77 protein-coding genes and 1 pseudogene (1 of these 78 only partly in view) are annotated in these 96453 nt (G+C 46.3%); 31 read left to right on the top strand and 47 right to left on the bottom strand.

From position 1 onward, the window contains the following. Positions 1-89: 89 nt before the first annotated feature. Positions 90-401, bottom strand: coding sequence for an LLM class flavin-dependent oxidoreductase (locus tag FHW88_RS27440; protein ID WP_255485463.1), 312 nt, complete (start codon positions 399-401; stop codon positions 90-92). Positions 402-719: 318 nt separating this feature from the next. Here FHW88_RS27440 and FHW88_RS27435 point away from each other — a divergent pair, with 318 nt between their 5' ends. Further along, complete coding sequence (locus FHW88_RS27435) at positions 720-1547, top strand: glycerophosphodiester phosphodiesterase family protein (protein WP_176628748.1); 828 nt, start codon at positions 720-722, stop codon at positions 1545-1547. Positions 1548-1651: 104 nt separating this feature from the next. Beyond that, the gene (locus FHW88_RS27430; protein ID WP_176628747.1) at positions 1652-2872 is read left to right on the top strand and encodes a hypothetical protein; all 1221 of its coding nucleotides are present in this window, start codon (positions 1652-1654) and stop codon (positions 2870-2872) included. On the opposite strand, the gene FHW88_RS27425 is transcribed toward FHW88_RS27430, so the two are convergent. The 3 genes from FHW88_RS27425 to FHW88_RS27415 are packed head-to-tail and all read right to left on the bottom strand — an operon-like array spanning position 2832 to position 5961. Beyond that, entirely contained in the window at positions 2832-4559 is a 1728-nt protein-coding gene (locus FHW88_RS27425) for a patatin-like phospholipase family protein (protein ID WP_176628746.1), read from the bottom strand. The genes FHW88_RS27430 and FHW88_RS27425 overlap by 41 nt on opposite strands. A gap of 12 nt (positions 4560-4571) precedes the next feature. Continuing rightward, positions 4572-5369 (bottom strand): DNA/RNA non-specific endonuclease, encoded by a 798-nt coding sequence (locus FHW88_RS27420; RefSeq protein WP_176628745.1) that lies wholly within the window; start codon positions 5367-5369, stop codon positions 4572-4574. A 52-nt stretch (positions 5370-5421) separates the two neighbouring features. Further along, positions 5422-5961, bottom strand: coding sequence for a M15 family metallopeptidase (locus FHW88_RS27415; RefSeq protein ID WP_176628744.1), 540 nt, complete (start codon positions 5959-5961; stop codon positions 5422-5424). 377 nt (positions 5962-6338) lie between these two features. Between FHW88_RS27415 and FHW88_RS27410 the strand changes: the two genes are divergently transcribed. From FHW88_RS27410 to FHW88_RS27340, 15 genes are all read left to right on the top strand, one after another. Beyond that, positions 6339-7661, top strand: a complete 1323-nt coding sequence (locus FHW88_RS27410; RefSeq protein ID WP_176628743.1) for a WD40/YVTN/BNR-like repeat-containing protein — start codon at positions 6339-6341, stop codon at positions 7659-7661. Between the two features lie 565 nt (positions 7662-8226). Next, positions 8227-8724 (top strand): hypothetical protein, encoded by a 498-nt coding sequence (locus FHW88_RS27405; protein WP_176628742.1) that lies wholly within the window; start codon positions 8227-8229, stop codon positions 8722-8724. Between the two features lie 263 nt (positions 8725-8987). Further along, positions 8988-9320, top strand: coding sequence for a DUF4134 domain-containing protein (locus FHW88_RS27400; protein WP_176628741.1), 333 nt, complete (start codon positions 8988-8990; stop codon positions 9318-9320). Between the two features lie 46 nt (positions 9321-9366). Beyond that, positions 9367-9813 (top strand): DUF1896 family protein, encoded by a 447-nt coding sequence (locus FHW88_RS27395; protein ID WP_176628740.1) that lies wholly within the window; start codon positions 9367-9369, stop codon positions 9811-9813. Positions 9814-9819: 6 nt separating this feature from the next. Next, positions 9820-10299 carry a DUF4133 domain-containing protein gene (locus FHW88_RS27390; RefSeq protein WP_255485462.1) on the top strand — a complete coding sequence of 160 codons (480 nt, stop codon included), beginning with the start codon at positions 9820-9822 and terminating at the stop codon, positions 10297-10299. Then, positions 10296-11090, top strand: a complete 795-nt coding sequence (locus FHW88_RS27385) for a hypothetical protein (RefSeq protein ID WP_176628739.1) — start codon at positions 10296-10298, stop codon at positions 11088-11090. Before FHW88_RS27390 ends, FHW88_RS27385 begins: the two co-directional genes overlap by 4 nt. A gap of 60 nt (positions 11091-11150) precedes the next feature. Beyond that, a complete protein-coding gene (locus tag FHW88_RS27380) occupies positions 11151-13604 on the top strand; it encodes a TraG family conjugative transposon ATPase (protein ID WP_176628738.1) in 2454 nt (817 codons plus the stop codon). Continuing rightward, positions 13601-14275, top strand: coding sequence for a conjugal transfer protein TraI (locus tag FHW88_RS27375; RefSeq protein WP_176628737.1), 675 nt, complete (start codon positions 13601-13603; stop codon positions 14273-14275). Before FHW88_RS27380 ends, FHW88_RS27375 begins: the two co-directional genes overlap by 4 nt. A 10-nt stretch (positions 14276-14285) precedes the next feature. Beyond that, positions 14286-14957 carry a hypothetical protein gene (locus FHW88_RS27370; protein ID WP_176628736.1) on the top strand — a complete coding sequence of 224 codons (672 nt, stop codon included), beginning with the start codon at positions 14286-14288 and terminating at the stop codon, positions 14955-14957. Positions 14958-14990: 33 nt separating this feature from the next. Beyond that, positions 14991-15638 carry a TerB family tellurite resistance protein gene (locus FHW88_RS27365; RefSeq protein ID WP_176628735.1) on the top strand — a complete coding sequence of 216 codons (648 nt, stop codon included), beginning with the start codon at positions 14991-14993 and terminating at the stop codon, positions 15636-15638. A gap of 4 nt (positions 15639-15642) precedes the next feature. After that, on the top strand, positions 15643-16767 hold the full coding sequence (gene traJ / locus FHW88_RS27360) for a conjugative transposon protein TraJ (RefSeq protein ID WP_176628734.1): 1125 nt from the start codon (positions 15643-15645) through the stop codon (positions 16765-16767). 2 nt (positions 16768-16769) lie between these two features. Continuing rightward, positions 16770-17387 carry a conjugative transposon protein TraK gene (gene traK, locus FHW88_RS27355; RefSeq protein WP_176628733.1) on the top strand — a complete coding sequence of 206 codons (618 nt, stop codon included), beginning with the start codon at positions 16770-16772 and terminating at the stop codon, positions 17385-17387. Between the two features lies 1 nt (position 17388). Then, entirely contained in the window at positions 17389-18501 is a 1113-nt protein-coding gene (locus FHW88_RS27350) for a conjugative transposon protein TraM (protein ID WP_176628732.1), read from the top strand. A gap of 10 nt (positions 18502-18511) precedes the next feature. After that, positions 18512-19312, top strand: a complete 801-nt coding sequence (locus FHW88_RS27345; RefSeq protein ID WP_176628731.1) for a hypothetical protein — start codon at positions 18512-18514, stop codon at positions 19310-19312. A 79-nt stretch (positions 19313-19391) separates the two neighbouring features. Beyond that, the gene (locus tag FHW88_RS27340; RefSeq protein ID WP_176628730.1) at positions 19392-20282 is read left to right on the top strand and encodes a hypothetical protein; all 891 of its coding nucleotides are present in this window, start codon (positions 19392-19394) and stop codon (positions 20280-20282) included. Positions 20283-20302: 20 nt separating this feature from the next. Here FHW88_RS27340 and FHW88_RS27335 read toward each other — a convergent pair whose 3' ends face one another. Beyond that, the gene (locus FHW88_RS27335) at positions 20303-20497 is read right to left on the bottom strand and encodes a hypothetical protein (protein WP_176628729.1); all 195 of its coding nucleotides are present in this window, start codon (positions 20495-20497) and stop codon (positions 20303-20305) included. A gap of 304 nt (positions 20498-20801) precedes the next feature. Between FHW88_RS27335 and FHW88_RS27330 the strand changes: the two genes are divergently transcribed. The 3 genes from FHW88_RS27330 to FHW88_RS27320 all read left to right on the top strand — a co-directional run bounded on the left by FHW88_RS27330 (position 20802) and on the right by FHW88_RS27320 (position 24227). Continuing rightward, positions 20802-21074, top strand: coding sequence for a helix-turn-helix domain-containing protein (locus FHW88_RS27330; RefSeq protein WP_176628728.1), 273 nt, complete (start codon positions 20802-20804; stop codon positions 21072-21074). A 218-nt stretch (positions 21075-21292) separates the two neighbouring features. After that, positions 21293-21802 carry a hypothetical protein gene (locus FHW88_RS27325; protein ID WP_176628727.1) on the top strand — a complete coding sequence of 170 codons (510 nt, stop codon included), beginning with the start codon at positions 21293-21295 and terminating at the stop codon, positions 21800-21802. A gap of 271 nt (positions 21803-22073) precedes the next feature. Continuing rightward, positions 22074-24227 carry a TIM-barrel domain-containing protein gene (locus FHW88_RS27320; protein WP_176628726.1) on the top strand — a complete coding sequence of 718 codons (2154 nt, stop codon included), beginning with the start codon at positions 22074-22076 and terminating at the stop codon, positions 24225-24227. A gap of 252 nt (positions 24228-24479) precedes the next feature. Here the strand turns inward: FHW88_RS27320 and FHW88_RS27315 are convergent, their stop codons facing one another. The 18 genes from FHW88_RS27315 to FHW88_RS27230 form a co-directional block, all read right to left on the bottom strand. Continuing rightward, positions 24480-25925 (bottom strand): hypothetical protein, encoded by a 1446-nt coding sequence (locus tag FHW88_RS27315; RefSeq protein WP_176628725.1) that lies wholly within the window; start codon positions 25923-25925, stop codon positions 24480-24482. A 302-nt stretch (positions 25926-26227) separates the two neighbouring features. Continuing rightward, positions 26228-27802 carry an FAD-dependent oxidoreductase gene (locus FHW88_RS27310; RefSeq protein WP_176628724.1) on the bottom strand — a complete coding sequence of 525 codons (1575 nt, stop codon included), beginning with the start codon at positions 27800-27802 and terminating at the stop codon, positions 26228-26230. A gap of 285 nt (positions 27803-28087) precedes the next feature. Next, positions 28088-29572, bottom strand: coding sequence for a RagB/SusD family nutrient uptake outer membrane protein (locus FHW88_RS27305; RefSeq protein ID WP_176628723.1), 1485 nt, complete (start codon positions 29570-29572; stop codon positions 28088-28090). Positions 29573-29588: 16 nt separating this feature from the next. Then, complete coding sequence (locus FHW88_RS27300; RefSeq protein WP_176628722.1) at positions 29589-32975, bottom strand: TonB-dependent receptor; 3387 nt, start codon at positions 32973-32975, stop codon at positions 29589-29591. A gap of 139 nt (positions 32976-33114) precedes the next feature. Beyond that, positions 33115-34326 (bottom strand): FecR family protein, encoded by a 1212-nt coding sequence (locus FHW88_RS27295; RefSeq protein WP_176628721.1) that lies wholly within the window; start codon positions 34324-34326, stop codon positions 33115-33117. Between the two features lie 277 nt (positions 34327-34603). Next, positions 34604-35206 (bottom strand): RNA polymerase sigma-70 factor, encoded by a 603-nt coding sequence (locus tag FHW88_RS27290; RefSeq protein ID WP_176628720.1) that lies wholly within the window; start codon positions 35204-35206, stop codon positions 34604-34606. 653 nt (positions 35207-35859) lie between these two features. Further along, entirely contained in the window at positions 35860-37062 is a 1203-nt protein-coding gene (locus tag FHW88_RS27285) for a PepSY-associated TM helix domain-containing protein (protein ID WP_176628719.1), read from the bottom strand. A 1-nt stretch (position 37063) separates the two neighbouring features. Further along, positions 37064-39421, bottom strand: a complete 2358-nt coding sequence (locus tag FHW88_RS27280; RefSeq protein ID WP_176628718.1) for a TonB-dependent receptor — start codon at positions 39419-39421, stop codon at positions 37064-37066. 744 nt (positions 39422-40165) lie between these two features. After that, entirely contained in the window at positions 40166-42475 is a 2310-nt protein-coding gene (locus FHW88_RS27275; protein ID WP_176628717.1) for a glycoside hydrolase family 3 N-terminal domain-containing protein, read from the bottom strand. A 75-nt stretch (positions 42476-42550) separates the two neighbouring features. Continuing rightward, entirely contained in the window at positions 42551-44308 is a 1758-nt protein-coding gene (locus FHW88_RS27270) for a RagB/SusD family nutrient uptake outer membrane protein (RefSeq protein WP_255485461.1), read from the bottom strand. Positions 44309-44393: 85 nt separating this feature from the next. Next, the gene (locus FHW88_RS27265; protein ID WP_218117312.1) at positions 44394-47813 is read right to left on the bottom strand and encodes a SusC/RagA family TonB-linked outer membrane protein; all 3420 of its coding nucleotides are present in this window, start codon (positions 47811-47813) and stop codon (positions 44394-44396) included. A 129-nt stretch (positions 47814-47942) separates the two neighbouring features. Beyond that, positions 47943-49133, bottom strand: a complete 1191-nt coding sequence (locus tag FHW88_RS27260) for a FecR family protein (RefSeq protein WP_176628716.1) — start codon at positions 49131-49133, stop codon at positions 47943-47945. 57 nt (positions 49134-49190) lie between these two features. Continuing rightward, positions 49191-49868 carry an SGNH/GDSL hydrolase family protein gene (locus tag FHW88_RS27255; protein WP_176628715.1) on the bottom strand — a complete coding sequence of 226 codons (678 nt, stop codon included), beginning with the start codon at positions 49866-49868 and terminating at the stop codon, positions 49191-49193. Positions 49869-50084: 216 nt separating this feature from the next. Further along, a complete protein-coding gene (locus FHW88_RS27250; protein WP_176628714.1) occupies positions 50085-50681 on the bottom strand; it encodes an RNA polymerase sigma factor in 597 nt (198 codons plus the stop codon). Positions 50682-51926: 1245 nt separating this feature from the next. Further along, positions 51927-52445, bottom strand: coding sequence for a hypothetical protein (locus tag FHW88_RS27245; protein ID WP_176628713.1), 519 nt, complete (start codon positions 52443-52445; stop codon positions 51927-51929). A gap of 86 nt (positions 52446-52531) precedes the next feature. Beyond that, positions 52532-53449 (bottom strand): NADP-dependent oxidoreductase, encoded by a 918-nt coding sequence (locus tag FHW88_RS27240; RefSeq protein WP_176628712.1) that lies wholly within the window; start codon positions 53447-53449, stop codon positions 52532-52534. Positions 53450-53650: 201 nt separating this feature from the next. After that, positions 53651-54196, bottom strand: coding sequence for a carboxymuconolactone decarboxylase family protein (locus FHW88_RS27235; RefSeq protein ID WP_176628711.1), 546 nt, complete (start codon positions 54194-54196; stop codon positions 53651-53653). Between the two features lie 34 nt (positions 54197-54230). Then, positions 54231-54863, bottom strand: coding sequence for a nitroreductase family protein (locus FHW88_RS27230; RefSeq protein WP_176628710.1), 633 nt, complete (start codon positions 54861-54863; stop codon positions 54231-54233). An 88-nt stretch (positions 54864-54951) separates the two neighbouring features. Between FHW88_RS27230 and FHW88_RS27225 the strand changes: the two genes are divergently transcribed. The 4 genes from FHW88_RS27225 (at position 54952) to FHW88_RS27210 (ending at position 58081) form a co-directional block, all read left to right on the top strand. After that, complete coding sequence (locus FHW88_RS27225; RefSeq protein WP_176628709.1) at positions 54952-56478, top strand: PLP-dependent aminotransferase family protein; 1527 nt, start codon at positions 54952-54954, stop codon at positions 56476-56478. Between the two features lie 110 nt (positions 56479-56588). Next, entirely contained in the window at positions 56589-57032 is a 444-nt protein-coding gene (locus FHW88_RS27220; protein ID WP_176628708.1) for a DoxX family membrane protein, read from the top strand. Positions 57033-57062: 30 nt separating this feature from the next. Further along, positions 57063-57494, top strand: a complete 432-nt coding sequence (locus FHW88_RS27215; RefSeq protein WP_176628707.1) for a GNAT family N-acetyltransferase — start codon at positions 57063-57065, stop codon at positions 57492-57494. A gap of 2 nt (positions 57495-57496) precedes the next feature. Then, on the top strand, positions 57497-58081 hold the full coding sequence (locus FHW88_RS27210; protein ID WP_176628706.1) for a TMEM175 family protein: 585 nt from the start codon (positions 57497-57499) through the stop codon (positions 58079-58081). Here FHW88_RS27210 and FHW88_RS27205 read toward each other — a convergent pair. Beyond that, positions 58067-58705, bottom strand: coding sequence for an FMN-dependent NADH-azoreductase (locus FHW88_RS27205; RefSeq protein WP_176628705.1), 639 nt, complete (start codon positions 58703-58705; stop codon positions 58067-58069). The two genes, FHW88_RS27210 and FHW88_RS27205, sit on opposite strands and share 15 nt — an antisense overlap. Before the next feature lie 167 nt (positions 58706-58872). On the opposite strand from FHW88_RS27205, the gene FHW88_RS27200 reads away from it, so the two are divergent. Continuing rightward, positions 58873-60354 (top strand): PLP-dependent aminotransferase family protein, encoded by a 1482-nt coding sequence (locus tag FHW88_RS27200; protein WP_176628704.1) that lies wholly within the window; start codon positions 58873-58875, stop codon positions 60352-60354. A gap of 487 nt (positions 60355-60841) precedes the next feature. On the opposite strand, the gene FHW88_RS27195 is transcribed toward FHW88_RS27200, so the two are convergent. From FHW88_RS27195 to FHW88_RS27155, 9 genes and pseudogenes are all read right to left on the bottom strand, one after another. Further along, positions 60842-63400 carry a M1 family aminopeptidase gene (locus FHW88_RS27195; protein WP_176628703.1) on the bottom strand — a complete coding sequence of 853 codons (2559 nt, stop codon included), beginning with the start codon at positions 63398-63400 and terminating at the stop codon, positions 60842-60844. A 212-nt stretch (positions 63401-63612) separates the two neighbouring features. Next, positions 63613-63771: a hypothetical protein gene (locus FHW88_RS27190; RefSeq protein WP_176628702.1), complete on the bottom strand. Its 159-nt coding sequence runs from the start codon at positions 63769-63771 to the stop codon at positions 63613-63615. Positions 63772-63857: 86 nt separating this feature from the next. Then, positions 63858-63986, bottom strand: a pseudogene (locus tag FHW88_RS27185) (NAD(+)--rifampin ADP-ribosyltransferase); the annotation flags it as partial. Between the two features lie 216 nt (positions 63987-64202). Next, positions 64203-66251 carry a hypothetical protein gene (locus FHW88_RS27180; protein WP_176628701.1) on the bottom strand — a complete coding sequence of 683 codons (2049 nt, stop codon included), beginning with the start codon at positions 66249-66251 and terminating at the stop codon, positions 64203-64205. 31 nt (positions 66252-66282) lie between these two features. Next, positions 66283-67740: a hypothetical protein gene (locus FHW88_RS27175; protein WP_176628700.1), complete on the bottom strand. Its 1458-nt coding sequence runs from the start codon at positions 67738-67740 to the stop codon at positions 66283-66285. Positions 67741-67797: 57 nt separating this feature from the next. Then, positions 67798-69396 carry a solute:sodium symporter family transporter gene (locus FHW88_RS27170; RefSeq protein WP_176628699.1) on the bottom strand — a complete coding sequence of 533 codons (1599 nt, stop codon included), beginning with the start codon at positions 69394-69396 and terminating at the stop codon, positions 67798-67800. 21 nt (positions 69397-69417) lie between these two features. After that, a complete protein-coding gene (locus tag FHW88_RS27165) occupies positions 69418-70428 on the bottom strand; it encodes a winged helix-turn-helix domain-containing protein (RefSeq protein WP_176628698.1) in 1011 nt (336 codons plus the stop codon). A 135-nt stretch (positions 70429-70563) separates the two neighbouring features. After that, positions 70564-72186: a RagB/SusD family nutrient uptake outer membrane protein gene (locus FHW88_RS27160; RefSeq protein ID WP_176628697.1), complete on the bottom strand. Its 1623-nt coding sequence runs from the start codon at positions 72184-72186 to the stop codon at positions 70564-70566. A 17-nt stretch (positions 72187-72203) separates the two neighbouring features. Next, positions 72204-75314, bottom strand: a complete 3111-nt coding sequence (locus FHW88_RS27155; protein WP_176628696.1) for a SusC/RagA family TonB-linked outer membrane protein — start codon at positions 75312-75314, stop codon at positions 72204-72206. A 1136-nt stretch (positions 75315-76450) separates the two neighbouring features. On the opposite strand from FHW88_RS27155, the gene FHW88_RS27150 reads away from it, so the two are divergent. Both FHW88_RS27150 and FHW88_RS27145 read left to right on the top strand, forming a co-directional pair. Then, positions 76451-77029 (top strand): TetR/AcrR family transcriptional regulator, encoded by a 579-nt coding sequence (locus FHW88_RS27150; protein ID WP_176628695.1) that lies wholly within the window; start codon positions 76451-76453, stop codon positions 77027-77029. 52 nt (positions 77030-77081) lie between these two features. Then, positions 77082-77858 (top strand): SDR family oxidoreductase, encoded by a 777-nt coding sequence (locus tag FHW88_RS27145; protein WP_176628694.1) that lies wholly within the window; start codon positions 77082-77084, stop codon positions 77856-77858. A gap of 797 nt (positions 77859-78655) precedes the next feature. Here the strand turns inward: FHW88_RS27145 and gap are convergent. Then, positions 78656-79633: a type I glyceraldehyde-3-phosphate dehydrogenase gene (gene gap, locus FHW88_RS27140; protein ID WP_176628693.1), complete on the bottom strand. Its 978-nt coding sequence runs from the start codon at positions 79631-79633 to the stop codon at positions 78656-78658. A 13-nt stretch (positions 79634-79646) separates the two neighbouring features. Beyond that, positions 79647-80675 (bottom strand): GlxA family transcriptional regulator, encoded by a 1029-nt coding sequence (locus FHW88_RS27135; RefSeq protein WP_176628692.1) that lies wholly within the window; start codon positions 80673-80675, stop codon positions 79647-79649. A gap of 435 nt (positions 80676-81110) precedes the next feature. Between FHW88_RS27135 and FHW88_RS27130 the strand changes: the two genes are divergently transcribed. Then, on the top strand, positions 81111-82607 hold the full coding sequence (locus tag FHW88_RS27130) for an AAA family ATPase (protein ID WP_255485460.1): 1497 nt from the start codon (positions 81111-81113) through the stop codon (positions 82605-82607). Positions 82608-83440: 833 nt separating this feature from the next. On the opposite strand, the gene FHW88_RS27125 is transcribed toward FHW88_RS27130, so the two are convergent. The 9 genes from FHW88_RS27125 to FHW88_RS27085 all read right to left on the bottom strand — a co-directional run bounded on the left by FHW88_RS27125 (position 83441) and on the right by FHW88_RS27085 (position 93250). Beyond that, positions 83441-83596: a hypothetical protein gene (locus FHW88_RS27125; RefSeq protein ID WP_175490082.1), complete on the bottom strand. Its 156-nt coding sequence runs from the start codon at positions 83594-83596 to the stop codon at positions 83441-83443. Positions 83597-83624: 28 nt separating this feature from the next. Continuing rightward, positions 83625-84809, bottom strand: coding sequence for a tetratricopeptide repeat protein (locus FHW88_RS27120; RefSeq protein WP_176628691.1), 1185 nt, complete (start codon positions 84807-84809; stop codon positions 83625-83627). 743 nt (positions 84810-85552) lie between these two features. After that, positions 85553-86188: a Crp/Fnr family transcriptional regulator gene (locus FHW88_RS27115; RefSeq protein WP_176628690.1), complete on the bottom strand. Its 636-nt coding sequence runs from the start codon at positions 86186-86188 to the stop codon at positions 85553-85555. A 9-nt stretch (positions 86189-86197) separates the two neighbouring features. Next, on the bottom strand, positions 86198-86506 hold the full coding sequence (locus tag FHW88_RS27110; RefSeq protein WP_176628689.1) for a rhodanese-like domain-containing protein: 309 nt from the start codon (positions 86504-86506) through the stop codon (positions 86198-86200). Positions 86507-86533: 27 nt separating this feature from the next. Further along, positions 86534-86719 carry a DUF2892 domain-containing protein gene (locus FHW88_RS27105; protein WP_176628688.1) on the bottom strand — a complete coding sequence of 62 codons (186 nt, stop codon included), beginning with the start codon at positions 86717-86719 and terminating at the stop codon, positions 86534-86536. After that, positions 86716-89940: an efflux RND transporter permease subunit gene (locus FHW88_RS27100; RefSeq protein WP_176628687.1), complete on the bottom strand. Its 3225-nt coding sequence runs from the start codon at positions 89938-89940 to the stop codon at positions 86716-86718. Before FHW88_RS27100 ends, FHW88_RS27105 begins: the two co-directional genes overlap by 4 nt. A 4-nt stretch (positions 89941-89944) precedes the next feature. Further along, complete coding sequence (locus FHW88_RS27095; RefSeq protein WP_176628686.1) at positions 89945-91051, bottom strand: efflux RND transporter periplasmic adaptor subunit; 1107 nt, start codon at positions 91049-91051, stop codon at positions 89945-89947. A 9-nt stretch (positions 91052-91060) separates the two neighbouring features. Further along, complete coding sequence (locus FHW88_RS27090; RefSeq protein WP_176628685.1) at positions 91061-92404, bottom strand: TolC family protein; 1344 nt, start codon at positions 92402-92404, stop codon at positions 91061-91063. Positions 92405-92998: 594 nt separating this feature from the next. Continuing rightward, positions 92999-93250, bottom strand: a complete 252-nt coding sequence (locus FHW88_RS27085) for a hypothetical protein (RefSeq protein WP_176628684.1) — start codon at positions 93248-93250, stop codon at positions 92999-93001. A gap of 157 nt (positions 93251-93407) precedes the next feature. Between FHW88_RS27085 and FHW88_RS27080 the strand changes: the two genes are divergently transcribed. From FHW88_RS27080 to FHW88_RS27070, 3 genes are all read left to right on the top strand, one after another. Then, the gene (locus FHW88_RS27080; protein ID WP_139160041.1) at positions 93408-93620 is read left to right on the top strand and encodes a hypothetical protein; all 213 of its coding nucleotides are present in this window, start codon (positions 93408-93410) and stop codon (positions 93618-93620) included. Positions 93621-93811: 191 nt separating this feature from the next. Next, a complete protein-coding gene (locus FHW88_RS27075) occupies positions 93812-94009 on the top strand; it encodes a hypothetical protein (protein ID WP_176628683.1) in 198 nt (65 codons plus the stop codon). Positions 94010-94022: 13 nt separating this feature from the next. Next, a complete protein-coding gene (locus FHW88_RS27070) occupies positions 94023-94505 on the top strand; it encodes a hypothetical protein (protein WP_176628682.1) in 483 nt (160 codons plus the stop codon). A gap of 163 nt (positions 94506-94668) precedes the next feature. Here the strand turns inward: FHW88_RS27070 and FHW88_RS27065 are convergent, their stop codons facing one another. The 3 genes in view from FHW88_RS27065 to FHW88_RS27055 are tightly spaced (at most 11 nt apart) and all read right to left on the bottom strand, a layout consistent with a single transcriptional unit that may run on beyond the window. Then, the gene (locus FHW88_RS27065; RefSeq protein WP_176628681.1) at positions 94669-95454 is read right to left on the bottom strand and encodes a hypothetical protein; all 786 of its coding nucleotides are present in this window, start codon (positions 95452-95454) and stop codon (positions 94669-94671) included. A 4-nt stretch (positions 95455-95458) separates the two neighbouring features. Further along, positions 95459-95767 carry a hypothetical protein gene (locus FHW88_RS27060; RefSeq protein ID WP_176628680.1) on the bottom strand — a complete coding sequence of 103 codons (309 nt, stop codon included), beginning with the start codon at positions 95765-95767 and terminating at the stop codon, positions 95459-95461. Positions 95768-95778: 11 nt separating this feature from the next. Continuing rightward, positions 95779-96453 carry the 3' portion of a hypothetical protein gene (locus FHW88_RS27055; RefSeq protein WP_176628679.1) on the bottom strand. It continues 504 nt past the right edge of the window, so the window shows 675 of its 1179 coding nt (coding positions 505-1179); its start codon lies beyond the right edge, outside the window; the stop codon is at positions 95779-95781.

Below are 96453 nucleotides of genomic sequence, written 5' to 3'. Positions count from 1 at the left end.
CTGTTGATCTGCCAGACAGCCTCATGGGTTTAGGCCCTCTGATTTACTTTCAGGTATTGAAGAAATGCCGGCCACTTGAAAAGCTTACATCAATGTACACATGGCATTTCCTTCAGCGTACCGAACTGCTCGGCGACTACCAGAGGTGAGTGATTGGGCAACATAATACCGCCCGAGCCGACACGGATCGTGGAGGTCTTACCGGCGATATGCCCGATCAGCAAACTGGTAGCGGAACTGGCCACGCTCACCATATTATGATGTTCGGCGAACCAGTAACGCGTGTAGCCTAAAGCTTCCGCCTGTTGTGCATTCGCTACGCTATAATTAAAACTGTCCGCAATGGTATGTCCCTGGATGACCGTTGCCAGGTCGAGCACTGAATAGTTGATCGCTGCCATGCCGCAAAGTTAACAGGCCGCAGGCCGGCTTCTGTCAAATCAGTCCCATTTTAACGACAATCACTTAAATGCGACCTGAACTCCAGCGGAGACTGCCGGGTTCTATTTTTTGAACACCTATTGGCATCAACGACAATTCGCATCCTTAATACCGTCCCCGACCTGTACCGCCATCTCGGGGAATAAGCTACAGCGCGGGATAACCGAGCGTGCAACAGGCCGTCGGCTACCGAAGGTCCGTCTTTTCACTTGTCCACTTTCAAAATCATCATCATAAATTCATGAAACGCAAATAAATTAGCGTACCATAATTAATGAATGATGAAGACATTTGATATCATCCCTTTGATGCTGACGGCTTTAATTCTATTTTTTTTACCCCGTTATAGCCGGGCTCAAAACATACCGCTCGCAAATGCATTTTCACATAACGATTACCAACATAAACTACCGCTTTTTGAAGCGCTCAATAACGGTTATACCTATATTGAAGCCGATGTATATGTGCACAAGAACCGCCTGGTAGTTACGCATGTTCTTCCGCTTATTCATCACCGGCGCACGTTAGAAGGTTTATACCTTGCCCCTCTGGCCAAATATATCAGCGGCAACAAGGGGCAAATCTATCCAGGCTATAATCAACCGATTACCCTGATGATTGACATCAAGTCTGATCCGGTGAAAACCTATCAGTTGCTGAAACCCTTGCTGGAGGAATATCATACAGCGCTTAACGGACAAGTGAGCATTGTGCTTTCCGGAAATAAACCATACGGCCAGGTAATTGCCGATACCGACAAATTGGTAACGCTTGATGCCGATTTATGTAAAATTAACCGCACCGCGGCCGACGATAAGCTGCTGGCCATGGCCAGCTGTAAATATTCTAAACTTTTAAAGTGGAAAGGAACAGGCGCCCTATCACTAAAAGATAGCCTGAAGCTGACGACTTACGTTAGACAAGCGCATTTATGCGGCGCCAAAGTGCGTTTATGGCATTCGCCAGACAGCCCTTTGGTATGGCATCAATTATTACAATGCGGGGTAGATCTGATTACTACTGATAAATTATCCAGACTGCGCGAGTTTTTGACCACCATCAATTCCGGCAGTCAGTTAAAACCCGAAGTAAATAACAATAATTAATCTGCAGCGGGCGGACCGGTCAATGACAGATTTCGGCGTTTTATCGGACTTGTGAATAATTTAAATCGTAAATGCCTATCTTTAAGCCACCTAACTCTTCCATCATGAAAAAGTTCACCGCTTTGTTCGCTGCCTTGTTTGCTGTGTGTTTCTGGACCGGACCTTCGTTGGCGCTGGATAACGCCCAGGTACCGAAAACGGTGCTGCCTGACCCCTCGCCCGGTACGGAACCGGCCACAGTTGTCCTGCCGCAAGTACTGGCCATCAAGCCGGTTTATTCGGTAGTTTCCCAGGAGCAGACGGCCCGGGAAGACAACCTGTCGATCAATAACAGCACCCAGTCGGTCGCGGTCTATCCGGGCAATATCATCCGGTTCACGATCAGCAATCCCATGGCTTTTCTAAACACCCGTCCGGCTGATAACAGCAAAGTAGTGCTTTATGTAAACGGTGTGGAGATGAAAGGCATTGTGTCCGACTGGATGAGCCAGATCACCCGGCTGCAGATCAATGCCGGCCAGTTACCGGCCTTGGGGAATACTGCGGATATCTTTATTGCTTTGCGGCGGAATGACAGCACGCGGAATGCCTGGCAGTTCTTTTACAGCAATACCGGCCACTTCTATGATAACTTTACCAACCTGAATGCTTCCATCGGCTGGCAGGGCATGTCGGAGCTGCAGAAAGTACCCGGCACGCCGCGGGTGACCATCATCTATTACCGGATCTGGGTGTTTGTCTGCTGGATGCTGCTTTTTGTGATCGTGCTGGGGCTTTTCGTTTATATCTGCGTCTTTACCGATGCGCTGAAGGACGGCGGCCGCGGCGGCGCGTACAGCCTGTCCTTAAGCCAGCTGATGTTCTGGACAACACTGGTGATCGGGGCTTTTATCTATACCCTGGTGCTGACGGATATCGTGACCACTTTTAATACGTCTATCCTGCTGCTCCTGGGCGTCAGCGCGGGTACCACCGGCCTGGCTTATGTGATCGACAGTAATTTCGCGAAGAACAACCCGGGAGCGCCGCAAAAGCAGCATGCCACCTTCTTAAAAGACATCCTCACGGACGGGAACGGCTACAGCGTGCAGCGCATCCAGGCCTTTGCCTGGAACCTGGTGCTCGGTATGTATTTCATCATCTATACGATCGATAACAAGAGCATGCCGGAATTCTCTTCCACGATTCTCTTTTTAGCGGGGATCAGTTCGGCCTCTTACCTGGGCGCCAAGGGGCCGGAGAATACAAATGCTGCGCGCCCTGTAGCTGCGGCGGGCAGCCCGGCTACCCCTTCCCCTGCTCCTGCGGTCCAGGCTTCAGCATAAATCCCGGAGCCTCCCTGAATTTCTTCCAGTCGGTCTTGCACTGATCATAGGTTTCCTGTATAGCCTGCTGCCCTTCCGACGGCAGCGCGGCAAAACCGTTGCCGGTTGTATAAATGAGCTGTTCCAGGTATTCCACCAGGTTATAGCACATGGTGGCCTGCCCGGTGATGATCAGTTTATCCAGCATGTCGCTGACCACATCCTGGTCGGTAAACCAAAGCGTGGTGCCGAAACCGGCCGCTTCCTCGCTGATCTTTTGAAGTTCAGGTCCGATGACCTCCTGGTAGGTTCCGGTAAGCACGCTGTGTTCCGCCACATTGGGGTCCGGCCCGCCGTCCTGCTCAAGCCGCTCGCGGCTGTTCACAAAATCTTCTTCGGTCAGCTGTTTGATCAGGTTGCCGATCCGGCGGTAATCAAATGCAGGATTATGATAAAGGATATTGTAGTTGAGCCGGCGTACGACTTTCAGAAAGACGTTCATAAGCAGGTCCACCAGCGACACCAGCCGGTTCAGTACCAAGGGCTCTATCCGGTGGAGGGACAGGTCTTCTACATGCAGGTGGGCGAGTTTATCGCGGTAGAAGCCCGGTATCTTTTGCGTCAGCCGATCAAAGGTCCAGGATAAAGCAGCGCGCAGCCTTTTGACGGCCAGCACCTTGCCGATCCACAAGATTAGTGCAGCGGCCGCAAAGCCCAGCGACAGGCCATTGCCGAAATTAAGCCTGTACTGCGTAAATACGGGGATGATCAAACCGAGCAGGACAATACTCAGCAGCACATAGCTTGCCCGGTTGCTGACCGAAGCGGATCTGGCGGCCAAGTCTTTGAGCGTCCATTTGTAAAAACCGGTTTTCGCAGCCTCGGGCACCGGCTGGTAGGCTTCCATATAGGGTGAGGCGACATCAGAAACGATGATGAGATCGAAATAGGGCTCTGCGTCATTCTTGCGGTAGTTCAGGATCGAGCTGATGCCCTGATTATCATATATGCCGCCATCCATCAGGCCGGTGGGCTTGTTCGCTGCCGCCAGTGCTTTAAGCCTTGGAGCCTGCTCATGAACAAAATCCTGGGGCCAGAGGATGGGCTCGAAACCGCCCGGGAAACAGGATGAGGCGGCCATCACATCGCCCAGTCTGGTTTCCGCCGCGGTCGCCGCATCTACCTTCAGGTAAAAATTACCGCAATAACCGGCTCCTTTATTACGGAAACGGAAATCGACGGCATTGGTAAATTCGGTGGTATTGAAGACAGCGGCTTCCAGGTGGGTTTGGCTGAGGTCCAGGTCGGCGATCGTGGCGTGCCGGGTCAGGTGTTCATCATACTGCAGGGCGAAGGCGTTGATCAGGTTTTTGCTTTTGGCGGCATTGGTCCAGACCGCATCCGGGTTCAGCTGGCTGATGCCGGCTTTGACCAGGTCGAGTTGCTTGAGCTGGCTGATCAGGAAGTTGAAGATCGTTTCGAATTCATCCTTATGGGCTTTGCCCAGGGCATAGACGATCCCGGTGATGGTCCCGCCGGATACGGTGGAAATCATTTTTACATTTTCCAGCAGGGGCTTGCCCCTGTACTGCAGCCGGTTCAGGTAGGACATGGCGCCGAGGTGGTAGCTGGCGGCGCGGTAACCGCCGCCGGAACAGCTGAGGGCGATTCGTTCGAGTGGATGCGATGAAATTTGGGTACGGCTCATATGCAAAAGGTTTTAATGCAGGACGATGGTGGGGTCAAAACCCAGTTTTTTGACCAGCACGCTGAAATCCACGATACGCTGCGGGAGTTTGGCGCGGTTTTCGGTGGGTTGGTTGGGCAGCCAGTAACACAGCCTAACAGGCTGGTGGGTGGACAGGTCTTTATAACAGATGATCTTGTAATAAGCTTCGGGCATGGTGACCGCGAGCGCTCCCTGGCTGTAGATGTGCTGTGCGCCGCTGGTGCCGCACCAGATCTGCACGCGGTCGGTCACAGCCTGCCCTTTGAAGCCGGTCAGTTTGCGGCAGAGTTCTTCGGTGGCCAGTTCGGTGCCGATGTTCTGTCCCTGGAATTCCATACCGGCATTAAAGGTGTAGGTATCCGACAGGATGGCGGCATCCAGGCACCAGGCCAGCAGGATCCACGCCTGGCAATGACCTTTGGCGATCATGTCGGTTGATTCTTTATTGGCGACCCGGTAGATCATCGTCTCGTCGGGCTGTCCGTAACCGGAACTCCAGGCGGCGGGTATCCCGGTGCGGGGGATGTTCAGCGCTTCCTGCGCCAGCCGGTGTTCCCGGGTATAGACATAAAAGGTCACGACAGGGCGGTGCGCCGCGGTATCCGCAATGGATTTGAAATAGGGATTCTCCCACAGTTTGCAGGCTGCGCAAAGCGGCGAGCTGACCGACGGGTATTTCTGCTGGAGCGCACGGACATAGGTCACGTCCAGGGCCGGGTTCTGTGCGGCGGTGAGTTCCGGCAACAGGAAACCGCCGAGGATAATGAACAGGATTCGGATCTTGGTCATGGTGATTGATTTTCAGGTTTGTATAAATCAGGGGACCTTAGCGCCTGGTCGATTAAGCCCCGGTGGCAAACTGCACGTGCATCGGGTCCGGCGTCTTGAAATGCCGGCCATCGCTAAAGCCATGCTTTTGCCAGATCGCGTACCACCAGTCCGGCAGGGTTTTGGTCAGCGGCTTTTTATGCGGGTTATGTAACGGGTCCCAGTCGATCGCAATCCCGTAACTGTGTAAAGACAGCTTGGTATGGTCCCCGGAACTTGGCCGGAAATTAAAACAGCCGGCGGTAATGTCCAGGCGGTACTGGTGCAACCAGGCACGGACATCGTCGTCACCCGGGTTTTTGAGTTGTCCTGCGACATAGGCCCAGATCTCGTTCATGACCGTGGTGAATACCGGTGCCAGCAGCACATGCATCTGTAAACCCGGATAAGGGGTCAGTGAACCACTGTCGCCCTGGTAGTATAGTTTCCAGCCGGCAGGCGGTTTGACAAGCTGGATATGCGCGTGTACCCAAGCTTTATTTTCGGAACCATCGGGATTGGCGGGGTTGCCGAACAAGGCATTGATTTCTTGATAACCGTTTGGGGTGTTCATCGGATCAGGTATAGGGTTTAACAAATTGTGAATAAACGATTTGTAAGCTAATTTAAGCAATACGCCATACAAAACCTATCGGAAAAACACCCTTTTTTTAATAATTTCCGCCAAAGTACATTGGGCCGGCCGGCGCAGCTCAAACATTGCGGTAGTTGTAGTGCATAGCATTTCTCCGGCTTATTAGTGTTCTGATAGTTATTAATGATATGCAGGTATACCATTACTGAAACCTCCCCTGTCAAAAAACAGGTAAAAGGTTTTATTTATCTCTCCTATTTTTTACTTTTTGAGGACCACGATAACCAATTTTTGTTAGTCGCTTAACCCGAACTCACGTTAATTTATTATTATATTTAGGGTACCAATACTTTACCATGAAAAAATGTTTTATTTTATTGATTGTGGTTGCGTGTACTGTTCCGTTGGGTTGCTCGAAATCAGGGTCCGGCAACAAGGACATTCTGACCATGGGCACACTTAAAATAAAACTTGTCAGCGGCGATGGGCAAACGGACACGATAGGTGATCCTTTGACGAATCCAATAGCTGTACAGGTTACTGCGAATGGTGTTCCGTTAGCCGGCTATTCAATTGAATTCAAAGGATCTGGCTGCAACCTCGGTAACACGGTACCGGATATCAGTCGCAAAGACGGAATGGCTTATTATACATGGTCGCTTTCGGGCAATGTGGGACAACAGATCTTAACCGCTTATGTGCTTAATTCAGATTATCAAAAAGTAGATTCGGTTAAAATCAAAGCTACTGCTATTGCCGGGGCAGCGGGCTGGCACAATGGAGGCTGTACAATACAAACAGGGCTAAGCCCTGCCAGCTTTTGTAAGTTAAGCACAGGAAGGTTATTTACCTGTTTCGCAGGAGGCAAGGCTTCACTAGGATATTCAGACGATAATGGCGCAAACTGGAACGCTGTCGTGCCGTTGGGAAACAGTCACCAGATCAACTACGTTGTGTCGAGCGCTGCGGATGAAGTTTATGCATTAACAACCGATGGCGTATTTTACTCAAAGGATGCCGGTCAGAACTGGACGAACTCAGGTGCCAGTCCTTTTGATGCCGCCACCATAAATGCTGCAGCTGCAACACATGGCGGAAAACTGGTGGTGACGACCAGCGAACCAGCAGCTGCATTTGTTTCCGGTGACAAAGGTAAAACCTGGACCACCACGACAAAGGCTGCTTTCCCCGCAGCCCAGCCCATCGAGCCCTATTTTGACTGCCCGTCAGAGGACAAGGAAGGAAACATATATGTAACAGACGCCTATAACATGAACCTTTTTAAATCGGGGGACGCCGGCATCACGTGGTACGCTGTGCCTATAGGCGGAAGCGTTACTCCCGGTATATTTTATTCTTTTTACATTGGCCCGAACAATAATTTTTTTGTCTGTTCCATCTTTCATACCAACGGAATATATATTTCAGAGGATGAAGGAACGGGCTATACTGGTTATATGATTGGTGGTCAAAAGTATGGCAATATGAGTGTACAGGGTGATGGAAGGTTTTATTTTGAAGATGACAGCAATGGCCTTTATATGCTTAATAACTATAACAATAGCACATTGGTATTCCCGTTTAAGGGCACAGGGCTGCAGCCTTATATTGTTGCAAAAAATGGCAATTTGATCGTAGCCAACTGGGGAAAACCTTATATCAGGTATTATAGTAAATGATTGGGGGGATGGCCGCAGCGCATTGGCTAACGACAAGAATCTAATTTACGGCTACAAAAGCAGCGTAGTTTCAGGGAACAACACTTTCTAATTAAATCCGTCAAGCTTCAGGCCGGGTTAACGCACGTTGAGGCCGTTTTTCATTCTTATCAACTGAAGGCCTGCTACTATTCGTTATACTGCAAAGCAGCAACGTAAGCTGGGATAAGCTATGGAAATAACCGCGGACACCACTATTCCGAGGATAAAACCGCTTCCGTGCCCTTCGAAACCATCACAAACACCACGCTTTCAAGCCCCACTCAGGCGCTACTCAAAAAAATAAATTAACTCAGCGCGACTAATCCCAAACTTCCTCCCATGTGTCAATCGCAGGGTACATGGAAACTTGTATTGCACATCGTTTTTCATAAAAACATCCTAACAACCTCATTTAAAACAGGCTTCGATAATAGCAAAAAAACTTCAGTATCATCTTGAAGTTTATCAGCATGTCATTATCACCTTGCTTTGTATCAATAAACGGCAGTAACCTGCTCAAAACAAATATTAAAGCAATAACAACATGGAGCATCTATTGAACAACACTACCTGGAAACAATACCTATACGCCGCTCTTGCAGCAGCGGTCTTTTATTACGCCTTTATCGCCTGGAAATATTACCGTCATGAGATCAGGCAACTGATCGCCAGGCTGCGTGCCAAAGCCGACGCTCCGGAAGAGCGGCCTGCTGTATTGCAATACCCGTCAGAACAGATTGAGCCGGAACAGGTTAATCCAGCGGTCATCTCGTCCGAAGAAGCCTACAGCCAGAAGCTGCCCTTCAGCGGAACTGCGAGCGACCTCGCCCGGCAACTCCGGCAGTGCATCTATGACGCCGCTGAGGGACCCTTCGCACCACAGCTGCTCATCCCCGCACTCCGGAAAATACTCCATGATTACTCTGATGTCGCTGCGACAACCGACCGCGAAAAGATCAACGCCCTTGTCGTCAGCGAATGTGACAATACCGGCACGGCGCTGCTGAGTGAAGGTGAAGTGGATCAGTGGTGGAACGCTTAGCCCGCCGTGCCGTTCCCCGGCCCCGCAACCCGCGGGGCCAATAAAGGGGAAACCAAAGCCCAAAAAAATAAGCTGCCCCGGCCCCGTGCTGTAGCGCCATGACCGCAAAGGAATGAGTTAGGGCTGCAGCTTTTTCCCGCTCCTCCCGGAAACCACCGGGAGCGGGTATGGGGAATCCCTGCTCAAAAAGGAGGAAAGCTGAAAGCAAAAAGGTGAAAGCGCCAAGCCGGAACCGACATCAATAACAACAAAACGATAGTGAAATGGAAAAGTGCAAGAGAAAATCGTGGAGCAGCCCCCTCCCAAAAACCGCCCTGTGCGTGGTATTGATCACCCTGACTTATTTAACTACCAAAGCCCAGGACGGCAACGCCGGCATCCAGGAGGCCAACACCCAGGTCAGGAGTTATTTTGAAAGCGGCACCAACCTGATGTACGGCATCGGGGCCATCGTCGGCCTGATCGGTGCGGTCAAAGTCTACCAGAAGTGGAACAGCGGGGACCAGGATACCTCCAAAGTCGCTGCAGCCTGGTTCGGCTCCTGCATTTTTTTGGTCGTCGTGGCCACCATCATCAAATCATTCTTCGGCCTGTAAGCCCCACCCAACCCTGCCCGGAAGGGAGGGCTTTAAAAACAAGCAAATGAAAACATTACTCATCGGCAAGCTGCATAACTATATGGTGCAGCACCATACCGATCTGCTCATCGCTTTGCAGGAAGACCACCGGCTGAACCATTACCTCAGCACCAAGATCGATTCCATCAGCGGACTGATCGAAGAGCTGCAACGGGACAACCGCCCGGCCTATGTCATCGAAGCGCTTTGCCTCGAAGAACTTACCCGAGACCTGCGCCCTTCCCGCTTCAGTTGGATGCGCGAGCTGCTGGAGGAAGAATTTCCGGAGGACTGCCAGCGGCTTAACCGCAGCGGCATCCTGACCTACGAGCTTATCAACCTCATTGGTGCCTGCGAGCCCATTTTCGAAATCTTCGGTTTCGGAGAAGAACACCAAGATCACCGCGGCCTGCGCGCCGCCATCACCGGCCTGATCGCCGAATACCTCGAAAACCAGCAAACCGAAAATTGAACCGGCATGTCGTTTAACCCATTCCATAAACTACGCGATAACATCGAAGCAATCCGCACCGCGCTGGCCTACCAGCCAGGCGATATGTTATCCACGTTTATCAAAGCGCCCTGGCGATCCGCACCAAAGTTTACGAAAAAAGAACATACCATGAACAACAGCATCTATACCATTAATAAAGGCATCAACAAAAGCATCGAGTTCCACGGCCTGCGGGCGCAATACATCTGGTATTTCGCCGGGCTGGCGCTCACTTTGATGATCCTGTTCGCTGTTCTGTATATCATCGGCGCCGGCACCATCATCTGCCTCGCCGTTTGCGGACCGGCAGCGCTATTCGGCGCTATGAAAATATTTGCCTTAAGCCGCAGGTACGGCGAACACGGCCTGATGAAGGCCATGGCCCGCAAACGCGTACCCCGCGTTCTGAAATCTTACGGCCGCCGCTTTTTCCAGCAATTAACCCATAAAGAGAACCTGTTATGAGCAAGTTAAGAGAACCCGTTATTTACAGCTTCGACCATACCAGCTTTGTTGTAGACATCGACAAGCAGGTGCTCCGTCAAACGGATAAGCCCGAAAACGAGATATCCTTCATCAGGGATTTGACCGATTTCGGTGATCATTATCTGCTCGCCTGGAACGAAAATACCAAACAAGTCACCACCGATCCGGATGAAGCAGCAGCTTATATCATTCCACAGCTTGTCCAGCTTGACCCGCAGGGCATGTCTGAAAAATACAGCATCCCGGTCGAAAAGCTGCAATCCATGAGCGACTTCGAAGTCATCGTTGACCGGACAGCACTGGCGAGCCGCAAACAAAACATCCTCCCGCAGATCGACATCGCCGGAGAAAACTTCGTCGTCAACCTGCGCATGCATGAACTCCGCCACGCGCAGCACTTCTTCCCGGTGATCAGCCTGAAATCTTTTGAACTGACCAATGACGGCTGGAATTACGAGGCTTTTTATGAGCCGCTGATGAAACAGGTGGTGGAGATCGACCCCAAACTGCTCGAATTCCCGCCAGGCGTGATCAAGATCAAACTGCCCAACGAGATCGGGCTCGACCCGGTAGGTGCTGCACAGATCTACGGCATGGACGAACGGGAAGTGCTACGACGCTATCCGATCCAAAAAGAGCTGAAAGCCGAAGTCATCCCGCTGGCCGAAACGGAAATTCCGCGGCTGATCCGGCAAAACAAGGAACAACTGCAGCGTGACCACCAGGAAAACATGCAAAAGATCGGGCCGCGCAACCGCCACCGCTTTTAAAACCCCACCCAACCCTCCCCAAAGGAGAGGGCTATAAATGATGTGAAAGAGATACGTGATATGGAAAAACAACTCAAAAATATACTGCCCATCCTGGGGATCGAAAACGACGCCATCCTCTCGAAACAAGGGGCGTTTACGCTGGCCTTCCGCATCAGCCTGCCGGAAGTATTTACGCTCTCGGATGAGGATTACGAGCACCTGCACCAGGCCTGGGTAAAAGCCATCCGGGTACTACCCAAAGACAGCGTGCTGCATAAACAGGACTGGTTTTTACAAAGAGAAACCACGCAGGGCGAAACCGGCCGCGGTCAAAACTTTCTGAACCAGGCCAGCGCCCGTTACTTCGAAGGCCGGAAATACCTGGCGCATGACTGTATCGTTTACCTGACCAAAAGACCGCAGGGATGCAAACCCACCGGCTCGCTGTTTTCCAGCCTGATCCGGCCGACCCTGGTACCCAAAGAATTATTGGGCGACCAGGCCGTCCGAGAATTTCGCGATGTGACCGCCCGGTTTAAACGCCTGCTGGAAGATACCCGACTGATGAGCGTTACGCCCTTAACCGCCGCCGACCTGCAAAGCCAGCTAAAAAAAAACGGGCTGATCGAACGCTATTGTTTTTTAGCGGAAAGGGAAGCCCCGGCTTTATACCAGGATATCAGCTTTGACGAAGCAGTGCGGATCGGCAACCGGGAGCTGGCGATCTATACCTTAGGCGATACCGAAAGCCTGCCGGCCAACTGCGGTTCGCGTCTGACCTACGAACCTTATTCTACCGACCAGACCAAATTCCCGGTCAGCTTCGCCGCCCGGCTCGGCCTGCTGCTGCAAACCAGCCATATCTATAACCAGTACATTTTTGTTGGGGATGCGCAGGCGACGCTCAAACAACTGGAAAAGAAAAGGCTGCGGCTGCAATCGCTCTCGGCTTATTCCCGGGAGAATGCCATCTCGCTGGAGGCCACGAACGAATACCTGAACGAGGCCATCAGCCGCCAGCGCCTGCCGGTCAAAGCACACTTTAACGTGATGGTCTGGTCGGATGACCGGGAACAGCTGTTAAGCAAAGGCAACCATGTCTTATCGGCGCTCGCCGCTATGGATGCCTCCGCCAAACCGGAAACTGACGGCGCGGCGCAGATCTGGTGGGCGGGCATTCCCGGCAATGCAGGCGATTTCCCGGTCAATGACACTTTCGATACCTTCGCCGAACAGGCCGCCTGCTTCCTGAACCTCGAAAGCAATTATCAGAGCGGCCCGGCCGGTGCAGGCATCCGCTTCTGCGACCGCCTTTCCGGCCGCCCGGTCTATGCCGATCTTTTCGATGCACCGCGCAAAGAAGGCATCACCTCCAATATGGGCACGCTGGTGTGCGGTACATCGGGCGGCGGCAAATCCATGACCGTTAACCATATCCTGCGTTCGCTCTATGACCAGGGCGCACATTGCGTAACCGTCGATATCGGCGGCAGTTACCTTGGCCTCTGCGATACCGTGAAAGGCTATTATTTCAGCTATACCGAAACGGACCCGATCCGTTTTAACCCGTTCTATCTTTCCAAAGGCGAAGTGCTCGACACCGAGAAAAAAGAAAGTTTAAAAGCCTTGCTGGTTTCCCTTTGGAAAGGCGAAAACGAAACGTTCAACCGGGCGGAATACGTGGCCCTATCCAACGCCTTGCAGGGTTATTATGAATACCTCGCCCAAAACACCCCGGTATTCCCCGGCTTCGATTCTTTCTATGAATATCTTGAACGCGACTACCGCGAAGTGCTGAAAAGCCACCGGGTAAAAGAAAGCGCGTTTGATATGGACAATTTCCTGTATGTATTACGGCCTTATTACAAAGGCGGGGAATTCGATTACCTGCTGAACGCCCGGGAGAACCTCGACCTGCTCAGCCAGCCGTTCATTGTGTTCGAGCTCGACCAGATCAAGGACCACCCGATCCTTTTCCCGGTCGTGACGCTCATCATTATGGAATTGTTCATTTCCAAAATGCGCAAACTGGCCGGCGTCCGTAAAGTCCTTACGATAGACGAAGCCTGGAAGGCCATCGCCAAATCGGGCATGGCCGAGTTCCTGCGTTACGCTTTTAAAACCATCCGTAAGTTCAACGGGGTGCCTATCGTGAGTACGCAGGAACTGGACGACCTGATTTCCTCACCGGTTATCAAGGATGCCATTATCAATAACGCGGATATTAAAATCCTGATGGACATGCGCAAGTTCCAGGGCAAGTTCGACAAACTGCAAAACGCGCTGGGTTTATCGGATAAAGGGAAAACCATCCTGCTGTCAGTGAATAAAGATAACCGGGAGATTTTCGTGGACATCGGCGGGCAGGTCATGAAGGTCTACAAAAACGAACTCTGCCCCGAAGAATATTACGCTTTTACTACAGAGGGCCGCGAGCGGGTTCAGGTAAGGGAATACGCGGAAAAACACGGCAGCATCGAGGAAGGCATCGCCACGCTGGTAGCCGAGAAACTTACTACAAAAGCATCATGAAAAGATATATCATCACCCTGTTGTACGGCCTGTTGTTTTTGCTGTGCCCGCCTGAAGCCCAGGCACAAGTACCTGCAGCCAGCGCCTTTACCGGCCTGATCAAGAAAATGATCGTCGCCATTGACATCAAAGTGCAGCGCCTGCAAAACCGGACCATCGCGCTGCAAAACGCCGAAAAGCAGATCGAAAACACTTTGCACCTCAACAGCCTGAACGGGATCTCGGACTGGCTCAGCAAGGAAAAGGATCTCTATGCCGGTTATTACCAGGAACTCTCCAAAGTCAGGCGACTGATCGCCAGTTATGATGCGGTCAAACGCATCGTCAGCCAGCAAAGTCAGCTTGTCAGTGAATACCGGAACGCCAGCGCGCAGTTCAACCGCGACCCGCATTTCAGCCCCACGGAATTGAAGTACATGGGCAATATCTATAACGGCATCTTACAGGAAAGCCTGCGCAACCTCGACGAAACCATCACGGTTATCAGCGACCTGGCGGCGCAGATGGACGATGCCGAACGCCTGGAGCGGATCAACCTGGCGGCCAAAGCCATGCAAACTAACCTCGGCCACCTGCGGCAGTTCAACAGGCAGAACACAAGCCTCAGCCTGCTCCGGGCCAAAGACGGACGTGACCGCGCGGCGGTGAAGCAATTTTATTGGATACAATAAACCTAATGATATGAAAAACCTATTAAGCAAACCCGCGCGCTTAGTCGCCGTCCTTATTTTTTCCCTCGCCAGCCCCGGCATTATGCAGGCCAATGCCCAATTCCTCGGCGGCTTCTTCAGCCAGCAGGCCACGAAGAAAAAACTGATGACCGAACAAGTCGCCGTTTACCAGCTTTACCTGAGCGCCATCAAAACCGGTTACACCATCGGTGGTAAAGGCCTGACGGTAGCGCATGACCTGAAGAATGGCACTTTCAGCCTGCATACGGCTTATTTCAATGCTTTGCAGCAGGTTGCGCCCGTGGTGAAAAGCGACCCGAAAGGCCGGGCCACCGACAGCCTGTACCGGCAGATCCGTTCGCTGTTCGCGAACGAAAAACAATGGCAGGCCAAACAAAAGTTATTGACCGTGACCGAACTGCAATACCTCGACAAAGTAAGCGCCGGCCTGCTGGCCAAATGTAAAACGGACATGGACGAACTAACCGACGTGCTTACGCCGGGCAGGTTGCAGCTAAGCGACGCCGAGCGCCTCAGCCGGCTGGATCAGCTCTACGCACGCATGAAAGACAAACAGGCCTTTGCAGGTTACTTCAGCAATAAATGCCGCAAGCTGGCGCTGAACCGGCAAAAGCAGCAAAAAGACCGGGCGCAGATGAAAAAACTTTACGGCATACAATAGCCAAAACAAACATGAAAAGAGATCTTGAAAGCGATGAAAAAGTTAATTTTTATGATCCTGCTGACGGCGGGGCTTTGCGGCATACTGCCGCGACAATCAAAAGCGCAATCGGTCGATGATTGCATCCAGCAGCTCATACTCGACTATGAAAAACTGGCCAGTCTGAAAAACATCCTCAGCCAGATGTACCAGGGCTACGAGGTATTGTCCAAAGGATATAGCGCCGTAAAAGGTGTCGCGCAGGGTAACTTCAGCCTGCACGAGGCATTTCTCGACGGGCTTTACCTCGTCAGCCCTGCCGTACGCAAGTACCCCCGCATCACGGATATCATCAACGACCAGGCGACGCTCGTCAGCGAATACCGGCAAGCCTCCGGTTCATTCAGCCGCAGCGGCCGGTTCAAGCCCGATGAACTGACTTATATGATGACCGTTTATAATAACCTCGTCAGTGCCAGCCTGCAAAACCTCGATAACCTGGTGATGATCATTACAGACAGCCAGCTGCGGATGAGCGATGCGGAGCGGCTCAGGGCCATCGACCGGCTGTACCACGAAAGCCACAATCAGCTGACTTACTTGCGGCGCTTTAATGGGCAGGCATCGGCTATGGTGAAACAACGCGCGCTGATCGAACAGGACAGGCAGGCGCTCCATTCTATTTACGGCATTAAACCCTGATCTTATGAAAAAGAAAACGTTAACAGTTGCGACATTGGCAACCCTGGGCGTGCTTTGCCCTTTACTTTCCCATGCCGAGGGCGTAGCCGACGACCTGCACAGCCTGCAGGACATGCTCAGTCAGCTTTACGACCAGATGATCCCGCTTTGCAGCGGCATGATCGGCGTCGCCCGCGCCATCGGTGGTTTCGCCGCTTTATGGTATATCGCCGCCCGTGTTTGGAAACACCTCGCCGCAGCCGAACCCATCGATTATTATCCCCTCCTGCGCCCGTTCGGTATCGGCTTTTGCGTCGCCTTCTTTCCGCTGGTACTCCGCCTGATGAACGGCTTGCTCCAGCCCGTAGTGACCGCCACGGAAAATATGGTGACCAATTCCAACCAGGCCATCGAGCGCCTGCTTAGTGAACAACCGCAAAACGATAACGAGCAAACGCCCGGCGAACTCAATTCCGACCCGGACAAATGGTTCCAGTACAGCCACCCCGACGGTACCGACGCCAGCGCGGGCAACCCCATTTCGGATGCCTTTTCCGGCTGGAGCATCAAGAACTGGGCGCGTAAATTCATCTATGAAGTACTTAACGTACTCTTCCAGGCCGCGGCACTATGCCTTGACACGATCCGTACGTTTAAACTCATCGTGCTGGCCATTCTCGGACCGCTTTGCTTCGGGCTGAGCATTTTCGACGGCTTCCAGCACACGCTGAAGCAATGGATCGCCCGTTATGTCAACGTGTTCATGTGGCTGCCCGTCGCCAATATTTTCGGGGCCATCATCGCCAGGATCCAGGTGAACATGCTGCTGGCCATCCAGAGCGGTAACCCCGGCGGCAACGAATTCGGCAATACGAGCACGGCCTACCTGATCTTCCTGCTGATCGGTATCCTCGGATACTTTACCGTACCGAGCATCGCGAATTACATCATGAACGTCGGCGGGCACGCCCTGTTCAACAAAACCTCGGCGGTGGCCTCGATGGCCGTATCCTGGTTCAGCGGCTCCGTCATGCGGAACGCTTTTTCCGGCAACAGCCAGGTCAATAACCAGCAAAACAGCAGCAAACAAACGCAAAACAACAATTACAACACGGAAAAGCTGAAAGGTGGCTCCGGTAAAACATCCTGACCATGTTTAAAAAACTCAAAAACCTGGAGACCGCGTTCCAGCATGTACGCGTTTTCAGCATCGCCATCATCCTGCTGGCCTTTGCCGCCGTCTGCTTCATGGCCTGGCTGCTGAAATCCGAATCGGTCGCCCTGCAAAAAAAGGTCTACGTCCTTTCCAGCAATACCGCCTGGTCAGCCAAAGCCGTCGAACGCGCCGAGTACCTGCCCCTCGCCGCCCGCGGCCATGTCCGTGCCTTCCACGAGCTGTTTTTCACCCTCGACCCCGACGAAAAGGTCAACAAACGCAACCTGTCCCGCGCCCTTTACCTCGCGGACAATTCCGCCCGCAAAGTCTACGACAGCCTTTCCGTCAGCGGCTATTATGCCAATATCATCGCCGGCAATATCAGCCAGCGCCTCAACGTCGACAGCGTACAGGTCGATACCCGCGCCAGTCCTTACCATTTCCGGTGCTATGCCACCCTGCGCATTATCCGCTCCACCAGCCAGGTCGCGCAAAGCCTCATCACCGAAGGCGACCTCCGCGAAGTGGAACGCAGCGACAACAACCTCCTCGGCTTCCTCATCGAGCACTGGAGCACCATAGAAAACAAAGTTTTAACCATCAGCAATCATTAATATGGAAACCAAAAACCCTTTAAAACTGCAACGCCAGCGGAAAGCCCTGCTGGTCATGCCGCTTATTATTTTCTGCCTGAGCACCGTATGCTTCTGGGCCTTCGGCGGCGGCAAAGGCCCGGAGCCGCAAAGCACGGTCCGGCAAAACCTCCGGTATAAAATACCACCCTCGCTGCTGGGCGGCAACCAGGACGGCGACAAAATGAGCTTTTACGACCGCGCCCGTGCCGACTCCGACAAACAGGCGCAACTGCGCAAGACAGATCCATTTTTCAAACACGGTGCGGACAGCGGGGCCTTCGCCCCGCCCAACGACAACCGCTCTTTTTCCCCTCGCCAGCCCTCGCTTTTCGGCGACCAGGTTTCCGGCAATAATGATGACCCGGCGGTTAATGCCGCCAAGATCAGCCAGCGGTTAAAACAGTTACAATCGGTGATCAACAAACCGCCTGCGCCAGTGGGTACAACAATACCTAAACCAGCGCTTAACAGCCGCCCGGATTCCATGCGGTATCCTGCGACCTTGAGCGAAGACCCGGAAATGAAACAGATGAACGGCTTACTGGAAAAAATCCTGGATATCCAGCACCCGGAGCGGCTGAAGGATAAAAAAGAGGACATCGTTGTAAAAACTGCACCGGAACAATTCCAGGCGATCCCCGCGGTGATCGATGGCAACCAAAAGATCGTGCAGGGCACGGTGATCCGCATACGCCTGCTGGACTCGGTAAGGCTGAACGGGCAACTCTTCGCCAAAGGGCAACTGATCTATGGCAGCGGCGACCTCTATAACCAGCGGGTAAAAATCAATATCAAACTAATCCATGTGGGACTGAACATTATCCCCGTCGACCTGACCGTGTATGACCGGACGGACGGTATGGAGGGCATCAGCGTGCCGGAAGCCGTAACCGGTGAAGCGCTGCGCGAAGGCGCCGTCAGCGGGGTGCAGTCCATGGATATGCTAAGCCTCGACCCCTCGGTGACAGCGCAGCTGACGACAGCCGGGATCAATACGGCCAAAGGGCTTTTCTCCAAAAAGGTCAAACGCGTGAAAGGAAAACTGAAGGACGGGCACGAACTGCTGCTGCGCGACAACAAGGTATTGCATTAATCTTTTGGCTATGGAATTAACGGATCGCAAAACTGTCGGCGCTTTTCTGTTCAAAGCCGCGGAGCAAAACTGGAACCGGGCGGCCTTTGACCGGAGCAGGGATCAACCTGTCTTTCATGGGTATGTTTCCGCAGGTGAAGCTTCGGAATTCTGGTCGGCATCGAACAATGTATTCGATTATCTCATGCAGGATTTTGCAGCGGCGGATGATGCCTTTATTCCGGTGGCCAACCTGGCGGCAGGCTTCGATCAAAAACCGGTGATAGGTGAAGGTAACCTGCCGGATATCGGGCAGCAATTAGCGGAACTTGATGTGGGACTGCAACCCTTTTGCAAAATAGACGGCCTCGGCCCTTACCTGCAGACGGAGATGTTTATCCCCGTGCACTGGCGGCAGGATATCGAGCCGCGAAAAGAAGTGAAGCGCTTTCTGGTGATCAAGCATACCCATCCGGGGCACCACATTTATGAGATCGGGCACGAGGTGGTTATTTTAAAACATTTCAAGAGCCAGGCGGACGGCGCAAATTTTCAGCGTGAAAAAGCCAAAGGACTGGCGACGGATAAAAAGCCTGCCGATCTGATCCTGGTGGGGGAATACCGCGGGCGCTTGCTCAACCCGGACCCGGACAGTTACCCGGAAAAGCACTGCGGTATCGCCCTGTTCAGGGTTCATGGCAACCGGGACGGCAGGCTGCAATGCTCAACGCCCCATTCGCTATACCCTCCGCTGACCATCGAACAAAGGCTGTATGCCCGCTTATACCATAGCGGCGGTGCCATCAGGCTGCCTGATGATCAGTTGCAATAGACGGATCCAAGGCTTTTAGCTGCTTCAACCTATCCCACACATTAATCAAAGAAGTATTAACCATTAAAATTTAAGTATTATGAATCAGGAAAGTTTTGAGTACAACAGAGATCAACTTCAGTATCTGGGCTTTGGCGAAGAAATCGCGAAATCCTTACATACAAAAATGGAACAGAACCTGACCGAGTTTACACTGGACCACACACGAAAGTTTGGAAAGGACGAACTGCATTCGGTGCTGTATTTCTCTAAGGGCGACGATGCCGCCAAAGACCTTACTTTTTTTAACCGTTTCACTTCGACGCTAAAAAAAGAAGGTATGGAAGACCTTTCGCAAACCTTCTTTGTCGGGCCGAAATATAACTACACGCTCCGGGAACGCTACAATATGATGGACGGTCGTGCGGTTTACCGGGAACAACCTGTTTTGGAAAGGAAAGAAATGGACGGTAAACTGAAAATGGTGCCGACCGGTGAAACTTACTGGGCTTGGCGGGCGCTCAACTTTAAAGAGGCCGATCAGCACGGGAACTTTTTACCCAAGATGATCCGCTGGCATGACCAGGGTAAGGCACTGGAAAAATTCCCGATTGTCGGCGCGGAAGAGAAATACATGCAGGCGCGTTTGCTGGCGCAATTGCAAAAAGGAAACCAGGTTGAAGTTAACGTATTAAAGGACGGCCAGGAGGTAAAAGCTCAAATGGTGGTGAATGCGCCGATGATGCGCATCGACTTTTATGATGAGAACGGCCAAAAGCTGGATATCAAACCGGTGAACAGGCAGGCCTTTGGACAAAGCCAAAAGTCGGATCTATCACCGCAGGAAGTGCAACGGGCGGCTATGGCTAAAGCAACCGCAGCCAAAGAGGGCACCCAAGCGGCGGATGAGGCAGCACCAGCAGGTCAGAAAGCAGCAACCGGGCAAAAACAGGAACCGGCCCTGCAGCGCAAGCAAGCTGTTAAGATCTGAGTATGGAGCTGTGCAGGCCTTTATGGGTATTCTTTGAACGGGTCGGCAGCGATCCCCGAATCTGTATTGCCCATATTGGCCTTTTTGCTACGCTCCTGCAGTTGTGGCAGCGTGGCGGGTTTACGGATCATATCGAGGTTTATAGTTACGAGGTGATGGAGCTGGCCCGGATTTCTTCTCGGGCTACTTATCATCGCTGTATCCGGGACCTGCATGACTTTGGTTATTTACAATATTTCCCATCTTTCAACAAGAAGAGGCGCAGTAAAATCATTCTTGTCCCCCGGGATCTACCTGTTTGCAAGCGATAAAAAGTAATTGCAGGAAATTAAAAAAAATCATAATGCCCGTATGTACAACATGACGAGAATCATTGCATATAAAATTATAAATATCGCAAAGAATTCAGGTAGTATGAATTATCGTAAGCGTATCCTGTGTCTGCTCGACCTCGGAATATTTATCAATACCATCATTCAAAAGAAATCCATTCAACAACATTACTATATCGTATAGACCATGAGTGTAGAGATTATTACCAAAGAAGATCTGCAGCATTTCAGGCTGCAATTACTTAATGATATCAATGATTTGTTGAACACAAAAAAAGATATCCAAAAAGAATGGCTCAAAGGTGCTGAAGTCAGGCAACTGTTGAAAGTATCACAGGGCACTTTGCAAAATCTCCGGACAGGGGGTAGATTATCTTACTCCAAGATTGGGGGAACTTATTATTATCGCCATCGGGACATCATTAAATTATTGGAAAACAGCAGGGAGGCATTTCGTTAACATGTCCGCTGCTCAACATTTATCCCGTCTATTTCACTGCTTCAGCGAAGACGCCCGGATTACCGCCTGGCACCTGAGTCTCTATATGGCGATTTACTTTTTATGGCAATCCGCCGGCATGAAAAAATCTATAAATGTTTCCCGAAGGAAACTTATGAAGTTGTCTCGCATTCAAAGTAACATCACTTATCACAAATGCATTAGCCAGCTTCAGAACTATGGCTATATCAGGTACACGCCATCATACCACCCGCGCCTCGGTAGCCGAGTGGAACTGCTGCTCGCGATATAGCAATCAATTTGTTCGCCAGCTCAACCTGTTAATTTTTTATCCGTTCACTACTTCGCCGCCGTTTACGCGGATCACCTGCCCTAAATCGTTTCTCAAATTTTCTTTGAACGGTAAAGGTGATACTCTACAGCCAAATATGCTGGCTTCAAAATATCCCGATATGGCCATCGTCGTATCATCCATCGGAAGGACAATAAAGCGGGCTTACATTACAGCGCGCGCAAATGTGCTGTTCAAGGTGGATTTTCTTGATAAACCACTTGGTATATCTGGTTGCTACAATCAGTTAACCATCCGGAACGCATCCACAACACGATGCAAGAAAATCATTGCGCGGGACCTGGCAGGCAGTAAACCAGTTGATATCACCCAAAAAGTAATCATCAGACCTAACGAACTGGCTATCCCAGGTAACTTAATAGACAAAGTTGTTTGAGGAGTGCCACAAAAGGCGATTTGTCTGAACCCGGTATGGTGCTTTTTCTAAGATAATTTATTAAACCTTGACATTTAGCCCATGATTCGATTAATTTAACGCAAAATTTAGTATCGACTGGATTCAACATAAGCTGCGTCCGGTTTCAGCATATTCAAAAATTACGGGGCCAAGGCCATCCGGTTCAAACGATTTAGCATTGGCTGAGGTGATGTTTGACGCCTCCTTACATTTGAACGCATTTTAAAAACCAGTATAATTGAGTAATTAAATGATGAAGCTTTTACTACGAATCAACTTGGTGTTGTTCTTTTTTCAGCGCATGACTTTGGTCGCTGTTTCTCAGCAAGCTATTCAGGTCACAACCGTTGCCCCTGGTGTAAAAAAACTGACATGTGGCATACCGGAACAATTTTCGCCATATAGTTTTTGCAGTACAAAACCTATGACAGATGCCATGGCTAAACTGCCGGCGGGTAAACTGCCTTTTAACACGGATGAAATTAAAATAACTGCATCTGACCGCGGCATAGTCGTGGAAATTCCGCTGACCGACGAGGAGCAACTTTATGGGTTTGGTTTACAAATGGGCTCGTTCAATCAAAAAGGACTCAGAAAGAAGCCAATCGTCAATGATAACCCTTCGCATAACTTGGGCTATACTCATGCACCCGAACCGTTTTATATATCTAATAAAGGGTATGGCATCCTGGTTAATACGTCTCATTACACCACTTTTTACTGTGGCAGCACGGCAAAGAACACCGGTATAGTAAAGTTAAAAGACGCGAAAGATGGCAATTCAGTGGAGGAATTATACAAGAATGAAAGCAGGGCATCCGGTTATGTTGCAGTAGATGTGCCGGGCGTAAAGGGCGTGGAAGTTTATGTGTTTGAAGGGCCGCAGATGCTGGAAGTTTTGCAGCGCTATAATCTTTTTTCTGGTGGCGGGGCTTTGCCGGCGTTATGGGGATTAGGCGTTAAGTATCGTGTAAAAGGTAATTTTAACCAGCAGCAAGTTGGTAAAATGGCAGATTATTTCCGGGCAAACAAAATTCCGTGCGATGTGCTTGGCCTGGAACCCAAATGGCAGACTACGGCCTACTCATGTTCTTATGTATGGAACAAAGATTTTTTTCCGTCGCATGATAAGTTTATAGACACGATGAAGACCAAAGGCTATCACATAAATTTATGGGAGCATGCCTTCGTAAACCCCAAATCGCCCCTTTACCCAGCACTTAAAGATAAATCGGGGAACTATTTGGTCTGGAATGGGCTCGTTCCGGATTTTGTTGATAGTTCCGCCAGTAAATTATTTGCGGATTATCATAAACAAACCTTCGTGCAAAAGGGCATATCAGGCTTTAAAATGGACGAGTGCGATAACTCCAACCTGACGATGGGCGATGCAACCTGGAGTTTCCCTGAGCACAGCCGCTTCCCGTCTGGCATTAACGGAGAGCAAATGCATCAGGTCTTTGGCATCGTTTACCAAAAGGCGATCTATAGCATCTACAAAGCATTAAATACACGCACTTATTTGGATGTCAGGGCCTCAAATGCGTTTGCTTCCTCTTATCCGGCATCCCTTTACAGCGATACCTACGATCATCATCAATACATTCAAATGATCAGTAACGCCGGTTTTTCCGGGCTACTATGGTCGCCTGAGGTCAGGGAATCCAGGTCTGTCGCTGATCTGCTGCGCAGGAGTCAAACAGCCGTACTTTCTGCTCAAACCCTTTACAACTCCTGGTACCTTCAAAATCCCCCCTGGCTTCAAATCGATATTGAAAAAAATAATAAGGACCAATTGATGGAAAATGCAAAGTCAGTCGAAGCAGCCGTACGTAAACTGCTTGATTTCCGGATGAGCCTGGTCCCTTATCTTTATAACGCATTTGCTGATTACCATAACAAAGGCGTTCCGCCTTTCAGGGCCTTGGTGGTCGACTACCCGGAAGACGCAAAAGTTTTTAATATTGACGATGAATATATGATCGGACAAGGAATTTTGGCCGCTCCGCTTACCGAAGACATGGAGGAACGGAAGGTTTACCTGCCAGCCGGAAACTGGTACGACTTTAACACCCAAAAAAAATACGTTGGCGGAAAAGCATACACCGTTAAAATCGGATTGACCGACCTGCCTGTTTTTATTAAAGAAGGGACTATATTACCACTGGCCGAACCCGTTGACCATATAGGCCCGGATACCCGCTTCGAGCTGACTTGCCAGGTGTATGGTGAACGGGTAGAGCCTGCATTCTTATTCGAAGATGACGGTGTCAGTTTTAATTTTGAAAAAGGGAACTTCAACCTTTTGACATTGAATTACACCAAAGGTAAAGGTTCCGTTAAAAGGGCCGGCAGTTTTAAAGGCAACAGATACAAGGTTAAAAAATGGATCGTAATTAATTGAAGCGACTACCTGCTTATACAGCGCTCTGGCCTGTATGCCACCGGGGCGGTTGCAACGACCCCGGTGGCTTTTTGATCATCTGTCTTACCACAAGTTTATTAATTCATCAATATTGCCTCCCTTCTGCCGGGATAAACAGTTCTTAAATAAAACCTTAATGATAACGGCATACTATCTGATTACCTTTCAAGGTTCAGAGGATATATCATACAGGGTAAGGTAACTGCATAGCTTCTATTATTTTCATAGCTGTTAAGGTTGAAGCTCAACAATCAGCAATTGATCTGGTACGCCTAAAGCCAAAGTTGAAATATGAGTACTCGTTGTGATTGCATTAACAGAGCTCAGTGGCTGGTATGTTTTTACAACCGAAAAACTATGCGGGAATGTTATTGAAATATTTTGCACATCATCCGGCAAATCTTGAAAATTTTTAAAATCATAATTGACACCTGCGGGCTGTCCCTGCCAGAGCGCTAAATAGTAACTGCCGGTGTTTTTTTGAAATAACAAAGTTCGGAGATTGGTCGTGTCTCCGGCAACTGTATATGTCAGTGGGGCCAGTGTAATGCTACCGGAAACGTCTTTCAGTAAATCAATTGTATTTTTGATGGCCGTAAATGCCGGCTTAACACTACCATCCGTGTGAATCAAACCAAAGTTATTCTCACTATTATTGGGATCATTACTGTTTTGATCCATTAGTTCATAGGCGTAGGTCTTAACCGCTCCCCGCTTCAACTGCTCCATAAATAAAACGGAATAGTACTTCCCGGAACTGAGTTCGGACAAATAATGATACGCATTGGCATTGTACTCCGCTGATGTGGGCAGGTTATAATTACGGGCATTTTCATAACCAATCTCGGTAATCATAAAAGGCTTTCCATTTTGGATTGGTGGAAAAAAGCCTTTTGTTAAATCAAAATAAGTTCCCGGAAACATTTTCCAGTTCGAGCTACCGCTATCATAGGTATGAAAATTTATGTAATCGCAATAATTGCTGATCGAAGGTGAAATAGCTGCTACTTTATTGGGTTTTGAGGGCAGACTCCAGTAAGTTACCAGGCTTGTATTAACTATCCTGATTCCTGCTAACTCGGGCATAGCATGCGCCCTGGTGTATAGCGCTTTTTGAATTTTATAAGTCAAGGTATCCCATCCATTGGGATACCAGCTGTTGATAGTTAGATCCGGTTCATTAAAGCCTTCCAGATGCTGTATAGTTTGCCGCAGCCGGGCTGAATTTTTAAATATCGAAAGGTATGCGGCATCATCGCGTAAATTTAAACTATCTACCACCTTTCTGCTATCCAGGAGATAACTTACTTTAATGCCCAGTTCCTCATAAAGTTTAATGAACCGATTTTTAATCAAATCTGTATCTGCGGAAGGTATAAAAGCATGATAAGGCACTGCATCACGAATATTTTTAATCCCAAGCGTCTTCAACGACGGATAAACAACGTCATCAAATCTGCTTTTATATATTGGAAACCTGAGATGGACATTAACGCCAACGGAATTGACAAAGTCGGACGCGGCAAGTGGCGTCTGGGTAATTTGAACCTGGCCGGACAAAGCCTTGCTTTGATTATTTTGAGGATCTACAATTGAAGGCTTTTCTGTTTTACAGGAAAACAAAAGCGTTGCCAGCGCCGCTAACAAAGTGGTATATAGCAATGGTGTCTTTTTCATTGTTGTAAGTTTTTAAATATCATATCGCTTGCGACCCGTGAACTTTATTATTTACGAGTGTTTACATTTGCTTTATTCGGTAACAACCCGACAAATCGAACGACCTTAATTATCAGGCGACCCCCAACAGCATCACTATCCGCAAAATCACTGTAGCCTCTGCCCTTTAATTTGATGCGAACCGCAGCCGATTGGGATCCGTCATTTTGAAGTTACCTGCCGCGGTATGGAAGGATCAGCTATCCGGACCAAAGACCATCGGGTTAATCCCAATTAAGGTAGCAGACTTTAGAATCCGGTTGTCACTGTTTATCATTCGATATCCATTGTTTCTCATCCCGATTAAACAAAACGCCCTCATGTTTTAAAATCTCCTGCAGTTTCCTGGTATTCACTTCCTGTACAGGCTGTTTGTTTTTAGCAGCCATCGCTGCTGCTATACCTGCGGCCTGGCCAAGTTGCATCCAAGTTACCTCGACCCTGATGGAGCAAAAACCGACGTGGGAAGCGGAGACACAAACCGGCACCAATAAATTGGTACAGTCATTTCGCTTCGGGGTAATAATGCGATAAGCAAGTTCATATGGCTTGTCGACTTTAACCCAGATACGGCCTTCATTTATGTATTGTGTTTTGGATATCGCCACTTTTTGCACGTGATGGCAATCCACAAAATGAGATCCCAATGCAATCGCATCATTTTTTGCAGTTTCTTCAAAAATGTCTTTTTGTGTTTGTACATAACTTCCGATCATTCGGCGCGCTTCGCGGATATACAAGTAATAAGGAAAGTTATGGTTGTCCTTAAATTCATCAGGCGCCAAACCGTATCTGTTCGCCTCATCGAGTAGTTGTTTTGGTACGGACTGATCATGCCGCAAAAAATAGAGAAGGCCTAATGTCCAATCCTTATGATCCTGGAAAATTTGTTTCCGCTTTTCGTACCCGGCATCCGGATAACTGGTGTTACCGCCAAAAAGCCCAAGTGAGATAACCGAATTTTGTTTATTATTGGCTTCAAACTTTCCCGGCGGATAGTTCCAGGAATATAAATCGATAATATCTGCCAGTTTGGTATCAGGATGCTTAGCCAGCAGGCGCCTGAGCGTAAGGAAACGGTTTGCATCGTAATGCGATGGCGGAGGAAACGGTACCTTATCGGTGTTGGTAGACATCATCAACCGGAAATTATAATTGATGATCCTTTTACTGGCTTCCCCGTTTATTAAATTTTTTGCTGCTGCAAATCCGGGAAGTAAATTTCCATTGTCATCATATGGCGAAACGTCTATAGCTTTATCCAACAAACGTATACCGGCAAGCGATTCGCCATACTGCATTTTGCTTTCCCGCCCAAAGGTATAGGATACGCCTGCCCTTGCCATTAAATCGCCTTCATAAGTTGCATCAATAAAAGTATCTCCGCTTATTCTTTTTCCGTTGGTCAATGTTATACTTTGGATAGCGCCGCCTCTTTTATTTACGATATGAACAAAAGCACCGTAAACAACGGAGATATGCTGTTCGGTTAGCATAGCAACAAATATTTTTTCTGCAACATGCGATTCAAAGTAAAAAGCGGGTTTATTCATTCCGTAAGCCTTACCAATTCGGGTATAGACCTCCAGCGGAATTCCCGAGATCGTTTCCTCAATCATATGTTCGGTTTCCGCAGTTCCGATTCCACTGGTATTCATACCACCTACATGGCGGGTCTGCTCAATTAAAATGACTTTAGCACCCTGTCTGGCCGCTGCTACTGCAGCTGATATCCCGCCGGGCGTTCCACCATAAACTATTACGGTAGGCCTGTCGGAAGCGTTTGACCTGAAAGCGTAAAGTATCAGCAATACAATTACTCTATATGTTTTTTTCATCTGTTTAGTTATAATACAGGTTTGCCTATCGATAACAGCCGCTGCTTAAGTTTACCGGACGATATGCATCTTTTGGTATCTCAGTACCGGTAACCAAGGCAACAAGCTTTCGATTTCTGATTTTCCGGTCGGAAATGAAGCAGGATAGTTGATTTGAATCTTACGGCAAAATCAGCGTCAGGCAGATAATCATCATGCTTTTGCTATACGAACCGCTTAATCCAATTTCAGAACGAGTACCCTCTCAACCCATTTCATTCGCGATTATCCTTGATCTGGACCTGATCAATAACCGGGATTTTGTGTAAGTGCCGGATTTACATCGATCTGGTGCTGCGGGATAGGGTAAAGCAGATTTTTTTGTGAAACCGGTATTCCTGCAGCTTGCAAAGTACTAATATATTTGCCCGTCCTTAACAAATCCCAGCGGCGATGGCCCTCAAAACAAAGCTCCCAGCCCCGTTCCTGTAAAACCGCATCCCTGAACTGAGCCTGCGATAAGCCGGTCAGGTTTTGAGGATTGGCTGATGAATTGCCGTTTCTTGCACGGGTACGCACCTGATTAATGGCATCATAGGCATCAGGCGTTGGACCATTGACTTCATTAATCGCTTCGGCATACATAAGCAGCACGTCAGCATAACGTATAATCATAAAATTATTCCGCGCATCAAATTCCGCGCAAGGTAAGGGGTCCCAGTATTTATCAACACAAGGGCCGTTGCGGGCAGATACCAACTGATTGTTTGCCGGATTTACTTTTTGAGTGATGATAGTAACTTGTTTGCGATAGTCGCCTGACAGGTAAGAATTTACATAGGCGGGTTCTACATTGTATGCCCCACCGCCCTGGTTGATAGGATATGAAAAATAAATTGAAAAAAATTCAGCCATCGGACTGCCATAAGCCGTCTTTACACAACTGTATTGTGCTGAAAAAATATGCTCCTGGCCATTCTTGTTTTCAGGCGGAAAAATGTTCTTATAATCCAAAAACAGGCTATAGGACTTAGAATCAATTACTTGCTTGGCATACAGGACCGTATTGGTGTAGTCCTTGCGGGTAAGGTAAACTTTTGCAAGAATCGACTTCACGGCGCCGCTTGTCGCCCGCCCGATCGTCCCGGCGGCAGTGTATTTCACCGGCAGCCCTGCGGCATCCGCATCTTTTAAATCATTAATGATCTGCGTGTAGATATCATTAGCGGCAGTCCGCGGTATACTAACATTCACGACATCGGAAGTAGGTGAAGTAACCAACGGCACGTCCCCGAATGCCTGTACCAGGTTAAAGTATGTCAGTGCCCTCAGGAACTTCGCCTCCCCTATCACCTGCGCTTTAGCGGTAGCATCCATCGCAATCCCCGGAACGTTTTTGATCACACGGTTTGCCCGGTCAATCAACAGGTAACAGTTGGTGTAAAAAGAATCAAAAGTAGGATTGGAGGAGGAATAGGTATTGGTTTTAAAATCTAATATCGTGGCGCCAACCGTTGACTCAACGTTCAATTCTTCTGAATTAAGATCCGCCAGGTTAATCATTGTCATACCATATATGGTTCTTAACCGGTCATATACGGCATCAAGTGCAACCGTAGCATCACTTGCGGTTTTAAAAGAATTTTCCTCCCCTAAAAACGAATAAGGCTTTTCGACGAGATTGTTTTTGCAACTGCCTCCCAGTATCAACACCAAAGCCAGTAAACCGCACCAAAGAGTGCGCCCCTTGAAAAGCAGCATTTTGCTCAAAAATTTATATTGTGGTTTCATGTTTATCAGATTTAATTTAAAATGTAGCAGACAGACCAAGCATATAGATCCTTGACGGCGGATAATTGAAATTATCTCTTCCGTACACGGTGTTACTGTTGAAATCGCCGTTGACTTCAGGATCATAGCCGCTGTACTTAGTGAACGTAAGCAGGTTTTGCGCGCTAAAGTAGACGCGGGCTTTCTTGATAATTTTCGTAAATGTTGGCAATTGGTACCCGAACGTAACATTTTTTAAGCGTATAAACGAGCCATCCGCTATCGCAAAGTTCGAAACCGCAGGCAAAACCCACTGACGTATACCTCCAACAGTGTTACTCGGGTTACTTTGTGTCCAATGATTCTCGTAGTATGATTTGAGGTGGTTGTATTGCGCATCTATCAAAGTCGTGAACGTGTTGTAAATTTTATTGCCTTGAACACCCTGCAGGAAAAACGAGAAGTCGAACTCTTTGTATGCGAAATTATTGGTGAGGCCAAAAACAAATTTAGGGAGGCCGTTTCCCAATACCTGACGATCTGTCGATTCATTGTAGACACCGTCACCATTTACGTCTTTCCAGCGATACGCGCCAGGCAAACTACCCGCTTGTGCCAACGGACCCGCGGCCGCAATCTGTTGCGTTGTTTGCCACACGCCATCAAATACATTACCGTAAAAGGACCCGAGGGGTTTCCCAACCTCAATTATCGTTAACCCGGAAAAATAATGATCTACGCCATTAGCTAGTGCGGTGACTTTGTTTTCGTTGTAAGAAACGTTACCGGCCGTAGTCCATTTAAACCCGTTTGCACCTTTGTCAATATTTACAGACGTAATTGCCAATTCAAACCCTTTATTTTGTACACTGCCAATATTACGCAAGACGCTGGTAGCGCCTGTTGTTGCGGGTAAATCCACATATAACAATAAACCGCTGGTTTTTTTCGAGTAATAATCTCCGACAACGGTGATTCGGTTATTCCAAAAACCAGCATCGAGACCGATATCCAGTTGCGCGGTTTTTTCCCATTTCAGATCCGGGTTTTCAATACGCGAGACTTGGTTGGTAAGTACTTCGATATCATTAAATACAGTTTTCCCGATGGTGTATTGAGGAAGCGAATTATATAAGCCAATTCCATCATTCCCGGTAATACCGTAACTGGCCCTAAACTTGAGGTCGCTTATAGCAGGATTGTTTCTTAAGAAATTCTCGTCAGAAATACGCCAGGCAAATGCGCCGGACGGGAAAAATCCATACTTATTATTGGCACCGAAGCGTGACGAGCCGTCTTCGCGTGCACTAACCGTGAACAGGTAACGGCCTTTAAAACGGTAATTTATCCTGGCCAAATAGGAATTCAGGCCCCACTTCTCCAGCCTGCTGCTTGTAATATCAAGTGTATTGGCTGCCGATAAGTTATTGGCACCCAATACATAGTTCGGGAAATTTTCCGCTTCCTGATAGGTTGTTTGCAGCCTGTTGCTTTGAAAGGTGACGCCAGCAAGTATATCAAATGCGTGATTAGCATTTATTTTCCTGGTATACGTAAGCGTGTTTTCATTCAACGTATTGATGTTTTCAGAAGTGCCGTTACTGCCGTAGCCGTTTCGGCCACTCCCTGCAAGAGTTTGTGGGGTAAAGAATACGTTTCTGAATGAATTTTGAACGTCCGCACCAAAACTGATATGGGCCTTCAGGCCTTCTGTTAGGCTGAAATCGCCAAATACATTACCCAGCATTCTGTCAGTTGTAAGCAAATTCGTTGATGTGTTTTGCACAGCAACCGGGTTGGGCGTACTCGCGAAACCTGTTCCAGGGCCTAAATTCAATAACTGATAGTTACCATCCGCCGCGTAAACGGGGCTGGCTGGTGATATCGTCAGCGCCTCGTATATAGGACCCGCAACGAGGCCTTCTGACACGCCGTTATTAACTGTCCGTGATGCAGTAAGGTTGGACCCAATTTTAACGTGCCCGCTCAAGGTGGCGTCTAAGTTTACCCTCGATGCGTAGCGTTTAAAGTTGTTGACTATGACAATACCGTCCTGATTTAAATAATTCCCGCTAACCAGGTATTTTACTTTATCGGACCCACCGGTAATGGACAATTGATAGCTTTGCACCGGGGCGGTCCTAAAGATTTCTCTTTGCCAGTCGGTACCCTCTCCATATGAGGCAACAGGTTGAGGATAAGCACCACCGGGGTTTCCAAACCGTAACGGGAAGCCGAGATTGACAAGTTGCTCATTCTTCAAATTGAGATGATCCATTGCATTCCCTAGCTTTAGTTTTTTAACGACCTGCTGTTCACCGGCATAGGTTTCGAATTCAATATTAGCTTGTCCAAGTTTTCCACGCCTGGTGGTTACCAATACCACACCATTCGCTCCCCTCGAACCATATATTGCAGTAGCTGAAGCATCTTTCAAAACCTCTATTGACTCAATATCATTCGGGTTAATGGTAGAGAGGGGGTTAGCATAGCTGGCTCCGCTGCCACTGGCACCGTTTGCAGCGACAGGAACCGAAATTGGAAAACCGTCAATGACATATAAAGGATCATTGCTGGCAGAGATAGAATTGCCGCCACGCACGCGAATAGTTATCCCCCCGCCAGGTGCATTAGATGCCTGAGTAATCTGCACACCGGACACTTTCCCTTGCAATGCCTGGTTAAACGAGTTAATCGGTTGCGATTTGATTTCATTGGCCCCTATTGAGGAAACCGAACCCGTTAAGTCTTTTTTGCGGACCGTACCATAACCGATCACTACGATTTGGTTCAATCCCTTTGCTTCCACTTTTAACTGAACATTAATTGTAGTGCGCCCTTCAATAGGAATTTCCTGGGTCAAATAACCGACACAGGTAAAAACAAGTGTTCCCTTACCATCGGGAACACTGAGAGCATAATTGCCTTTGGCATCTGATATCGTCCCTATATTGGAATCCTTGAATTTGATGCTTACTCCGGGCAGATCTCCTTGCTCATCGGTCACTTTGCCCGTTAATTTGATAGCGGCGACAGATTCACTGAGGATAGGCACAGGCGATTTTGCGGGTGTGATTAATATCGTTTTTTGATTGATCACATATTGGAAGGGCTGGTCAATAAAACACGCTTTTAAGGTCTCTTCCAATGATCCGTCTTTTATTTTAACCGTAACAGGTTTGGCATTGCTTAAAATTTCCGGGTCGCAAAGAACACTGTAACCAGTTTGTTTGTGGATATCGTTTAAGGTTTCCCATAGCGGGGCATTCCTTTTATTCAGGTTAATCTTTTGAGCAAGAGAGGAAGCACTTACCTGAACGAAAGCGATAAGACAGATAAAAAAAGAAAGTTTCATTACTCTCCATAATTTAGGATGAACATGGAACATACGCCCACGCTCAAATGCTGTATAAATTTTATACATTTGAATCTTAGGTTAATTAATAATTGGTTGTTAACAGCGATCATACTGATTACCTGCTTACACAGTTCTCAAGGCTGTGTTCACCAGGGGCGGTTGCAACGCCCCTGGTCTTTTTCCGGTAATCTCTTTTAGTAGAATATTAATTCATCAAGATTACCCTCCTTCCTTCTATTTTATAGTGAATCCCGGATGTTATGGTTATGTTATCAAGCAGTTCCGTAATGTTCTTGTATTTGGATACAATACCCCTTAGTTTCTTTTGGCCCGCACCGGCGCGGTACTCCACATCCACATCGTACCATCTTGCAGCTATCTTTAATACGTCCTCAATCCGCTCATCGTTAAAAACAAACAGGCCATTTTTCCAAGCCATCACCTCGTCCAGGTCGGCATTTCTGATAGTTAAAGGCTCTTTCAGATTATTCACGGCCATCTGGCCCGGCTTTATAATGACATGGCTGTTTTTACAGCTCACTTTTACCGAGCCCTCCAGTAAAGTTGTCCTGATATCGGCATCATCATCATAAGCCTTGATTTCAAAATGCGTCCCCAATACTTCCACCGTTTGCTTGCTTCCTACGTTGACATGAAATGGCTTTTCGGGATTCTTAGCCACTTCGAAATAGGCCTCCCCGGCTAATTTTACCTGGCGTTCTTTGCCTTTGAAGGCAACTGGATAGGTTAATGATGACGCCGCATTAAGCCAGACGCGGGTACCATCAGGAAGGGTCAGCTGATATTGGCCCCCTTTGGGAACATACAAAGTGTTTAATTCGTTCTCTGTATCCGGTTGAGTGCCTGCAGAACCGGCGTCCCGATAGGCTATTTTGCCGTCCGCCTCTTTACGGACAACGGCGCCCGCCTGATTAGTGATATTTCCTCTTTGGGCTGCTTGAAGATCTATTTTAGTTCCATTGGACAAAACCAATATTGCTTTATTGACACCCGGCGTAATCTCGATCTTTTTAACACGAAGCGATAGCTGCTCTTTATGCGGCTTGCCTTTGTATAACCAGAAGCCAACAGATAGCGCTATAAGAACCGTTGCTGCTACAGCAATCCTCAAGGGATAGCTTTTTGTTCTTTCAGATCTCAGGTCATGGTCTCGGTCATGAGCGATCCGGGCTTTGATATTCCTTAATGCATTTTCAACATTAAATTCCAGCAGGAGCCCGATATCGCCGTCGCGGATATTTTCACTTAACAACCTTTCAAGGATTTCCCTGTTGCCGGCGTTCCTGTCTAACCACGCCTCCAGTTCAGCCTCTTCTGCTGCTGTGAGGGTATCACTAAGTTTCCCTGCTAAAAGTTTGCTTATATGAAATGAATCATACAACTTTTTATCCGACATGGCCTATGAATTGGTGTTAATGTTATAGAAACAATGCATACGGGTGTTTCCTCTAAAGCATTGAAAAAAATATTTACGTTCTTAAATACTCGTCGTATTCAGTGAGGAAAACCTTATTCAATTACAGTCAGTCCCTTGTGAAAAGCGTGCCAATTGAAACAATAAAAAAAAGTGATGATATAGCAGCATAGTACAGAAAGCCGGGCAACTGCATGTAATAGGGAATTAGAACATACCGGGCAACGTAACCTTAAAACTTTAAGACCGGAAGTGTTTCTTATTTGAAATACATGGATAGCATCACGGAAGTTAAAATACTAAATGATCTTCCCGAAAGACGTTTCTTTAAAATCGAAAGCCCCCGCATTTTTTGGTTGTAAACGGTGCTTGTCGTTATATTAAGTTTGTCCGCAACTTCCTTAGGTTGCAGACCGTCTTCAAAGATCATCTTAATGATTTTCGCGCATTGTTCAGGGAGGGCATCTACTTCAATAGCAATCTCACGTAATACCTCCGTGTAAATAATCTCATTAATTACCGGTTCCTGAAATTCATCTTCCAGTAAGCCGAACTCAGCGTCATGCTTTATTTTCCGTTGTTCTTTATTTAGAAAATTAATCGAAGCGTTACGGGTGCTGATGTATAGAAAAGCTTTTATCGAGTTCAGAGAAATAAAATCGGCATGCTTGTTCCATAGTTTATAAAAAATATCCTGAACAATCTCTTCTGCTGCAAATCTATCAGATGTTAGCCTGGTCGCATAAAAGCACAGGGCGTTATAAAACTTTTCGAAAACATGATCAAACGCTTGTATGTCGCCAAGTTGCAGCCTGTGCATTAATTCATTTTCATTCAGGTTTTTTAATTGATCAACCGCCATGGCGTCGGGGGAAAGTACACCCAAATACAAATCTAGGCAATTAAAACTAAAAATGTCAACGCGTTTGAGCGAAGCCGGATCTAACTTTGCTAACTGGAAGGATCCTATTGGGAGCCGGCTTAGTAGCTATTAAACACTTATTTATATGGCCAGATCTGTAAGGCAGTTACCGTAAGTAAGCTATCCCTGAAGGCGGAATACTCAACCTTTGAATGCAGGAAGCAAATAGAGACTATTGTTAAAGCAAACATATTATTACCGCTATCAAAATGCATCAGGCAGATTCGGGCATTTACATGCAAAGTCAAGAAAACTCATTATCGCTTAACAATCAACAACTTACAACAAGTTACTTTACTGATGCTTTTATTACGCGCAGGATGGAAGGACCAGGTGCAAAATTTGCCGGAAGGAGGTGGTAAACCATGACAATTCCGTCAAGACATGTAATCTACCAGCAGTATATTATAATTATAAGACTGAAAGCGGCCCGCGTTTACCGGCCATACATACAAGCCTTTTCCGCGCTTTGTTCATTGACCGGAATGCTGCTTAACCATGCTTTTTTTACGTAAACTGAAGTTAGGACAAATACCGCAGCACCTGAACTGCCTGCCCGAAGATCAGCCCCGGTGCAGGCAGGCCATTGATTCTCAGACCAATGGCGAGGCTGCTTTTTTTTTCTTTTTACCCCACTTGCGGTTATACCAGATCAGCGTGCCCGTTACCGGTAAACTTGCGCCGATCATACAGGCGAAGAAAGCCAGTATTTTGGTCGGCAGCCCGAGGATCTGACCGGTATGGATATCGAAATTCATGCGGTATAGTTTTTCGCCCGCAGACAGCTCGCCGTAAGGGCGGTCTTCCTCATCAATATAATGTAATGGTTTAAGTGTGCTTTGGTCATAAAAATAGGTAGCGCGGTTATAAATAATGGTGCCGTCACCAAAGAATACCATCGCCTCGTAAGGTTCTTTGGCTTCATGGGGAGCGGTTAAAACAATACGCCCGAAATCCGGATGACGTTTGGCCATTTGCCGCCAGATATCGTCCAGCGCCACGGATACCACAGGTTTGCTGGTGAACGTCGTATCTGACGATGGCTCATCCTCTTTGAGTTCAACGGGCGTTTTCCAGGTCAGCGTACGGTACATGCTGTGTTTGAACCAGTCGAACGTAAAATAGATGCCAGTAACCGTTAAAAAAAGGATAAAAATGGAAGCATAAAACCCGGCCACATTATGCAGGTCGATATTCAGTCGTTTCCAGTTGGCGTTCCATTTGATCTTAAAGCTCCTGTCGCGGTTCTTTTGGCTCCAGCTTCGCGGGTACCACCAGATCAGGCCGGTAATGATGATGACCAGGAAGACCAAACAGGCCGAACCGACGATGGGGCTGCCGATCTTTTGCGGCAACCACAGAAAACGGTGCCCTGCGCGCACAAACAGGATAAAGCATTCGAAGGTCGAAGGCTTACGTTTATCCAGGATGATGTGCCCGTCATACGGATCAACATAGATATTGGCAATACCTTTTTTACCGAAAGTATAGCCAATCATGACCGAACGCCCGGGGCCGTTGTTGATGAGATTGCTCAGTGTTGCCCCGGTATCTTTTTTTACCCCGAGATAAGCCCGGGTCCTGGCAATAAGCACGGAGGGCGGAAGATATGGTCTATTACGTACTTCAACACGCTGGTATTTTTCCGTGAAATAGCCGATCTCGTAGCGCCAGACCCAAAGCCCGCCGGTAAAACATACGATGAAGACGATCAGGCCGGAGATCAGCCCCAGCCATAAATGCAGCCATTCCGCTACACGGCGGAAGGCTGATTTCTTTTTTCTATTCGTTACCATATTAAAACTTGATCGTGAGGTTAGCGGCTATGTTGGCCAAGGGCTGGGCTGAACCGGCAAGGTCCCAATACCTTTGTTTCGTTATGTTATTCACCTTAAAATCAAAGCGCCATTTTGGCTGGTCATAAAAGACAGCCGCGTTTAGGATGGTGTAATGCGGCAGGCTGTAAGTGTTGTCTGCAGTTAGAAAAGCCCTGCTTACGTAGTTGCCGCCAAAGCCGATCCCGACATTTTTTAAAGCCTGCCGGAAGCGGTAGCTGGCCCACCAGTTAGCGATCCTTGCGGGCGCGGTAGCTGCCATATTGCCCTCCAGGGCAGGATTGGTTGTTTTTAAAATCTTATTGTTATTATAGGCATACCCCATGAGGATGTTCAGACCAGGCAAGGGGTTGGCAATCAGCTCGGCATCCACTCCTTTGCTAACCTGCCGGCCATCCTGAAAGGTAAAGCCTTTTGAATCCGTACGGGTGGCATTGGCTATGTTGGTATAGTAGTAACTTAAGGTCAGGTTCACTTTTTTTTCAAACGCTTCGGTCTTTACCCCGCCCTCCGTTTGGTTGGCAAAGATGGGCTTCAGCACGAATAAAGTACCATCGGGTTGTTGGGCCGGGGCGATATTCTGGAAACCGCTCATGTAATTACCGAACAGCGAAACCTGGTCTTTCATCAACTGGTACACCAAACCCAGCTTTGGAGCCACTGAGTTTTGGGTATAAGGACTTGATACGCTCGGGCTGGTGTAGCCTTTATAGCGGTAGTGGTCAAAGCGGAGGCTCAGCATGGCGAAAAGGCGTTCATTCAGGCTGATCACATCCGTCGCATAGGCACTGGTGGTAAACTGGTCTGAAACACCGAATGGAGCAAGCGTGCCGTATTTAAGAAAATACCCATCTACTTTAGCCTTGCCCACAGCAACCGGGTTAGGGGTTTTGCTGACATCTACCGTGTCGATAAACCGGTTAGCCGGTGTAGACGTACTATAGAAATTGCCGTTATAATAACGGTAGCTCAGGCCAATCAACACTTTATGTTTGATTGCCCCTGTTTTGAATTCTCCATTGACGTTTTCCTGAAAATTGGTATAATTATTAAACATCGGGCCATAGAGCACCACATTGCGGGCCACTTTCGTCGGAGAGATCCAGGTCGGATAATACTGGTAGCTCTGTTTCACGTTCTCGCTCACGAAAGAGAATAAAGTGGTCGCGGTCCAGTTGTCTGAAATCCTGTATTTGCCTTCCAGAAATAGTTTGTTGGAACTGGTCAGCGCGTTGGCATCGTCGAGATACAGTGACTTGTTATAAGCCAGCGGAATCTGATCAGCGCCGGTGATCCCTGAAGCCGGTGTCACGCGGGTATACATGATCCTGGTCTGGTCAGTATTGAAATACTCTAAATCGGCGCTCAGTTTCAGGTGGTCACTGACCTGGTAAGACAAGCTGGGCGCGATGAGCACAGTGTTATTATGCCCGCTGGTCAAAAAACTGTTCTGGCGGTTCACAGCGGTGTTGATCCGAACCAAGGCCGTTCTTTCGGAATTTAGCGGAGTGTTCACGTCCGCACTGATCCGGTTTAATCCGTAGCTGCCCAACGTATACGAGGCGGCACCGCCAAACGTATCGTAAGGCCTCTTGGTGACTACATTGACCACTCCGCCGAAAGAAGAAATATTAGCTCCGAACAACGTACCTGAAGGCCCCTTCAGTACTTCAATGCGCTCGATATTCCCGATATCCAGGCCGGAACGGCTGGCTACCGTTTCCATACCGTTACGGGCGTTAATACCCGTAATAAAGCCGCGCGAAGTAATAGCGAAGCCACCTGCCGGGTAGTTATTCGGCGCCGCTCCGGTGATGTTACCGGTGGCCTGGCTGATATTGGTTGCCACCTGCTCCTGCAGCAGTTCCCTGGTCACTACGCTGTAAACCTGCGGGTTTTCCAGATTGGCCAGCGGCATCCTGGCCACCAGCTCGCTTTTTTTATTGGCAAATTTGTTGGTTTTAGCACCCTTTACCACTACCTCCTGTAATTGCTCATTGTTTTCGGATAATACAAAATCAACGGTCACCGTTTCGCCGGCTTTAAGTTCCACCTCTTTTTTTTGGGTAATCAAGCCAATAAAACTGGCCGTCAGCGTATAATTACCCGGGGAAATGTTTTTTAATTGATAATTGCCCTTTTGATTGACAGTTGTTCCTTTGGTTGCACCAGCCAAGCCGATGGTCACAAATTCGGCGGGGCGGCCGTCTGAGGTTTTGACAGACCCCTTGATGGTCCCGGTCTGGGCGAACAGGCCCGCCGAAAAAAATAATGAAAGAAAAGTAAAGTAAAATTTTTTACTGCATAAGAAAGAATACATCTTTGTTTAAATGATTAATGGGTTGAAGGATCTGTTAACATTGGCCGGTAGGAAGTTTGGCGACGGATCACCGGCTTTTTTATGCGGATTAATTTATTACATAGGCGATATCTTATTCGTCGCAAAGAAACGCGTTATTTAGAATAAATCCAAATAAAAACGACTCACACTACTAACAGTAACCGTTGTCAGCTAAGAAAGGGCTATCATCGTTAGATCTATCCCGAAAAAAATGATAATTCTTGAAAATTCAGGTCGAACCAGTGAGGTGAACTTAGTGGCACAACTTATGTTCCAGATAAACCGCGGATTACATAAGAAAAAAACCGGAGTAAGAACTAAATTTAGAACTAACTCCGGCTCGGTACTCAAACCCTCCGGCTACACGAACCAATTTTTAAATGACTTAAAACGGTTTGCCACTTTATTTGATGATTAAGGCCGATTTTAAAAATCTAATCCGTTTTTGATCGAACAGGGGATAATGCTCGCCGACTTTTGACAAAAAACACAGTCGATGGATGTAATTGATCTAAGTAACTATCTTAAATAGCAATTATTCCAAAAGATTGATGTTCGATGTTATCATGTAGATATCGTTTGGCCTGGATTTTAATCAGGAACTACAAATTTATCATACCTGTAAACAACCTCGGGTGCTTACAAAGCTGGAGTTTATTGATTACTATACATTGAAATATGCATAGAAACGTATATTTAATAAAGAGGGCCAAAAGCAAAAATCTATTTGAACTCAAGTTGCTTTTTCAAAACTATATTATCAGCAGCCTTTCCTATCATTACTTCAAAGGTTCCGGGTTCTGCAACCTCCTTCATCTTGCGGTTCCAGATCATGACATCGTCGGAACTAATCGTAAAGTTTACGGATTTCCCCTCCCCCGGTGCCAGCAGCACCTTAGAAAAACCGCGCAGGAAAAGCCCGGGCGTACTTACCGAATTAACTTTGTTACCAAGGTACAACTGCACTACTTCCTTGCCGGCCATACTCCCCGTGTTCTTCACATCAACCGATACTTTAACGGAATCCCCGTTTCCAAATGCATCTTTTGATACTTTGAGGTTACTGTATTCAAACGAAGTATAGCTAAGGCCAAAACCAAACGAAAACAAGGGATCGGTAGTTCCGTAAACATAATCAAGACCGGGCTTTTCGATAGTGCCGGGTTTGCGGTTTATCCCTTTTGCTGAATTTACGTAATTGTAAAATACAGGGATGTGACCGGAAGACTGCGGTATGCTCATATTGAGCCTGCCGCTTGGATTAACCTTGCCGAACAGGATATTGGCTATGGCCGTACCGCCTTTTTCGCCAGGGTACCACGCTTCAAGTATTGCAGGTATATTATCTTTTTCCCAACTGATGCTCCACGGCCGGCCGTGTACCAGTACCAAAATAACCGGTTTGCCGGTTTTATAAACTGCCTGCAATAAATCGCGCTGTACGCCCTGCGGATTAATATCGGTAACATCGTATCCTTCACCGCAGGTAAACGGGTCCAGGGGTTCATTTTGAGGCGCCTGCCCGTTCCAGCCAACACCAGACCATACCACACTCGTGGTACCTAATACGACAACTACCGCGTCGCTGCTTTCCGCTGCTTTGATAGCTTCATCAAAGCCACTTTTGTCCAAACCACTTAACTCGCAGCCCTGAGCGTAGTTCACTTTTACACCCGCCCCCACCAATTGTTTAATCCCTTCAAGTACATTGACACCCGACAGATTATCACGGGTAAAGCTATAATCGCCATACTGAACCTTGTTCGCGTTAGGGCCAATCACCGCTATCGACTTTAATTTGCTGACGTCAAGCGGCAGGAGGTTTTTATCATTCTTCAGTAAGATGACAGATTCTTCGGCTATTTGCTGCGATAGTGCAACCGTTTCAGGTTGATGCAGCCTTGACCGGATCCTGGCGGTATCAGGCAAAGGTTTTTCAAACAAACCTGCTTTAAACTTAATGGTGAGTATCCTTGCCACAGCACTGTCTACCTGGGCCTCCTTTACCCTGCCAGATTTGATCAGGCCAACAAGTTTGGCATAAATGTCCGGGCCGGCTGCTTCAAGATCAACGCCGGCGGTTATGCCCATCACAGCTGCATCTTCCTTTGTTTTTGCAACCTTATGAAAATCATATAACTGGCTAAGGCCGCCGTAATCAGAAAAAATATAACCTTTAAAACCCCATTCCTTACGGAGTATCTGCTTTAACAAAAATTCGTTGCTATGTGCCGGGATGCCATCAATTTCGTTGTACGATGGCATGACAGCGGCGATATTGGCCTCCTGCACCGCTTCGCGAAACGGCGGAAGAAACATCGAACGCAGCTCCCTCTCCCCGATATCGGCCGGCGCAAGGTTGATACCGGCCAGCGGCTTACTGTAAGCAGCAAAATGCTTCCCGGTACACAGTACCTTGTCCCAGGCAAAAGCATTCCGTGTTTGAGCAGGATCGCCCTGCATACCACGTACAAACGCTGAGCCCAGTTGCCCGGTTAGGTAAGGATCTTCTGCAAAGCACTCCTCAACACGCCCATAGCGTGCATCCCTGATCAGATCGAACAAGGGCGACAATGCCTGATCTACACCTGATGTGGAAGCTTCATAGGCAATAGCGGCACCCATTTTTTGTATCAGGGTGGGGTTCCAGGTACTACCTTGCGCAATAGCCTGCGGAAAGGTGGTTGCACCTGCGGCAAGCTGCCCGTGCAGGCATTCGCCAATTTGGATCGGCGGAATCCCTAACCGGGTTTCTTCCCTTGCATAACGTTTGGCATTGGCAGATTGCCTCGCCACGTCGTATACGTTAGAAAAAGGACTTGACAATACGCCGTAACTGACACTGCTTTTTTTATAACCATCCAGTGACGACATGCTCATCTGCCCTACTTTTTCCTCCAGCGTCATTCGTTTCAGAAGATCCTTTACACGGGCTTCAACGGGAGCCCTGGGATCCTTGTAAACCTGGGCCGATACAATTGCCGGCCCGCATAAAACAATAATAAGTGTGCAAACGTGCTTTTTTAAAACCATATGGTTGTTTGTTAGGAATCGATGGTAAAAACCTGCGCAGTCATATGCTGCGCAGGTTTGAGTGCTGGTCAACTATTAATAGTTAGGATTCTGCTTGATTTTCGGGTTCTGATCAATTACAGGCTGCGGGATAGGATTTAAATACATTTTGGGCGTAAATGCATGCGGGTGGTTCAACGGAACAACTTCATACTTCCAAACCCCGCTGTTATTTACCGGGGCGGTGTTCGTGATCTTCATACCGTGAAAATCTTTGGTTAAAACATCTTCCGCCAAACGCCAGCGTACCAGGTCATACCAGCGTTTATTTTCAAAACAAAGTTCAACACGGCGTTCTCTGCGGATTACCGTGCGCATCTGTTCTTTAGTAAGCGTTTGCCCGCCATAACTCGTTTCCAGCGTAGGTAAGCCGCCGCGTACACGTATCTTGTTTACGGCACTATACACCGATCCGTCTGGCCCAACCGCTTCATTTTGCGCCTCGGCGTAGTTCAACAACACTTCAGCGTAACGGAAATAGATGTAATTCTGTCCGTCGGAACGGTTACCGTTAGGAATACGGTCAGGGTTCAGGCGTTTCTTGAAATAATAGGCAGTGTTTGACACATCCGATGAACCAAAATCTATCTCATTTTTAGATGGATGCACCTTGTCGATCCGGGTATAGATCGTATCAGCCCGCGGCATCCATGGTTGTTTGTACGGCGCACCATCATAAACTATCCAATCATAAAAACGTGGTTCCCGGTGTTCATAAGGCTTTTGTGGGTTATAACCCGCCCCGGGTGCCGTAATGGGCAAACCGTTATCCATTTGAAAATCATCAACCAACTCCTGCGTCGGGTCATAGTTACCCCACGTATAATATTGCCCAAGCACATATACCGGCCCGCCAAAAAGATTAAAGTCGCCCCCAATGGTACCGCCGGTGTTTGCTACGGCTTGCCTGTCCCAGATCACCTCCGAATTATATTCGGCGCTTTCGGTGAAAAGGCGGGTCAAATCGTTATATAAAGCGTACTGGCCGCCATAGGAGTCCATAAATAATTTATTGGTGGCGGCAGCTTTAACATACCGGGCATTATCGGTATTGCCAAAACTGTAAAATTTATTAGGATCAGCACCCATTACAGCGCTGCTTGAGTTAAACGCGGGGCTGGCTGCAAAAAGTTCTATCCAACCCTTCAAAGCAAGGGCGGCACCAAGTGTAGCCCGACCGGCATCGCCTGCCCCTGATGAGTATTTCACTTCTAAAGCTTTGTTGTTAACCACAGCATCCAGCTCGGCGTCAATGAAGTTAAAAGTTGCCTCGAAGGTACTTCTTTCTTTATAAAGCTCATCGTTGGTATCTGTCTTACGGTCCTGGGGTTCGGTTATAATGACCAGGCCGCCAACATGCATCCATAAGTAAGAATAAAAAAACGCACGCAGAAACCTGGCCTCATCCAGCCGTTTCCTTTTATAGGTGTCGCTGTAGTTGGCCGAATGGGCATTAACCTGCTGAATAAAGGTATTACATTTCCTGATCCTTGCATAAACAGCGCCCCAATCGGTGTAGCTGGCAGCATCCCCGTCATTTTCCATTGGGGTTCCCCCTTCAACGCTCGGACCGATAATACCCTGCCGCCAGCGCCATGATTTCCAGTATGGCCCGCCGTCATTATCATCGGTAAAACTATCCAAGGGATCGGGCGTGTTGTTGAGGTTGTTCAGCTGTCCGTAAATATCGTTCAGGAATAGGTCTGCACTTGGTTCATCGGCCCATTGCGTATCACCGGCAATTGCGCTTTTATTCTGGTTATCCAGAAAGTCTTTTTTGCAAGACGGTAGCATGGGCAAAAGTAGTATGCATATTAACGTCATACTGTATAGTGCGCTATATTTTCTAAAATTTTTCATGTCTCTTAATCCGCTTAAATTAAAATGTAACCTGTACTCCAAAAATGAACGCCTTCTGCACCGGGTACGCTTCCTCACGCTGCGAGAAGCCGGTTTCGGGATCCATGAACCCTAAACCGCCCATGGTAAAGATATTTTGCCCGGAAGCGAAGACCCGTAGGTTTTGGATACTCACCTTTTTGGTAATTGCCGGCGGAATGGTATATCCGATCACAGCAGTCTTCAACCGCAGGAAATTGGTACGCTTCATCCAGAACGATGATGAAAAGTCGCCAAAGCCATCGCCATTGATGGGATTGGTAGTATTGTTGGTACTTTTGGATGCATACGACCTCGGATATTTAGTGTCCTCATGCTCTGGTGTCCAGCGATTATTAAAATATTCGTAGGAGGTATTGGTGTTATTGATGCGGAAAGGAATAGTTTGGTAGCCCTGGACGTTGATGCTTGCCCCGGCCGCTCCCTGGAAAAAAATATTCACATCAAATCCTTTCCATGATGCATTGATGTTTAAACCATAGGTTGATGATGGGTAAAGCGGATTACCAACAGCCGTTTCGTCATTGGCATCAATTTTTCCGTCACCGTTTAAATCGGCATATTTGATGTCGCCCGGATGCAGTGTACCAAATTGGGTTACATTGTAACCGTCTGCGGCATTGATAACACCGTCTTCGTTTTTATCGTCTGATTTTTTGAACAGTCCAAGCGCCTGGTAACCGAAGGGAGTTCCCAATTGCCTGCCGGTTCGACTGCGGTTTGGATTGTTTTTGGTGGCGCTGGTTTCAAAAACCTGCAACAGCTTATTCTTAGCATACAGGAATGTTCCGGTTGCGCCTATCAGCAAACCATTATCAAAACGGTGGTTTGTGCCGATGGTGAGGTCGAGACCCCGGTTTTCCATGATGCCGGCGTTTTCCTGGGCCAGGTTAAGCCCATATTCAACCGGGACCGTAATGGCAGGAGGCAACAACATACCGGTACGTTTTTCGTAAAAGACATCGGCATCCATAGTTAGCTTTCCTTTCCAGAACGAGAACTCTATACCCACGTCGGATTTAGTGGATTTTTCCCAGGTGATGTTAGGGTTAGCTTCCAAAGGTACATATGAACCCTGCACCAGGCTGCCGGTACCAAAGGCATAAGCGTTGCCATACAGGTTATAAGCCGACAGGTATTGAAATGCCGAACCGGCCAGGTTGCCTGACTTACCCCATGAACCTTTCAGCTTCAGGTTATCTACCCAATTCAGATGGTCTTTGATAAACGATTCTTCAGACAACCGCCAACCGGCAGAAAAGGCCGGAAAATAGGCCCATCTTTTACCGGGGGCAAAATAGTAATGGCCATCATACCTGCCGGTAGCGCCAAACAGGTATTTACCTTTAAAGCCATAGTCAATACGGTAAACATAGCCAAGCTGGCTGCTGGTTCCCGACGAACCGCCGTTATTGAAGTTAAGGCGATCGGAAGTGCCAAGGTCAAGCTCATCCACATTAACACTAAAGCCGCGGCGCGAGGCGTTAAACCCGCTGGATTTACCGTCGCGGGCTTCTGCCACTATTAAACCGGTAAGGTCATGATCGCCAAAGGTGTCATGGTAATTTAAGATCCCCTGGTAGGTAAAATTCTGGTTTTTACCAAAACCTTGCGATAAGGTAGTAACACCATCGCCCAATAGGGTTTTAGTATAGGTTGCAGGTGTTACCGTACCATCATACAGGTAATAATAGGTTGGGCGGGACCATCCCTTATCTTCCGTATAGGATGGGTCATAACTAAAAACCCCTTTGACACTCAGACCCTTTACAAAGGGCAACTGCTGGTCTACAGAAATGCTGTTCAAACCCTGGTTGCGTTTTGTCCGGGCGTAGCTGCCGCTTTTCAGGTCGGCAATCGGCGAGTAGCCGCCAGATTCGCCCCATAGACCATTGCTATAATACAAGGCCTTAACCGGAATATAAGATATACCATTGGGGTTTGGGCTGGTCTGGTTATATTCAACCGCGTTATTTAAGGATAAGGTGACTTTTGTAGTGGAAGTGGCATTTACATCCAGCATTACATTATAATTATACCTGTTATAAACCAGCGGATCGTAGATACCGTTCTGTTTGAAAAAGTTGAAACCTACATAATAACGCATTTTATCGTTGCCGCCAGAAAGCTGCAGGTTATAATTCTGCTGCGGCGTATTGGTTTTTACCATTTCGCGCTGGGCGTTACTGTTCGGATACTTGTCGGGATTTTCGGCATGCAGTTTATCATAATTCGCTATCAGGTCAGGATCAAACTCTGCTGCCAGGCCTGAATTGATATCCCCTTCGTTTTTCAAAGTCATGTAGTCCTTAGCGTTCAGCATGGTCGGCTGAAAGGTTGGTCTTTGAAAACCGTAATAACTGCTAAGGCTAAGACTGGCGGTACCCGCTTTCCCGTGCTTTGTAGTGATGAGGATAACGCCATTTGCACCACCCAGGCCATAAGGCGCAACCGCGGCAGCATCTTTCAGCACGGTTACCGATTCGATGGTGTTTGGGTCTACCTGGCTGATATTGTTCCTGACTATACCATCGATAACGATAAGTGCACCGTTATTGCCTGTTGTAGAAATACCGCGAACAAAAATGTTAGGATTATCCTGTCCGGGGACACCACCATTAGGACGGGCTGCAATACCCGCCATGCGACCGGCAATCGATTGCGTAATATTTGGTACGGCAGCTTTCACTAATTCTGAGCCTTTTACTTCTGAAACCGCAGCAGTTAGGGATGACTTTTTAGTTGTACCAAAAGCTACTACCACCACTTCGCTCAGCTTCTGCGAAACTTCGGTGAGCTGAACGTTGATTACATTGTTTCGCGTGATGATCACCTCCTTTGTTTCAAAGCCAACATAAGAAAAGACCAGGGTGCCTCCACCATCGGGCACGGTTAACTTATAATCGCCGCTGCTATCGCTGGTGGTACCCGTACTTGTACCCTTAAGCGTAATGTTAACGCCACCGATCGGATGATTTTTACTATCCGTTATCTTTCCGGTTATGGCCTGATTTTTTTCGGCAGCCCGCTCAGGCACCGGCACAGGCCGGTACTTCAGCACGATTACGTTTTTGGTAAGGGTATAGGTAATTGGTTTATCTTTAAAAAAGGTTTCCAGCGCAATTTCAACGCTGGCGTTGTTCAGGCTAAGATCGGTAGCCGTGAGGCCCGGTAACATCTCCTCCGCATACAATACTTTATAGGGAGTTTGGGCTTTTATTGCTTCAAGAAATTGAACTGCACTTACTTTGCTACCTTTAATAGTAACCTTTTGGCCAAAACTTGCCATGGATACCTGTAAAAAAGCTGTAACAAGCAGGATAAAGGTAAGTTTCATTACCAATAGAAATTTAGGGACAAAGGCGGGCAGCCTCAATCCCGTGTGAAAATTTAATTTCATACATTTGGGTGTTTGGGTTTAAGATTGATATAATTGGTTGGTCAATTGTTAGCTTATTCGTCCCAAACGCATCCCGGGGAGCGTTCGCTGCGCTTCCCGGATATTTAGGAAAATAGCTGTAGGTAAAACTTATTGCATAACTATAATCCTCCTGTCTTTTATTTTAAAGTGAACTAATCCGGTTAATTGTAAATAATTAAGCACTTCGCTTATTTCGCTTGCGCGCGGTATGGTGCCCACAAAATTTACGGTAGTTGTTTTCCCCTGATATTCGATGCCGACATCGTACCAGCGTGCTATTTTGCGCATGATCGCGTTGATGTCCTCGTGCGAAAAATTGAAGTTGCCGTTTTTCCATTCAACCACCTCATCTACCCTCACTTTGGCCACTTTGATTCCGGTGGATACGCTGGCCTGCTCTCCGGGCACTATCATTTGCTGGTCAGTACCATTGACTACCTTAACAGCGCCTTCCAATAAAGTGGTTTGCGTAGCCGATTCATCCCGGTATCCCATGACATTGAAGTGGGTACCCAATACTTCTACATTCATATGATTCACACTAACCCGAAATGGGTGCTTCTTATCCTTAGCTACCTCAAAATAGCCTTCGCCGCTAAGTTGCACCTCGCGGTTATTACCTGCGAAATGCGCCGGGAATTTCAATGACGATTCAGCATTAAGCCATACCTTGCTGCCATCGGGCAAGGTAACCTGGTACTGGCCGCCACGCGGGGTTGAAATGATATTGTAAGCAGGTGCGCTGCCTGCACCGGCTGTGGTATTTGACGCATCGTAAACTAACTGTCCGCCTTGCTTTTTATAGATATGAACATTGTTCTGACTGGCAAGGATTCCGTTTTTTGCCGAGTCGAGCATAATAACAGAACCATCTGCCAGTGTCAGCATCGCTTTATTGCCGCCGGGTACAATTTTAGCGGCAACTTTTGTTTTGGAAACTATATTTTCCTGGTTGCTGTGTTTAAAAAAGAAATATGAAAAGCCAACTAAAAGCAGGGATGCGGCTATAGAAACAGCTCTGATAAGCAAAATGCGGGATTTGCTTTTTGAAAACGTTACCGGATATTCCGAACCTTCCAGGCCATCAAGTCGTTTTTCTATCAAACGGGCAAGCGGGCCATCTTCCGGATAAAGCTCATCGGGCCGATCCTGAAAATACCAGCTAAATTCTTTCAGAACGGCTTCCACCTCCTCTTCCGGCGCCGTACGAAGCCACCCGGTCAATTCGAGGTGATCGTGTTCCGTCAGCTGCTGCTTTTTTAATTTTTCGAAAAATTGCTCAGGTATAGATTTGCTCATATACACCTAAGACCCTTCAATCAGGGCAAAGAACCCCTCGGTATAAAAATAAATTGATCAATGACCGCTTTCTAGTTTTTTTATAACCAGCGGAGCTATGATTTTACGGGCAGATCCAACATCGGGATGAATGCCGTCCGGTACATATTTCAGATACTCCTGTTCGCCGGCCTTCAGTATATTATTCCAATCCTCAAAATGATCAATGAGCAAAAGCTTTCTTTTGCTGGCTACACGCCGGTACATAGCGTAATACGCGTTGAGGTCGGGCCTTGCTTTTGCATGCTCCCTGATTGGGATATTCATCACCTGCAAAATCACTTCGCATTTAGGGTTGGCAATTTTAAGCCGGTCGATGATATAATTCAAATTCAGCTCAGCCAGTTCAACGCTGGTATGGTAGGATAAAAAAGCATCGTTCATGCTAAACTCCATTAACACGGCATCCGGTTGTTTATTTACCACGCTATCTTCGAGATGCTGTACTCCCCATGCGGACCACATCGCACTCTTGCCTGAGTTAATTACCCGAAGTTTTCCATCATATTTATTATTGAAATAACAGTTCACCGAATCAACCCAGGCAACACCACCTGTGCCGGCGGAAAGGCTTGTTCCGTAAACAACAAGCACCTGCGGCTTGCCGGCTTTGAGGTTCATGACCAGCCTGGTTTGCGCCGCACATGTGAGCGACAGCACAGCAACGAAAAACATTAAAATTACTTTAAAATGCATAGTTTGACAATAATTTGGCGTACTCAAATCCGGTCTGAAACGGTTCAATAAAAAAAAGTCTCCCTCGCAAGAAGCTTTTATTTGTTAATGATCCGGCACAATAACCGAAATTTACAATGGATATTCAACATGTTTGGTTGATATCCAGGGCTTGGTAAAAGCCGTTTGTTGCTAAAGACACACAGGATTTATAAAAGGCCCCCTCATATTGATTTTTTAGCGGCCCAGGTATCTGTTTATGATAAAAAGAATAACGATCTGGCCGTGATCGAGGAGATATTTCCGGACAAAGGCTATGCCTAAATACAGTTGTTTTTTGACCACCGATTTGGAAATTGAAAGTTTTTCCGCTATTTCATCGAGCGATAATTCATCGGTCAGCCGCATCCGGAAAATTTGTTTTCTTTTATCAGGCAAGAGTTCAATTGCATGCTGGGCCATCCGGTAATGCTCGCTGTAAAACAGTTTGCCCTCGGCCAGGTTCTCCGTATAAGCCGTCGGTGCCTGCTGCAACTGATCTATAGCGCTGCTTTCAGTCCGGGCTTTACGGATATGATTAAGAAGCAGGTTTTTGGCAGCGCGGAACGCATAAGCTTTAAAGGAGATAACCTGTTCAAGCGAAGCCCTGTTTTCCCATAGTTTTACAAAAAGCTCCTGAACTATCTCTTCGGCTTCTTCTTTATTATAGCATATACTATAAACATAGCGGTAAAGATTGTTCAGGTACCTGCGATAAAGTACTGCAAAAGCATGACGGTCTCCCCTGGCGATAAGAGCCAAAAGCCGGTTATCTGTATGTTGGGGTGCCGCCATTCTCGCTAACTGAATTTGATAAAACCTTTTATCAATCCTGCAATAAACAGGTAGATAAAAAGCATTAATTACCGTTTCTCTTTTACCGATGAATATATCGGCAATGTATATTTTGAATAAATAAGTTTATAACCGGACTATAGGCGCACATCATGTTGCCCGTTGTATGCGCTTATAAATGTAAAAACTTGGCGTTATATTCCAAACTTTTTATGTCAGGCAAAAAAGCAGTCTCATTTAACCCGGTGCTAATTTCAAAGATATACCTGAATTAAATTACCGCTGGCTTCGCCTTCCCATCATTATCATTCAAAACAACTAAGATAAAGCCGCTTATTTTACTTTGCCCAATCCCTAAGCGTCGTCATCGCCTTGTACAAAGCCCTCGCCCCTCTTGAACTCGCCCGTACCTTTTGGGGTACTGTTTAGCACAACATTCCAATCAAAAAAGCCTTTTATCAATAGTCCGCTACAACCCGGGGCCTCAGTATAATGAGCTTTTGCCTTCAATCCATAAGGAGCGATGCTTCATCACCCTGCCGGCCAAGTAAGGCCCAGCCGCAGGGAACAATAGAGAAAAAAATTTGTACAAACATAACAACATTATAAATATATACAAATAAACTTTTTCTTTGTTATAGAAACGACGTCAAAGTTGCATTAAATCATATTGAAGCACCAGCTCGGCTATTGGATCACATTTGAAATGTAATAAAAACATTCCTAATTGATCTCTTGAACAAAATACCGCTAGATATCTTGTGGCTCCGAAAAATATTTTTTAAAGCAGTATGATCGTTTGTGGCCCGGCTTTGTGTGCAAAACCCACCCTCCTTGTTAAATAAAAAAGTCAATAGAAAAAGCCCAATGAGTGGAAACGATCAAGCGCTATGTCCCTGGACTGGTACATCTTTTTATCCAAGAATCAAGTTTTAAGATTAAAGGCATCTATTAATCATATTCGATATGGCTGCAAAAAGGTTGGTAGCCAGTTTTGTGATACTTCAAAAAGCGAATAATGGCGATAACAGGAATATAGTGTTTCCATCGTTGCGCAAACTTCCATAAAAAAAGTTGTCAACAAAGTTGACAACTTGCCTAAAATAGTACTCAAACCAGTCGGCCAGACGAACCAATTCATCGGAGACCTTAGACGATTTGCTGCTCTATTTGATGAGTGAGGCCATTGTGAAATATCAATGCCGATTTTGATCGAACCGGATCTCAGCCTTATACATTTTTGACTTAATTTGAGCATACCGGCAGATTAAGTTGATTAATGTTAATCAATATAAGCCGGCGGGTGAAAAGGATGAGTTCGCGAATATGAATTCTGATCAATTCATTTTGGTATAAGTCGGCTTTGGTAGCCGCAGTATTAATACTTTCAAAAATTTCATTAATTCGCCATTTAAATTCTTGATTAACTATAAATATTATTGGTAATTGAGATCTGAACAAGCCCAATTGTTCAGATAATGCAAAAGTTCCGGCGTCAAGAAAATCCTTCGTAAAATAAATTTCATAATCCGGGACATTTCCTGCACTTACTGTCTTCCCGGTTGAATAAGAAAAACTTAATAATGAATGGCCAGACATGGTTTTGGACGCGTCAATAACAAAATCAATTCTACAAAGATTATCACGATTCTCATTTAAGAATGTTTCTACCTGCGAGGCAACGGTATTTCTTAGGTCATTGAATTTATATTGACCACCAGCTTCTCTTCCTGATTTCCGGGTAATTGGAGTAAAATTTCTCATGTAGCATCTAAAAAAATTGAAGAAAATCATAGAGACAGCAAACATCTCTATGATTTGAAGTATTTTAATATTTACCTACCCAATCCTTATGCACGAACGCGAACAATCGTTTTACCTTTAGGCCGGTCGCTCGAATTGTAGGCGGCAATCGCGTTGTCGAGCGTTACAATACTCCCGCTGTTTGTCTTTAAACGTCCCTCACGGAATCTGTTTGCAATCTCAGTCAATTGGGATCGATCAGCTTCAACTACGAAGTCGATATTCTGTACTCCGTCAGCTTGTTCCTCGTTCCAACCGGTAATAGATACAAATCTTCCCCCCTTCCGAATTACACCAAGGGAACGCTTCGCAACATCGCCACCAAGGACATCAAATGCCAAATCGACCTTATCAATATTTTCCAGTTCATTACCATCCAAATCGATGAACTCGTTTACACCAAATTCGAGTGCAGCTTCCCGATGAGCTGCCCTCCCGGTACCAATAACGTACGCGCCGGCCTCTCGCGCAAACTGAACGGCCATAGAGCCGACGATACCTGCAGCTCCATGAATAAGAACCCGCTGGCCTGCTTGTAGTTGCCCATGATCAAAAAGTGCCTGCCATGCTGTCAAACCTGGCATCACGAGCACATTGCCGTCGTTGAAATCAATATCGTCCGGTAGCGGTGCAAGATTGCGCGCCTCAATGGCCACGTATTCTGCCAGGGAACCATTGCGATACCAGTCCTGAAGGCCAAATACCCGCTGACCTACAGACAGCCCTGTGGTGCCATAGCCCAGCGCTGTTACTACTCCGGCCAACTCGTGTCCGGGAATCGATGGTGTCCTGTCCCCGCCCGTACGATCTGTCCAGGTAGATGGCCAAGACAGTTCGTCGCCGGTAATACTGGCCGAATAAACCTGAACAATGACATCATTGATCGCAGCCGACGGTTCGGGCAACTCTACGAGTTTCATGCCCGCTAATCCTGCATTTTCATCTGTTACAACAATTGCTTTCATAATACAACTCTTTTTTGTTGATCAATAAACACCACACCAATAAAGTGGTGTTACAATAAGTTACTATTTCTATTTTATAAGATTTAGGGTTGATAGTTATCTTCAAGCATCCGGAACAAGACTGCCGGATTATTTTATACCGGCAGTCTTGTTTTCGGGAAGTCAAATTTGGGCTTTCCCTTGAGATTTCTAATCCAAGGATCAGATCGATCCGGCAGGCGTCACCGATGGGAAGTCTTTCTCAGGATCCGAAACGTTATTAATAAAATTTGTCAGCGAATACATAGCCACCAGGCCAGCTATCTCCAGGATATTGGCATCGGTGTAGCCGGCGCCCCGTACGGCTGCCAGATCAGCATCGCTAACTTTGCCGCGGGCTTCAATCAGTTTTTTTGCAAACTGAACAGCAGCATCGCGCTTCGGGTCTGTAGCGTGGCCTTTTCTGGCAAGAATTATTTCATCGGCCTCCAATTTGGCCATATGTTTAGCGGTATAGCTATGAACAGTGAGGCAGTAATTACAGCCATTCACTTCAGATACGGCGAGGCCAATGCTATCGCGTGTCTTTACATCAAGCGCCTTGGTCATGACGCTGAATAGTGCAGCCCATGCGTTGAATGCAACGGGGCTTGCGGCAAAAGTAGCCATCATATTGGGCGTAAACCCAATGTTTTTTGTAAACGCGTCAAGCGTTGGTTTTGAATCTGCCGGTACCTGCTCCGGCTTAAGCGCTTCAATTCTGGGCATTGTAGGGTCTTTATTTACAGTTCTTAAATAACAATTAAACTAAGTCAAGCACTTCTTCAAGTGGGCGGCGGGGCTTTTGCTTCCAGTTACCGGCACGCTCAGGGCCAACGGATAATAACATCACCGGTATTTCGTCCTCAGCCAATCCAAACTCGCTGGCTACGGCGTCAAAATCAAACCCGATCATTGGTGTAGAACCGTAACCGAGTGCGCGAGCAGCATATATAATAGCTGCCGCGCCGAAGGTGGCGGTACGTATTGCTTCATCGCGCCTGCGCTGCGGATAAGGCATATAAAGATCGCGCGCCGGGATTTCCCATTCGGGCACCATGCTTTCGGGCATAACGCCGGCGGCTACCAATGGTGCAAGGCGGCTTGGGATTACGCTGGTATCAACCAACTGGCCAATCACAATAAAAGTAACGGCTGCATCGGTAATAGCAGGCTGGTTCCAGGCAATTGGCCGTAGCCTGGCCTTGGCTTCGGCGGTACGCACGGCAATAAAGCGCCAGTTTTGTAAATGAAATGATGTTGGCGCGGTAGTGCCAATTTGCACCAGTTCGCGGATCTCATCATCACTCAGGATAGCCGTAGTATCGTAGTATTTAGCTGCGCTCCGGCTTAAAATGGTTTCAATGACCGGATTGGTCGTGATTTCAGTGTTCATGTGTTAAAATTTGCTAATGTTGGTACAAAATTAGATGTCAATTTGGTTACCTTAGTGGGCCAAAATCAAAATAGATAAGGGTCCAGTTATGATAGAGAAATTACTTGAAATCACTTTCCATAAAGACGGCCAGCGAGGTTCTTTATACCAGCAATTGGAGTCGGAAATTATTCAACTGATTTGCCGCGGCATTCTGAAGCCGGGACAGGCTCTTCCCTCCTCCCGTGTACTTGCGGAGCGTCTTGGATTCAACCGGAAAACAGTGGTAGCTACCTACGAGGAACTAAATGCACAGGGCTGGGTAGAAACAAAGGACAGAAGCGGTGTTTATGTTTCCAGCCAGCTACCGGAAATAGCTGTGCGCAAGGTTTCCAAAGACAATGAAAAATTGGCACGCACCAGGGAGCCTGGTTATTCATTGATGACCAGGCAACCATTTAACTATGCTACGGTAGATGACCAGGACGGAAAACTCAGCCTGCCTGGAACCGGGAAGCCACAGTATAAATTTGACGACGGCTTTCCTGACCCAAGGATAGCGCCCATTGAGGAGCTGGTGAGAGAGTACCGGCGACTGGGAAAAGGACGTTTTGCCAATAAATTTTTGATGTATGGCCCGGAGTACGGCTCCTTTCGCCTGCGAGTTGAACTGGCTAAATATTTAGACCGCACCAGGGGATTGCAGGTAACGGAAAAAGAGATTCTGATAACCAAAGGGACACAGATGGCCATCTATTTAGCAAGCCAGTTGCTTATCAATCCCGGCGACACGGTATTTGTACCGGAACCGGGATATTTTGACGCGAACCAAACCTTTAAACTCGCAGGCGCCAACCTGGTATTTATACCTGTTGATAAGGAAGGCATGGATATAGACCGGATCGAAGAATTGTGTAAACAAAAAGTACCCAGGCTAATCTATATTATTCCGCACCATCACAGGCCAACTACCGTAACCCTGAGTGCGGAGCGGCGCATGCGGCTCATGAATCTGGCTTCGAAATACGGGTTTGCGTTATTGGAAGATGATTATGATTTTGATTACCACTTTGCCAGTGACCCACTGTTTCCTTTGGCCAGTGTAGATCCGGGTGGACATATTATATATGTAGGCTCATTCTGCAAAAGCATTGCCCCGGGTATTCGCATTGGTTTCATGGTTGCGCCGGAAGCTGTTATAAATGAAGCTGCTGCTATCCGCCGCCTGATTGACCGGCAGGGCGAGCAGTTGCTTGAAGAAGCCACGGCCGAACTGCTGATAGCCGGCGATATTTCCCGGCACATTAAAAGATCTCATAAAATTTACCAGAAACGACTGGAAAATACCTGCCGGCTACTTTCAGAGCACCTGGGAGAATACTTAACATTTGATAAGCCGAATGGCGGACTGGCCATATGGGCTTCTTATAGGGATGGCATAAGTGCCGGCGCTGTTGCCAGGAATGCAGCAAAGTTAGGGCTAAGGATGAGTGATGGGCGTAATTATTTCTTTGAACCGCATGTTTCCAAACCCCGTGACTTTATACGTATGGGGTATAGTTCATTGGATGAAAAAGAAATGGCTGAAGCTGTTAATATATGGAAAAAGGCCCTGATGCCTTTTTCGCCAAAATAAAGTTTGCAATAAATAATCGGGGGCTTTAAAGCTGGCCCCTTTCAAATACCATAACTGGTACCTGAGACTAAAATATTGCCACGTTAACTTTGATTTTTATTCAAAATCAAATGAAAAACACCGCGGCAATAGGCCAACTCCTGTTACGATTAGCCCTCGGAATCGGCTTTCTGATACCTGTATTAGACAGATTAGGCTTTTGGGGGTCTCCTGGCTCCGGTGCTACCTGGGGAGACTGGAAACACTTTATTGATTATACAAATACGCTCATTCCCTTTGCCAATCGACAGGTAGCCAATGTAATAGGTATTATTGCAACACTCGGCGAATTTGTATTTGGCATATTGCTAATTGTTGGCTACCGGATCAAAGAAGCTGGTTTAGGCGCCGCCGTTCTCACACTATGTTTTGGCTTATGCATGGCCATATTTGTAAGCATAAAAGCTCCGTTCAATTACCCGGTATTTGTTTTTACGGGTGCTGCATTGGTACTCTCGGCCCTTGATCATTATGAATGGAGCCTAGATAGCTATATTCAAAAAAGGGACCTGTAGTAGAATCACATTTTAAAAGCAATAATAATTATGGAATGCAAAAAAGCAATCACTAAAACTGATATTGAATTTTGTAAAGAAGCGATCCTCGAATTCCGGCCCAATCTGGACCCGAAAACAGTGGTGGATCAGGTTTTTCAAATGATTGATCAGGAAGAATTTGAGCTGGTGTATATTCCGAACGCGGATAATACAAAGGCTGGCGCATTTATAAGCTACCGGAAATTAAACCTGTTGCGTACCGGCCCGATGATCTATGTAGATGATCTGTTCACTTTTGCAGAATGCAGGAACCGGGGCTACGCCGGAGCATTACTTGATTACGTTACCCACCACGCTACTGATGAAGGCATTAAAAGCATTCATTTGGATAGCGGCTATATGCTCCATACGGCACACAGGTTATACCTGAACAAAGGTTATTACCTGGCCTGCAACCATTTTGCCAAAGCCATCGGTTAAGTATGAAAAAAGGACGTATGGAGGCCTTCAGCGATGGTGTGTTCGCAATCATCATCACAATCATGGTATTGGAGTTTAAAGTACCCACTCATGGGCATGATTTGAACGCGCTTATTCCACTTGCGCCTTTTTTCCTGAGTTACATCCTGAGCTTTGTTTACGTGGGTATCTACTGGAACAACCATCATCACATGCATTACCTGGTCAGTTCCGTTAATGGCAGTGTGTCATGGGCCAATCTGTTCTTACTTTTCTGGCTATCGCTCCTTCCCTTTGGTACAGAATGGATGGCCGCCAATCATTTTGCACAGGTGCCGGTAGCTGTTTATGGTTTTTTACTGCTGATGTGCGGGGCTTCTTACCTGATACTTGCCCGAACACTGGCCACGCATGGAGGCCGGGACTCGGAACTTGCGCAGGCATTGGGTTCTGACTGGAAAGGCAAGCTTTCCATAGTGATCTATATAATCGCTATAATTACAGCCAGGTGGTTCCCCGTGCTGGCCTGCATGTTATACACCATTGTTGCGTGTATCTGGTTTATCCCGGATACACGCATTGAGAAAAAGGTTTTAATAGATAACTGAAGCCATTTCGGCTATTTGATCATGAACTGCCTTGGTAGATTGTTCATATATTGTTTTATCGAACGCGCTTCCATTTAACGCCACTTCCTGAACATCGGTAAGGCCCATGATCCTGAAGACCGTTCTGAGGTAATCAGCCTGGAAATTCATGTGAGCATAATATTCGCCCTTTTCATAACCCGCGTTTCCCCGGCTGAAAAGCAGGTAGACTTTTTTATCGCTTAATAGCCCCAGGTAAGGGTCTCTGGGATCATCAGGTCGCATTTTAACCGTTTCGTTGGCCCGGATCACCTGGTCTAAATATGCTTTTAAAGCACTCGGGATAGACCAATTGAACATTGGGGTTCCCAGAACGATTACATCGGCTGCTTTAATTTCGGCGACGCACTGATCACTAAACCTTAGTTCGTTGATCTCGGCCTCCGTTCTTAATTCTGCGGGTTTGAATGCAGCCGAGATCCACAGCTCAGTAACATGTGGTATGGCTGCCTGCCCAACCTCACGGTGAACGATCTTATAATCTGGATTAGCTGCCATCCAGCTGATTGTAAATAAATTGGTAAGCTGCCTGGTAACCGATCTTTCACCTCTCGGGCTGGCGTTAATGACGAGTAAATTTTTCATTTGGAAATTGGTATTGAATCATTCGCGAAATGATTTTTTCTGAATGTAATATCTTTGTGCAAGACAAAATTAAACAGTCGCGGCCGTTACTTAGGGTACCAGCTTTTTATATTCAGAGTGACCAGCGCGATCTAATATTGCTATGAAAAACCTTGTCTTATTTACTTATGCTTCCCTATAAAACGTTATTAAAGATCGATAGAAGCAGTACCGAAGCGGTATTCAAACAAATCGCGTCGCAACTGGTGCTTTTGATTCAAAAAGGAATACTACAGCCCGGAATGTCCTTGCCCAGTGCACGCATACTTGCAATAGACCTCGGACTCCATCGAAAAACCATAATGGCTGCTTATAGCGAGCTCATTACGGAAGATTGGATCATAAGCGAGGAAAGAAAAGAATACCGGGTATCTGAGTCCCTGCCCATTTTGAAACCGCGCAGTTATGGAAATAAGGTCAGATCAAATTACCCCGCCAAATCATCCATCACATTCGATACGATGGATCACGTGCCTTCACTGACCAAAACAACTGCCGACTTTAAAGTTATCATCAATGATGGCTTCCCGGATGTCAATATCTTCCCGGTTGAGCGCGTCGCTAATGAATACAAGCGACTGCTTATGCAGGAGACTCTAAAAAAAGCTTCGACAAGCTGGAACATTGACGGCAGTCAGATCTTTAAAGAAGCTTTAACATTATTCCTGAATGACACCCGCGGACTTAATATCGGACCCGAAAATTTAATGGTTACCCGTGGTGCACAAATGGCGATTTACATTGCCAGCTCATTGATCATTAAACCTGGCGATAAGGTTTTGGTGACCTCACCAAGTTATTTTTTTGCAGACGCGATTTTCAGGCAATTAGGTGCTCAACTGATTACTATTCCCGTAGATAACGATGGCGCTGATGTTGATGCAATTGAAGAGGCTATATCGCATCATGATATCAGATTGCTTTATATCATCCCTCACCATCATCACCCAACAACGGTTACGCTTAGCTCAGCGCGTCGTACCAAACTGCTTGAACTTATAAAAAAGCACGAATTGAGTGTTATTGAAGACGATTATGATTACGATTTCCAATATCAATACAGTCCGTATTTGCCATTAGCGAGCGGAGCGCATGATGGCCAGGTGATATATATAGGGTCACTGACAAAAGTGCTGGGCTCTAATTTTAGAATTGGCTATATCATATCAACTCCGGATTTTTTACACAGCGCTATAAAATTAAAAACTCTGATCGATTTAAGGGGCGATGTATTAATGGAAGAAATAATTGCTTCCCTTATGCAAAGTGGTGAGTTTTCCAGGTTTATCATGAAAGCCAACAAACTGTACAGCCACCGGTGTAATTATGCTGCAGATCTCATCAGTTGTGAATTGAGCCACCTGGTAGAATTTACAAAACCTCAGGGAGGTATGGCGCTTTGGCTCAAGTTTAAGGAGAACCATCAGCTTGCCAACATTATTAATAAAGCACACCCTTTAGGATTGCATTTTTCAGGGAAGGCTTATTTCAAAGATCAAGGCTTGAGCTATGATGCAATTCGCTTCGGATTTGCATCTGTAGATGAAAAGGAGATTGATTTTGCTGTTGATGTGCTTAAAAAAATCACTCTTACAAAAAGTCAACCATAAATTTTATTAGCTAAAACTTAAAGAGAAACTAACCCTTGAATAGATTTGCATAAAAAAAGTTGCCAATAAAATTGACAACTTGCCTAAAATCGTACCCTAAACCGGAGTCGAACCAGCACAGCTTCAACAGCTTTAGCGATTAGCCCATCTGTGAATTCCTTTATATTAGGTTGGCAAGTTTTTATTTTTTTAAAATAGCTATATCTTTCTTAAATAAGTACAGGCGATTTGATTATTTATGGGTGATCCGTTAGGTGACCTCTAATTGAATAAAAATACAAAACATTGATTTACAGCAGAAGTTAAATATATTATTGTTGCCTGACTCTTCAGTTCCATTAGTATCTCTCACGAACTATCGTCTGCCGGCCAGCTTTTGATCTCTTTGCCCTGCCCGTTACCCCAAGCCCGGCAGATCGGTACCCAGCCGTCCGGAGGCAACGTGTACATCAAGCTGATCACATAATTCGAACTATTTATCAGCAACTCACCAAACAATGCTTTGCGCCCGCATCACATGATCAGCCCCCTGTAATAACTTATTCATTAATTTAGGATCCAGGTCAGGGTGTGCTTTGATGTAGGCATTCACCATGCCTGCCACCTCAGCAGATTGATAACTTCCGAGCGTAGCATTGATGAACGACTGCGGAAAGAAAATATCGCCTGTCGCCTGGACCTCTTCCAGCAGGTTCAGGCTTTCCGGCACATATTTTAGGGCGGTCGACTGCCTCAACGGATGATGAAGGTAACCTAACGCAGATAATACCCATGACTCCTTTGCCCGGTTTTTGCGTTCTTTTAAAGTATTAAAAAAGGCATCACGCTCACTAACATCCGGGGATAAAGCCGGCATCAGAAACTCCAGTCTTTTTTTGCGGTCTGCATTCTTTATGCGTCCTTCCTGCTGTTTCAATACCTGTGTAAGGGTATCACTTCTCAGGGCAATGACAAGAGCCATACCGGTATAGTCCTCTTCCGTCAGCTTCACGCCATCCGGCGGAAGCTGATCCTCCCAAACCTCATAGATCCGTTTGGCGGCGGACTTGCTTTGATAAATATTTTGATAAGCGTTAAACAGGACCTTTTTGTTATTAGCGGCCGGCTGCTGCTCCATGGCCGTCCATAACAGTTGCTCCAGGATCTCTGCACACGCGTTGCGGCTAGCGGGCGTAATGAATTCCCAGTACAAGGTAGCGACATAACCTGTTAACATCCGCAGATTTGTTTCCTCTTTCTCCAGGCAAAGGCCTTTCTCAAAAAGTTCCAATAGACCAGTTGGCGTATAACCTGTTCCATTGAGCATGTTCTCATAAGCATTGATGTAAATAGCCGCACGCTGCACCGGGCTTTTCAAAGCGAAAAGCTGATCTGGCCGGAGATCTTTATTAACGGGAAACAAACCGTAGCCCAACCCGTTGGAGTTGTAAATGATATAAAGCGGTTTCGCTTTACCAACCGCGTTTTTCAGATTGATCACCTGCGTGTTTAAATTGACCGGGACAACCTCCTGGTGATCCGCATAAACCAAAGCGAGTTCAAATAACTGCGGCCAGATCCGATTTGTCCCCTTCTCTGCATGTTGGGAAACAGAGAAACTGCTGATCTTGTCACTGGCATACTGCACCTCTGCATTGATAACCGGCCTGCCCGTTTCATTGACCCAGACATTGTTCCAGGCATCGAGATCAGCCCTGGTATGATGCCCCAGACAGGCAACCATTTCAGGCCAGCTGGCGTTCCCGTAAGCGTATTTTTTCAGATACTCCCTTACCCCTGCCTGGAAATTATCCGCCCCCATCAATTGTTCCAACTGGCGCATCATGATGGGCGTTTTATGGTAGATGATATTGCCATACATAGAGCCCGCATCCCGGAGATTATCCAGCTGCTGACGGATAGGGTTCGCTCCCGCTGTACGGTCTACCGCGTAGGCAGCCGGATAATGATCCTGTACAAATTTAAGGTTAAAGGTCTCCTCGCCCATCAGTTTTTCCGTAACCTTGTCTGCCATAAAATTGGCAAATACCTCTTTCATCCAGACATCATTGAACCAGCGCATGGTGACCATATCGCCGAACCACATATGAGCGGTTTCATGGGAAATCAGGTTAACCCGGGAAATAAGCTGTTCCTTCGTCGCCGCATCGTCCAGAAAAAGGCTTGAGGCCTTATACTGCACTTCCCCCGGATGCTCCATGCCGCCGAACTGGAAATCAGGGATAGCAACAAAACCGGTCTTTTGAAACGGATATTTAATCCCCGTCCAGTTTTCCAGGAAGTTGATTGCCCGGCTATGCAAATCAAAAACGCTGTCCAGGCTCAGTTTGATTTTCTTTTCATCCGTTTCCCGGTAGAGGAATTCCATATCCCGGCCATCTATACGTTTCTTAACCGACTCATATTGACCGGCCGTAAACGAAAACAGGTAGGTCGGCAATTGATCGCTGGGCATAAAATGATAAATTTTATAAAATCCCTCCGCGAGGGAATCTTTCAATATCCCATTGGCAAGCACCTTCCACCCTGCCGGCACACGAAGACTTAATCGGAATATCGCTTTGAGGTCGGGCTGATCAAAACAGGGAAAAACGCTGCGGGCATGATCCGGAACAAAAAGCGCATACAGGTAGTCATCGTTACGGTTGAGCGAAGCATTCCCCGCTATAAAATTAATTTTAATTTCATTAGCCCCTTTTTTTAATGCCGGTGTCTCAATTAAGATATGTTCATGTTTCAGGTTAACCGCTGCCGGGTGCCCATTGACCTCCATTTTTATAACCTGGCTTACCGGCTGCTTAAAGTCGAGCTGCAACGGCTGGGCATTATCGGAAAGGCTGAAACTAATACTAACACTCCCGTCAACCGGGTCGTTCTTCAATTCAGGAACCTTAAATTCTACCTTATACTTTATATTGTGTACAGCCGCCTTACGGTACTTTGCCAGAGACAGCGATACGCCCGGCTGAACGGGTAATGCGGCCTCCTGTGCTAAAACGAAGAAGTGCGATAAAAGGATCGCGGTTGCGGTTAAAAATATTTTCATAGCTGGGTAGCTAATATACGCTGTATAAGGCTTTCGTACCGCTTAAATTCAAACACAAATAATTCGTTAGGGATCGCAGTAAAGAGCCTTTGAAAAGACGATATAAACAATGCTTAGGCAAACGTCCGATGAACTTAAAATGGCCGGATATCCGATCAGCTTTTACGAGTTTTGGGAGTTTATAAAAGTTCGGGGTATCGTTAAAACCCCGCTTAACGGGAGCTGCCCGGCCTTCCGAGCAGCGCGTGGGCGGTATCTGTGCTTTGCACATTCATGACAAATACCACACCACTGATATCCGGCTTGATATACCATTGCTCTATAGCACCGATCAGGTACAATTTCACGGTAGCCGGCACGTCTTCCTTCATGACGGGCAACCGCGTGGCCCGATCCTGTCCTTTTTTTGTCCGGCGGCCGGTGGACAACATTTTGGTTGTAGGCGCGGTCAGATCATTCGATAAGAGCGAGTCGGGTTGCCCGGAAACTTTTCGTTGGTCACATTGGGGTTGTCCTCGAAGCAGCAGGTGGGTTCAACAATATAAACATGCGCACAACCCTTGCTTTTGGCCAGTTCAGCAGCCAAGCCTTCAATAAGACTGGACCTTACGGTAATCCAAGAGGTGGGACAATCTGCATAGTGCTTTCATAAAAGATGAATCCCCATTAAAACAACTTAGATATCTGATCATCATAACTTTGAAATGCACTTCAGGCCTATTGATGTAGATTGAAATTCATTCCGATCCTGTCACTAATCGGTAGTTCAAACTTATCAAAACCAGGATTTTAATACACTTTCTTAAACGGATATCTTTACAGCATCTCCATTTTTAACCACGTACCGGTAACTGTGGTCGTTACGTGTAATGGTAACTAACAGGTGACTCGCATCCTTTCTGTTTACCGCCAGATCGAAAACCGTACCGAATGCATGAATATTCTCCAGGCTCATATGATCCCAGGCATGGGGTAAGCGGGGGGTGCAATAAAAGCTCTTGAAACCGGTGGGCTTCATCCCAAACAAACCTTCGGTAAAAATGCGGCAGTACAATCCACTCTCGGCCGAAAGATGGCGTTGGTTGCCTTCCGGGTAAGCCTCTACGGCATATGGAACATGCTCGCCTAAAAGTCGCCGCTGTGAATAGTACTTGAGAAACCTTACAGCCTGTTCGGTTTCGCCCGCCTGTAATACGCCACGAAGTGCATATAAGGTTGAGCGGTCCCAAAATGTACCATTGCCGGTTTGGGTGGACAGGCCATCGGCTGTCCATAGCTCGTGCGAAAACAGGGCATCTATCGTACCCCTGCTGCGGTCATAGATACCCATGGTTAACGGAACACAGATCCAGGAGCGCAATAGGGTGTTGGTTTCATAATATTTATAAGTATGATAGCCGGCTATATCAGCCCCAAAGTATTTTTCAATAGCATCTTTAAGCGCCGCCGCTCTTTTTGTGTATTGTTTTATTTCATTTTTTGGCAGACGTAGTTGCTGAGCTAAAAAACTTGCTGAGATCAGGGCATCGTAATACAAACCGTTGGTAGATAAGTTGGCTTTACCCGATGGAAACCTGCCTTCCAGCTCATCACTTTGTGATTCTACCACACCTTGTTGATTCATCTGCCTGCGGTTATATTCCAGGCACCATGATATCAGCGGCCAAAGTTTTTTTGCCGAATCCGCATTTCCTAAAGTAAGCGCATAGCGGGATGCGCCGTAAGCTATCATGGCCTGATCGCCCCTATCGCCGGCGCCCTTCCAGACCGTATCGCCTTCGGCTACGATAGAGCTTGGCAGGGGCTGATAATCGGGGTTCATATAACCGGCAAACAAGCGGTATGCGTTCATAGCCGATAGATTGCCTATCCTATCCCCCGAAAAGGCAAAATAAGGATTAACATATTCAGCCTGATCGTTTGCCCAAATCGCGGCATAATATGATAGCCCGCCCGGGCCATGCATGTAACCGCCCTTGGTTTTAAAAATGCTTTCGGTTGCCCTAATCTTTGCAAAGGCAAACATGGCATTCAAAACACTATCGGGAGTTTTCAATTGTAATGGGGCCAGGATTTCGTCAATACGATGTTGTCGCGCCTCCTCTTCAAGATCAGGCTTTACAGGCAATAACGATTGCGGATGATCAGTTGCCTGGTAGTCGATGGCAAACGTGTATGATTGACCAGGCCGTAGTATATTGCGACCATCATTTACCGATTGCATAATAACGGTATGCGGCGCACCTTTGCTTTTAAGGGTATCTGTCGTTACTTCGCGCTTTAAGTGCTCCATTACTACCGAAACCGGTTTATCGCTAATGTTAGTAAACCTATAAGTTTCAATGGCTATTGGTTTATCTGTTGACGGAAACAGGCTATGTTCAATGCTAACCTGTTTCAATCTATCCGATCGGTAAGCAATACGCATAAAACCATGCTGGTTAATACTTTTTGCCGGTAAATTTATTCCGCCTTTTGCAGCATCGGGCCATAAAAGTTCATCATCAACGTACATTCGGGGCAGGGCATTGTCATCAAATGTATAAGCGATGTGGCTACGGGTATCATCAGGAAGCGTCCGGAATGTTGGGAAAACCACTGTACGTGAAAGATGGCATAAGCCCTCCGCATCTACATTATAAGCAATCCATAACGATACTTTTTCGCCCGACATTTCAATATGATCAGCATGTGGGAGACGACCGTTAATGTGCCAGGTGATACTGCCGTCGGGTTGTAAAACCCACCTGTCGTTCTGTTGTGGTAGAACCAATTGCTGCGCCGAAACTAAACGCAGTTGTACAAGAAAAACGAGTATGATTAAGCAATGTTTTCGCGAGCAAAAATTCATTAAATAGTAGATATGGATGTAACTGACTTTATTATTTCACACTGATTTTAATATGCTGACTGGGCTTAACTGTAACCTCAGCAAAGGATATGTATTTCCCCCAATTGTCGGTTACATGTTTAACAGGCACCGGCCTGCCGTTAGCATAGGCCTGTTTATAAGTACCATAAAACATTGCTTTCCAAATGATCCGTAATTTGCCAATATTGTTTAGCGAAGATTGTTGTGTACCCTGATGAACAACATTGATCATCGTACCGAGCAACGGTAAATTACTGATAGCTGCATCACCGTTACCGGTTGTTTTATAAATGGTAGTAATGCTTTGCGAACGGGCATTGGGCGTTATCCCCATCATGCCCTGTACAATGCCTTCAATTACACCAAATGAAACTTCAGGATATTCCCGTCTTCCGGTATTTTTATCAGATAGATACAACAGGTAATCGCGGGCCTTATCCCAGGAGTTGTTATTGTAAAATATTAATGGCAGATAGGATGTATTTTCAACATTCCAGGTTTTGGAGGCCAGGTGCGATAGCGTTTGTTTGATGCGTGCGGTATCCTTCAAGGCATCAAACCAAAGCAAAAAAGTCTCGCCTTCGTCCCTGCCAAATTTGCCATCCCTGCCGTAATAAGTAAAATACAAATTATCCCTGGTATCCCACCAATCCGCCTCTAATTTGTGCCTATACTTTTCGGCTTTCAGGGCGTAGGCTTTCGCTTCGGCCAGTTTACCTTTGCTGGCTAATATGGCCGCGTAAGTTGATAATCCGCGGTAAAGCGCGGCCACCAGGTCGGCACCGGTTTTTAAATTAGGCACGCCTTCCGAGTAGGAAGGTAATCCCCGGCACCGGTGGAACGGATCACTTTCATTAAAAGGCACAGGCGCGTTAGGATGCGCAGGCCTGTTCAACAAAGAATCTGACGATAGCACCCAGGCATTGATATAATCTTTAACCGTTTTTTCCTGGAAATTAGTAAATACCGGATCGTTAATATAATACTTATTACCCGTCCATAAATACATTCGCCAACTGGCATATAGCACATCAAAATTAGCCGGGAGATTATACCAAAACTCGCGGTCGTTCCGGTAATCTTCGGGGGCAGGCTTACCTGTCTTATTCATCTCCCAGTATGAACACCAGTTTTTTGAAGCGGATATATTGCGGGCAAATAGCGTGAGCATGTTGTTATTTTCGCGCTTTAAGCCAAGTATCTCCCCGCCTATGCTTTGGTGGGATACATCACGCATACAGAATGCATCACGCGGGGGCAGCGCCGATTCATACCAGGGACCTGCCGAATCGGCGGGGTGTCCTTTATAGTGCAGAGCCATATCTTTGGCCCAGGCAAATGCCTGTTCTATTTTTTTATCGGATGAGGTAAATTTTACGTCCTGAGCAAAAGATGGCAAATTGCTAAATATGCACAGCATTACCGCGGACGCCAAAAGCCTGTGAATTAAAGAAGATGGAAAATTCATAATTGGTCTATTCTGGTCTATTTTATAAAAATAGATAATTTTACTGACTGTTCAAACTTATTTTGCAAGTACAAGTGGAGAAAACACAATAAACATCAATACCATGATCAGCAATAATATACAACTGTAGATATGCCGGTTTTTCCATGGCTTGATATCAACCAGGGTATTGATCTGCAGTTGATAAGGCTCTGCCATAGGAAAAAGCTTACCGATAAACAGCATCAGCCCACAGGTTATCACAAATAGTATAGCGAGGATATGCAAGAAATGAATATGCAGATCGAACACCGTTTGTGTAAGCGCGTAGGTTATAATAAAAAAAGCCAGGCCTGTTGCTGCTGCCTTGGCTGGTACTCTTTTGGTAACCAGCCCTATAAACATAATGGTAAAAATGGGCACGTTAAAAAAACCGTTCACCATTTGTACATAGGTATAAAAGCCGTTTTTAACAAAAATGATAAAAGGCGCTATGAACATGGCCAGCAGGCAAATCATTATCTCAAATAGTCGCGCCGTCCGGATCAGGTGCTTTTCACTGGCTGTTCTGCCGCGCTTTTCCGTCCAGGGTTTATAGATATTTAATATAAACAATGTACTTGAGCTATTGAGACCAGCATTAAAAGTAGTGAGGGCTGCACCAAAAACAATGGCCGCGATATAACCCGCTATAAAAGGCGGCGATACAAGACTATCCAGTTTCGGGAATACCTCGGCTGTATTATCTAAATGCGTAAAAACATGCACAGCTATCAGGCCCGGCAAGTTTAGCAATAACGGCGAGATTAGCTTACCCAAACAGGCCACCGCTATACCCTGCTGGCTGCTTTTTAAATCCCGCGAGGCCAAAACCTGTTGAACTATATATTGCTCGGTACCCCAGTAATACAGGTTTACAAGCAGCATGCCGGTGAATAAGGTGCTGAATGGGATTGGATCGGCAGCCGTACCAATGCTGTTTAAATGCTCACGGTGGTTATTCAGCAAAATATGCAGCCCCTGCATCATATTGCCCTCCCCCAGGTACCGTAAACCCAAAAATGGTAACAAAAGCCCTCCGGCGAATATACCAAAGCCGAGCAGGGTATCTGAGGTAGATATCGCCTTCAATCCCCCTAACAATGAATACAGACAGCCGATTGTTCCCATTATCCAGATCAGGATCCAGATGGTTGTCCAGTGATCGGTTTTCCAAACATCAGAAAAATGGAACAGGCCATTGAAAGCAACCGCACCACTATATAAAACCGATGGTAAAAGGTTAATAATGTAACTTACAAGGAATATACAGGAAACCAGCTTTCCAATGCCTGCGCCGTAACGGGCGGTAAGATAATCGGGAGTGGTTGAAATACCCAGCTTAAGATACATGGGCATCAAAAACTCCGATACCAGCAGCATAGCCAGCACCGATGTCATGCCCCAGGCCATTACAGACATATTGTGCGTGTAGGCCAGCTCGTTTTCGCCTATAATAGTGGCGGTATTGATATTAGTAAACAGCAGGCCTCCGCCAACCAGTAAAAACCCCAGGCTCCTATCGGCAAAAAAGAAACCATTAAGTGTGCTGAACCTGTTTTTGCGGGATTTATACCAGGATAACAGGCCAACTACACCTGTAAAAAAAAGAAAACTGGTTAGTATGGTCCAATTCACCCCGTCCTGTTTTGGTAAGAATTAAAGTGTGCTCCGTTCAAATAAAATGGTTGGCATCGTTAAGCTGATCTTCTCTTTATTGACGATAGCCCGCCCGGCCAGTGTACCCATACGGGCAAAATCGGCCGAAAAAGTAGTAATGCCGATGATCTCTTTGGCCGGCTCATCATTGCTCGATAGTACACCCACATCTTCACCGGGAATAAGTTGCATGCTTTTACAATCGCGCATAATTTGCCATAAAGCAAAGTTGTCTAAAGTAAAATAAACTTTCCCCTTTTCAACCGAACCATGGGTATACTCCTTAATGATACGCCCTTTGATGTTAAAATCCTTCAGGAATTTCTTAAACGATGGCACGATCTCTTTCGGATCGAGCGACGCCGGCGAATGATAAAATATAATCTCATTGAACTTTTTGATCTTAGGGGCCAGTTCGGCGAAGATACGGTATGATGATTGGCCAAACTCCTGGGTAATGTGGCTAAAATCGCCATCCACAGGTTCATACCTGTCAAACATCAGGAATTTATTTGGTGGGATAGCTCCCAGCAGTTCTTTTGTTTTTGGATGAGGGATAGGCGCTATTACATACATGCCATATTTTCCCCTGATCTGGTTAAGAATGGTTTCGAATATCTCAATATCACCATGGTGAAAGTAAGGGTTCAACCGGATATTAGGACCAAGCTCATGACGAAAATTGCGGTAAAACTGCTCTTCAAAGCTATCCAGATTATACATTAACAGGGCTACATTCAGTGTTTGTTCCGCGTTACTGTTGGCCACAAAATAGCCATGCCTGTTTTTGGATTCAACAATGCCCCTGCTAATCAGTTCACGATACGCTTTAATGATCGTCTCCCTCGAAAACCCCAACTCCTTAATCAACTTGTTTACAGATGGCAGCATCTCGTCCTGACCTATAACCTTCTCGTTAATAGCGTTGATAATGCCCTGCACAAACCTATCGTGTTTGGAATAGGAAGGGATATCTGTAAGCTTTTTGATCTCCTGAAAAATTTTATCCATTGTGCCAGCACATTTTAGCCAAAGTAAGAAAAAGGCGGCAAACCCGTTGCTCTTTTTCGCCGTTACCAATCGGCCTGTAATTCCGATCGGATACAAATGTTTGGCAGCCGGGGCTGCCAAACATTTGTATTTTAATTAATACCCGGGATTTTGTTTTAGATTTTTATTCAAATCTATCTCCGTTTGAGGTATTGGGAACAAGTAATTTTTAGCTGCATTAAATACACGCGGTGTTCCTACTTTAATAGTAGTGCCCGGCGTAAGGGTCAGCGCGCCATTAGTTTGGCGCACGCTCCCTTGCAAACTGCCGGTAACCTGCCCGTTCATTACCTGCTGACCAATTTGCCAGCGCTGGATATCAAACCACCTCAAGCCTTCAACTGCCAGCTCAACCCGACGTTCACGGCGTAATAAGGTGCGTAAACTTGCCTGGTCGTTATATTTGGCCTGATCAACAGCAGGCATGTTTACGTCAGGACGTTTTCGTACCGAGTTGATATCATCATATACCGTAGCATCGATTTTATTGCTTTCGATCTTGGCTTCGGCATCCATCAATTTAATTTCGGCAAAACGAATCAGAATTACATTCATGCCTACCTGGTCCATGTTCGGGAAGTCGGCAATTACAGGAGTATATTTCCTTAAACCATAAGCAGATGGACTACAATTGTTATCGCCCCAATGGTCGATAGTTTTAGGACTGCCTGACAGAGGATCATAGTACTGCCCGTAAGGCAACCTGCTGCTATATTGCGCACCCGGATAAAAAACGGTTGCGCTCAACCTCGGATCGCGGTTTTTATAAGGTTGCGTTGGATCATATCCCGATGCCGGATCATCAATGGTTTTACCGTTGCTTGTTTCATAAGCATCTACCAGGCTTTGGGTTGGAGCTATGGAGTTATAGCCTCCCAATGAGTTGATGGTCATATTCCTGGCCCATCCAAAGTTATTATCGCTCGCTTTAAATTGAACATCCAGTATCACTTCCTGGTTGTCAGCAAAAGGCTGGCGGAACAGATTAACATAGCTTGGATAAATGCTATAGGTAAACGGCGGCGCCATCAACGCCTGGCAATCGGCAATACACTCGGTGTACATTTTATTAAAAAGCTCAATCCTGGCTTTTAAAGCAATGGCAGCACCACGGGTTACACGGCCAATATCACCACCTGGATAGCTAACCGGCAGATCGGGCGCAATGGCAGTAAGTTCTTTAAGTATATAGGCTACAACATCAGCCTTGGTTGCCTGTACCGTTTTATTGGCCTCATCGGGCGAAACATTGTGCTCAACCAGCGGAACTGCGCCATATAACTGGCTAAGCGTAAAATACTCGTAAGCCCTTAAAAAACGGGCCTCAGCAATAAGCCTGGCCTTTAATGTGGCATCCATGTTGGTGCTGCCAACGTTATCCAAAAACCAGTTACAGGTTTGGATACATTTATAATTCCATTTCGAGTATCCCGTATTGGTTGGGGTTGCTATCCCCGCCGAAAGCGACAACCAGTTTTCCCAGGGGAACTGATCGAACGTGTTATCAGAGTTATTATCGGCAAAAACTCCGTAGTAACCGTTATTGCTGCCTCCCCATTTAGAATAGCAGCCATTTAAAGCAGCAAGGGCATCGTTGGATGATTTCCAGAGTACAGTATTGGTGTACGAATCTAATGGCGCTCTGTCCAGGAAAGCCTTTCTGCATCCCGAGGCGGCCACCGAACCTAATATAATTACGGTTATGAATAATTTTTTCATCGACATTTTTTTAATAATTAAAATGATACCTCGATACCAAGGGTATTAGTTTTTAACTGCGGATAAGATCCGTACGCGTTGTTACCGGCGCTGGTTTCAGGATCAACCCATTTATAAAAGCTGGTGAACGTGAGGATATTCTGCCCGCTGTAATAAATCCTCACTCCTTTCACGCCTATTCGCTGCAGTGGCTTGCCTGGAATGTTATAGCTTATCAATAAATTTTTGAGCCTTAAATAAGAAGCATTCCTAACCCAAAAAGATGACACAAAGCTCTGCGGATTATTTTGCGAATACGTTGACCATAACCTTGGGAAAGTAGCCGAAGTATTTTCCGGAGTCCAGGCATCGAGCAATGCCTTAGTTGGATTGCCGATGTTAGGCTGTTGCAATGAACCTAACTCGAAGCCCTGAACATAGTTTTTAACACCCAAAGCTCCCTGGAAAAAAGCACTTACATTAAAACCATGCCAGCCAGCGCCAAGTGTAAAACCAAATGTTGTTTTTGGGAAAGGTGTACCCAGGTATACACGGTCGTTACCATCAATAACACCATCGGGTGTGCCGTTAGGCCCGCTGATATCTTTGTACATCAAATCGCCTGGACCAATAACACCACCGCTTTGTTTAGCATGCTGGGCTACCTGTTGTTGTGTCTGAAAAATACCTTCAACCTGGTAACCGTAAAAGGCTTTGATAGGCTCGCCAACAACCAGTCCGCTCGAGATAGAGCCGGTACCTGCCAAATCAGTTATTTTATTGGCTATGAATGACGCGTTTACCGCTATGTTGTACGAAACACTACCGATTTTATCGCGGTACACGGCGGCAAACTCCCAGCCTTTGTTGCGCACCGAGCCTGCGTTTTGGTAAGGTGTGGTAAAACCATAAACATTGCTGGCAGGCAGTTGCAGCAGGATATCGTTGGTGTTTTTAACAAAGTAATCGGCTGTGAAACTTAATTTGCTGTTCAGCAGTTCCATATCGAAGCCAACGTCGGTAGTGGTCGATTTTTCCCAGGTGATCAGGGGATTAGCGCCGTTATTAAGTGCGATACCCGGTGCCAGGGTTTGGTTAAATGAATAATTTTGCCCGCCCGAAATAACGGAAATAGCAGGGTAAGGGCTAACAATATTCAGCGCCCCCATGCTGGCCAAAGTTTGGCTGCTGTTATTAGGATTTACCAAAGTTTGGTTACCCAATTTACCCCATGAAGCTCTTAGCTTAAGAAGGGGAATAGTATTGGATAAAGATTCGAAAAACGATTCTTTCGAGATATTCCAACCCGCCGAAAAAGAAGGGAATACGCCCCATTGCTGCCCCCTGGCAAAACGCGATGAACCATCGTCACGAATGTTAGCTTCCAGCAAATACTTATCATCGTACGAATACCTTACGCGGCCAAAATATGACAACAGAGCTAATTGACTGGCTGTACCGGCATTTTGCTGACCTAAGGATGGTGCCGCGTCAATTTGTGACAATGAACCATTTAAAAAGTTTTGCCTGTGGGCATACAGATACTGGTAATTGGTAAGTTCTTGCGAAGCGCCCGCTAATGCATTGATACTATGTTTACCAAAAGTCCTGTCATACTCCAGCAAACCCTGCAGGTTGTAGTAGCTGTTAACCACATTAGCATTAGCCAGTGAACTTTGGCTAATGGTAGTCAGTACCGATGAAGGATTTTTCGGATCATAGTAAACATCCGCCGGTTTAAATTCCTGCGCGGGGTTGGCATTGTACCTATACGCAAATGATGGCTTGAAATGCAAACCCTTAAGCGGTTCCCAAACAGCGCCCACATTACCTGTAAAAAGCGTATTTTGATTATTGTTATACCCCGGCGAATTAAGCCAGGCAATAGGGTTACCAAACGACAGGTAGTTATAAACTCCGTTTTTATACTGGTTTACCACTGTGCTGCTCATGGCAGCCGTTGTACCTATAATACCGCCGATATCGCCGCCACCCAAACCATCAGGCGCTTCAGTTGGCGCGTATAAGAACGATAAGTTGGCGTTAATATTAAATTTTTTTGTTAAGGCCGAATTGATATTCATACGGGTAGAATATCTTTTGAAATTTGATTTCGCGATAATACCATCCTGCTGAAAATAACCGAGTGAAAAGGCGTACTGGGTTTTCTCATCTCCCCCGCTGATATGGACAGCATGATTTTGCTGAAAGCCGCTCCCTTTGTATAGGAAACCTTGCCAGTCGGTATTGGGGTGCGTATCAGGGTCAGTTTGATCTTTAAACTTGGTGATGTCGTCGGCTGTCCAGTAAGGAGTTTGACCTTCGTTGGCCAGAGCCTGATTGTAAAGGGTAGCCGCCTGCCACGATGGTAAAAAATCGGGCAGGTTCGATGGTTTCTGGTTACCAAAATAACCATTATAGTTTACCTGCATTTTGCCGCTTTTACCGCGTTTGGTAGAGATCAGTATCACGCCATTAGCAGCTCTCGATCCGTAAATTGACGCTGATGCCGCATCCTTCAATACTGAAACAGACTGCACATCATTCGGGCTCACATCTGATAAACTACCAATGATCCCATCAACCACCACCATCGGATCGCTGTTGTTTAACGTTCCGATACCGCGGATATTAATGTTACCCGAAGTGCCCGGCTGTCCGCCGGTTGTAGTAACGGTAACACCGGCCATGGTGCCCTGCAAAGCGTCATTAAGATTGGTAACGGGCCTGTCCTGCAGCTCCTTTGAGCCTATTGAGGCTACCGAACCGGTCAGGTTAGCTTTTTTTTGCGTACCGTAGGCTACCACAACAACCTCATTCAGGTTTTTTGTTTTTTTATCCGGGACCATGATTACGTTCCCATCCCAGTTGGCGGTGACTTTTACCGTTTGTTTTTCATAACCGATAAAAGAAAATAAAAGAGTGGCATTTTGGGGCGCACTGATCTTATAAGCCCCATCAGTACTGGTAACGGTGCCTTGCGAAGTGCCCACAAGGCTTACACCTACCGAGGGCATAGGTATCCCCTGCTCATCCTTCACGAGCCCCGAAATTGATTTAAGCTGCTGGGAAAAAGCTTGTTGAATGCTGCATAACATAACACAGCAAAACATAGCAAGCCCCAGTGTTTTAGGTACTTTTCTTTTCATAATTGATTTTTGATTTAACTGGTCTATTCTGGTCTATTACGATATAAAAGTAGAAACTTTTTAGACACCGTCAAACTTTTTTTAATAATTTGATAGCGGGGGATAATATTGGAAGATAGTTGTTGTAGCAATATTGCATTAACGTAATCAATATGCACGATGAAAGATATAGCGGATATTATCGTCCAACGGGGCAATGCAGCAATAGATTCTGGCAGAATTGCCGAACTGAATTGATTGAACTCCATCAAGGAATGGCAGAATCGTCCTCTGGAAACTGTGTACCTGGTTATCTGGCTCGATGCCATGCACTTCAAGTACGCCATGAGGGGATGGTAAAAAGTCGGGATATCTATTCAGTAGCAGAACTGGCGACGCTCACCATATGATGAGGTTCGGCTGAACCAGTAACGCGTGTAGCCTAAAGCCTCCGCCTGTTGTGCATTCGCCACGCTATAATTAAAACTATCTGCAATGGTGTGTCCCTGGATGACCGTTGCCAGGTCGAGCACTGAATAGTTGATCGTTGCCAGGTCGCAAAGTTAACAGGCCGCAGGCCGGCTTCTGTCAAATCAGTCCCATTTTAACGCCAATTACTTAAATGCGACCTGAACTCCGGCGGAGGCTTCCGTGTTTTATTTTTTGAACAGTTTGCTGAAGGATTGGGAATCCCCGAAACCCGGGCTGCAGGCAATTCACTGACGGATAGTTCGGTCATAGAAAGCTTTCCCTTGGCTTTTTCGACCAGTTTCGAACAGCTCGATAATATCTTCTGCTTTGCTGACATCGCTTTGTGTGGTGTGCACTGCCGGTAACTTTTACCGGGTGTCCTCCAGTTTTTGAGCATTCCTGCCGGTGATGATGACGGTATTACCCATTGCTACGAGCCGGGAGGCGAACTACAAACCGAAGCCGCTGGTACTGCCGATGATCAGGACTGTGTTATGTTGGGGCTTCCATGTTTGCTGTTTTTGATGACAGCAAAGTTGGGGCTTCCATGTTGCACACCTGTAAACAAAGTCGCCAGATTGTAGCCAAAAGCGCGAAAGCCGTGTGAGGGCGTCATAATCGTTTACGGAGCATTTATGACGCAAATCTGAAACAATTGTTTCAGATTTATCTATCTTTGCATCGTCATGGCCAGGAACGTAGAATTTGACGAATCGCTCGCTATCCGGAAAGCAATGGAAGTTTTCTGGAAGAAAGGTTATCACGCGACCTCGCTTCGTGACCTGACGGATGCCATGCACATCAACAGCAGCAGCCTGTACAATACGATAGGTGACAAACAGGAACTGTTCGTACGTTGTGTGCAGCACTATACGGACATCCGAAAACAGGATTGGGACAAACGTTTGGCAAGCAAAAGGTCGCCATTAGCCGTTCTGGTCGACTACATTCATGAAGCGGTGAACGTGATCATCAATGGCGAAGACAGTTGCATGGCCGTTAAAAGCGCATTCGAGGTGGCTACCAATGATCAGCGCGTAAAACAGATACTGGCTGCCGACGATCAGCGCTCTTACCAGTTCTTACATAACCTGATCAAAAAAGCCATGGACCATGGCGAGATCCGCAATGATGAAGACCCGGCTTTGCTCGCAGATTATTTTAACAGTACCTGGACCGGCTGGTATGAATCCTTCATCCTGCATCGCGACCCGGTCAAAATCAAGCGTATGGCGGAATATTTCATTAAACAATTAACTAAATAATTTTTTTTAACGAATTCTAAAACAAATGTTTCAGAATATCAAAGTACACGACATGGAAACAAAAGATCTAAATGGAAAAAAGGCGTTGGTAACCGGTGGCACCAAAGGTATTGGTAAAGCGATCGCCGATGAATTAGCGACTGCGGGTGCACAGGTGATCGTAAGCGCCAGGACGAAACCGGAAGTGAAATCCCATCATTTCATCGCGGCAGATCTGACAGATGCCGACCAGGTAGCCGGGCTTGCGAAGGAGATCGCGGATACATTCGGCGGGATTGATATCCTGATCAATAACGTAGGCGGCCTGACCACGCCGGGCGGTGGCCACGGTACCTTAAGCGATGCCCATTGGCAACAGGAATTGGACCTGAACCTGATCTCCGCTATCAGGCTTGACAGGATCTTACTGCCGCAAATGATCAGACAGCAAAGCGGGGTGGTCATCCATATCTCTTCTGTCGCCGGTAAACAAGCGCTCTGGAACCTGAATATGGCTTATGCGGTAGCTAAAGCTGCACTGAACAGTTACAGCAAAGCCCTGGCTACAGAACTGGCCGATAAAGGTATACGCGTACTGACCGTGTCACCCGGAGCTACCAGAACAGAACCAATGGTCAAGTTTTTGAATGATTACGCAGCTTCAGCAGGTATCACCCCAGAGGAAGGAATGAAACAACTGATGGCACAAACCGGCGGCATCCCGATGGGGCGCATGGCTGAGCCGGAAGAAGTCGCTCAATTAATCCATTTTTTGGTATCACCGTCGGCGGCTTATCTTACCGGCAGCAATTATGCGATTGATGGCGGCTCATTACCGGTTGTCGGCTAAACGCAACAGCGAAGTTGGCTAATGGAAAGCCTTTAACGGTGGGTTAAAGGCTTTTGCATCTTTTTGATTAAAGCATGAAAAGTACCGGTAAGTCAACTTTAACCGGAGATATTAGAAAGTTGTGGAATTTTTACTGGTACGTTGGGGTATTACCCGGCGAGCCATGGACGGGATAATGCAGCCTGAACCGGCGGATCGTGGACGTCTTACCGGCAACAGTGGCTGTGCGTTAAGGCTACCGCCGGTTTATATACGTTTTTTACCCAATGGTAACAGTTTGAAGAATGATATAAGCCGCTAAGAAAGCGTTTTTTTTGTCAATGTATGCTTTTGACGTAAAGCAAAAATCAAAAGCAGCAAAAGGTTCACGAAATTTTATGGGTCAACGCGATTTGACCCAGCACGAATGGGGCTGTCATAGCAGGAAAAATGATGAGTACAGGCCGACACCCAGATAAACAATATTAAGGCCTTGCAAGACTGGAAACACTTGAATATTACCCAAAGCTACGTTCAGCCTGCCCGCCAGATTATTTCCGCTATGACGGTATTGCCGCACTGAAACAGCCGTACCACCCCCTGACTGTCTTTTTGCAGGAACTAAAAGCCGCGACAAGACGCCGCTTTTAGTTCCTGCAGATTTCGATTGGCCAGGTTACGCGTGAGCGTGTTCGGCTATTCAATCTGCACGGCGTCAGGATGGCAAAAGCGCTCCCGTTCATCGGATGATCAGCAGTTTTCCAGTGTCACTGGGTCGTCCCTGACTACGGATAACAAATCATCTGCCATAACAGAAATCATATCAGGGAAACCAATTCTGCAATCCGGTTGGATATGCCCACCTCATTATCATACCAGGCGACAACCTTAACCAGTTTGCCCATGGCTTTTGTCATTCCGCCGTCCACGATCGACGAATGGGTGTTGCCTAAGATATCAGCGGAAACAAAAGGCTCTTCGGTATATTCCATGATACCTTTAAGCGAGGTATCGGCGTAACGTTTTAAAACGTCGTTTACCTCAGCCGCTGTCACTTCCCTATCCAGGTTGATGGATAGATCAACGATCGAACCGTCGATCACCGGTACGCGATAGGAATAGCCATCCATCTTCCCCTTCAAACTCGGCAGTACATTCCCGATGGCCTTTGCCGCCCCGGTCGTGGTCGGGATGATGGAATAAGCCGCGGCCCGCGCACGGCGCAGGTCTTTATGCGGCGCATCCTGCAGGTTCTGATCAGCTGTGAAAGCATGAACAGTAACCATATAACCCGATTCGATACCAAATTCATTATCCAGCGCCAGTAGTACAGGCGCGATACTGCCGGTGGTACACGACGCGGTAGAATAGATCTGGTCGCCACCGATTAGTTCATTATTTACGCCGTGCACGATGGTCTTCACGCCACCGGTAGCCGGTGCCGTGATCAAGACCTTCCTGGCTCCTGCATCAATATGCGCCTGCGCCGCCGCTTTGTCCGTGAACCGGCCCGTTGATTCGATCACCGCATCAATACCCAATTCGCCCCAGGGCAATTTCGTGGGGTCCTTTTCCTTAAACATCCTGATATTTTTACCATTAGCTTTTAAAGTATCGCCTTCCGTGGCCACCTCCGCGGGGAAGCGGCCATGTGCGGTATCATATTTTAAGAGATGCGCAAGCGTTGCCACATCCGTCAGGTCATTGACGGCCACAACTTCTACGTCAGGGTGAGATTGCAGCGCGCGTAAAGTCATCCGGCCTATGCGACCGAAACCATTGATAGCTATTTTCATGTTATATTATTTTTTATGAAATGAGTAATTCTGCGATACCCGCATCTTTCAAGGCCGTCCGGAAAGTCCGCCGGTAATCAGAAGGCGTCACATTAAGGTGCCGCAAAAAGGTACGCCGCATCCCTACCAGGTTAACCAAGCCGCAACGTTCAGCTATTCGTTCTAAAGGTATATCCGTATCTTCTAATAATTTACGGGCCGCTTCCACCCTTTGCTTTTCAATAAATTTCGCAGGTGGAATACCCGTATGTTTATGAAATACACGGGTAAAGTTCCGCGTGCTCATGTTAAAATGATCCGCCATACCGGCTACATCCAACGGCTCATGCAAACGATTCTTTAACCAGTGCTGTACCTTCGCACCGATATTCTCGGCTTCATATACGGGAAGCAGGGTACCAAATTGCGACTGAAACCCCGGCCGGCTCAAGTAAAAGACCAGCTTACGGGCTACCCGGATGGCAACTTCGCGCCCATAATCTTCTTCCACCATGGCCAAAGACAGATCAATACCGGAGGAAACACCGGCGGAAGTATAAATATTGCCATCCTTAACAAAGAATTGGTCGCCTGCTACCTGTATTCTTGGATAATCTTTTTGAAGGTGCATGGTCCGTTCCCAATGGGTGGTCGCTTTTTTACCATCCAGCAAGCCTGCCTGTGCCAACGCAAACGCCCCGCCACAAACCGAAGCGATACGCCTGATTTTACAAGTATCTATTTCGCCCAGCCACCGGTGGAACCCGGCAAAGCGATTTATACCGTCCGCACTACGATCATTCCCTGCAATGATCAGCGTGTCGATGGGTTGAACGATCTCCAAAGCGTAATACGGACAATGAATTTCGACGCCGGTGCTGCCTGTCAATTTACGATCGGGGACAGGCGCCGCGATCATCACCTCATAACCCGCCGGTAAACCGGCTGCCGTTAAACAACTGTTCGCATGGGTAAACACATCTGACGGTCCTGCAAAGTTTAGCAACATATTGCCGGACATCACCACGATAACGATCCGCTTTTGCTCAGCCTTTGTTTCCATACCTCAAAGTTAGGCAGGAAACAACCTGTCTCAAAGGACATAAATTAATCAATTTGAGCCATATCAACCCGCCTTTTTAACAAAGTATATTGCACCTTTTTAACAAAACGCCGCACCGGCGATCAACCGAACTTTGGTTTCAAAAGCCCCCTGGTTCCGGTTTAGCCCCATGAGTACCTGCGCATACCGGTAGCTAAGCCGCGGATTTAATTCGGCAACGCTTTTGTAAGCCAATTCAGCATACTTGAAAAATTTTAAGCATAGGTCCTCCAAGCTGTCAAAAACCTATCTGATTAATGCAAAATGCGAAGCCCGGAAACCCTATATCTACAAACATTAGCCCAATATCATACTCAGCCATAACCATCTTTTTAAATGGACTTGTGGCTGATTATGTGTTTTTATAATTAGCCACAAGTATTTATATTTGCATAGTTGTGGCTGATTATAAAGAATACGATTTGCTCACAAGCATGGAAAATCAAAGTTAAAATAGAAGTGAAAGAAGTTATCGGTCGTATAGAAGAACAGCTTATACTCGGGCAGGCTTTGCAATCTAATGAAGCTGAATTGATAGCTATATTTGGCAGAAGGCGAGTTGGCAAAACCTATCTGATCCGAAAATCCTTTCAAAAACATATTATTTTTGAATTTTCTGGTGTCCATAATGCAACATTAAAAGATCAGCTAATAAATTTTAGCAACACATTGGCTGAAAGGATGCAATTACCTATCCCTCCAGCTATTCCAAGTAACTGGACACAGGCTTTTCAAATGCTTAAAAACTATGCAGAGCCGCTATTAAAGAAAAACAAATGTGTTATTTTCCTGGATGAGTTCCCCTGGTTAAGCTCGGCCAAATCTGGCTTTTTACCTGCGTTTGAGTTTTTTTGGAACTCATGGGGAACAAAACAAAACAACCTGGTTCTTACCATTTGTGGATCAGCAGCATCATGGATGATCCAAAAAGTAGTAAACAATAAAGGCGGCCTACATAACAGGATTACAAAGAAACTACGGTTACTTCCATTTACACTTGCTGAAACAAATGAATATTTGCGACACAACAATATAAATCTGGACCATTATCAAATTGCACAGCTATATATGGCTATGGGGGGCATCCCACAATATTTGAAAGAAATTTCGCCGGGACAAAGCGCAGCTCAGAATATCGACCGGATTTGTTTTACAAAAGATGGCATTTTGCAAAATGAGTTTAATAATCTGTACCAATCGCTATTTGCCCAAGCAGATAAACATATTTCTATTGTAAGGGCGCTTGCCAATAAACCATCAGGTTTAACACGCAAGGAAATTATTGCAGAATGTGGTTTATCTACAGGTGGAACGGCTACCTTGCTATTGGAGGAACTAACAGAATCGGGCTTTATTTCCGCCTATTTGCCATTTGAAAAAAACGTACGCGACAGCATTTATAAATTATCGGATGAATATTCAAGATTCTATCTTAAATTCATAGAAAACAGCCGTGCAACTGGTGCTGGAACCTGGATAAAGCTTTCTACAAGTTCTTCCTGGCGAAGTTGGAGTGGTACAGCTTTTGAAAGCGTTTGCTTAAAGCACATAAAACAAATTAAAGCGGCGTTGGGGATCGCCGGGGTTTATACCGAAGAGTCGGCATGGCGATATGTTCCGGGTAAAGGCCAGCCAGGCGCACAAATTGATTTACTGTTTGATCGTCAGGATTTCTGTATCAGTATTTGTGAAATGAAATTCTCAAACTCAGTTTTCACAATAGATAAGGCTTATGCGGCAGATTTGGTGCATAAAAAAGATGTGTTTAAAAACAAGACTAAAACTGCCAAAACATTATTTATTGTCATGGTTACGACCTTTGGCACACAAGATAATAGCTATAAAATAGGACTTGTACAAAATGATATCAAACTAGAAAGTCTGTTTAATTGATATAATTCCTAAATCGCGCCAAAACTGATTTTTTTATGGTTTGGCAATATTGAAAGCCTTATCCATAGTTAATTTACCTAAGCAGTTACAAAAAAATCAGGTTACATAATTGGATTTCCCTTAACAGTAACTGTCGGGTCGCTAGATTTTTGAAAAGCCTGCTAATTTAGGTAAGACAATAACTTATGCAAAAAATGCACAACATCAATAGGCATTTCTATAACAGAAAAAATGCGATTGCTGTTGTATTGAACCACCGAGAATTCCTTGGGCGCTGCTCCTAAGATATAAAAAATTGGACTTTAATCCATATGACAACTATTATCCCATTCTTGTCTTTTATTTCATTATTTCATATCAGGTGTTCGCAATGAGTGTATAAAATAAGTTATTAGGAATATGAATTGACCATAAAAACTTTTTTACTATCTTCGTAACACTATCGGTAAAGGTCGATATGTGTTTATTGAACGATTCATTGAGTAGCTTAAACACCGCCTTACAAGGAATTAAAAATCAAGGGTTTACATACACAGTTCGATTCCCGCTCTGAGTACTTAGACAGAAATGCAAGTTTGTGATAGTTTGACTATCACAAACTTGCATTTCTTGTTTTAAATAATCTTGATTGCACTTTCTGATAAGGTGGCTTTGATTAAAGTATTAATTCGCTAATTATCAAGTACTTATAATGTCAAAAGTGTTTAACTCCCTTTCTCCCCTTTGTTGTTAGTCGAACACAAGCAACTTTTTGATTATCAATAATTTATACTATTAAACTTTTTAACAATCCCGTGCACTTTGTAATATTGGGCATTGAACACCTCAGTTCATTATAAACCAATCTCTTTCTTAATTATCTTGACAATTATCTCTACAACTTTATTTACCAAGGCTTCTTCGCTGCCTGCATACATATTTCTATCTAAAACTTTCTTTTTTATTGGTCGATCTGCTATTCTTTTGGCTTGTCTCTTTGCTGTTTTCATAAAGACTGTAAAGACAATCTTTAAGCCATTATTTTACACCAAAAAGTTGATCATCAATTTTATTTTTCAGATTTGAATTTAGCTGGATAGCTTTTAGGTATTGCTTGCGTGCTTCATTTTTAAGATTCATATCATAGAGTTTGTAGGCATAATCCATATGCTGAACAAAATCAGCAGAATCTCTGCCTTTGAACAATTTTTCATAACCTTTTATAATTGCTTTATCTTTTGAATGCCGGTTTAAAAAAGCTTTATACTCTGATTTATATTCTGTAGAGTGTGGGTTTAAATCAACAGCTTTTTTTAAATATCGTGGTGCGTTGACCGTATCTCTAAAAGTCCGCCATAGAAAAATACCATATTGCTCACATGCATCAGCATAATTGGGATTGATCTTTATAGCCAACTCATATTGTCTTTTTGCGGCTATATTATTGCTGTCGATAATGTATTTATAGACCCTATTGGTAAGATAACCGGCGTATTTAAGATGTATTTCTGCGCTGTTAGGATTAGCTGCTAAAAGACTATCATAATGCGCTTTAACATAAAAAAACTTAACTATTTGTCCATTTGCATGCACTTTATATTTTATATCATTATCCCTTACATCTATAATTAAATTTTTGCTTATGCAACCATCGTCTCCGGAGTAGTACCCTCCTTTTGATCCATCATCTTTTGTATAAGTACCCTGGTGGTGAAAACTGGCAATAGCTAACTCGGAAATTAGTTTTCCATTTTTGTCGATAGTGGCTAAATACTTTTTTGACCCATAACTGTACCCTCCTTGATCGCCTATCTCTTCATAAATAATCGCATTGTATTGAGGCATTGTTACGATTGTACTTATCATGTAGAAACTCCTATCTGCCAAATAATCATCAATAGAAACTTTTTGCATATTTCCTATATCGACGGAATCGGGATTAAGAAACAAATGCTTTTTTATATAATCATTAGACAATCTTTTTTTTCCTTTAAAATAGTTTTTGTTGTTATTTATAAAATCCTCAAATAACCCGTTGTCCTCATTATATCCTCCAACTTCTGCGTCTGAATAGCCAACGCATATCAAAGGTGAATCAATTTTTGCTACAGACGATTTAACAATGGATTTACTGGAAAAAATTTGTGCCGAATTTTTGTTTGCCGCTTTTTTTGGTACTTGATTACATCCAATCAGGAGTAAAAACATTACTACAGCCGGCATGAATGCATTAAAAGGTATGATTGGGCGGCACATTTTATTAAATATTTTGACAAAATTCAGTGGTATGAAGATAGTTATTTTCATAAGACATTTGGTGTTCAAAAAATCCAGCATGTTAAATTCATTGAACACATTAAATAAGAAAAACTATAGCAATTATTCACTTTGATTGCATGATTTTTTTTCCCGATATTTTTGCAGAATCCGCTCTACAATCATCAGGAAGTCATAAATGTGTTCAATTAGCCTCCCGGTCTCGGTACAAAAGCAGCGTAAAATCGCTTAAAAAGCCCTTAAATCAATGATTTAGGGGCTTTTTTTGTTATAAACCCACTCAAAATCCGCAAATAAACAGGGTCATGAGGGGATCAAGCAGAAAAATTGTGGGGGAATAAAAAAAGTGTTTGCTTTGTGGATATAAAACTCAACAGGCATCCACTTGTCATCAGCATACGAAACCCTCGTCCGTTTAATCCTACCAGAAGGCCTTTTAGACTATTTTGAACTTACAGATGTTCATTCCTCCGAGAAGGGTCAATTGAATATCTATCTTGAAGAAAAGAACCTGGTACCATCAGGTTATGATAAATCACAATTGGAGTCGAAAGGCTTCTTGCCGGAGACAGCAATTCAGGATTTTCCGATTCGTGGCCATAAAGTAGCCTTATGGCTTATGTTTGAATTCTTAGTTTAGTTATTCATCAACAACACATAGAATTCGATACCCGCTTAGTTGCAGGCAATCAGGAATCAAAATCATTTAGCAGTTTAATCTCGTTGCGATATAATAGGATCTTGCCATTATTCTCCAGTATCTTAAGCAAGCGTGAGATCACGACTCTCGATGTAGCCAGTTCGTCAGCGATCTGGTAATGGGATGCTTTAACAACGCTTGAACCCGACAGCCTTTTCTTTTCTTTAAGATAGGCGATCAACCTGTCGTCCAGTTTATGAAATGCGATACTTTCAATAGACTTCAGCATTTCTGAGAAGCGCTCGTTAAAACTCCGCATGATATAATTCTTCCAGCTCGGATAGTTACACAACCACTCATCCAGCTTGTTATGGGGGATGGCGATGATTTGCAGGTCACCTTCGGCAATGGCTTTTACTTCACTTTTCTTCTCTTCCAGGCAACAGCTATAAGCCATCGAACAGCTCTCGCTGCTGGATAGATAATACAATAAAATCTCATTGCCATTATCATCCTTTTTAAGAACTTTTAAGGTGCCTTTAACTACGAGCGGCATCATACGGATATATTTCCCGTAATCCATCACCAGTTCACCGTCTTTGAATGATCGTAACTCGCCAAACTCCTCGATCTCTTTGATCAGGGCCGGTTCAAACTGAAAAACAAAATTAACGGGTTCGTCCATGCTGCTAAGTTAACAGTATTGGGCTACATTATTCCAACTTCCGCCATTGGTCACATTGGTAAACCCGCTTTTTTCAAGTATGAGTTTCGCCTGCCCGCTTCTGCCCCCGCTTTGACAACAAACAATAATGTTCTTTTTGCCCCTGAACATGGCCTGCTGGGAAGCTACCTTATCCAGTGGGATATTGACGGAACCTTTTGCGTGTCCACAGGCAAACTCGGCGGGTGTGCGTACATCTATGATCAAAGCACCTTCTTTGATCAGTTCTTTTAGGTCAACTGCGGGTGAACCACCGAATAATTGCTTAAATAAATTCATGTCCTTATCGTTTAAATTTCAAATAATTCAATTTTTTACGCCGGCTGCTTTCAGGATCAACTCCAACGGGCAGAATCTGGTAAATGCGGATTGCAGAAGGTTTACGCCGACAAATACGCCTAACCAAAGCCAGTTAATATTTACAGTGTAAGCCAGTACTATACTGGTTAAAACTATTGTGCCGGCAACGGCACGAACGATTCTTTCTTTCATGTTTTTTGAATTTTAGGGTTAAGTTTTGTTTTACGCATCATTTTAAAGTAGAGCAAAGGCACCACGATCAATGTCAGGAAAGTGGAGGTGATGGTACCGCCCATTAGTGAGATGGCCAAGCCCTGGAAGATCGGGTCGAATAGAATGATCACCGCGCCTAAAGCCACCGCACCTGCGGTCAATAAGATCGGTGTGGTGCGTACCGCGCCGGCTTCAATGATGGCTTGTTTAAGCGGGATGCCTTCATCCAGCCTGATATTGATAAAGTCGATCAGTAAAATGGAGTTACGTACCATTACACCGGCCAGGGCGATGAAACCGATCATCGAGGTAGCTGTAAAATAAGCGTGCAGCATCCAGTGGCCCAAAACGATCCCGATCAGCGATAGTGGTATTGCGGCCAGCATTACCAGCGGCACCGTAAAGTTCTGGAACCAGCCTACGATCAGGATATAGATCATGATGATCACCACGGCGAAAGCGATACCCAGGTCCCGAAATACTTCGAACGTGATCTGCCATTCCCCGTCCCATTTCAGGCTGTAATTGTCTTCCAAATCGGGTTGATGGGTATATTCCTCTTTCAGCGAGAAGCCTTTAGGAACTTTCACGCTTTTTAAATGATCGGAAACATCGGAGATTGCATATGAGGGACTTTCCAGGGCACCTGCCATATCGCCCAGCACGTAAACCACTTCTTTCTGGTTTTTACGGTAAATGCTTTTCGGCTTGATCTGCCGGATTACAGTAACCAGATCTTTTATGGGCACAGCATTCCCCTGCATACCCATCACTTTTAAATTTAGTACATCGTCTATACTGCTTTTATCGGCATCGCTCAATTGCAGCTTGATGGCGGTTTGGTTATAAGCTGCGGGCTGAGCGATATTACCTACCGGCATACCGGATAAGCCGGCGTTAACCGTCGCAGCTATCTGTGCGGCGGCTATACCATAACGCATGGCTTTTTCTTTATTCACTTCAATATGGTATTCGGGCTGGGCGTCTTCAACCATCCAGTCCACATCCACCACATTGGCGGTTTTGTTCATCAGGTCTTTTACCTGCCGGGCAACTTTGATCTGTTCCTTATAGTCGGGCCCGTAAATTTCGGCCACTAAAGTAGAGAGCACCGGAGGGCCTGGCGGCACTTCTACGATCTTCACATTCGCATGGTATTTCGCAGCGATGGCTTGTATCGGGCCGCGCATTTCTTTGGCGATACCGTGACTTTGGCTACTCCGATCTTTCTTATCCATGAGGTTCACCTGTATGTCGGCCACGTTGTCGCCTCTTCTTAAATCGTAATGGCGCACCAAACCGTTAAAGCTGATCGGTGCTGAGGTACCGATATAGGTCTCATAATTTCTGACCAGTGCTTGCCCGGAAATGTAGGAGCCGATGTCCTTTGCTACTGCCTGTGTTTTCTCCAGCGTAGTGCCTTCCGGCATATCGATCACCACTTGGAACTCATTCTTATTATCAAAGGGCAGCATTTTCACGGCAACTGCTTTGGTGTAAAACATGGACAGCGAGGCAAACAGGATCACCACAGTGCCCAGGATAAATGTCCAGCGTTTCCACCGGGTTTCTAGTAGTGGCTGGATAGAAGAGCGGTATATTTTATAGACCCGGGTTTCTTCCATTAGCTTGGGTTTGTTCTCTTCATGTGCGATGCCGTGCTTTTCTTTCCCACGCAAAAAGATGTAACCGAGGTATGGGGTCCAGGTTAAAGCGACGATCAGCGATAAGATCATGGCGATAGAGGCACCAATCGGCATCGGGCTCATATAAGGCCCCATCATGCCCGATACGAACGCCATCGGCAATACCGCAGCAATAACGGTAAAAGTTGCAAGGATAGTTGGGTTACCTACTTCGTTAATGGCATAGATCGCGGCCTGCAATGGCGGCAGCTTCTTCATCTTAAAGTGCCGGTGCATGTTCTCCGCGATGATAATGGAATCATCCACCACTATACCCGTGATAAATACCAGCGCGAATAGTGTTATACGGTTAAGCGTATAGTGCATAAAGTAATAAGCGAACAGCGTAAGGGCGAAGGTTACCGGTACTGACAGAAATACCACCAGGCCACCGCGCCAGCCCATGGCTAGCATCACAAACACCGTTACGACTATGATGGCGATAAACAGGTGAAGCAATAATTCACCTACTTTATCCGACGCGCTTTCGCCGTAATTTCGGGTAACGGTTAAGTGCACATCGTTTGGCAACAATCCGCTTTTTAAATGCTCAACTTTATTTAAGATCTGCTCCGATAACTTCATCGCGTCCGCGCCTTTCTTTTTGGCTACCGAAAGGGTGATGGCCGGGTAATTGGATTTAAAGGCTTGTAAATTTTTAATATCCGCTTTTCCATAACCAAATAGCACATACTGATTTGGTGTTTCAGCGCCTTCTTCAACTTTGGCGATAGATTTCAGGTAAACCGGTTGTTGCTGGTTAATGCCCACCACTAAATTGCCTACATCATCCGAAGAGGCCAGAAAATTTCCGGTCTCAACGGAAAAGGCCGTATCCTTTTGAAGCAGGGTGCCGCCTGGCAATTGCATATTGCTGCCCTGTATCTGTTTGCTGAGAGATAAAAAGTCCACATGGTTCTCCGCCATCTTGTTTTTATCAAGCAATACTTTTACCTCCCTGTTGCGGCCACCAATAATGTTAACATCCGATACATCATTGATCTTTTTGATCTCGTTTGCCAGTTCCTGGCCCATTTGTTTCAGCTGGTAATCATCATATTTATCGCTCCAGAGGGTTAAACCCAATACCGGCACATCGTCAATGGCCCTGGTTTTGATCAATGGCAGTGTAACGCCCTGCGGCATTTTGTCCATGTTCTTCATCAGTTCGCTGTACAGCTTCACTAACGAGCGTTCCACGTCTTCGCCGACATTGAACTGCACAATCACCATCGCTTGTCCTTGCATGGAGGTAGAATATACGTATTCCACCCCTTTGATATTCGAGATCATTTTCTCCATCGGAGCGGCAACTTTCGTTTCTACATCTTTTGGTGACGCGCCGGGATACCCGATAAATATATCGGCCATCGGCACCTGTATCTGGGGTTCTTCCTCGCGCGGAATTAAGAACGTACTGTAACCGCCGATGAGTAAAAAGGCGATCATTAACAGTATGGTTAATTTCGATTGTATGAATGCCTTCGCTATATTTCCTGCAAATCCGTCTTTCATATCCTTATTTTATTTTAACAGCTACGCCGTTGTATAATCTACCTTCCGCGCTCACGATGAATGGTTCATTCGCAGCCAGTCCGCTTAATACTTCTACCTGGTTACCCTGCGTTCTTCCAAGCCTTACCCAGCGCAGCAAAGCGGTGTGGTTGCTGCCAATGGTATACAATCCGGTTAATTGGTCTTTATACTGAACGGCAGCTAACGGCACCATGACCTGATCACTTACATTGGTTTTTACTGGCTGTGTAACCGGGATAGTCACATTGGCGTACATACCGGCGAACAAACCTTTCTTTTCGTTATCCGGAATAGTTGCTTTGATCAGGTACTGGCCGCCGCTGTTCTCTGAAGACTGACTGATCTGTGCTATTGTTCCTTTGATTGATTTATGAATAGCGTCGATATTTATTGTTACCGGTGTATTTTCCTCTATCAAACTGATCTCACTTTCAGGCACGGAGGCCCTTACCTGGTAACTGCGGCTTTGTTCAATGGTCAATAGCGGCATCCCAGGGCTGGCCATGCTGCCGGCGTCCACCATTTTCTGAGTAACTGTGCCGGCAAAAGGAGCGGTCAGGTTAGTATAGCTCAGCATGGCGTTTACTTCCCGGCGTTGTTGTTTCGCCGCTTCTAATCTCGCTTTGGCCGAATGGTACTGCAGTGTAATATTGTCCAGTTCTTTGGCTGAGGCGCTTTGTTGTTTATACAATGCGGTAAAGCGGTCATAATCTTTTTGCGCGTTTTGGTATCCGGCGTTAGCTTCGGCAATCATTGCATCAACTTGTGCTCTTTTGGCCAGAATGTCGTCATTGCTGATTGTAGCCAATGGCTGGTCTTTACTAACGCGGTCGCCAACCTTGACATCAATCTTTGTAATATAGCCCATTACCCTGGTGCTGATATTAGCTGTTTGACCAGCTTCTATCTGCCCGCTTACAGTCAGTCCTTGTTTTGCATCGGCCAAAGGTTGGCTCACCGTAACCAGTATTGCCGTATCTGCACTGGTGGCTGTGTCTTTTTTTTCATTGAAAGAACAGGAACTAATGACCATTAAACCGATACCGATTAGTAATTGCAAAGCCCTGTTTTTATGGATAGGTAAGCTCATATCTGATGGTTATTTGGTGGTGGTAGTTGTTAATAATTGTATATAAGCGCGGGTAACGTTGACAGTAAACTGCGCTTGAGCTAATGAAAACTTTAATTGGGATAACTGGGTGTCGGCAATCAGCACATCGGTGGTGTTGACCAGTCCTTGCTGGTAACGGTTCTGCAATATTCGCAGGGCCTCGGTAGCTTGTTCTATGGCAGCCTTATCCTGATCCGCTTCAAAGCTGGCATCAGAAAGGTCGCGGTAAGCTTTATCCAGCTCCGTTTGGCTCTGGTCTTTTTGCTGGGCTAACTGCACCGAAAGCTTATCTCGTTCTAGTTTTTGGGAAGCGATGACATGTTTGGTTTTATTCCCGTAAAAAATATTCCACGATAACTGAATTCCAACCAAATACGCATTTGCGCCGAAACCGGCTAAGCGACTGTCGCTATATTGAAAACTACCAAACGCATTCAGTTTAGGCAGGTAATTCATCTGGCTGGATTTGATCATCAGTCCGGATGCTTCAATGGCTCTTTGCATGGCCATAAAATCAGAACGGGTAGCAAAAACCTTTTGCGTACTATCTATAGCCGGCAAGTTTGTTTCCGGTTGATCAACAAGGCTATAAGCTTTTCCGGTAGGCTGCCCCATTAACAAGCTGAGGTAATCAGACGCGTTAAGGATGCTGCTTTTGGCTTTTGCCAAGCTACTTTCAACTGCCGTTACATGAACCTGGGCATTCAATAAGTCTGACTTTTGGATCAATCCCTGCTTGAAGTGATTGTCGGTGAAAGTATATACCGACTTTGCAGTCTGGCTTGCTTCCGTCAAAACTTTCTCTGCCTGGTAAGCCAGCTGCAGTTGCAAAAATGCTTTAGTGGTTTCGAAAGTAATATATTCCTTAATGCGCTGGGTTTTATATTGGTAAACTTGGGTTTGCTTTTCGGCTCCCTTCCGCATGTACAGCATATCGATATTAAGCAATGGCTGCTTAACCTCCAGCTGTGCCATATAATCCGGCGTTGCAGAAGGATGGTTTAAAAGGGCAGGATTAAAATCATTTTGGGTAATACTGCGTTGCTGTAGTTTAAAACCAAAAGCATTAAGCGGATTGTTGGTGCTCATGACCGCATAGGTGACATCAGCCTGTGGCAGGTAGACCGCCTGGGTCTGGTTGTAATCCGACTCCGCAATACGCTCGTCTAAACCGGCCAGGCGGATAGTTTTGTTGTTGGCTAAAGCTGCTGAAATGGCCTCATTCAGGCTCAACTTTTCGTGAAGGTCCTGGGCTTGCGCTACTGAAAGGAAGCCGGAGAAACCTATAAAGAGGAACAAGCCCGCTTTGATTAAACGCCTTATCGTTTTCATTAATTTATTTTTTTAACAAAAGTAGGTTCGGCTAAAAAGCTAAACGGTAACATTTGTTACCTACGTCGGCAAGTGAATAATCACGCCCCGTAAATTCAGTTTTGTTTAGCAGCAGCACTGATTAAAAGGTGTTAGTTGTTGTATGATCCAACCGTTTTTAGGCATGTCTACCACCAACTCCTTATACGAACTTTCAAAACCACCAAAGAGCAGCGCAGGTAGTTGCGAGCAAAGGTCAAATCAGCGCAAGGGTAGCTTTAGCGATTGGGCTGTACGTTTACGCAAGCATAGCGCATTTTGACCGCTGGCCGAGGCAACGTTGTCGTTCAAGCTTATCTTATATTTGTTGGCCAGCAATCTCCTTTTTAATTCTCCGCATACCTTAGTGTCACCAATGCAGCCAGCCTTAAATGATGTGATGATACTATATTTATGGCTTTGTTTTATCAAAATGAGCTTCTCATTTTAGCTTAAAATCAGTCATGCTTTTTATTCGTTGAGGGTAATGACGGAGACTTTTTTCGGAGGTTGGAAGAGAACAAGTAAAGTCGGTAAACCTACCAATCACAAAGCAATATTTCATGCCACAACCTCTCAAATGTTTAGCGACAGAGATGTACTGACCAGAAAAGTCATTTCCCTGATCATTTTGCTTTCGGCAGTGACTTCCGTTCGTGCGCAGACCATCAATGGTGCTATGCCAAAGCGCTCCAGCAAAAATATCCGTCTGCAAAAAGTGAACTGTGTGCCGGCTTTAAGCGCTGGATCAACCCTTATTTCAGGTCTGTCGCGGACACTTCGGAGCACCGCCCGCGGGTGACCTATTATGTCTATACGGAAGCACATCGTTTACTGCAGGAACAATCAGATTTGCCATGAACGGGCAAGTATTGCTGCCTGGACTCCCGGATACGGCCAAGCCAGTGAAACCGGCGTCTACCAGCAGTCCAATCAGGAGTCTGCGGATATGATTGCCAAGGGGCACTGTCAGGCCTGGATACTTTTGACCTGGTGTACGGACGCAGCCATTCTTTCAGACACCTATACTTTCAATGCGGCGATGGAATACCAGGGACAGAACATCGGTACCGAACTGGCGACTGAAGAACTTTGCCGAGAACTGGCAGGACACGGAAAGCCGGCCGTTACCGACAGAGTGCATATCTGGTGCGGTACCTTTGGGAATCAGTGTAAATACACACATATGCCACCGTAAATTACCGCGGATTGACGAACTGATCATGGCCAGGCCTCCGTTTCAATACGTCAACCAAATTTTGATCAGGATCAAGCCACAACGGTATGAATGACTTTAACTTTGAAGGCACCTGCCGGAATTACCCGGAAGCCCAATGCTCTTCATATTGAGGCTGGAAAACATTCATCTTCACATATTTATGCAAACCTATGGCAACAAACGATCGGCTACGCTACCCCTTTGAACGGCTCGATGAAATCATCGGCACAGCGCTCGTTCCCGGAAGCAGCACCTCGAAACAGATCAGTCTAAAAGATCTGCCCGGCCTGCAACAGCAAATCCGTTCCGAAATCGGAAAGATCTGGAAAAAACCTGAGCGCTCAAACCTTCCTGCTCTTAAGCCATAAAAAGATCGCCGCTATGCTCCCGCAATACCAGGAAAGCCTGGACGAACTTAAATGGCAGGCCATAGTCAACATGGCCGCCTATCCCGAAGACAATCCCCTGAACAGCTTCTTTAATCAGGTCCTCGCGGAACTCGAACAGCTGGACCAGCAATTCCGGCGCCGCTACCGACATTATTTTAACGGCGAGACGGATACTCATAAATCAGCCGGCAGCGGACCGGCAGCGGGGGATCACCAACCTCTTTTTAAAATTACCTGCCGGCTGAGCGTCGACCAGGTCGCTATCCTTTTAAAGGCCGCCGACGAAACCCGGCTGCTGAGCGCCCGTTCGTTCAGCCTTGTTCTCCGCAGCATTACGCCTTTCCTTTCAACGGAAAGAATGCCCAATTTTTCCTGGAAAAGCGCGCGTAGCAGCACCTTGAAAATAGAAGAGCGGGATAAAGCGATAGCTATCGGCACGCTTGAGGAACTGATCAGAAAAATTAAGACCTATTGACGGGCTGCTGCTTCCGCTAAGACTGACGCACTCATCAGGGATGAGTACCTGTCGATTATCAGCCTCATCGTTTGACCGGACTCATGAGCCGGATACTGGAAAACCCGATCCGGATCGCGCTGGCTTATCGCTATAAATGATCTTTGATCCTGTTCTAAAATATCTAATAAATGGGATATTTTAGTTTAAAAGTTTGTACCAGTGTTCCTCTGGACAGGGTATCTTCCCGGCTGATCATTACATATAAATGTCGTTTGGAAGGTTTTCTGAACTTAATTGTACCGGTTGCCGTTGAATCTGCGTAGATGAATGTCGTTTTCAAGTTCAGGCAACAATCATCGGTGATCGTGTCAGTAACCACCTTTTTATTTATAACGGTGTCTGATAACAGCGTAATTTTATTCCAGGAGTTCTTCCGGGAGCTGATCTTCAGTACGATGACCTGGTCTCTCGCGGACACAGTTGAAACTGCATTCAGGGATACGCAAGGTGTCGTTTGCCTTACGACGGGGTTGAACGCGGGTGACCCAAATTGGATGAGTAAACCTATGCTGTAAAGAAAGACGCCTATTGAAGTTAAAATAACCGCAGACTTAAACCGGGAATTACTCCGCTTTATAGCATCATTGAAAGCAGTTTGTATCGAGGCAACTTCATTGGCATAAAAGGATTGCGGAACCGGGAATCCGGCGACCGTTGCCAGCCAATAGGCCAGCGTCAATCCCATAAAACCTAACCCAAGTACCAACAAAGCCCATACATTCCAGTCGCTCTTACCAAAAACGGTCGAACCAATGGTCGTAGCCGTGTAGACACTGAATACCCAAGCGATGGTAGCCTGAAGTTTTTGCACGGCATCTTTTCTGATTTGTGTAGAATTGTATATTTCTTCCGCTCCTATATTCAGCCAGAATATGTCTGAGCTCTGGTTTTGATCGTTAATGGGCATAACATTAAGAACATTTAAGTTGACATTGATTCTTGTGACCTAATACACAGATCAGGGTAAAGAGGTGAACTTCCGATGCCCCTTCTGCAGCTTTTTTATGTATCTGGTAACGCGCCTGTACATCCTGAAAACCCAATTCGCTTTCCATTATCGCATCCAGGTGATTAATACCTGTCATAGCTTCTTTGTCGCCCGGGGTGTTTTCCAGGCGCTCCATCAGATCAGTCCGGATCTGAAACAACGCATTTGTTTTTATACAGGGATCCGAGATCCAATGAGGACATCCCGGGGTAATACATTTGATATTTGGCATATGATATGGGGTTATTTATTCGTTGTACTGTTATCGTCAAGATTCCATTGAATCGACAGAAACCCAAACAGCTTGGGATGTTTAACGTCATATTTTAGGGTAACGGGTAAAGACATTGATTTGGAAAAATGAACCTGAAAAATGGCGTTTGCGTTTACCGTGTTCCTCGCCTCATTAGCATAAGTTTGGCCATGATCCAGCCAGATATCCTCACAGGCCAGTTCAAATTCGAATAAAGGGCTCCCGCCGCCTGACTTATCGTTAATCAATACTTTATTGATGCCCAGGGAAGCCCTCGAAATATTTCGGGACAAGCCACGCTTACTAATTGAATCCTGTAAAAAGATATTGTTTAACTGCAGGTCAACGTTCCATGCTTTATTATGATTTTTACCAAGACCAACGAGGTATTCAAAAGAAATATTCAGGCTGTCGATCTTACCGGTATTCGATCTGTACCGGGAATTGATACCCAGTGTTGCCAGGCCTCTCGAGTTGAGCGCTTTCACCTTGGCATTATAAACCTGTTGCAGGCTATCCAAGAAGGCGCTTTCGTCTCTGTGCAACATTAATGCGGAGAGACTGTCACGCACTGCCAAAAGTCCTTTTGGAAGATCCATCAGATTATTGGAGTCCCTGTATTTATTAATACCGGCAACCAGTTCCTGAACAAGGGCAGGGTCTTC

The organism is Mucilaginibacter sp. SG538B, assembly GCF_013376065.1.
GTDB lineage: Bacteria > Bacteroidota > Bacteroidia > Sphingobacteriales > Sphingobacteriaceae > Mucilaginibacter > Mucilaginibacter rubeus.
The sequence above is the reverse complement of the archived record's forward strand: the minus strand, read 5'-3'. Positions and strand labels throughout refer to the sequence as shown.

What these genes read in the sequence shown, in the direction of transcription:
- FHW88_RS27440 (WP_255485463.1), bottom strand. Translation starts at nt 401, where the DNA reads ATGGCAGCGATCAACTATTCAGTGCTCGACCTGGCAACGGTCATCCAG.
- FHW88_RS27435 (WP_176628748.1), top strand. Translation starts at nt 720, where the DNA reads ATGATGAAGACATTTGATATCATCCCTTTGATGCTGACGGCTTTAATT.
- FHW88_RS27430 (WP_176628747.1), top strand. Translation starts at nt 1,652, where the DNA reads ATGAAAAAGTTCACCGCTTTGTTCGCTGCCTTGTTTGCTGTGTGTTTC.
- FHW88_RS27425 (WP_176628746.1), bottom strand. Translation starts at nt 4,559, where the DNA reads ATGAGCCGTACCCAAATTTCATCGCATCCACTCGAACGAATCGCCCTC.
- FHW88_RS27420 (WP_176628745.1), bottom strand. Translation starts at nt 5,369, where the DNA reads ATGACCAAGATCCGAATCCTGTTCATTATCCTCGGCGGTTTCCTGTTG.
- FHW88_RS27415 (WP_176628744.1), bottom strand. Translation starts at nt 5,961, where the DNA reads ATGAACACCCCAAACGGTTATCAAGAAATCAATGCCTTGTTCGGCAAC.
- FHW88_RS27410 (WP_176628743.1), top strand. Translation starts at nt 6,339, where the DNA reads ATGAAAAAATGTTTTATTTTATTGATTGTGGTTGCGTGTACTGTTCCG.
- FHW88_RS27405 (WP_176628742.1), top strand. Translation starts at nt 8,227, where the DNA reads ATGGAGCATCTATTGAACAACACTACCTGGAAACAATACCTATACGCC.
- FHW88_RS27400 (WP_176628741.1), top strand. Translation starts at nt 8,988, where the DNA reads ATGGAAAAGTGCAAGAGAAAATCGTGGAGCAGCCCCCTCCCAAAAACC.
- FHW88_RS27395 (WP_176628740.1), top strand. Translation starts at nt 9,367, where the DNA reads ATGAAAACATTACTCATCGGCAAGCTGCATAACTATATGGTGCAGCAC.
- FHW88_RS27390 (WP_255485462.1), top strand. Translation starts at nt 9,820, where the DNA reads ATGTCGTTTAACCCATTCCATAAACTACGCGATAACATCGAAGCAATC.
- FHW88_RS27385 (WP_176628739.1), top strand. Translation starts at nt 10,296, where the DNA reads ATGAGCAAGTTAAGAGAACCCGTTATTTACAGCTTCGACCATACCAGC.
- FHW88_RS27380 (WP_176628738.1), top strand. Translation starts at nt 11,151, where the DNA reads ATGGAAAAACAACTCAAAAATATACTGCCCATCCTGGGGATCGAAAAC.
- FHW88_RS27375 (WP_176628737.1), top strand. Translation starts at nt 13,601, where the DNA reads ATGAAAAGATATATCATCACCCTGTTGTACGGCCTGTTGTTTTTGCTG.
- FHW88_RS27370 (WP_176628736.1), top strand. Translation starts at nt 14,286, where the DNA reads ATGAAAAACCTATTAAGCAAACCCGCGCGCTTAGTCGCCGTCCTTATT.
- FHW88_RS27365 (WP_176628735.1), top strand. Translation starts at nt 14,991, where the DNA reads ATGAAAAAGTTAATTTTTATGATCCTGCTGACGGCGGGGCTTTGCGGC.
- traJ (WP_176628734.1), top strand. Translation starts at nt 15,643, where the DNA reads ATGAAAAAGAAAACGTTAACAGTTGCGACATTGGCAACCCTGGGCGTG.
- traK (WP_176628733.1), top strand. Translation starts at nt 16,770, where the DNA reads ATGTTTAAAAAACTCAAAAACCTGGAGACCGCGTTCCAGCATGTACGC.
- FHW88_RS27350 (WP_176628732.1), top strand. Translation starts at nt 17,389, where the DNA reads ATGGAAACCAAAAACCCTTTAAAACTGCAACGCCAGCGGAAAGCCCTG.
- FHW88_RS27345 (WP_176628731.1), top strand. Translation starts at nt 18,512, where the DNA reads ATGGAATTAACGGATCGCAAAACTGTCGGCGCTTTTCTGTTCAAAGCC.
- FHW88_RS27340 (WP_176628730.1), top strand. Translation starts at nt 19,392, where the DNA reads ATGAATCAGGAAAGTTTTGAGTACAACAGAGATCAACTTCAGTATCTG.
- FHW88_RS27335 (WP_176628729.1), bottom strand. Translation starts at nt 20,497, where the DNA reads ATGCAGGTCCCGGATACAGCGATGATAAGTAGCCCGAGAAGAAATCCG.
- FHW88_RS27330 (WP_176628728.1), top strand. Translation starts at nt 20,802, where the DNA reads ATGAGTGTAGAGATTATTACCAAAGAAGATCTGCAGCATTTCAGGCTG.
- FHW88_RS27325 (WP_176628727.1), top strand. Translation starts at nt 21,293, where the DNA reads ATGGCTATATCAGGTACACGCCATCATACCACCCGCGCCTCGGTAGCC.
- FHW88_RS27320 (WP_176628726.1), top strand. Translation starts at nt 22,074, where the DNA reads ATGATGAAGCTTTTACTACGAATCAACTTGGTGTTGTTCTTTTTTCAG.
- FHW88_RS27315 (WP_176628725.1), bottom strand. Translation starts at nt 25,925, where the DNA reads ATGAAAAAGACACCATTGCTATATACCACTTTGTTAGCGGCGCTGGCA.
- FHW88_RS27310 (WP_176628724.1), bottom strand. Translation starts at nt 27,802, where the DNA reads ATGAAAAAAACATATAGAGTAATTGTATTGCTGATACTTTACGCTTTC.
- FHW88_RS27305 (WP_176628723.1), bottom strand. Translation starts at nt 29,572, where the DNA reads ATGAAACCACAATATAAATTTTTGAGCAAAATGCTGCTTTTCAAGGGG.
- FHW88_RS27300 (WP_176628722.1), bottom strand. Translation starts at nt 32,975, where the DNA reads ATGTATAAAATTTATACAGCATTTGAGCGTGGGCGTATGTTCCATGTT.
- FHW88_RS27295 (WP_176628721.1), bottom strand. Translation starts at nt 34,326, where the DNA reads ATGTCGGATAAAAAGTTGTATGATTCATTTCATATAAGCAAACTTTTA.
- FHW88_RS27290 (WP_176628720.1), bottom strand. Translation starts at nt 35,206, where the DNA reads ATGGCGGTTGATCAATTAAAAAACCTGAATGAAAATGAATTAATGCAC.
- FHW88_RS27285 (WP_176628719.1), bottom strand. Translation starts at nt 37,062, where the DNA reads ATGGTAACGAATAGAAAAAAGAAATCAGCCTTCCGCCGTGTAGCGGAA.
- FHW88_RS27280 (WP_176628718.1), bottom strand. Translation starts at nt 39,421, where the DNA reads ATGTATTCTTTCTTATGCAGTAAAAAATTTTACTTTACTTTTCTTTCA.
- FHW88_RS27275 (WP_176628717.1), bottom strand. Translation starts at nt 42,475, where the DNA reads ATGGTTTTAAAAAAGCACGTTTGCACACTTATTATTGTTTTATGCGGG.
- FHW88_RS27270 (WP_255485461.1), bottom strand. Translation starts at nt 44,308, where the DNA reads ATGCTACCGTCTTGCAAAAAAGACTTTCTGGATAACCAGAATAAAAGC.
- FHW88_RS27265 (WP_218117312.1), bottom strand. Translation starts at nt 47,813, where the DNA reads ATGAAATTAAATTTTCACACGGGATTGAGGCTGCCCGCCTTTGTCCCT.
- FHW88_RS27260 (WP_176628716.1), bottom strand. Translation starts at nt 49,133, where the DNA reads ATGAGCAAATCTATACCTGAGCAATTTTTCGAAAAATTAAAAAAGCAG.
- FHW88_RS27255 (WP_176628715.1), bottom strand. Translation starts at nt 49,868, where the DNA reads ATGCATTTTAAAGTAATTTTAATGTTTTTCGTTGCTGTGCTGTCGCTC.
- FHW88_RS27250 (WP_176628714.1), bottom strand. Translation starts at nt 50,681, where the DNA reads ATGGCGGCACCCCAACATACAGATAACCGGCTTTTGGCTCTTATCGCC.
- FHW88_RS27245 (WP_176628713.1), bottom strand. Translation starts at nt 52,445, where the DNA reads ATGAGAAATTTTACTCCAATTACCCGGAAATCAGGAAGAGAAGCTGGT.
- FHW88_RS27240 (WP_176628712.1), bottom strand. Translation starts at nt 53,449, where the DNA reads ATGAAAGCAATTGTTGTAACAGATGAAAATGCAGGATTAGCGGGCATG.
- FHW88_RS27235 (WP_176628711.1), bottom strand. Translation starts at nt 54,196, where the DNA reads ATGCCCAGAATTGAAGCGCTTAAGCCGGAGCAGGTACCGGCAGATTCA.
- FHW88_RS27230 (WP_176628710.1), bottom strand. Translation starts at nt 54,863, where the DNA reads ATGAACACTGAAATCACGACCAATCCGGTCATTGAAACCATTTTAAGC.
- FHW88_RS27225 (WP_176628709.1), top strand. Translation starts at nt 54,952, where the DNA reads ATGATAGAGAAATTACTTGAAATCACTTTCCATAAAGACGGCCAGCGA.
- FHW88_RS27220 (WP_176628708.1), top strand. Translation starts at nt 56,589, where the DNA reads ATGAAAAACACCGCGGCAATAGGCCAACTCCTGTTACGATTAGCCCTC.
- FHW88_RS27215 (WP_176628707.1), top strand. Translation starts at nt 57,063, where the DNA reads ATGGAATGCAAAAAAGCAATCACTAAAACTGATATTGAATTTTGTAAA.
- FHW88_RS27210 (WP_176628706.1), top strand. Translation starts at nt 57,497, where the DNA reads ATGAAAAAAGGACGTATGGAGGCCTTCAGCGATGGTGTGTTCGCAATC.
- FHW88_RS27205 (WP_176628705.1), bottom strand. Translation starts at nt 58,705, where the DNA reads ATGAAAAATTTACTCGTCATTAACGCCAGCCCGAGAGGTGAAAGATCG.
- FHW88_RS27200 (WP_176628704.1), top strand. Translation starts at nt 58,873, where the DNA reads ATGCTTCCCTATAAAACGTTATTAAAGATCGATAGAAGCAGTACCGAA.
- FHW88_RS27195 (WP_176628703.1), bottom strand. Translation starts at nt 63,400, where the DNA reads ATGAAAATATTTTTAACCGCAACCGCGATCCTTTTATCGCACTTCTTC.
- FHW88_RS27190 (WP_176628702.1), bottom strand. Translation starts at nt 63,771, where the DNA reads ATGAAGGAAGACGTGCCGGCTACCGTGAAATTGTACCTGATCGGTGCT.
- FHW88_RS27180 (WP_176628701.1), bottom strand. Translation starts at nt 66,251, where the DNA reads ATGAATTTTTGCTCGCGAAAACATTGCTTAATCATACTCGTTTTTCTT.
- FHW88_RS27175 (WP_176628700.1), bottom strand. Translation starts at nt 67,740, where the DNA reads ATGAATTTTCCATCTTCTTTAATTCACAGGCTTTTGGCGTCCGCGGTA.
- FHW88_RS27165 (WP_176628698.1), bottom strand. Translation starts at nt 70,428, where the DNA reads ATGGATAAAATTTTTCAGGAGATCAAAAAGCTTACAGATATCCCTTCC.
- FHW88_RS27160 (WP_176628697.1), bottom strand. Translation starts at nt 72,186, where the DNA reads ATGAAAAAATTATTCATAACCGTAATTATATTAGGTTCGGTGGCCGCC.
- FHW88_RS27155 (WP_176628696.1), bottom strand. Translation starts at nt 75,314, where the DNA reads ATGAAAAGAAAAGTACCTAAAACACTGGGGCTTGCTATGTTTTGCTGT.
- FHW88_RS27150 (WP_176628695.1), top strand. Translation starts at nt 76,451, where the DNA reads ATGGCCAGGAACGTAGAATTTGACGAATCGCTCGCTATCCGGAAAGCA.
- FHW88_RS27145 (WP_176628694.1), top strand. Translation starts at nt 77,082, where the DNA reads ATGGAAACAAAAGATCTAAATGGAAAAAAGGCGTTGGTAACCGGTGGC.
- gap (WP_176628693.1), bottom strand. Translation starts at nt 79,633, where the DNA reads ATGAAAATAGCTATCAATGGTTTCGGTCGCATAGGCCGGATGACTTTA.
- FHW88_RS27135 (WP_176628692.1), bottom strand. Translation starts at nt 80,675, where the DNA reads ATGGAAACAAAGGCTGAGCAAAAGCGGATCGTTATCGTGGTGATGTCC.
- FHW88_RS27125 (WP_175490082.1), bottom strand. Translation starts at nt 83,596, where the DNA reads ATGAAAACAGCAAAGAGACAAGCCAAAAGAATAGCAGATCGACCAATA.
- FHW88_RS27120 (WP_176628691.1), bottom strand. Translation starts at nt 84,809, where the DNA reads ATGCCGGCTGTAGTAATGTTTTTACTCCTGATTGGATGTAATCAAGTA.
- FHW88_RS27115 (WP_176628690.1), bottom strand. Translation starts at nt 86,188, where the DNA reads ATGGACGAACCCGTTAATTTTGTTTTTCAGTTTGAACCGGCCCTGATC.
- FHW88_RS27110 (WP_176628689.1), bottom strand. Translation starts at nt 86,506, where the DNA reads ATGAATTTATTTAAGCAATTATTCGGTGGTTCACCCGCAGTTGACCTA.
- FHW88_RS27105 (WP_176628688.1), bottom strand. Translation starts at nt 86,719, where the DNA reads ATGAAAGAAAGAATCGTTCGTGCCGTTGCCGGCACAATAGTTTTAACC.
- FHW88_RS27100 (WP_176628687.1), bottom strand. Translation starts at nt 89,940, where the DNA reads ATGAAAGACGGATTTGCAGGAAATATAGCGAAGGCATTCATACAATCG.
- FHW88_RS27095 (WP_176628686.1), bottom strand. Translation starts at nt 91,051, where the DNA reads ATGAGCTTACCTATCCATAAAAACAGGGCTTTGCAATTACTAATCGGT.
- FHW88_RS27090 (WP_176628685.1), bottom strand. Translation starts at nt 92,404, where the DNA reads ATGAAAACGATAAGGCGTTTAATCAAAGCGGGCTTGTTCCTCTTTATA.
- FHW88_RS27085 (WP_176628684.1), bottom strand. Translation starts at nt 93,250, where the DNA reads ATGTGCTTCCGTATAGACATAATAGGTCACCCGCGGGCGGTGCTCCGA.
- FHW88_RS27075 (WP_176628683.1), top strand. Translation starts at nt 93,812, where the DNA reads ATGGCAACAAACGATCGGCTACGCTACCCCTTTGAACGGCTCGATGAA.
- FHW88_RS27070 (WP_176628682.1), top strand. Translation starts at nt 94,023, where the DNA reads ATGCTCCCGCAATACCAGGAAAGCCTGGACGAACTTAAATGGCAGGCC.
- FHW88_RS27065 (WP_176628681.1), bottom strand. Translation starts at nt 95,454, where the DNA reads ATGCCCATTAACGATCAAAACCAGAGCTCAGACATATTCTGGCTGAAT.
- FHW88_RS27060 (WP_176628680.1), bottom strand. Translation starts at nt 95,767, where the DNA reads ATGCCAAATATCAAATGTATTACCCCGGGATGTCCTCATTGGATCTCG.